Origin of the sequence: Nocardia sp. NPDC023733 (assembly GCF_040639775.1) — a bacterium.
Classification (GTDB): Bacteria; Actinomycetota; Actinomycetes; order Mycobacteriales; family Mycobacteriaceae; genus Nocardia; species Nocardia rosealba.
Genome location: NZ_JBFAAN010000008.1, coordinates 115,344 through 204,158, shown reverse-complemented (window position 1 = coordinate 204,158; position 88,815 = coordinate 115,344). Strand labels below are relative to the sequence as shown.

95 protein-coding genes and 1 pseudogene (1 of these 96 cut by a window edge) are annotated in these 88,815 nt (G+C 68.3%); 37 read left to right on the top strand and 59 right to left on the bottom strand.

All coding sequences use genetic code 11. The features are described 5' to 3' along the window. From AB0F86_RS25875 to AB0F86_RS25865, 3 genes and pseudogenes are all read right to left on the bottom strand, one after another. A pseudogene (locus tag AB0F86_RS25875) lies at positions 1-224 on the bottom strand (hypothetical protein); the annotation flags it as partial. A 231-nt stretch (positions 225-455) separates the two neighbouring features. Beyond that, entirely contained in the window at positions 456-758 is a 303-nt protein-coding gene (locus AB0F86_RS25870) for a hypothetical protein (protein WP_356986069.1), read from the bottom strand. A gap of 339 nt (positions 759-1,097) precedes the next feature. Beyond that, the gene (locus tag AB0F86_RS25865; RefSeq protein ID WP_357171726.1) at positions 1,098-1,358 is read right to left on the bottom strand and encodes a hypothetical protein; all 261 of its coding nucleotides are present in this window, start codon (positions 1,356-1,358) and stop codon (positions 1,098-1,100) included. Positions 1,359-1,802: 444 nt separating this feature from the next. Here AB0F86_RS25865 and AB0F86_RS25860 point away from each other — a divergent pair, with 444 nt between their 5' ends. Then, positions 1,803-1,985: a hypothetical protein gene (locus AB0F86_RS25860; protein ID WP_356986071.1), complete on the top strand. Its 183-nt coding sequence runs from the start codon at positions 1,803-1,805 to the stop codon at positions 1,983-1,985. Positions 1,986-2,319: 334 nt separating this feature from the next. On the opposite strand, the gene AB0F86_RS25855 is transcribed toward AB0F86_RS25860, so the two are convergent. Next, complete coding sequence (locus AB0F86_RS25855; RefSeq protein ID WP_356986072.1) at positions 2,320-2,541, bottom strand: hypothetical protein; 222 nt, start codon at positions 2,539-2,541, stop codon at positions 2,320-2,322. Between the two features lie 311 nt (positions 2,542-2,852). Here AB0F86_RS25855 and AB0F86_RS25850 point away from each other — a divergent pair, with 311 nt between their 5' ends. Beyond that, positions 2,853-3,212 carry a hypothetical protein gene (locus tag AB0F86_RS25850; RefSeq protein WP_356986073.1) on the top strand — a complete coding sequence of 120 codons (360 nt, stop codon included), beginning with the start codon at positions 2,853-2,855 and terminating at the stop codon, positions 3,210-3,212. Between the two features lie 205 nt (positions 3,213-3,417). Here the strand turns inward: AB0F86_RS25850 and AB0F86_RS25845 are convergent, their stop codons facing one another. Then, positions 3,418-4,140 carry a YfbU family protein gene (locus AB0F86_RS25845; RefSeq protein WP_356986074.1) on the bottom strand — a complete coding sequence of 241 codons (723 nt, stop codon included), beginning with the start codon at positions 4,138-4,140 and terminating at the stop codon, positions 3,418-3,420. Positions 4,141-4,693: 553 nt separating this feature from the next. Further along, positions 4,694-4,912, bottom strand: a complete 219-nt coding sequence (locus tag AB0F86_RS25840) for a hypothetical protein (RefSeq protein WP_356986075.1) — start codon at positions 4,910-4,912, stop codon at positions 4,694-4,696. Between the two features lie 175 nt (positions 4,913-5,087). Between AB0F86_RS25840 and AB0F86_RS25835 the strand changes: the two genes are divergently transcribed. The 4 genes from AB0F86_RS25835 (at position 5,088) to AB0F86_RS25820 (ending at position 8,038) form a co-directional block, all read left to right on the top strand. Next, a complete protein-coding gene (locus AB0F86_RS25835) occupies positions 5,088-5,321 on the top strand; it encodes a hypothetical protein (protein ID WP_356986076.1) in 234 nt (77 codons plus the stop codon). Beyond that, positions 5,321-5,638 (top strand): hypothetical protein, encoded by a 318-nt coding sequence (locus tag AB0F86_RS25830; protein WP_356986077.1) that lies wholly within the window; start codon positions 5,321-5,323, stop codon positions 5,636-5,638. The genes AB0F86_RS25835 and AB0F86_RS25830 overlap by 1 nt, the downstream gene beginning before the upstream one ends. Before the next feature lie 160 nt (positions 5,639-5,798). Continuing rightward, positions 5,799-6,173: a hypothetical protein gene (locus tag AB0F86_RS25825; RefSeq protein WP_356986078.1), complete on the top strand. Its 375-nt coding sequence runs from the start codon at positions 5,799-5,801 to the stop codon at positions 6,171-6,173. Positions 6,174-7,108: 935 nt separating this feature from the next. Beyond that, positions 7,109-8,038 (top strand): PadR family transcriptional regulator, encoded by a 930-nt coding sequence (locus AB0F86_RS25820; protein WP_356986079.1) that lies wholly within the window; start codon positions 7,109-7,111, stop codon positions 8,036-8,038. A gap of 236 nt (positions 8,039-8,274) precedes the next feature. On the opposite strand, the gene AB0F86_RS25815 is transcribed toward AB0F86_RS25820, so the two are convergent. Beyond that, entirely contained in the window at positions 8,275-8,940 is a 666-nt protein-coding gene (locus tag AB0F86_RS25815) for a hypothetical protein (protein WP_356986080.1), read from the bottom strand. Positions 8,941-9,191: 251 nt separating this feature from the next. Between AB0F86_RS25815 and AB0F86_RS25810 the strand changes: the two genes are divergently transcribed. Together AB0F86_RS25810 and AB0F86_RS25805 are read left to right on the top strand one after the other, a co-directional pair. Further along, positions 9,192-9,782 carry a hypothetical protein gene (locus AB0F86_RS25810; protein ID WP_356986081.1) on the top strand — a complete coding sequence of 197 codons (591 nt, stop codon included), beginning with the start codon at positions 9,192-9,194 and terminating at the stop codon, positions 9,780-9,782. A 13-nt stretch (positions 9,783-9,795) separates the two neighbouring features. Next, a complete protein-coding gene (locus tag AB0F86_RS25805; RefSeq protein ID WP_356986082.1) occupies positions 9,796-10,113 on the top strand; it encodes a hypothetical protein in 318 nt (105 codons plus the stop codon). A 146-nt stretch (positions 10,114-10,259) separates the two neighbouring features. On the opposite strand, the gene AB0F86_RS25800 is transcribed toward AB0F86_RS25805, so the two are convergent. Then, positions 10,260-10,457 carry a hypothetical protein gene (locus AB0F86_RS25800; RefSeq protein ID WP_356986083.1) on the bottom strand — a complete coding sequence of 66 codons (198 nt, stop codon included), beginning with the start codon at positions 10,455-10,457 and terminating at the stop codon, positions 10,260-10,262. 155 nt (positions 10,458-10,612) lie between these two features. Here AB0F86_RS25800 and AB0F86_RS25795 point away from each other — a divergent pair, with 155 nt between their 5' ends. The 3 genes from AB0F86_RS25795 (at position 10,613) to AB0F86_RS25785 (ending at position 11,488) form a co-directional block, all read left to right on the top strand. Further along, on the top strand, positions 10,613-10,804 hold the full coding sequence (locus AB0F86_RS25795) for a DUF6011 domain-containing protein (protein ID WP_357171735.1): 192 nt from the start codon (positions 10,613-10,615) through the stop codon (positions 10,802-10,804). 215 nt (positions 10,805-11,019) lie between these two features. Then, a complete protein-coding gene (locus AB0F86_RS25790) occupies positions 11,020-11,160 on the top strand; it encodes a hypothetical protein (protein WP_356986085.1) in 141 nt (46 codons plus the stop codon). 10 nt (positions 11,161-11,170) lie between these two features. Then, positions 11,171-11,488 carry a hypothetical protein gene (locus tag AB0F86_RS25785; protein ID WP_356986086.1) on the top strand — a complete coding sequence of 106 codons (318 nt, stop codon included), beginning with the start codon at positions 11,171-11,173 and terminating at the stop codon, positions 11,486-11,488. Positions 11,489-11,610: 122 nt separating this feature from the next. On the opposite strand, the gene AB0F86_RS25780 is transcribed toward AB0F86_RS25785, so the two are convergent. The 3 genes from AB0F86_RS25780 to AB0F86_RS25770 all read right to left on the bottom strand — a co-directional run bounded on the left by AB0F86_RS25780 (position 11,611) and on the right by AB0F86_RS25770 (position 13,773). Further along, entirely contained in the window at positions 11,611-11,766 is a 156-nt protein-coding gene (locus AB0F86_RS25780; protein WP_356986087.1) for a hypothetical protein, read from the bottom strand. Between the two features lie 286 nt (positions 11,767-12,052). Beyond that, positions 12,053-13,561, bottom strand: a complete 1,509-nt coding sequence (locus tag AB0F86_RS25775; RefSeq protein ID WP_356986088.1) for a hypothetical protein — start codon at positions 13,559-13,561, stop codon at positions 12,053-12,055. After that, complete coding sequence (locus AB0F86_RS25770; protein WP_181699376.1) at positions 13,558-13,773, bottom strand: hypothetical protein; 216 nt, start codon at positions 13,771-13,773, stop codon at positions 13,558-13,560. The genes AB0F86_RS25775 and AB0F86_RS25770 overlap by 4 nt, the downstream gene beginning before the upstream one ends. Positions 13,774-14,293: 520 nt before the next feature. On the opposite strand from AB0F86_RS25770, the gene AB0F86_RS25765 reads away from it, so the two are divergent. The 3 genes from AB0F86_RS25765 to AB0F86_RS25755 all read left to right on the top strand — a co-directional run bounded on the left by AB0F86_RS25765 (position 14,294) and on the right by AB0F86_RS25755 (position 16,260). Continuing rightward, complete coding sequence (locus AB0F86_RS25765; RefSeq protein WP_181699378.1) at positions 14,294-14,830, top strand: hypothetical protein; 537 nt, start codon at positions 14,294-14,296, stop codon at positions 14,828-14,830. A gap of 104 nt (positions 14,831-14,934) precedes the next feature. Then, positions 14,935-15,468: a hypothetical protein gene (locus tag AB0F86_RS25760; RefSeq protein ID WP_225282191.1), complete on the top strand. Its 534-nt coding sequence runs from the start codon at positions 14,935-14,937 to the stop codon at positions 15,466-15,468. Positions 15,469-15,531: 63 nt separating this feature from the next. Beyond that, positions 15,532-16,260 carry an SDR family oxidoreductase gene (locus AB0F86_RS25755; protein ID WP_356986089.1) on the top strand — a complete coding sequence of 243 codons (729 nt, stop codon included), beginning with the start codon at positions 15,532-15,534 and terminating at the stop codon, positions 16,258-16,260. A 35-nt stretch (positions 16,261-16,295) separates the two neighbouring features. Here the strand turns inward: AB0F86_RS25755 and AB0F86_RS25750 are convergent, their stop codons facing one another. The 5 genes from AB0F86_RS25750 to AB0F86_RS25730 form a co-directional block, all read right to left on the bottom strand. After that, the gene (locus AB0F86_RS25750; RefSeq protein ID WP_067496065.1) at positions 16,296-16,607 is read right to left on the bottom strand and encodes a pyrimidine/purine nucleoside phosphorylase; all 312 of its coding nucleotides are present in this window, start codon (positions 16,605-16,607) and stop codon (positions 16,296-16,298) included. A 37-nt stretch (positions 16,608-16,644) separates the two neighbouring features. Further along, positions 16,645-17,667, bottom strand: a complete 1,023-nt coding sequence (gene lipA, locus AB0F86_RS25745; protein ID WP_181699387.1) for a lipoyl synthase — start codon at positions 17,665-17,667, stop codon at positions 16,645-16,647. Beyond that, the gene (lipB, locus tag AB0F86_RS25740) at positions 17,664-18,413 is read right to left on the bottom strand and encodes a lipoyl(octanoyl) transferase LipB (RefSeq protein WP_356986090.1); all 750 of its coding nucleotides are present in this window, start codon (positions 18,411-18,413) and stop codon (positions 17,664-17,666) included. Before lipB ends, lipA begins: the two co-directional genes overlap by 4 nt. Before the next feature lie 83 nt (positions 18,414-18,496). Then, on the bottom strand, positions 18,497-19,867 hold the full coding sequence (locus AB0F86_RS25735; protein ID WP_356986091.1) for a deoxyribodipyrimidine photo-lyase: 1,371 nt from the start codon (positions 19,865-19,867) through the stop codon (positions 18,497-18,499). Further along, the gene (locus tag AB0F86_RS25730; protein ID WP_356986092.1) at positions 19,864-20,460 is read right to left on the bottom strand and encodes a lipocalin family protein; all 597 of its coding nucleotides are present in this window, start codon (positions 20,458-20,460) and stop codon (positions 19,864-19,866) included. Before AB0F86_RS25730 ends, AB0F86_RS25735 begins: the two co-directional genes overlap by 4 nt. Positions 20,461-20,716: 256 nt before the next feature. Here AB0F86_RS25730 and AB0F86_RS25725 point away from each other — a divergent pair, with 256 nt between their 5' ends. Further along, positions 20,717-21,610 (top strand): MerR family transcriptional regulator, encoded by an 894-nt coding sequence (locus AB0F86_RS25725; protein ID WP_356986093.1) that lies wholly within the window; start codon positions 20,717-20,719, stop codon positions 21,608-21,610. 15 nt (positions 21,611-21,625) lie between these two features. Here the strand turns inward: AB0F86_RS25725 and AB0F86_RS25720 are convergent, their stop codons facing one another. The 5 genes from AB0F86_RS25720 to sucB form a co-directional block, all read right to left on the bottom strand. Then, positions 21,626-21,784, bottom strand: coding sequence for a hypothetical protein (locus AB0F86_RS25720; RefSeq protein WP_356986094.1), 159 nt, complete (start codon positions 21,782-21,784; stop codon positions 21,626-21,628). A gap of 43 nt (positions 21,785-21,827) precedes the next feature. Further along, positions 21,828-23,171 (bottom strand): TIGR01777 family oxidoreductase, encoded by a 1,344-nt coding sequence (locus tag AB0F86_RS25715; RefSeq protein WP_356986095.1) that lies wholly within the window; start codon positions 23,169-23,171, stop codon positions 21,828-21,830. An 89-nt stretch (positions 23,172-23,260) separates the two neighbouring features. Further along, positions 23,261-23,767, bottom strand: coding sequence for an N-acetyltransferase family protein (locus AB0F86_RS25710; protein ID WP_356986096.1), 507 nt, complete (start codon positions 23,765-23,767; stop codon positions 23,261-23,263). 8 nt (positions 23,768-23,775) lie between these two features. Continuing rightward, on the bottom strand, positions 23,776-24,672 hold the full coding sequence (locus AB0F86_RS25705; RefSeq protein ID WP_356986097.1) for a TIGR01777 family oxidoreductase: 897 nt from the start codon (positions 24,670-24,672) through the stop codon (positions 23,776-23,778). Positions 24,673-24,685: 13 nt separating this feature from the next. After that, positions 24,686-26,410: a 2-oxoglutarate dehydrogenase, E2 component, dihydrolipoamide succinyltransferase gene (sucB, locus tag AB0F86_RS25700; protein ID WP_356986098.1), complete on the bottom strand. Its 1,725-nt coding sequence runs from the start codon at positions 26,408-26,410 to the stop codon at positions 24,686-24,688. Between the two features lie 257 nt (positions 26,411-26,667). On the opposite strand from sucB, the gene AB0F86_RS25695 reads away from it, so the two are divergent. Beyond that, positions 26,668-27,018 carry an oxidoreductase gene (locus AB0F86_RS25695; RefSeq protein ID WP_225282203.1) on the top strand — a complete coding sequence of 117 codons (351 nt, stop codon included), beginning with the start codon at positions 26,668-26,670 and terminating at the stop codon, positions 27,016-27,018. On the opposite strand, the gene AB0F86_RS25690 is transcribed toward AB0F86_RS25695, so the two are convergent. The 3 genes from AB0F86_RS25690 to AB0F86_RS25680 all read right to left on the bottom strand — a co-directional run bounded on the left by AB0F86_RS25690 (position 27,019) and on the right by AB0F86_RS25680 (position 31,045). Further along, positions 27,019-28,530 (bottom strand): leucyl aminopeptidase, encoded by a 1,512-nt coding sequence (locus AB0F86_RS25690; protein ID WP_356986099.1) that lies wholly within the window; start codon positions 28,528-28,530, stop codon positions 27,019-27,021. A 38-nt stretch (positions 28,531-28,568) separates the two neighbouring features. Further along, positions 28,569-30,524 carry a GMC family oxidoreductase N-terminal domain-containing protein gene (locus AB0F86_RS25685; RefSeq protein WP_356986100.1) on the bottom strand — a complete coding sequence of 652 codons (1,956 nt, stop codon included), beginning with the start codon at positions 30,522-30,524 and terminating at the stop codon, positions 28,569-28,571. 104 nt (positions 30,525-30,628) lie between these two features. Further along, complete coding sequence (locus tag AB0F86_RS25680) at positions 30,629-31,045, bottom strand: carboxypeptidase-like regulatory domain-containing protein (RefSeq protein ID WP_356986101.1); 417 nt, start codon at positions 31,043-31,045, stop codon at positions 30,629-30,631. A gap of 200 nt (positions 31,046-31,245) precedes the next feature. Here AB0F86_RS25680 and msrA point away from each other — a divergent pair, with 200 nt between their 5' ends. Beyond that, on the top strand, positions 31,246-31,758 hold the full coding sequence (msrA, locus tag AB0F86_RS25675) for a peptide-methionine (S)-S-oxide reductase MsrA (RefSeq protein ID WP_067496036.1): 513 nt from the start codon (positions 31,246-31,248) through the stop codon (positions 31,756-31,758). 118 nt (positions 31,759-31,876) lie between these two features. Further along, on the top strand, positions 31,877-32,923 hold the full coding sequence (locus tag AB0F86_RS25670; protein ID WP_356986102.1) for a hypothetical protein: 1,047 nt from the start codon (positions 31,877-31,879) through the stop codon (positions 32,921-32,923). A 51-nt stretch (positions 32,924-32,974) separates the two neighbouring features. On the opposite strand, the gene AB0F86_RS25665 is transcribed toward AB0F86_RS25670, so the two are convergent. Beyond that, on the bottom strand, positions 32,975-33,226 hold the full coding sequence (locus AB0F86_RS25665) for a hypothetical protein (protein WP_356986103.1): 252 nt from the start codon (positions 33,224-33,226) through the stop codon (positions 32,975-32,977). Positions 33,227-33,345: 119 nt separating this feature from the next. Between AB0F86_RS25665 and AB0F86_RS25660 the strand changes: the two genes are divergently transcribed. Next, complete coding sequence (locus AB0F86_RS25660; RefSeq protein WP_356986104.1) at positions 33,346-34,377, top strand: hypothetical protein; 1,032 nt, start codon at positions 33,346-33,348, stop codon at positions 34,375-34,377. Here AB0F86_RS25660 and AB0F86_RS25655 read toward each other — a convergent pair. The 3 genes from AB0F86_RS25655 to AB0F86_RS25645 form a co-directional block, all read right to left on the bottom strand. Further along, on the bottom strand, positions 34,367-35,011 hold the full coding sequence (locus AB0F86_RS25655) for a hypothetical protein (protein ID WP_356986105.1): 645 nt from the start codon (positions 35,009-35,011) through the stop codon (positions 34,367-34,369). The genes AB0F86_RS25660 and AB0F86_RS25655 overlap by 11 nt on opposite strands. A gap of 89 nt (positions 35,012-35,100) precedes the next feature. Further along, positions 35,101-36,651 (bottom strand): bifunctional phosphatase PAP2/diacylglycerol kinase family protein, encoded by a 1,551-nt coding sequence (locus AB0F86_RS25650; protein WP_225282211.1) that lies wholly within the window; start codon positions 36,649-36,651, stop codon positions 35,101-35,103. Positions 36,652-36,745: 94 nt separating this feature from the next. After that, the gene (locus tag AB0F86_RS25645; protein ID WP_356986106.1) at positions 36,746-36,925 is read right to left on the bottom strand and encodes a hypothetical protein; all 180 of its coding nucleotides are present in this window, start codon (positions 36,923-36,925) and stop codon (positions 36,746-36,748) included. 101 nt (positions 36,926-37,026) lie between these two features. Between AB0F86_RS25645 and gcvT the strand changes: the two genes are divergently transcribed. Then, complete coding sequence (gene gcvT / locus AB0F86_RS25640) at positions 37,027-38,127, top strand: glycine cleavage system aminomethyltransferase GcvT (protein ID WP_356986107.1); 1,101 nt, start codon at positions 37,027-37,029, stop codon at positions 38,125-38,127. Between the two features lie 26 nt (positions 38,128-38,153). Further along, positions 38,154-39,251, top strand: a complete 1,098-nt coding sequence (locus AB0F86_RS25635) for a branched-chain amino acid aminotransferase (protein WP_356986108.1) — start codon at positions 38,154-38,156, stop codon at positions 39,249-39,251. 50 nt (positions 39,252-39,301) lie between these two features. Here the strand turns inward: AB0F86_RS25635 and AB0F86_RS25630 are convergent, their stop codons facing one another. From AB0F86_RS25630 to AB0F86_RS25610, 5 genes are all read right to left on the bottom strand, one after another. Beyond that, the gene (locus AB0F86_RS25630; protein ID WP_067643314.1) at positions 39,302-40,015 is read right to left on the bottom strand and encodes an MBL fold metallo-hydrolase; all 714 of its coding nucleotides are present in this window, start codon (positions 40,013-40,015) and stop codon (positions 39,302-39,304) included. Between the two features lie 135 nt (positions 40,016-40,150). Then, a complete protein-coding gene (locus AB0F86_RS25625; RefSeq protein ID WP_356986109.1) occupies positions 40,151-40,918 on the bottom strand; it encodes an adenosylcobinamide-GDP ribazoletransferase in 768 nt (255 codons plus the stop codon). After that, on the bottom strand, positions 40,915-41,982 hold the full coding sequence (cobT, locus tag AB0F86_RS25620; protein WP_356986110.1) for a nicotinate-nucleotide--dimethylbenzimidazole phosphoribosyltransferase: 1,068 nt from the start codon (positions 41,980-41,982) through the stop codon (positions 40,915-40,917). The genes AB0F86_RS25625 and cobT overlap by 4 nt, the downstream gene beginning before the upstream one ends. 73 nt (positions 41,983-42,055) lie before the next feature. Continuing rightward, positions 42,056-42,586, bottom strand: coding sequence for a bifunctional adenosylcobinamide kinase/adenosylcobinamide-phosphate guanylyltransferase (locus AB0F86_RS25615; RefSeq protein WP_356986111.1), 531 nt, complete (start codon positions 42,584-42,586; stop codon positions 42,056-42,058). Between the two features lie 56 nt (positions 42,587-42,642). Then, complete coding sequence (locus tag AB0F86_RS25610; protein WP_356986112.1) at positions 42,643-43,566, bottom strand: alpha/beta hydrolase family protein; 924 nt, start codon at positions 43,564-43,566, stop codon at positions 42,643-42,645. 216 nt (positions 43,567-43,782) lie between these two features. Here AB0F86_RS25610 and AB0F86_RS25605 point away from each other — a divergent pair, with 216 nt between their 5' ends. Then, a complete protein-coding gene (locus tag AB0F86_RS25605) occupies positions 43,783-44,217 on the top strand; it encodes a MarR family transcriptional regulator (RefSeq protein ID WP_356986113.1) in 435 nt (144 codons plus the stop codon). A gap of 20 nt (positions 44,218-44,237) precedes the next feature. Further along, positions 44,238-44,687 carry a hypothetical protein gene (locus AB0F86_RS25600; RefSeq protein ID WP_356986114.1) on the top strand — a complete coding sequence of 150 codons (450 nt, stop codon included), beginning with the start codon at positions 44,238-44,240 and terminating at the stop codon, positions 44,685-44,687. A gap of 4 nt (positions 44,688-44,691) precedes the next feature. Here AB0F86_RS25600 and AB0F86_RS25595 read toward each other — a convergent pair whose 3' ends face one another. Continuing rightward, complete coding sequence (locus tag AB0F86_RS25595) at positions 44,692-45,654, bottom strand: helix-turn-helix domain-containing protein (protein ID WP_356986115.1); 963 nt, start codon at positions 45,652-45,654, stop codon at positions 44,692-44,694. 85 nt (positions 45,655-45,739) lie between these two features. On the opposite strand from AB0F86_RS25595, the gene AB0F86_RS25590 reads away from it, so the two are divergent. Next, a complete protein-coding gene (locus tag AB0F86_RS25590) occupies positions 45,740-45,907 on the top strand; it encodes a hypothetical protein (protein ID WP_356986116.1) in 168 nt (55 codons plus the stop codon). 57 nt (positions 45,908-45,964) lie between these two features. Here AB0F86_RS25590 and AB0F86_RS25585 read toward each other — a convergent pair whose 3' ends face one another. Further along, positions 45,965-46,567, bottom strand: a complete 603-nt coding sequence (locus AB0F86_RS25585) for a DUF3043 domain-containing protein (RefSeq protein ID WP_225282312.1) — start codon at positions 46,565-46,567, stop codon at positions 45,965-45,967. A gap of 314 nt (positions 46,568-46,881) precedes the next feature. Between AB0F86_RS25585 and erpA the strand changes: the two genes are divergently transcribed. Continuing rightward, a complete protein-coding gene (gene erpA, locus AB0F86_RS25580) occupies positions 46,882-47,238 on the top strand; it encodes an iron-sulfur cluster insertion protein ErpA (RefSeq protein WP_067496006.1) in 357 nt (118 codons plus the stop codon). A gap of 175 nt (positions 47,239-47,413) precedes the next feature. Continuing rightward, positions 47,414-48,382, top strand: coding sequence for a carbohydrate kinase family protein (locus AB0F86_RS25575; protein WP_356986117.1), 969 nt, complete (start codon positions 47,414-47,416; stop codon positions 48,380-48,382). Positions 48,383-48,439: 57 nt separating this feature from the next. On the opposite strand, the gene asnB is transcribed toward AB0F86_RS25575, so the two are convergent. Next, complete coding sequence (gene asnB / locus AB0F86_RS25570; protein WP_356986118.1) at positions 48,440-50,383, bottom strand: asparagine synthase (glutamine-hydrolyzing); 1,944 nt, start codon at positions 50,381-50,383, stop codon at positions 48,440-48,442. Between the two features lie 539 nt (positions 50,384-50,922). Between asnB and AB0F86_RS25565 the strand changes: the two genes are divergently transcribed. Continuing rightward, a complete protein-coding gene (locus tag AB0F86_RS25565; protein WP_225282223.1) occupies positions 50,923-51,921 on the top strand; it encodes a cytochrome c oxidase subunit II in 999 nt (332 codons plus the stop codon). A 10-nt stretch (positions 51,922-51,931) separates the two neighbouring features. Further along, positions 51,932-52,348 carry a cytochrome c oxidase subunit 4 gene (locus AB0F86_RS25560; RefSeq protein ID WP_067495990.1) on the top strand — a complete coding sequence of 139 codons (417 nt, stop codon included), beginning with the start codon at positions 51,932-51,934 and terminating at the stop codon, positions 52,346-52,348. Between the two features lie 76 nt (positions 52,349-52,424). Here AB0F86_RS25560 and AB0F86_RS25555 read toward each other — a convergent pair whose 3' ends face one another. The 7 genes from AB0F86_RS25555 to AB0F86_RS25525 form a co-directional block, all read right to left on the bottom strand. After that, a complete protein-coding gene (locus tag AB0F86_RS25555; protein ID WP_356986119.1) occupies positions 52,425-52,571 on the bottom strand; it encodes a hypothetical protein in 147 nt (48 codons plus the stop codon). Between the two features lie 905 nt (positions 52,572-53,476). Further along, entirely contained in the window at positions 53,477-54,229 is a 753-nt protein-coding gene (locus AB0F86_RS25550) for a DUF4239 domain-containing protein (protein ID WP_181700959.1), read from the bottom strand. Positions 54,230-54,232: 3 nt separating this feature from the next. After that, a complete protein-coding gene (locus tag AB0F86_RS25545; RefSeq protein ID WP_356986120.1) occupies positions 54,233-55,444 on the bottom strand; it encodes a cytochrome P450 in 1,212 nt (403 codons plus the stop codon). Then, positions 55,441-56,898: an acyl-CoA reductase gene (locus tag AB0F86_RS25540; protein WP_356986121.1), complete on the bottom strand. Its 1,458-nt coding sequence runs from the start codon at positions 56,896-56,898 to the stop codon at positions 55,441-55,443. The genes AB0F86_RS25545 and AB0F86_RS25540 overlap by 4 nt, the downstream gene beginning before the upstream one ends. Beyond that, complete coding sequence (locus AB0F86_RS25535; protein WP_356986122.1) at positions 56,898-58,298, bottom strand: hypothetical protein; 1,401 nt, start codon at positions 58,296-58,298, stop codon at positions 56,898-56,900. The genes AB0F86_RS25540 and AB0F86_RS25535 overlap by 1 nt, the downstream gene beginning before the upstream one ends. Further along, a complete protein-coding gene (locus AB0F86_RS25530) occupies positions 58,295-63,232 on the bottom strand; it encodes an SDR family NAD(P)-dependent oxidoreductase (RefSeq protein ID WP_356986123.1) in 4,938 nt (1,645 codons plus the stop codon). The genes AB0F86_RS25535 and AB0F86_RS25530 overlap by 4 nt, the downstream gene beginning before the upstream one ends. A gap of 70 nt (positions 63,233-63,302) precedes the next feature. Next, complete coding sequence (locus AB0F86_RS25525; RefSeq protein ID WP_181700948.1) at positions 63,303-63,869, bottom strand: EF-hand domain-containing protein; 567 nt, start codon at positions 63,867-63,869, stop codon at positions 63,303-63,305. Between the two features lie 537 nt (positions 63,870-64,406). Between AB0F86_RS25525 and AB0F86_RS25520 the strand changes: the two genes are divergently transcribed. Next, positions 64,407-65,444, top strand: coding sequence for a helix-turn-helix transcriptional regulator (locus tag AB0F86_RS25520; protein WP_356986124.1), 1,038 nt, complete (start codon positions 64,407-64,409; stop codon positions 65,442-65,444). Between the two features lie 20 nt (positions 65,445-65,464). Here AB0F86_RS25520 and AB0F86_RS25515 read toward each other — a convergent pair whose 3' ends face one another. The 14 genes from AB0F86_RS25515 to AB0F86_RS25450 form a co-directional block, all read right to left on the bottom strand. Next, positions 65,465-66,739, bottom strand: a complete 1,275-nt coding sequence (locus AB0F86_RS25515) for an FAD-binding protein (protein ID WP_067495966.1) — start codon at positions 66,737-66,739, stop codon at positions 65,465-65,467. A gap of 51 nt (positions 66,740-66,790) precedes the next feature. Next, complete coding sequence (locus AB0F86_RS25510) at positions 66,791-68,335, bottom strand: alkaline phosphatase D family protein (RefSeq protein ID WP_356986125.1); 1,545 nt, start codon at positions 68,333-68,335, stop codon at positions 66,791-66,793. A 115-nt stretch (positions 68,336-68,450) separates the two neighbouring features. After that, positions 68,451-69,854, bottom strand: a complete 1,404-nt coding sequence (locus AB0F86_RS25505) for an AarF/ABC1/UbiB kinase family protein (protein WP_356986126.1) — start codon at positions 69,852-69,854, stop codon at positions 68,451-68,453. A 237-nt stretch (positions 69,855-70,091) separates the two neighbouring features. Next, positions 70,092-70,865 (bottom strand): sporulation protein, encoded by a 774-nt coding sequence (locus tag AB0F86_RS25500; RefSeq protein WP_225282231.1) that lies wholly within the window; start codon positions 70,863-70,865, stop codon positions 70,092-70,094. An 84-nt stretch (positions 70,866-70,949) separates the two neighbouring features. Beyond that, the gene (locus AB0F86_RS25495; protein ID WP_067495956.1) at positions 70,950-71,678 is read right to left on the bottom strand and encodes a lysophospholipid acyltransferase family protein; all 729 of its coding nucleotides are present in this window, start codon (positions 71,676-71,678) and stop codon (positions 70,950-70,952) included. 118 nt (positions 71,679-71,796) lie between these two features. Continuing rightward, positions 71,797-72,786, bottom strand: coding sequence for an ROK family protein (locus AB0F86_RS25490; RefSeq protein WP_067495953.1), 990 nt, complete (start codon positions 72,784-72,786; stop codon positions 71,797-71,799). After that, positions 72,783-73,535 carry a hypothetical protein gene (locus tag AB0F86_RS25485; protein ID WP_356986127.1) on the bottom strand — a complete coding sequence of 251 codons (753 nt, stop codon included), beginning with the start codon at positions 73,533-73,535 and terminating at the stop codon, positions 72,783-72,785. Before AB0F86_RS25485 ends, AB0F86_RS25490 begins: the two co-directional genes overlap by 4 nt. Beyond that, positions 73,532-74,776, bottom strand: coding sequence for an ArsA family ATPase (locus AB0F86_RS25480; RefSeq protein WP_357171733.1), 1,245 nt, complete (start codon positions 74,774-74,776; stop codon positions 73,532-73,534). The genes AB0F86_RS25485 and AB0F86_RS25480 overlap by 4 nt, the downstream gene beginning before the upstream one ends. 26 nt (positions 74,777-74,802) lie before the next feature. After that, positions 74,803-75,243, bottom strand: a complete 441-nt coding sequence (locus AB0F86_RS25475) for an SRPBCC family protein (RefSeq protein ID WP_356986128.1) — start codon at positions 75,241-75,243, stop codon at positions 74,803-74,805. Between the two features lie 12 nt (positions 75,244-75,255). Then, complete coding sequence (locus AB0F86_RS25470) at positions 75,256-75,645, bottom strand: polyketide cyclase / dehydrase and lipid transport (protein ID WP_067642979.1); 390 nt, start codon at positions 75,643-75,645, stop codon at positions 75,256-75,258. A 43-nt stretch (positions 75,646-75,688) separates the two neighbouring features. Continuing rightward, positions 75,689-76,816, bottom strand: a complete 1,128-nt coding sequence (locus tag AB0F86_RS25465) for a glycosyltransferase family 4 protein (protein ID WP_225282234.1) — start codon at positions 76,814-76,816, stop codon at positions 75,689-75,691. 63 nt (positions 76,817-76,879) lie between these two features. Continuing rightward, positions 76,880-77,869 (bottom strand): hypothetical protein, encoded by a 990-nt coding sequence (locus AB0F86_RS25460; protein WP_356986129.1) that lies wholly within the window; start codon positions 77,867-77,869, stop codon positions 76,880-76,882. A gap of 4 nt (positions 77,870-77,873) precedes the next feature. After that, complete coding sequence (locus tag AB0F86_RS25455) at positions 77,874-78,899, bottom strand: NlpC/P60 family protein (protein WP_181700932.1); 1,026 nt, start codon at positions 78,897-78,899, stop codon at positions 77,874-77,876. Between the two features lie 219 nt (positions 78,900-79,118). After that, positions 79,119-79,688, bottom strand: coding sequence for a C40 family peptidase (locus AB0F86_RS25450; RefSeq protein WP_181700930.1), 570 nt, complete (start codon positions 79,686-79,688; stop codon positions 79,119-79,121). A gap of 661 nt (positions 79,689-80,349) precedes the next feature. Here AB0F86_RS25450 and AB0F86_RS25445 point away from each other — a divergent pair. The 5 genes from AB0F86_RS25445 to AB0F86_RS25425 all read left to right on the top strand — a co-directional run bounded on the left by AB0F86_RS25445 (position 80,350) and on the right by AB0F86_RS25425 (position 85,440). Continuing rightward, the gene (locus tag AB0F86_RS25445) at positions 80,350-81,579 is read left to right on the top strand and encodes an ATP-binding protein (protein ID WP_356986130.1); all 1,230 of its coding nucleotides are present in this window, start codon (positions 80,350-80,352) and stop codon (positions 81,577-81,579) included. Between the two features lie 10 nt (positions 81,580-81,589). Continuing rightward, on the top strand, positions 81,590-82,606 hold the full coding sequence (locus AB0F86_RS25440; protein WP_356986131.1) for a hypothetical protein: 1,017 nt from the start codon (positions 81,590-81,592) through the stop codon (positions 82,604-82,606). Positions 82,607-82,677: 71 nt separating this feature from the next. Next, the gene (locus AB0F86_RS25435; protein WP_356986132.1) at positions 82,678-84,471 is read left to right on the top strand and encodes a DEDD exonuclease domain-containing protein; all 1,794 of its coding nucleotides are present in this window, start codon (positions 82,678-82,680) and stop codon (positions 84,469-84,471) included. A 158-nt stretch (positions 84,472-84,629) separates the two neighbouring features. Continuing rightward, the gene (locus tag AB0F86_RS25430; RefSeq protein WP_356986133.1) at positions 84,630-85,160 is read left to right on the top strand and encodes a hypothetical protein; all 531 of its coding nucleotides are present in this window, start codon (positions 84,630-84,632) and stop codon (positions 85,158-85,160) included. A gap of 4 nt (positions 85,161-85,164) precedes the next feature. Beyond that, positions 85,165-85,440 carry an Lrp/AsnC ligand binding domain-containing protein gene (locus AB0F86_RS25425; RefSeq protein WP_181699185.1) on the top strand — a complete coding sequence of 92 codons (276 nt, stop codon included), beginning with the start codon at positions 85,165-85,167 and terminating at the stop codon, positions 85,438-85,440. 5 nt (positions 85,441-85,445) lie between these two features. Here AB0F86_RS25425 and trpD read toward each other — a convergent pair whose 3' ends face one another. Together trpD and AB0F86_RS25415 are read right to left on the bottom strand one after the other, a co-directional pair. Further along, entirely contained in the window at positions 85,446-86,507 is a 1,062-nt protein-coding gene (gene trpD / locus AB0F86_RS25420) for an anthranilate phosphoribosyltransferase (RefSeq protein WP_356986134.1), read from the bottom strand. A gap of 77 nt (positions 86,508-86,584) precedes the next feature. After that, positions 86,585-87,004: a hypothetical protein gene (locus tag AB0F86_RS25415; protein ID WP_181699190.1), complete on the bottom strand. Its 420-nt coding sequence runs from the start codon at positions 87,002-87,004 to the stop codon at positions 86,585-86,587. A gap of 180 nt (positions 87,005-87,184) precedes the next feature. Between AB0F86_RS25415 and AB0F86_RS25410 the strand changes: the two genes are divergently transcribed. The 3 genes in view from AB0F86_RS25410 to AB0F86_RS25400 are tightly spaced (at most 58 nt apart) and all read left to right on the top strand, a layout consistent with a single transcriptional unit that may run on beyond the window. Then, positions 87,185-87,796: a heme-copper oxidase subunit III gene (locus AB0F86_RS25410; protein WP_067497399.1), complete on the top strand. Its 612-nt coding sequence runs from the start codon at positions 87,185-87,187 to the stop codon at positions 87,794-87,796. Between the two features lie 58 nt (positions 87,797-87,854). Further along, complete coding sequence (locus AB0F86_RS25405) at positions 87,855-88,712, top strand: cytochrome c (protein WP_084476949.1); 858 nt, start codon at positions 87,855-87,857, stop codon at positions 88,710-88,712. Between the two features lie 40 nt (positions 88,713-88,752). Next, positions 88,753-88,815, top strand: the beginning of a protein-coding gene (locus AB0F86_RS25400) for a ubiquinol-cytochrome c reductase iron-sulfur subunit (RefSeq protein ID WP_225282242.1). Its footprint extends 1,077 nt past the window's final position; the window shows 63 of its 1,140 coding nt (coding positions 1-63); its start codon is at positions 88,753-88,755; its stop codon lies off the right edge, out of view.

Sequence of the window (88,815 nt, the reverse complement as noted above, 5' to 3'; positions counted from 1 at the left end):
GCTGGCGGGCGTGCCCCGCCCGGCCCGCCCGGCGGCGGCGGCCGGCCCGGCGCGGGGGGGCGCGCGCGCACAGGTCGCCGTCGCATGGTGCGGCCCTCGGTGATCTCGGCCAGCGCGGTGATGATCTCGGGGTAGGAGCCGGTGATGTCGCGCAGGTTGCGGCTCCACAGGCTGATCTGGGCCGGGGTGGCGTGCGCGATGGCGCGGACGCCGTCCCGTTTCATTTCCGCGTACCAGCCGCCGGGCGGCTGGGGAGGCTGTCCGGGTTTGGCCAGCATCGGTGCTGGGATTCATCCCTCGGTGTCCAGGGGCGTGTAGCAGCCGCCGCGGCGGCTGATCGGGGGGGCGGTGTGCGGGGAGGGGAAGACCACCACGACGGTGCGGTGTGCCGGTGTCTGGTCTCGATGTGCGGGTTGCGTTGTAGCTGACCGCGCCCGAATTGAAGTGATTCAGGCTCAAGCCTGATGCTCGGCTTGCCCAAGCACGTAGAACCGAGGCAGCCAGGCATTCCGGCTGAGCACTTCCAGAACTGGCTGCGCGGTGGATCGCTCCGCCGGGTCAGTGCTCGCAGTCGGGTTGTAGATGACCGCGCCGCACGCGAGGCAGCGGTGCGTGCGGCGATAGCCGCCGATCCGCAGGCAAGGAATCGCGCCGACGACGACCCGCCCAGGTCCGAGCCGATGTCCGCCGGGGCAGAACTGCGGCGAGGCATCCGTCCCGCGCTCGGCGCGGAGGTAGGGCCGGATAGATTCGTACATATGTTCGATTGTCTACGCGGTCCGATCCGGCAGTGGGAGGGGGTGAGATGTGTCGCCCCTGGAGGCTGGTGCGGATCAGGTATGACTCCCGCTCAGAGCCCGGATGATCTGGGCCGTCACCAGTTGCGCCGCATCCAAAACAGACCAAAAGTCTGTTATAGGGCGCATAAAAGACTCGGAGGGCGGCACGAGGGAACCGAAATACCGTATCATCGGGCCTTGAGCAGGGAAGTTGCCGGCAATGCCCGCGCAAACTTTCCCTGGTCGTACAAGCAGGAAACCCCGGCCCCGTCTTGGCAGAGACGAAACGCGGGGCTCCTCATGCAGGGGTTGATCCCGTCAGTTGATCAGACAGGCCAGGATCTCTCCCGAAAAGCGAACGATCGCCGTCAGCACGGTCTCCACCGAGTTGGCGGCGTCGTCGTATCCGGCGACGTGCGCGACCCAGTAGATCGTGCGGACCGTGCGCAGATACTTGAGAGGTTTCCGCGCGCCCGCTCGGGTGATAGCCACGCCCTCACGGACGATGGCCAGTCCCTTGCGGGAAACGATCGCTGCGGTCTTGCGACCGCGTTTCTTGTGCACCTTGGCAGGGTCCATAAAGGGCCTACCCTTCGCGCTCGTGGTCCCGGAGGACCTGTGGATGTCCGTCGTTGCGATGGACGGGCAGTCTCGATGCGCGTGATCGAAACTCCCCGCCCACCACACTCATTGCAGATCACAAGGTCCGGACGAGCGGGTGAACAAGGTGGCGAACCTGCCGCGGTGACCGAGCCGGTTCATCGTCTGGGAGTTTACTGCCTGCGCAGACAGGCGGCTTCCAACACAACACCTGTGACACCACATTCAGGGCTCGGAGCGCGAAGCCCACCAAGGAGTTTCGCGCCCCTTTCACGGACCTTTCGCACCCGTTTCGCACCCGTTTCGCACCCGTTCAAGGGGTCGTGTGGCGTTGGTCACATAAAGGTCTTGTGGAAGATCGCATGGTCCTAGGCGTGGGTCTCGCTCATCAACCGCTCTGCCGCGAGCGCAGGAGGATTGAGCATGGCCAAGTTCAAGATCAACGCGGGCTACGGCGACGAGAGCACCGTGGAGGCCCACCGCTTCAGTGAGGAGAACTCGTTGGTGATCTTCGTGAACGAAGACGGCTGGCGTACGGGTCAGGTGTTTGCGATGCGCGTTGACCAGCTGCCCACGATCGAGCGGCTGGACGAAGGTACCGGCTAGTCGGTGCATGTCGGGTCTGACCGCCGACAACCACAGGCTCAATGCGCGGCCAGGAGGCAGCCCAATCCCTCTGGCGGGGCGAAGCCCTCGTAAGGACGGTGTTGTACCAGTGGCGGCTCGACTCATCGAACAGCCGGTCGTGATCCATCTATTACGCGGTCGCCATCGTGGTGAAGCCGGTGCTGACTCCGCCGGGATGGTGAGAAAGCCGACCTTAAAGATCACCGGCAACCCGGTCCGAACACGACGAAGGCCTGCACTACGCGATGCAGGCCTTCGTCGTATCCGATTGTGCTGGGTGGAAATCGCGGCGACCGTACCTGGCGCGGCGCGGTTAGGACAGGCCGAACCAGCCGAGCTTGTCGAGCAGTTTCTTGCCCGCTTCTCCGACAAGCTTGCCCAGGGAAGTGCCAGCGAAGCCGGCGGCGAACGTCCGACCCTGTTGCCGACGACCGGCGGCCTCGACTTCCTGAAGCAGGCGGGCCGCGTCCTCGGCGGTGACCGACGGAGTGGGGGTGGGGCCGGCTTGGCTTATCCGCCAGGCGCTCCGAACCACGCAAGAGTAAGGAGGCTGAGGTCTCAGATGAGTGCCAGCAACACGACGCCGGGAGACCGGCCCGAACTCGTCTACGAAGTAGAGCTCGTAGTCGATCCGGCGCCGTTCCAGCTCGCTCGACCCGATTCTAAGTGATGTCGCCCGATAACCACAGCTATCGGGCAACCCTGCAGGGTGCCTTCTCCGCCCCGGAGGCTGGGGAAAAAAGTCTTCCGATCTAGCGTAGATTTTGAGATAGATCGAATGTTAAACTTGACCCGTAACCAAAGACTGATATGAGATCAGATCTGATATCCATATAGGAGGAAATTATGGCCAATGAGTACTACGAAACATTCGATGAGTTCGGTGCGGACATCGATGACGCCGGTGGCGTCCTGTTGACCACGATGGGGGTTCTGCGCGATGTGCATGGCGCCGACAAGCTCGGGGTCCACATCCGTCGAGCGATCAAGGATCAGCTGAGGAGCCGCGGAATCGGCACGCTGCCCGAGGAGTTGCCGACCTACCAGCACGAGGCGGTGCGGCTGTTCCGGCTCGGCAGTCCGATCGAAGCGGTCATCACCGCGGTCCTTCACCCCAGTGAAAATGGAGACGAAACCCTGCGGCGGACAGCGGGTTCGGACGCTCAGGAAGTCCTGAACCAGATCCGGCAGCTTGTGTGCGGGTGAAGCGCACCCCGATGGAGAGCAGGCGCGTCAGCCTGCGGCGTGCCAACGGTCGCCTCGGTTGACCCTCTGGGGTCCGGTACCCCGATTCGGGTACCGGACCCTTTTCCGTATCAGCACAGCGCACCGGCTAGTGGTCGCGAATGCTACGGCGACCCCTGCCACGGAAATTCTGGTGGACTGCTTACTGGAGTTCTGTCTCAGCGACTTACTGGAGTTCTGTCTCAGCGACCTCGATGAGCTCAGCGAGGTCGAAGTACAGGGCGCTGAGTCCGTACCCGCGCTTCCGGTGGCGGGCGGTGCGAATCTGTTGGAATACCTCCAGCTTTCCCTGGTAGAAGGGTAGGCAGCGGTGATGAGAGTTACCGTCGTCGCCGATCTCCGCGAGGCGAGGGGCGATTTCTTCCCACCGCTCGGTGCGGACCAAGAATCGCGTGTAGGACAGCAGGCGAGCCTCCACCTCGTCCTGGAGGTCGAACCCCTGGAAGCGCAACTGGTCGATACGGTCCTCACCGAGCGCATTTCGGTCCTCTCGGCTGAGATTGGCGATGCTCCCATCGAGGATGCGGAACATATCCAGGATGTCCCAGAGCAACTGGCACTCCGTGCGGCTCAGCTCTGGCCTGATCGCGCCGAACACCGAGTCGTACTCGCCGGCGTAGCCCTCGTCCAGGGCTTCACCTTGTCGCAGATGGTCCGCAGCGTTATCTGGGTACAGCGCTGCCAGGATCTTCGCTTGCTGGGACAGGATCAACCGCTCGGCCATCGTCAGCGAGTGCGGCACATCAGCACGATCCATTTCCACGCCGCGGCCCAGTAGCTGAGCGATCTGATTGCGTAACAGTGCACTGACGGACGTGGTCTTGACCCGCGCCAGTGCCTCGAGCTCTTCTCGTGTCTCTTCATCAACCCGGAGCGTGACAGTAGCCATTCAAGTTACCTCCCTGTAATACCGATTTTTGTTTGTAAGACGGTATTACGTATCGTAACACGAAATGTCCAGCTGTTGGGGTATGTGCTCAAGGGTTGGGGCCTGACCACGGCGAAGCTGGGTCTTATTACCCGCTGGTGGTTCAGCGTTCTGGGTCGGTAGCCGAAGGCCTGGGGGTTTTGGCAGGGGTCGGAAGAGGTGCTGCGGGGTGGTTTGGGCGAGCTGGGACGGCCTGTAGACCTTGCGTCGGCGTTGCGTCTAGAAGGTGCTCGCTCCTGGCCAGGCGGCCAGGCTTCGAGATTCGACGGTGAGCAGCCTCTTCTTCGGCCACCCCCATCGGCCGAGGTCAAAGGCCCGTGCACCCCTCGTCTGTAGCTTGCCGAACATGACCAACAACGCCGTGAGCACGGCCTACACCAGCCCCTTCGTCTGCACGAAGGAACACGAGAGCGACGACCTGCTCTTGTGCCTGTCGCGCGCCAACTTCCCGAATCCGACCGAGGAGGCCTCGCCGTCGCCGCGGGGTTCTCATCAAGAGCCCGGAGCTGCTCGGTCAGCCGGCGTTCTTCATGACCCGGCAGGTGGCCGAGCTCGCACTTAAGGCGCTGCTCCCCACCCGGTCTTCGGACACGACCTCGACAAGCTGCTCAACCTCCTCCAGGGCCTCGGGGACGACCTGTTCTCCGGCGGTACCGAGCAGACACAGATCGTCGAGTTCGTCCGCGAGCTCTACCACCTCGACCCGATCGGCGACGGTGGTCGCTACTCCCACACCACCAGCAACTCGCCTGCGCTCGAAGGCGTCTGCCACGCCGAACCAGGTCCCTTGCTCAAGGAACTCAACAGGCTCGTGACCTACACCGCGAGCCGTTTGGGCATGCAGCCGTCTCTCATCATGTGACCTAAAAGCCGCCAACTCTACCGCTCACGGCGGTATGGTTGGCGGTATGGCTGGACGTAAGACGTCGGTGAGCTTCGACGACGAGACCCTGGAGATCCTCGCCCGCCGCGCGAGCGAGGAAGGTATGGACCGCTCGGCGTTCCTGGCCTCGCTGGTGCACCGTGACGACATGCGCCGGCGCCTGGCCGCCGACAGCGCGACCCTCAACGCCGCCGGGTACACCCCCGACCGGTCGAACGCGCTGACCGCTGCCCTGATCGCCCGCTCGCGGGCCAGCTGATGGCCAGCCCCAGATTCGGCGAGGTGTGGAACGCCCCGTCGGGACCAGTGCTGCCCGGCGGCATGCTGTGCCTGATCGTGTCCTCCGACGACTTCAACCGAATCCGTCACCAGTACGTCATCGTCGAGGTCGTCTCTGACCCGCTGTCCGGTGACGCCATCATCTGCGACCTCGGCCCGGTCGGGGTCGCGCTCACCGGCGCACCCTTCACGGTCGGACCAAGCTGGTTCGCCGAAGCAGAGACTCCGATCGCGGTACTCGACGCACCCACGGCCCGGCGCGCGGCCGATCAGATCCGCGCCATCCTCGGCCCCTGAAAGCTCTGGTGGACAACATGACCGACGGCCCAGAACACCGCGACCTACCCTGGGGCGGCGACCCGAAAGCGCACTGGACCCCGAGTAGCACCAGGACTGGGCCGACGCCGAGGCCGAGCTGTACGCGTCGGGGTGGCGGCACCCGGAACCGATATGCGAAGTGCTCGACACCATTTCACCGGCCGGGATCGACAAATGGACCTGGCCCTGCACCGAGGGTTTCTTCGAGCTGCCCGACTGCACGGCGATCGACCGGGAGATCACCGTCGCCGAGCTGCGCCTGGCCGACCGTGAAGTCCGTGGTCTCGCCGACGACGAGGACCGGGCCACCGTCTACGAACTGCAGCGCGCCCGCGGTCGCTCAACTGACCTCGAGACACGCGACATGCCGGGCCAGGCCACCCTGTCCATCACCGGGCGGTGTCGGAACAAGAGCGCGGATAGTCCGCGATCCGTTGCGGGAGCGCGGTTTCCGTCGACACGAAACCGGCGACTCGGTATGTTATCGGGCGTGTCGATTCCTACCAGTGGGTAGTTTAGGGAGTTGATGGCGGCATAACCGGTCGCTTGTTTGGGCGAAATGCCCTGGTTGCCAGCTGTTTACATCGAGCACCGTGCGCGCCCGCCGCATTCCCGATCCGGAACGTGTCTCGTATCACATTCTTCGTCTTGGGCTCTGGCGCTTAGGGTTAACGGTGATCTCGTAGATCAAGGCGTCTCATCTTGAACGCGTGAGCTCGAAAGGCCCCCGCCCGCGGGGGGGACCTGCCGTCCGGTCAGCCGGTCGGACGGTCACCGAGTGAATGAGGTTCACGATGTGCCCTGATGAGGTCCCGGTCCAGAACGGCGCTTCCCCTTCGGGGGGCGGACCTGATTGGACTGGACGGGCGGCGCAGCAATGCAATGCCACCGGAGCGGTGTTCGACGCCATCTCGTTGGTGCTCGACTCTGCAAACCGGACCGACCTAGCCGATTCGGCCAGGTCGGTCGCGATGTGTCTGTACGTGATTGCCGCTCTGCTGAACGCAGCTCGTCAGTAACACATTCGGTTTGAGGCCCGGGTCGCTAGGTGTAGCCGCACCAAATGCGATTCGGGCCTTTCTGGTTGCACAGCCAAGGCTCCTCAAGTGACATGCGTCACATCGAGGGGTAATGGTTCGAGAACCACGTGCCTAAACGACCGGCACGGCTTTAGTCTCTGCCCGACCCCCCTGGCCGTCAAGTGATCCACGTCACCATTTTTGGAAAATACCTGGTCAGACCTATGTAGAGATTCTATATAGTTGGCGGACAAAGGTTCTAAAATGCCGGGTTCTTGGCAGCTCCCGACTCACGGAAGTGCTGTTTCTGTCAAGCCCGGGACTGCTGGCTCGCTGCGTCTGGAAGTCAGTGTGTTGCAAGGCGACCCGGCACTGCAGTTGCTGGTCTCGCAATGTGGAGCTGGGCGGTGCCAGCAGGAGGTAGGGCAGGGTGCAAGACATCCGGATGACGCTGTGGACTGTGGTCGTACTGCGCGAATTCGTGGTCAACGCTCACGAGCAGCAGTGGGGTTTCGATCTGTTGCAGCGCCTCGGCCTGGCCAGCGGCACGCTGTATCCGATTCTGCGCCGTCTGGAAGAGGCCGGTTGGATCGTCGGGCAGCTCGAAGACATCGACAACGCAGCACAGGAGGGGCGCCGGCCTCGCAAGTACTACTCGCTGACGGCCGAGGCGCACCCACTGGCCGTGCGGGCGCTGCGAGAGTTCAGCACCCGCGCACAACCACCCCTGTCCCCAGAACAGGTGCGAGTGAGGGAGTCTCGGCGCCAACGTGAGCGGGCGGCCTGGCTCCTGGAAGAGACAAGAAGGCGTGAGCAGGAAAGGCTGGAGCGGGCCAACGCGCTGCGGAAGGAAGAAGGCTTGAGGCGCGGGGCGATCGCGCAAGAAGAGTTGCTCAAGCAGGTGCAGGCTCAGGCAGACCTTCTGATCCATGCCGAGAAGGAAAAACGGTTCCGCTCGGAGTACGAAAAGCATGCGCTGGAGGACGCGCATCGCCTGGTCGTCGAGGCGATCCAACGACGCTCCGAGGCCCGCAAGCACGCGGGGCCACCACCACAGCGCTCGATCACTGTCATGTCCGAGGGGGCACAGCATACTTTCACCGGCGATGTGAAGCTGAGCAAGCGAGGCCCATCAGGCCTCTGCGTTGTCCTCAAAGGAGATGAGGTCATCTGGACGCAGAGCATGCGCAACGGTGCCGCAGCAGCCGTGGAAATCCGGGTCGAGGACCTCCCCAGGAGTATTGACCACCCGAAACCCCCGCTTATCGCCGACCAAGCTCCTCAATCACCAGACTGCCACGGACCAGACGAACCCCCCCGATGGATACGCGCGAGTCGATACGGTGAGCAGCGTGGATGAAGGGCTCGCGGGAACTGCCGTGAGGCCGATCCGAAAGTCGGCAGGAACCACAGCATCGGGAACGGACCGACGCCGAGGCGGAACTGCGGCCTGCCCGCGTCGCGCTCTGGATCACCACGCTGGCACAAGCCGACTCACACGACATCGCCCCCGGACCGAAAAGCGCAGCCTCCGAGGCCGATCACGCGAACCGGCCAACATCTATCGACGTGGTAATTCAGGGATATCGCTGGGCGTCACAACCACCCCCGCCCGTCGGCAAACGTGGCCAATCCGGCCAGGAACGTCAGGGCCGAGCCGATCCAGAACCATGGGCTGATGCCCAACGCCAGTAGCGAGAACACCGCCAGGGCGAAGATGAACATCACGATCGCGCAGCCACGTGGCAGTTCCTCCCCGTCGACGGCGGTGGACCGGGAGGGAGTCGAGGCTGGCCCCAGACTCGGTGATGTCGGCACCGGCGCCGACAGGGATGGCCTCGCGGGCTGCCGAGTTGGGGGCGTCGTCAGCGATGACTGCGATGGCTGGGGAGGTACGAGCGCACTTGTGCGGACCGGTGCCTTCGGCGACGGCATGTCACCTCGACAGACGACGAAGTGCACCAGTTTCTCGGTTTTCGAGATCAGTCGATGTGGGCCAACCGGAATCCAGTCTCGCTTCTTGTCATGCCCGCCGTGAGACTCCCCCAGACACTTGCAGGTGCACTGCCACACCGGGATTGTCGCTGTCTGGCAGCTGGAGGTGCACTGCTCGGTGGTGTTGTACTCGAGGAGCACTTCGACCTCACCGAAGCGTTCGGCCAACGCGGCGATCAGCGTCTTCAGATGTTTGCGGGCGACTTCCCACCGTTTCATCTCCTTGTTCCACACCAGGTCTTTGCGGCCGCCGAGCACTTTCTGCATCCAGCCTCGGTTGGGTGTGGTCGGGTCGTACGGCATCGTCACCCACAGCCGGGTCTCCTCCGGTTTGCGCTCAATCCGTGGTCGATTCCGCATTGGTGCCCCCTGTCGTGCAGTCGCGTTGCGCGGCAACAATATCCGCGAGCTATGACACGTCCCGAGGTACCGCAACCGCGCGACGAATCCCGGAATCACGCTGCTGCACAGCCACATCGTCCCTGTCGCCGGTCGGAGGGCGGCACTACTCTCGCCAAGTGGCCTACAAGTCCTCCCCCGCGCTGCAGACATGGCGCTCAGATCGCGCCAACCGCCTCGACGAGCTTGTCGCTGCTCACCGCACAGTGAGGAATGCGGGCCGCGGGCCGCAGTACGCTACCCAGCAGCTCACCAACCAGCTGTTCGTCGCCTTGGCCGCAGAGTTCCAGGGCTACTGCCGAGACCTACACGATCTCGCGATCCTCGCCTCCACCGATGGGCTCGCAGCGCCCGGTGACCCGCGGCTGGTGAATGCACGCAGCGCCTACGTCAAAAGCCGACGGTTGAGCACCGGCAACGCCAGCTGGAGCAACCTGTGCAACGACTTCAAGGCGTTCCAGATGATCCTCAAGGACGAGCTTGAAGCGATGTATCCGGCGGAGGCCGACGACTGGAAGTCCGTCATCGAGAAGCTGAACGACACACGCAACGCCATCGCGCACAGCGACCAAACGAAGCTCGTCAACCCCCCAGATCCGCTGAATTTGACGACCTTCCGGGCGTGGCGGTCCACACTCAAGGCCACTGTTCCTGGTCTCGACAGGGTCGTCGAGGCATACTTGCAGAACACGATCGGTCAGAGCTGGTAGAGGAGGTGACCCGATGGCGACTACACCCAAGAAGGTGAAGCGGGCATCTGCACTCGCGGGCACCAAGAGCAAGCCGACCAAGCTGAAGGACTTCAAGTCGGCCAAGCCGACGACCTTCAAGCCGATCAAGTCGACGGCGTTCAAGTCGACCAAGACCCCGATCGGCCGCCACTTCAAGGTCGGTGACCGCGTGCTGTTCGACTACGGCAAGCGCAAGGTCGAAGGCACCGTCACCAGCACCTCCGGCGACCGCGTCCACGTCGACATGCACTTCGCCGCCGACGAGTCGACACCCGGCCTGTTCCGTGAGAACGAGCTGCGCAGCGCCTGACCACACATCCCGATGGCGATACGAGAAAGGCCCCACCCGAATCCGCCCGGGTGGGGCCTTTCTCATATCGCCAGGTCAGATGGTGGTCACAGCTCCCCTGAGCCGATGCTACGGCGGCCCCAGGTCCCACCAGGCCGGTCAGGCAGCTACAGCCGTCGTACTCGAACAGCGCGGCTCATGCCCGCGACGTGCATCTTTCCGTCACGCGATATCTCGACCTTCGGCCGATACGCGTAGTGGTATTCATAGTGGTACTCGGCCTGGCGCCACACTGAGCTGTCCGTCAGCTGGACGATCGTGTCGCCGTCCCACCCGGTCCAACTGCCATCGATGTAGAGGGTCACAGCAGGTTTCTCCTGTCTCGTTGCGCAGGCCTGTGCACAGTGTGGCGGTTGCCACCGACAAGATGCTCTGTTGACCACCGTCGCAGACCAACGTCTTCTCACTGGTGGATCTGTCAGTGCCCCATGTCAGGCTGGCGGCATCGTGCTTGGAGGTGATGGGCATGGCCGGAACCAGCGACCGTCCAGAAGTTCGACTCGTGGCGCACTGCCGACGTTGCCACGGGTGGCTGCTATCGGCGAAGTCGATCGCCGAGGGAATCGGGCCCACCTGCGCGATACGCGAGCGTGCCGAGCAGCGCGCTGCTGCTGTGGCGAACGAGTTGACGCTGTTCGACTTCGCGGCCTGAGCGGGCTGCAACGATCACAGGCGGAATGACCACACGAGCTCGTTGGAGGAGGGTCCATGCCCATGCTGCGTCTGCTCGGCTGCGGGTCGGAAGACAGCGGATGTCCCGCCTTGTACGACACCAACAGTGACCAGCTGATCGTGTAGGGCATCGCGACCATCGACGGGTCGGCCGTCTATGTCCCGCGCGCTCTGCTGAGCCGGGTCGAACCAGGGATGCTTCTGCACGCCGAGGACACCGAGGCGCACGGCACGGTGCTCATCGCCGGGGATCCGGTCGACGAGGAGACCCTCGGCAAGCTGCTGCTCGATGTGGGTGAAGGCGCCGTCACGGTCGCCAAACACCCAGGTGCCTGAGCAGTTTCGCGTGACCTCGTCGACGGCGCCTACGCTCGTCTCGCACGACCAGCGGAGAAGGGGGCCCATCGTGCTGCGGTACGTGTGCGGGAACAGTGCCTGCGTCTACGCCTGGCATTACACCCCGACGTGTCCGAACCGGCGGCGGCCGGCGCCCAAACCGATCACCCTCGGCGAGCTACAGGCTTACCGCACGGATCTGCAGGTCCGCGACAACGAGCTCGCCCGCTCCCGCAGCATCCGCGCACCGCTGCATCGGCAGATGCTCACCCTGACGGTCATGGTCGGTGTCGGCGCGGTCTTGTTGTTCCTGCTGTTCTCGGTGTAGCGGCTCGGCTGTCCACCCCGCGCCGAAAACGAACGGATACGGCGTAGCCACTGACGAGCGTCGGCGAAGCCCCGGTTCGGTCTGCATTGATGGACGGTTACTGGTTGGCTTGTCCTCCAACGCTATTGGTGAATCCTGTTCGTAGAGAGGACAAGCACCAGGATTGAGCCGATCGCGACCAGTGCGAGCGCGCCGACCGAGGTGGTGAGTTGCTCGAGATACGGCATCGCGGTTTGCAGGGTGGTGTAGTTGCTCGGTAGGTGCTCGTTCCAGGACATCACGCCAAGGCAGCCGAGTACCAGTGCGACGGTTGCGGTGGCGCCGAGTTCCCATCGGTGATGAGTGCTCCACAAGTCGGCCTGTCGAGCGGCCGGCGAACCATGCCGCGACGGCGATGGCCAGTACGCCAGCGCTTTGTACCGTGCCGAGCGTCCTAGGTCGCGCGTAAGAGTCGGCAACGACGGGGACGGCCCCGTGCTCACTGCTGTTTCCGTGTCCCCCACGAAACCCCTCCTGACCGGCGCACTGGTGGCAGTTCGGCCTCGTTCAGCGTATTCGGCGCGTCTATTGCCCCCCCGACAGCAGGTCGGCGAACTCGTTCTGCCCGCATTCTTTCGCCTGCACTGCGAGCAGCTGCCGCAACCGAACCGGAAGCTCGGTTCGTCTCTCACACAAGCCTTTCCACACCGACGAGTCCGTCGGAGTGAACGTGGCCACGAGGGCTTCGATATCGCCGAACTCATCGAGGATGGTGAGGGACCGAGAGCGGGACGCGACGTCTTGGCGCAGCGCGATCTTCACCAAGGTTGTGGTGCAGTCGGCGGCCGGGGCGGCGGCCATCGCGGCGACGAAGCTGTCGTCGGAAAGGGTGCTGATCGCCTCGGCGAGAGTGTCGTGGGTGGATTCGGGGAGGATGTCGAGCAGCGGAAGGGCTTCGGGCCACAGGTTGTGGGTGGCGGCCGTCGCGACGGCGGTGGTGAGGGTGTCGGGTTGGTGCACGACAGGGAGAGACGCGAAGCGTTGGCGGGCCTCGGGATCGAGGGCCAGAGCTACCGGGAAGAGGGTTTCCCAGTGTTCGCGGGCCTGTTCGATGAGGGTGGTGAGGACGTCGTCGGGTTCGGTGGAGATCCGGGCGGCGACTGGCTGGAGTTGCGTAGGGGCGAGGTGTTCGGCGAGGGGGAGGAGGTCGAGCCAGAGGTTGTGGGTGAGCGCTAGGTCCGCGATCTTCGTGAGGACAGTTGGGTCCTGCATCAGTGGCCGGGTGGCCAGTCGTTGCAGGCCGGAGGCTTTCATCCCAGCGGCGACAGGTAGCAGGGTGTCCCACGCGTCGAGGGTCGTGACGGCGTTGAGGAGACCGTCGAGGATTTCGACGTCCTGGGCGGCGACTTCGTCGGCCAGGTGGGAGCGCTGGGTGGGACCGAGGGTGTCGAGCAGGGTGATGGCTTCGGGCCAGTGGCCCTCGGCGTTGGTGGCGTGGATGAGGGCGGGGAGGCGGTCGGTGATGAGCGAGAGGAGACGGTCGGCGGCGGCGGGGTCGTCGAGGTGGTAGCCGACGTGGAGGAGGTCGATGTCGGCGGCGTGCGGGAGAGCTACTCGCAGGACGTCGTCGGGGACGGAGGCGGCCAGGCGGCCCATGGTGAGATAGTCACGGCGACCGAGCAATTCGCGCGCGACATCGGCGGCCATGCGGTCGGGAATCTCGGCGATCACCTCGGCGGCGCGGCGGGGGTCCAGGGTGACGGCCACGTCGGCGAGGAAGGCGGGCGACAGGGCGCTCGCGATGGCGACGGCGCGGGCGGGCTCGACGGAACCGGCGATCGCGGCGGCCAGTACCGGGCCGAACGCGGCCTCGGTGATCTTGGCGGCGACGATCGGTGGCACCAACTTCGCCGCGGCGGCGGTCTTGCGCATGCGACGGCCTTCGCTGGCCGAGATCACGTCGCTGATCTGTTCGCGGAAGGCGCGCAGGGCGGACGGGGGCAGCGCGGCGAGGAATTCGAGGTCGGCGGCGGGGCGGTCGAGCGCTGCGGACAGGCGGGCGATCTCGGCGGCGGTGTGGTGGGACGCGGTCATAGTCCGAGCACCTTCTTCACGGCGGGGCGGGCCAGGCGGGGGATGAGACGCATGCCGGAGTCGAGAGCGTCGTCGAGGGCGGCTTTGCGCTGGTCGAGGGCGGCCTGGACATAGGTGTTCAGGGTGGCGAGCTCGTCGGGCGTGAGGGTGGCGAACTCGGATGGGGGTGGGGTGCCGAGCGTGGTGGTGAGCTGGTGCAGGGCGTCCGGCACAGGCCGTCTCCATTCGATGCGGTACGGATGTCGGTGCGGGTGACGATACTGGGGGTGGGAACAGATCGGCATTTGTGAAAGATTCGAAAATGATTCGCGCAGTGTGAAATTCGGCTGATCTCCGGTGAAGGATGTGCGTCTGCTTGCCTCTGAGACCGATTGCGCCGGTCATGGAGAATGCGGATCGAGCTGGACGGATATGGCTGTCCGCATGACTGGGCAGGGGAGTCGCAGCGGCCTCTCGCGGCACGAAACCGGTGCAACGGTGATGTGCCGACAAGTCCTCTGATCGAGATCGCAGCGTGATGGTTGCGCGATCGTCCGGCATGCGGGATGCTTTTCCGACCGCACGTCATGCGTGCGGCGTGACATTTCCGCGACCATTTCGTAATGTAGCGGTGACCTTGTCCTCTACGAGTAGCTGGTGATCGACATCGTGCGTGGTCAACATCGCAAACCGGCGCCGCCGCGTGGGCGCGCTCAGCTTGCCGTGTGGAGTGTCGCTGCGACAGTCCCGGCCATGCTGTGGATGACGATCCGGCCGGGACCTGCGGTCCAGGAGGCTGCCGCGGTCGAACCGCAGACCACCTCGACAGTCGACCCCGATCCGATCGCCGCCGCAGCCGCGTTCGTGGAACCCGAGCCGGCACCGGTGTCCGCCCATGACGAATCGGCGACGCTGTCGCTGATTCATGCCACCACCCCGTGTGACACCGAGTGGAAAGGCGTGCAGCCGCATGTGGCGCAGGTGAGCCACCTGCTGCAGAAGATGTTCGGTATCAGCGATATCGGCGGGGCGCACGGCCGTTACGACGGTGACCACGGTGCCGGGCTCGCGCTCGACGTGATGACCAGCGGCGGCGTCGGCGACGCGATCGCCGAATTCGTGCTGGCCAACAAGGAGCGCTTCGGTGTCACCTACGTGATCTGGAAGCAGCGCTACAACGACGGCGGCGGCTGGTCGTTCATGGAAGACCGTGGCAGCCCCACCCAGAATCACTACGACCACGTGCACATCTCGTTCGAATCTTCGGGCGCCACGAATATTTCCTGCTGAAATCGGTTGCTACCAGCGGTTTCGCGGATTTCCATCGCCGTGGAATCGTGCCGTATCGGCCGAACCGGGCGACAGGGGCGTGCTGAATCGACCATGATCGATAGATGGCCCCCAACAGCGCGAAATTCTTGTTCAGCAACGGCACCGACGACCGGGTGTCGCTTTTCGACGACGGGCGTGTGAAGGTCTGGTCGACCACTCATCTCTGGTCCGAAATGGGCCGCGAACGGCACAACGCGCTGGGCGAGACGGTTCTGCTCGGCATCGGGCGCACACTCGACGTGCCGGGACCGGTGGACCGGCGCCAGACCTGTGATGCCGAATTCGCCCTGACACCCGAGCTCGGACACACGGTCGCCGCGACGGTGGCGGCAGACAACGGGACGTTCGTGCAGTTCTTTCACGACGGGACCATCGCGGTCGGCAACGACGGGCGCGATGTGGCGACGGTGTTCAACGCGGGTCGTGAAGCGACCTCCGAGCGAGGTGTGAACGGGGTCGGCGGGTCGGTGATGGTGACCTTCGGTGGCAGCTATCGGCCGAAGACGGTGCGTGAGAGCGACTACCAGGTCGAGCTCAGCGAAGCGACCGCGCCCCGGCCGAACCGGCTGTACAAGGACGAGTTCCTCGTGAAATAGCCCCGAATCTCCCCTGCGCTCGTACGGTGTAAACGGCAGGGGTTCGGCAGAAGGATTCGTGGCATGGGACGGTTGACAGGCAAGGTCGCGGTGATCAGCGGCGGTGCGCGGGGCATGGGCGCCGCGCACGCGCGCCGGTTCGTCGACGAGGGCGCGTCGGTGGTGATCGGCGACGTGCTCGACGACGAAGGTGCCGCTCTCGCAAGCGAACTCGGGGTGCGGTATCAGCACCTCGATGTCCGCGAGCCGGAGCAGTGGCAGGCGGTGGTGCGCACGGCGGTCGAAGAGTTCGGCGGGCTGCATGTGCTGGTGAACAACGCCGGGATCGTCAACGGCAACCTGCTCGTCGACTTCGCGCTCGAGGAATGGCAGCGCATCATCGACATCAACCTCACCGGCACGTTCCTCGGCATGCAGGCGGCGGTTCCCGCGATGACCGACGGCGGGTCGATCGTCAATATTTCCTCGGTCGAGGGGATGCGGGGAAGCCCTGGGCTGCACGGGTATACGGCGACGAAGTTCGCGGTCCGTGGACTCACCAAGTCGGCGGCCCTGGAACTCGCGCCGCAGGGGATCCGCGTCAACTCAGTCCATCCGGGTCTCATCAGCACCCCGATGACCGAGGGAATTCCGGCCGACTTCCTGCAGATTCCGCTGGCTCGCGCGGCCCAGCCCGACGAGGTGTCGGCGCTGGTCGCCTACCTGGCCTCCGACGAGTCCTCGTATTCGACGGGCGCGGAGTTCGTGGTCGACGGTGGCCTCACCGTCGGCGTGCCGCACAAGAGTTTCTGACACCGGGTGCCGTCGCGGGACGGCACCCGTGCCGGTCAGCCGTAGTGGCAGATGTAGTGCATGGTGTCGACGACCTCGATGTCGAACGAGCTGTCGCCGGGGACCTTGAACGACTCGCCCGCGCGGTAGGTGATCGGGGTGGAGTCGCCGGCCAGGGTCACCTTCGCCTCGCCCGCGACCAGTTCCATGATCTCCGGTGCGCTGGTGGTGAAGGTCAGGCTGGACGGCTGGATGACACCCACCGACTTCGAGGTGCCGTCGGGCAGCTCGAGGCTGTAGCTGACACATTTGCCGTCGAAGTACACATTGGCCTTCTTGCTGACGGAGACGTTCTCGAACTTCGACATGGGTCCTTCCGGGGGATGAGGGGACCCTTAGTCTAGGTCAGCTGCCGTAGCGGGCCAGGACCGAGCTGGCTTCCTGGGAGGCGGTGCCTTCCTGGGCCAGGTGAGTCATGGCTTCGGGGATTTCGCGGCCGTGGTGGGTCATGGCCTGGGCGTAGAGGCGGCCTGCTCGGTAGGAGGAGCGGACGAGGGGGCCTGCCATGACGCCTGCGAAGCCGAGTTGTTCGGCGACCTTGGAGTGTTCGACGAATTCCTCGGGCTTCACCCAGCGGTCCACGGGGTGGTGGCGCGGCGACGGGCGCAGGTACTGGGTGATGGTGAGGATGTCGCAGCCGGCTTCGTGCAGGTCGCGCATGGCCTCGGTGACCTCTTCGGGGGTTTCGCCCATGCCGAGGATGAGGTTGGACTTTGTGACCAGGCCTGCCTCACGGGCGGCGGTGATGACCGCGAGGGAACGCTCGTAGCGGAAGGCGGGGCGGATGCGCTTGAAGATGCGCGGGACCGTTTCCAGGTTGTGGGCCAGTACCTCGGGGCGGGTGGAGAACACCTCGGCGAGCTGGTCGGGGTCGGCGTTGAAATCGGGGATGAGCAGCTCGACGCCGGTGCCGGGATTGAGGGCCTTGATGGCGCGCACGGTTTCGGCGTAGAGCCAGGCGCCGCCGTCGTCGAGGTCGTCGCGGGCCACACCGGTGATGGTGGAGTAGCGCAGACCCATGGCCTGCACGCTTTCGGCGACGCGGCGGGGCTCGTCGCGGTCGAGGGCGGCGGGCTTGCCGGTGTCGATCTGGCAGAAGTCGCAGCGGCGGGTGCACTGTTCGCCACCGATGAGGAAGGTGGCCTCACGGTCTTCCCAGCATTCGAAGATGTTGGGGCAGCCCGCTTCCTCGCAGACGGTGTGCAGGCCTTCGCGTTTCACCAGGCCCTTGAGCTCGCTGTACTCAGGGCCCATGGTGGCGCGGGTGCGAATCCACTTGGGTTTGCGTTCGATCGGCGTTTCCGCGTTGCGCGCCTCGATGCGCAGCAGCTTGCGTCCGGCGGGGGCAGAGGCGTCTACGGAGCTCACTGCACCGACTCTACGCTCGGGGCCCGCTCGGGGGCGGGGGCGGTGGTGCGATCGATGTCATGCGGGCGGACGGGAATTTCTCCGTCGAGCGCGGCAACAATCGCGGTGGCGACCAGCGGCTTGAGTTCGGCGACGGTGACCTCGCGACCCAGCTCACGGGTGAGGGTGGTGACACCGGCGTCCTTGATGCCGCAGGGCACGATGGCCTGGAAACCGTCGAGGGCGGAGTTGCAGTTCAGCGAGATGCCGTGCAGGGCGACACCGCGCTGCACGCGCACCCCGATCGCGGCGATCTTGCGTTCGGCGAAGTACTCGGTGGCGGGCAGCCACACCCCGGACCGGCCTTCGACCCGTCCGCAGGTGATGCCGAGACTCGAGATCACCTCGATCAGAGCCTCTTCGAGACGACGCACGTACTGCACCACATCGACCGGTTCGGCCAGCCGGATGATCGGGTAGCCGACGAGCTGCCCGGGGCCGTGCCAGGTGATCTTGCCGCCCCGGTCGACCTGCACCACCGGGCTGCCGTCGATGGGCAGATCGTCGGCCTCGGTGCGGCGGCCCGCGGTGTAGACCGACGGGTGTTCGAGCAGTAGCAGCCGGTCGGAGCCCTCGCCTGCGGCGCGTTCGTCGGCGATCTGCCGTTGCAGCTCCCAGGCGGCGTGGTAGTCGATGAGTCCGAGATCCTCGACCACGATCGGGGTCGTATCGAATCGGGCGGACGCGGAGGGGCGCGTGTCGTTCACGATCCTGACGTTACGCCCGGCGGCCGACGACGCCAACGGATGGTCGGACCGCCGTGTCGCACGGTTGCCGAGAGGACGCGGGGTCACATGCCCGCGACGTCGAGTAGCGGTGCGGGATAGGTGGAACCGGGCAGGTCCGCGCGCCACGGGCGGTGGATGGCGCCGCCCGGCAGGTGGGCGAGTTCGGGGAGATGGCGTCGGACGTAGGTGCCGTCGGGGTCGTGACGGTCGGCCTGGCGGAGGGGGTTGAGGACGCGGTTGGGGCGGGTGTCGGTACCGGTGCCCGCGGCCCACTGCCAGTTGAGCTGGTTGTTGGCCAGATCGGCGTCGACGAGCCAGTGCAGGAAATGGGCGGCGCCGATCCGCCAGTCCAGGCGCAGGGTCTTGGTGAAGAACGACGCGGTGATGAGGCGGGCGCGCCCGGGCATCCAGCCGTCGGTGACGAGCTGACGCATCGCCGCATCGATGATCGGGTAACCGGTGCGGCCCTCCTTCCAAGCGGTGACCGCCTGGGGGTCTCGGCGCACGGGGAACGGGCCGGGGCGAAGGCTGTCGGCGGCGGTGTCGGGGCGGGCGGCGAGCAGCTGATGGTGGAAGTCGCGCCAGGCGAGCTGTCGGGCGAAGGCATGACCGCCCTCGGTGGACAGGTCTGTGCGGTGCACGACCTCTACCGGGGACAGGCAGCCGAAGTGCAGGTATGGCGACAGGTGCGAGGTGGCGTCGGCGGCCAGGTCGTCGTTGCGGTCGGCGTAGTCGTCGATCGGGCCGGCGAGCCACTTGTTCAGGAGGGCGCGGCCGGTGACCTCGCCGCCGGTCGGGCAGTTTCGGGAAGGCGTTCCGGGGGACAGCTCGGCGACGGAAGGTATTGCTGCACTGGGGATGTCGGGTACGGCGAGCGCTTGAGGGCTGTCCAGTGGGCGGCGTCGATGGGTGTCTACCCACCGGCGGAAGTATGGGGTGAACACGGCGTAGTAGTCGCGGCCGGTGGCGGGTGCCAAGGCCGATGGGTCGACGGCGGTGATCACGGCCGAGTGTGGGTGAACGGTGCAGTCCGGACGTCTCGCAGTCGTCACCACGCGCGTGGCTCGCGGTAGGTGAGTACCGGTCGACAGTGCTGCGCGCAGGGCGTTCTCACGTCGGGCGGCGAAGGCGCTGACGTCTTGGGCGACGTGTACCGACTCCGCCCCGGTTTCCGCGACCACCCGCGCGACCTCGGTGGCGACGTGACCACGACGCACGACGAGACGTCCGCCGATGTCGCGCAAGCCCGCGTCGAGTTCTGCCAAGGCGCTCGCGAGGAAGGCCGCCCGGTTGGGTGGGCAGCGGTCGGGCACGATCTCGTCGTCGACGACGAACAGCGGCACGACGGTGTCGGCGGACCGGCGAGCCGCTTCGAGAACAGGGTTGTCGGCCAGGCGCAGGTCGCGCGTGAATAGGGCGATCGAGACGGTCATCGGATGCACAGCGGGGCGATGTCGTCGCGCCCGCCGGTGGTCGGGCTGGTCAGGTACAGGCAGGTGTTCTGGCCTGCCGCCTCGATCGCGGTGTGGATGTCGTCCCATGCGGCGGCGTCGAGGGTCGGTGTGCGGGACAGGACGAAACCGGACAGGCGGCTCGGCGAGGTGACCAGCGCCCACGAGTACTCCGGGCCGAGCGCGGTGACGATGTAGTTGGTTTGCCCGTCCTGGCCGGGTACGCCGGGGAAGGAGACGTTCAGCTGGGCGTTCGTGGCGGGGTCGGTGACGGTGGCGGTGCCACGGATCTCGTCGATGCCGCCCGACCAGGTGTGGCAGCGGTTGTGCACAGCGACATCGCCTTGCTCGTCCAGCGAGTAGGTGGCGGTCGTGTCACGCGCGCACGCGAGGTTGAACGGCTGGGGTACGGCGGCCAGCTGGTGCCAGACGCCGAGGTACCGGTCGAGGTCGAGGGACGGAACGGGAGTCGGGGGCGCCGCGGCCGCCGTGGCCGAGGACAAGGCGGTGACCGCAAGGGCGACGAAGGCGGTCGCCGCCGAACGGCGGAACGCGGACGTTAGGGCGATACGCACAAGGACTCCTCGAAATCGTCGGTACCGACAGCGTACCAAGACGATGCATAAATGATTCATCGAGCGGAGGCGGGTTGCGTCAACAGTCGGACGACTTCGGCCGTATCGACGCCCGTCGATGCCGCTTTTCTGGGTGCGTGCGAGAGGTTTGCTGGCAGCGAAAGAGGGCGCGCGTTCAGTGAGCGACGGCTTCGCAGGACGGCGTCGAGCCACGTCGGTAAGGCGGGATGATCGGGTTATCGGCAAGAATGGAGCGATGTCCGCCGGTTCAGCCCCTGTCTCCGATGCGGCCGGTTACACGGTGCGCGCCGTGGCGGACCGGCTCGGCATTCCGACTGCCACCCTGCGCAGCTGGAATCGGCGCTACGACATCGGTCCCGCACAGGATCGCCCGGGCAAGCACCGCCTCTACACCGAAGCCGACATCGCCGCCCTCGAACGCATGCTCGCCCTGATTCGCGACGGCGCGAGCCCGGCCGGTGCCGCCGCCACTGTGCGCGGCATCGCTGTGCTGCCCGGCGACCGATTGCCGCTACTCGAGGCCGCCTTCGCGCTCGACTCGGGCCGGGTGATCGCTCTGCTCGAGGCGAACGTGCGCGCGGTCGGCATCGTGGAAACCTGGGATGGGCTGTGCAGACCCGCCTTCGCCGATGTCGTCTCGCGCCAGAGCGACGGCGAGGGCTGTATCGATGTCGAACACCTGCTGTCGTGGTGCATCACGTCGGTCATGCAGCGCACCCAGGCCCCGCACGCCCGCATCGACCACACCATCCTGCTGGCCTGCACGGGTGGCGAAACCCATTCGCTCCCTCTCGAAGTGCTGCGTGCAGCACTGGCGGAACAGGGGGTAGGCGCGCGGATGCTCGGGGCGGACGTGCCGACCGTCGCCCTCGCCGACGCACTGGCCCGCACGAGCGGACCGACCTCTGTTCTGCTCTGGTCGCAACGGGAATCCACCGCGTTGAGCTCGGCAGTTGTGGCCGCCCTGGCCGCAGGGGCACGCGTGTTCGTCGGCGGACCGGGCTGGCAGGACGTGCTGCTGCCCGCCGAGGTGCAGCCCGTCGACGGGCTGGCCGAAGCGGTCGCCCTGCTCCGTGTCGACTCCTCTCGACTCGCCGACACCGAAGCCACTGCGAATCAACGACAGTGACGCCCGGTCGGCTACCTACAGACCGCGCGCATAACGGACGGCGGCGGCCGCTGCCTCCATGTCGATGACCAGGCCCGAGTCCCGTTCCATGGCTTCACGGAACGCGAGCATCGCGTCATTGACCGTGCTGCGTCGCGCCAGTTCGATCAACTCCCGACGCGCGTAATCGCTCAACGGCAGCCCCGCTGCGGCCGCACGGTCGCACGGCTGGTCTGGGTCAGCGGCCGAGCAGGTGGCGCAGGGTTTGTTCGAGGTCGGGGGTGCGGAAGGGGTGGGTGGCGGCGGTCAGGCGGGTGGGGGCGACTCGTTGGCCGGCTTCGGCGAGTTCGCGGGCGCCCTGGCGGCCGAGGAGTAGGGCGGGGCCGAAGGAGGGGACGGGTAGGAGGGCGGGGCGATGCAGTACGTGGGCGAGGGCTTGGGTGTAGTCGGTATTGCGGACGGGGTTGGGGGCGACGGCGTTGACCGGTCCGACGAGTGCGGTGTCCCAGAGTGCGCGGTGGTAGATGTCGAGGAGGTCATCGATGCCGATCCAGGATTGCCACTGGGTGCCGGGGCCGATGCGGCCGCCGAGGCCGGCCGTGAAGAGGGGGCGTAGCAGGCGCAGGGTGCCGCCTGCGGGGGATTGGACGATGCCGGTGCGGATTCGGACCACGCGGACGCCTGCGTGTGCGGCGGGTTCGGTTGCCGCCTCCCAGGCCGCGACCACGTCGGCGAGGAAACCGTCTCCGCGGGTGGAGTTCTCGGTGAGGACCTCGTCGCCGCGGTCGTAGCCGTAGTAGCCGATGGCGGAGGCGGAGACGAAGGTGGGGACGCCGCAGCGTGCGGCGGTTTCGGCGAGGGCGCGGGTGGGGCCGATGCGGCTGTCGGCGATCGCGTGGCGGTGTTCGTCGGTGAAGCGGCCGGCGATTCCGGCGCCTGCCAAGTGGACCACCGCGTCGACGCCATTCAGCAGGTCCGGTGCGGGATCGTCGGGATTCCAGTGGCGTTCGGCGGGGTCGTTGGTCGGGCGGCGGACCAGGCGGATCACCCGGTGCCCACCCGTGGACAGGAACGCGCACAAGGCGGTGCCGACCAACCCGGACGCTCCGGTGACCGCGATCGTCCGGGCGGCGAAACCTGTTGCGGCGGCACGTTGGTGAGCCGCGAGATCACCGGCGAGCTGACGATAGCGATAGTCGAACATCGGCTGGAGCAAGCGGGTGGGGATCGGGGTGTCGACGCGGTCGATCACCGCGGTGTGCTCGGGGTCGACCTCGGCGAACTCGTGGGTGTGCCGCCACGGCAGCAGACGGCCGAGCGGCGCCGAGGCCAGACCGTCGACGGCGACCTCGTCGGCGAACGACGCAGGCGGATCGTAGGCCGCTGGATCGTGCCGTGCGATCCAGCGCAGCCCGCCGGGAAGACCGAGAACCGCGGCGCCACGGGCCAGATCAGTGGATTCCGCGAGAAGCCGCACCGGCTGCCACGGCGGCGCCAATCGGGTGAAGGCGCCGGGCCGCTCGAACCAGCGGAACACCTCGGCGCGGGGTGCTGTGACAACGCTCGAACAGTCGATGCCCATACCTCGACTGTAGCCCTACCCGGGAGGGGGATGAACCATTCACGCATCGTTTTGCGCGGCGGAGGCTGCCCTGAGCCCCGTCGGCGATGTCAGCGTGGTTCGAGCGGAAACAACCGCTGCATGAGCGTGAGATCCATCCAACGCCCGAATTTGTGGCCCACCTCGGGCAATTCGCCGACGATCCGGAACCCGAACCGTTCGTGGAGGACGATCGATGCGGAGTTGCCGGACTCGATAGCGGCGATCATCGCGTGCACGCGCCTGGAATCCGTTGCGCGAGCGATCAATTCGGTGAGCAGGGCGGTGGCCACACCGCGACGCTGGAAACGCTCACCGACATAGACGGAGTTCTCGACGGAATAGCGGTAGCCGGTTTTGGGTCGCCACTGCCCGTAGGACGCGTAACCGGCGACCTCACCGTCGATCTCGGCGACCAGCACCGGCATGCCCGCCGCGGTGCGGTCGGCGAACCAGGTGAGCCGGTCGTCGAGATCGACCTGATCGGTGTCCCAGATCGCGGTCGACTCGGCGATGTTGGCGTTGTGGATCTCCAGCACGGTCGGCAGGTCGGCTTTGTCGGCGTCGCGAATCAGCATGGGCGCCTTCATGATCGGCCGACGGTCGCGGCGAGCGCGGCGCCGATGGTCGGATGCTGGAAGGTATAGCCCGCCTTTTCCAGTGCGGCGGGAATGGCCCGTGGGCCGGTGAGCAGGGCCTCGTCCGCGAGCTCACCGACTGCCGCGCGTAAGGCGAACGCGGGCACGATGAGCGGGGCGGGGCGATGCAGGGCGCGACCGAGCGCGCGGGTGAACTCGGCATTGGTGACCGGAGCCGGGCCGACGGCGTTGATCGGCCCGGACAGGTCGGGATGGTCGAGGGCGAAGACGATCGCGCCCACCTCGTCGTCCAGGGAGATCCACGGCGTGTACTGGCGCCCGCTGCCCAACCTGCCACCGAGCCCGAGCCAGTACAGCGGGTGCAACATGCTCAGCATCCCGCCGTTGCGGGCGAGCACCACCGCACTGCGCACCAGCACCGTACGCACTCCGGCGTCGGTGGCGGGCGCGGTGGCCGCTTCCCAGTCGCGACACAGGGTCGCGAGGAAACCTGTTCCGCTGGAAGCGGTTTCGTCGACGATCGAGTCGCCGGTGGTGCCGCCGTAGTACTGCGCACCGCTGGCGTTGACCAGCGTCGGCACGCCCGCGGCGGCGACCGCCGTGGCGAGGACATCGGTGGGGGTGATCCGGCTGTCGCGCAGCAATTGCTTGTAGCTGCCGTTCCAGCGGCGCGCACCGATACTCGCGCCGCACAGATTCACCACCGCGTCGGCCCCGCGCAACGCCCGCTCGTCGAGCTGGGCGCGCGCGGGATCCCACGCGAATTCGTCCGGTGCCGCGGGAGCGCGGCGCACCAGCCGGGACACCTCGTGCTCGTCGCGGCGCAGAGCCGCGACGAGCGCCGTCCCGATCAGCCCGGACGAACCGGCGATGACCACCTTCATCGAAATGAACCTGCTACAGCCCGAGATCGGCCTCGAACGCCGCCTCTTCCAACCGGTGCTTGATGGTGGTGAGGAAGCGGCCCGCGTCGGCGCCGTCGATGAGCCGGTGATCGTAGGTGAGCGGCAGATACACCATCGAACGCACACCGATGGACTCGCCACCGGTCTCGTCGGTGACGACCACCGGACGCTTCACGATCGCACCGGTACCGAGCATGCCCGCCTGCGGCGGAACCAGGATCGGGGTGTCGAACAGCGCACCCTCGGAGCCGATGTTGGTGATGGTGAAGGTGCCACCCGACAGCTCGTCGGGCTTGAGACCACCGTTGCGGGCGCGGTTGGCGATGTCGGCGATCGCGCGGGCCAGCCCGGCCAGCGACAGGTCGCTGGCGTTGTGGATGACCGGCGAGAGCAGACCCTGCTCGGTGTCGACCGCGATACCCAGGTGCACCGACGCGTGGTAGGTGATCTCCTTGGTGTCCTCGTTGTAGGAGGCGTTCACGTTCGGGTGCACACCGAGGGCCTCGACGACGGCCTTGGCGAAGAACGGCAGGTACGTCAGGTTGACGCCCTCACGGTTTTTGAACGAGGCCTTCGCGAGCTGACGCAGATGCGCGATCTTGGTGACGTCGGCCTCGTGGACCTGGGTCAGCTGCGCGGTGGTCTGCAGCGATTCGCGCGTCTTGGTCGCGGTGATCTGCCGGATGCGGCTCGCCTTCTGGGTGGAACCCACGAGACCGGCCAGCTTCGGAGCCGCCGTCTGCTTGGCCGGGGCCGCGGCGGGGGCCGGGGCGGCGGCGGGCGCGGGCTCCGGTGCCTTCTTGGCTTCGGCGGCGGCGAGCACGTCCTGCTTGCGGATGCGTCCGCCCACACCGGAACCGGTGAGGCTCGACAGGTCGACGCCGTTCTCCTCGGCCAGCTTGCGCACCAGCGGAGTCACGTACGGGGTGCTGCCGTTACCTGCCGACGCGGCCTGCGCGGGCGCGGGCTTCGGTGCGGGGGCGGGCTCCGGCTTGGGCTCGGGCTTCGGAGCCGGTGCCGCTTCCTGCTTCGGCTCGGGCTCCGGAGCCGGCGCGGCTTCGGGCTTGGGCTTCGGCTCCGGCGCGGAGGCGGCGGCGGGCTTGCCGCTGCCGATCACACCGAGCTGACCGCCGACGGCGACGACGTCGTCCTCCTGCGCGGAGATCTCGAGCAGCGTGCCCGCGACCGGCGAGGGGATCTCGGTGTCGACCTTGTCGGTGGAGACCTCGAGCAGCGGCTCGTCGACGGCGACCTCGTCACCGACGGCCTTGAGCCAGCGGGTGACGGTGCCCTCGGTGACGGACTCGCCCAGCTCGGGCATCTTCACGGGGGTGCCGGACGACGCGTCGGCCTGAGCGGGCGCGGCGGCGGGCTCGGGGGCCGGTGCCTGCGCGGCGGGCTCGGGCTCGGGCTCGGGCTCGGGTTCCGGGGCGGGCGCGGATTCCTCGGCGGGCGCGGGGGCGGAAGCGGGGGCTTCGCCGGCATCGCTGATCACGCCGAGCTCACCGCCGACCTCGACGACATCGTCTTCCTGGGCGACGATCTTCGACAGCACACCGGCGGTGGGCGACGGGATCTCGGTGTCGACTTTGTCGGTGGAGACTTCGAGCAGCGGTTCGTCGACCTCGACCGTGTCTCCTTCCTGCTTCAGCCACCTGGTCACCGTTCCCTCGGTGACGCTCTCACCAAGAGCCGGCATCTGGACGGAGAAGGCCATGTCCTCTGACTCCTCTGACTGTTCGACGGGTAATACAACAGTGCTTCGACCCCGGCGGGCATTGCGCCGCGGGTCGCGGCGTGTGTCCACCCCGACCGTGTGGCGGGACTCCCGGGAATCGTTGGTTCTTGTTCCGGCAACCATCCTTGCACTCGCCCGTCGCGTCTGTGGCGCTGGGCGGCAATCCGTGCGGAGCTGGCACCATGGAATGTACGGCGGTGAGCAGAATTCCGTCGGAAAGCAGAAGGGCTGAGCCGGTGGGTTTGCTGGATCGTTTCCGCGGGGTGCGGGGCCGGAGCAGGTCAGTCGCGCGCGAGAACGCCTCGGAGGTGCGCGCGCTCGCGCAGTGGGCGCGGGCGCGCCACGGAGTCGAGGCATTCGTCGAACCCAAGACCACTGTGACCGATGTCACAGCGGTCCTGGTGGCGGCGGACGGCGAATGGACGCGCCGGATCGTCGGCGAGCACGGCGCGCGCCGCCTGGCCGACACCTTGCGGGTTCCCGTGTACGACGTGACCAAGACGGGCTATCCCCAGCGGATGCGCGACTTCGACGCCCGCCGCCGCATCGAGCAGCGGCGGGCCCGTGAAGCCGAGCTGGAGGAGTGACTACTCCGCGCCGATCTGTTCGATCACCGCGATGAGCGTGCGCACCGGGACACCGGTGCCGCCCTTACCGATATAGCCGAACGGTCCGCCGGTGTTGTAGGCCGGACCGGCCACGTCCAAGTGGGCCCACTGCACACCCTCGGGGACGAATTCCTTGAGGAACAGCGCCGCCGCGAGCATGCCGCCCCAGCGGTGCGGCGTGACATTGGCCAGGTCGGCGACCTTGGAGTTCAGGTCCGCGCGCAGTTCGCTCGGCAGCGGCATGGCCCAGCCGTTCTCGCCCACCGCGCGCGAGACCTCGGCGACGCGATCGCGGAACTCGTCGGTGCCCATCACGCCCGGGGTGCGGGTGCCGAGCGCGACCATCTGCGCGCCGGTGAGGGTGGCGACATCGATGAGGTAGTCGGGTTCGTCCTCGACGGCGCGCACGATGGCATCGGCGAGGATGAGCCTGCCCTCGGCATCGGTGTTGATGACTTCGACCGTTGTGCCGCCGTATTGGGTGAGCACGTCGCCGGGGCGCTGCGCGGTGGCCGAGGGCATGTTCTCGGCCATCGGCACGGTCGCGGTGACGGTGACGGGGAGACCGAGGCGCGCGGCGAGCAGGACGGTCGCGATGACCGCCGCCGCACCGGCCATGTCGGAGGTCATGTTCTCCATGTTCGCGGCGGGCTTGATCGAGATACCGCCGGTGTCGAAGGTGATGCCCTTGCCGACCAGCGCGACCTTCTTCGGCCCGCCCGCATAGGTGATGCGCACCAGCCGCGGCGGGCGTGAGGAACCCTGACCGACGCCGATGATGCCGCCGTAACCGGCTGCCGCCAACGCGTTCTCGTCGAGCACCTCCACCTCGAGCCCGGCGGCTTCGGCGAGCACGCGGGCCCGGTCGGCGAACTCGGCGGGGTACAGCGCGCTCGGCGGGGTGTTCACGAAATCGCGTGCGGTGGCGACGGCTTCGGCGACCAGCTGGGCGCGCAGCAGCTCCAGCACCCCGAATTCCGGTTCCGGAACCAGCAGTTCGACGCGGACCACCGGCTGTTCGTCGGGCTTGGGCGCGCTCTTGGCCGACTTGAACGCGGAGAAGGTGTAGGCGCCCAGGTAGAAGCCCTCGGCGGCGGCGCCGAGATCGATGCCGGACAGGGTGGTGGCGACGAGTTCGGTGCCCGACAGCGCCCGCGCCGCGACGCCCGCGCTGCGGCGGACCTGCTCGGCGTCGACCTTCTCGGCCGCGCCGAGACCCACGGCGAGCACGCTGGTGACGTTGTCCAGCGCCGCCGGTGCGGGCACCCGGGTGAGTTCCTCGGGCTTGCCCTTGGCACCGACCGCGCCGAGTGCGTCGAGCAGCTCCGCGCGGACCTCGGGGGTGAGCACGTCGCCGAACAGGTCGGCCGGGGCGATGGCCGGTCCGTTCTCCGAGGAGGTCAAGCCGATCACCAGCACATCGGTATCCGCGGTGAGGGATTCGATACGTGCCAGTTCCGGTCCGAGTGAACGATCTGCAACAGCGGTCATCGACCCAGATTATGTGGTCGGCGCTCGGGGGCGCACGGCTAGGTGAGCTTCGCCGCGAGCCGGGTCGCGTTCATGTACCCGATCGCCTCGATGGTCACCATCGGGTTCACACCGGGCGCGGTGGGGAAGCAGGAGCCGTCGGCGACGACGATGTTGCCGACGTCCCAGGTGGCGCCGTCCGGATCCGTCGCGGATTGCTCGGCCGTGCCGCCCATCCGTGCCGAGCCCATGATGTGCAGCGCGCCCATCGAGCAGCGCCCCGGACCGTATCCTGCTCGTTCGCAGGCGGCCTCGAATTCCGCGAGCGACCCACTCTTGCCTGGTGTGAAGGAGATGCCCGCTTGGTGGCCGGAGTAGATGCGTTGCGCGCCCGCGGCTTCGAGCATGGTCGCCGCGCCGACGATGCCGGTGTGCAGGTGGGCGGCGTCGTAGTCGGAGAGCCGGTATTTCACCACCGGCTCGCCGCTGCGATCGACGCCGACGGTGCCCGGGTCGCGGTCGCGCGTGATGACACCGATGGAGCTGGTGCGGGCGAATTCGAGCATGGCGTCGCGATGCTGCCGTGCGCCGCGCCAGTTCATGAACCCGGTGGCCAGCCCCGGGTGCACCGGGCCGGTCTCGTAGATGACGCCGAAGCCGTTGCCGTCGAGGTCCGCGTGGTGCCTGCTGATCCGCGCCTGCAGCGCGCCCTCCCAGGGCCGGATCTCGTCCTCGAACACCCCGAATACGGCGGCGGCGGGATGCAGGCGCAGGTGGCGGCCGATATTCGGGTTGCGCAGACCCGACCGGCGCAGCAGCGCGGGCGTCTGCACGGCCCCCGCGGCGACGACGACCGCGCGTGCGCGCACCGTGATCTCGACCCCGTCGGAGGTGCGGGCCGATACCGATTCCGCCCGACCGGCTTTCACCGTGACGGTGCGGACGTCGGCGTCGACGACCAGCCGGGCGCCGTGCTCGGCGGCGTCGCTCAACCAGGTCTTGGTCGCCGACTGTTTGGCGCCGAGTCGGCAGCCGTAGCCGCAGCGACCGCATTCGATCGCCGCGTCGCAGGCGTCGCCGACATTGCGCGGCAGGGTGTCGACGTCCCAGCCGAGCGCTCGCGCGCCGCGTTCGAGAATGCCGTCGCGGGCCGAGATCGGCGATTTCGCGCGGGTGACGCCGATCCGCTCACTCACCACATCGAGCGCTGTGCCGAACTCGTCACCGGCGAACTGGGGGACCCCGAAGTCGGCCCATTCCGCGCGCACACGGTCGGGAACCGGCAGCGAGGTACTCCAGTTGACGACGGTTCCGCCGCCGAGACAGCTGCCCGCGACCAGCGTGAGCTGGCCTTCCGCCGTCGTCGCGGGGCCGGCCGCGTAGAGGGTGGTCAGCGCGGCGAGTTCGCCGTCACCGAAGTCCTTGTCGTCGTAGTAGTTTCCGCGCTCGAGCACGACCACGTCGAGCCCCGCCCGCGCGAGCACGGCGGCCGCGGTGCCACCACCGGCGCCGGATCCGACGACGACCACATCGCAGTCGAGCGTGGTCGGCCGGGTGAACCGCTCCGGCTTCAGCTCCGGTGCCGCGGCGTCGGGTGCGGGGCCGGTCGGTGCCGGGTAGCCGATCCGCTCCCACAGCGGATTCGTGCCGGTCGGGCCGGGGGTGACGTTGTACGCCAGCAGGGAGGCCTGTTTCAGGGCCTGGAAGATCGCGCGGACCGGGGCGAGCCGGGAATCCGCGAGCCGCAGCAGGGCCGCCTCGCGCTGCGCCTGCGACAGGGTGGAGAACCGCCGGAAACCGGTACCGGTGAGCGCGCCGAACGCGCGGGTGTTCCACAGGTCGAGCAGGGTGGTGAACTGCTTGCGGTCGGCCTCGCGCGGGTTACGGCCGAGGATCGCGAGAATGGTTTCCACCGCGCCGAGCTCGGCGGCGCTGGGTAATCCGGTCTCGTCGCCCGGTATGAACGTGTTGCAGATCGCGGCGAGCGTCGCGCGCTGTGCGGCCGTCGGTTCCATGAGGAAACCACCCCTTTTCCACTTCGGGTGATGTCTATCACGGACGGGGTGAACGCGCTGGGGGTCAACGGTTTTCGGGCCGGACGGATGCCCGGCCCGAACCGTCAGCCTGCGACGAAGCGGACCGTCTTGGTGCTCGGGGTGTCGAGAGCGACCTCGGTGGAGGTGATCGGCTGCACGTCGGAGTCGCTGGTGTAAGCGGTGAGCTGATAGCGGCCGGGCTGCAGGCCACGGAAACTGGCCTGCCCGGAATTGCCGGTGAACAGGTGTCGATGGATCGAATCGCCACAGGCGTCGACGCCGATCAACACCACCTTGCCGCCGGCGATCGGTGCGCGCGTGTCCGCCGTGACCAGCACGGCATCGATCTGGCCGACCGCCGCGCGGGTGTACCGGTCGTCGTACAGCGTTTCACCGCCCTGCTCGCAGCTGGTCGTGGTCTGGCCGACGGTGTCGTCGGGACCGCCCGGATGGGCGAGGGCACCGCCCGCCGTGCCCGTGAGAAGAGCTGTCGCGATCACTGCGATCGCCGAACACTGTGAAACCCCGAACCGTGGCATTGCGCCGTATTCCTCCTCGAATGTGGGTAACACTGGGGTTGGTGTTGCGTGAACTCTCGGGGCGAGACTGTACTGAGCGGAATTCCGGGGATGAATCCGGCGTTCTACTCCCACGGTCGTGCGCTGTACGTGCGACCACGAGCTCTCATCGAGGAGGATCTGTGAGCGAGACCCGCAAGGCGATTCTGGCCGGTGGCTGCTTCTGGGGTATGCAGGACCTGATCCGCCGTCAGCCGGGGGTTCTGTCGACTCGCGTCGGTTACACCGGCGGTGAGAACGAGCACCCCACCTACCGCAACCACCCCGGTCACGCGGAGGCCGTCGAGATCGTCTACGACCCCGAGCGGACCGATTACCGCGCGTTGCTCGAATTCCTCTTCCAGATCCACGACCCGACCACCAAGGACCGGCAGGGCAACGACATCGGCTCGAGCTACCGATCGGCGATCTTCTATCTCGACGACGAGCAGCGGCGCATCGCGCTGGACACCATCGCCGACGTGGACGCCTCCGGGCTGTGGCCGGGCAAGGTGGTCACCGAGGTCACCCCGGCGGGGGAATTCTGGGAGGCCGAGCCCGAGCACCAGGACTATCTGGAGCGTTATCCCGACGGCTACACCTGCCATTTCCCGCGTCCGGGATGGAAATTGCCCAAACGTGAGAATGTGAGCTGATAAGCGACGCCGACATATGCCATGATCGGCGATGTCGGCGTGAGCGCGATGACGTCGGATCGGTATGACTCATGACGGCGGCCGCGGTCGCCGCAGACGATGAGGAGATGCGGTTCGGATGACGTATGGACAGCAGCAACCCGGATATCCTCCGGCGAGACCGGATCTCAGCGTAGGCGCCGCTCTCGGGTACGCCTGGGAGAAATACAAGAACAACGTCGTCGTCTGGATCGGTATCGTCCTGATCTTCGCCGTGATCCAGGTGGCGCTCAACTTCATCTTCGGGCTCGGCAATTCCGCCGACACCGATTACAGCGGCAACTTCAGCATCGGATTCGGTGTCTGGCAGTTCATCGGCAGTGTGGTGAGCACCGTCGTCGGCTATCTGATCTCCGCGGCGATGGTGCGCGGCGCACTGGACGAAACCGACGGGCGCAAACCGGGATTCGGTGAATTCTTCAAGTTCACCAATGTCGGTGCGGTGATCGTGGCCTCGCTGCTCGTCGGTATCGCCACCGGTATCGGCTTCGTGCTGTGCATCCTGCCCGGCATCGTGATCGCCTTCTTCACCTGGTTCACGCTCTACTTCGTACTCGACCGGAACCAGGACGCGATCACCGCGATCAAGTCGAGTTTTTCGGCGATCTCCGCCAACGCGGGGCCACTGCTGTTGCTGGCGCTCGCGCTGTTCGGCATCAATATCGTCGGCGCGTTGCTGTGTGGTCTCGGTCTGCTGGTGACGATTCCGCTGTCGGTGCTGGCGACGGCCTACGCCTACCGGGTGATCACCGGTGGGCCGGTGGTCGGGGGCCAGAGCGTCGCCGATCCGGGTTACCCGCCGCACGGCGGTCCCGCAGGTGGATTCGGTGAGCAGCCGGGATACGGCGCTCCGGGTGCGGGTGGCTACGGCGAGCCCGGCTTCGGTGGGCAGCAGCCCGGTGGGCCCGGCTATGGCCAGCCCGGTTTCGGTGGACAGCAGCCCGGTGGGCCCGGATACGGTGGTCAGCAACCTGGCGGGCCCGGTTATGGCGGCCCAGGCTCCGGTGGGCAACAGCCCGGATACGGCGGGCCGGGTTCCCCTGATCAGGGCTACGGCGGCCCAGGCTCGGGGCCCGATCTCGGCAAGCCCGACGACGAGGGCTGGGGCAGGCCCGAGAACCGCTGATCTACGCCGAGGGGCGTGCGATGATCCGTCATCGCACGCCCCTCGTGCTGTCTACTCGCAGCCGTAACCGTCGCCGTCGCGATCGAGGCCGTAGTCGTCGGGGCCGATGACCTTCACCTTGCCGGTGTAGACGGGGCCGTTGCCGCTGCCACCCTCGCAGTCGACGTCGCTGACAATGGGTAGGCAGGGAGAGTACGAGCCGTGGCAGTCCGAGGACTGCTGGGCGCTGGCCACGGCCGGGGTCGCGATCGCGAAGACGAAGGCCGCGACAGCGGCGGACCCGAGGGTGACGGCGAATTTCATGTGGTGCTCCGTTCAGTTGTACAGCGGCGCACAGTGTTTCACGCATGGGCGATTTGCCGGAAATTTCCCTGTCGGTACCTGCCGGTAGTATCGGGGCGTCGTCGATCGGGGGAGGGACAATGCGGGGGAAGTGGCGGGCGTGGTCGTGGTGGATGCGTGGTCTCGTCGTCGTGCTCGCGCTGGTGGCGGTGGTATCGGTGCCGGTCGCGGGCATACTCACCGCGCTGCTGGTGTACAACGTCGGTGAGCAATCCGAGCAGGCGCGCACCCGGGGTAAGGACGCGTTCTGGCTCGGCCACGCCTGGGTCGACGGGCGCCGCACCGACGCCGATATCGACGGGCTCGCGAAGTTGCTGGCGGGTACCGGCATTCGTGATCTGTACGTCCACACGGGTCCGCTGGAGCACGACGGGTCGTTGCGCGACGACCTGGCCCCAAGGGCGCGCTGGTTCGTCGACGCGGTGCACACGAAGTTGCCCGGTATCCGGGTGCAGTCGTGGCTCGGCGATATCGTCCAGCCCGAATTCGACGGTCTCGACGTGGAATCGGCGTCGTCGCGGGAACGGGTGGTCGCCTCGGCGCGGCGGGTGCTCGACTACGGGTTCGACGGTGTGCACTACGACCTCGAACCCATCCGATCGGGGTCGCCGGGGTACCTGGCCCTGCTCGAGCAGACCCGCGCGATGACCGCGGCCGCCGGGGTGACCTTGTCGGTGTCGGCGCCGGTGATCGATCCGCTTCCCGGGCTGCACGCGGTGGGGATCGCGGTGGCCGATCACGGGAAGTGGTGGAGCCAGGCGTATTTCGCGGAGGTGGCGCGGCGGGTCGATCAGGTGGCGGTGATGTCCTACGACACCGCGATGCCGACGCGCGCCCTCTACAGCGGCTACGTCGCGCAGCAGACGGAGCTGGCGCTGGAGGTGACACCCGCGGAGGTCGATCTGCTGATGGGCGCACCGGCGTTCTGGGCCGACGATCCTGGCCATCACGGGACGGCCGAGACCGTGGCGGCGGCGGTGCGTGGGATCCGATTAGGGCAGACGCGCACCGATGTGGGCCGAGCGAACTTCGGGGTGGCGTTGTATGTGGATTTCGCTGCTACGCCTCAGGATTGGGCCGATTACCGGCAGGGGTGGTGCGTCACTGCGTAGCCGAAGGGGCCGGTAGTTCGGCGAGCCAGCGGTGGCCGGGGTGGACGCGGGTCAGCCAGTTGTGCAGCCGGGTCGAGCGTTCCGGGGTGAGCAGCGGCAGTACGTGGTGGAAATCGGCGGAATCCTTGGGGCGGTCGGCTTTCGCCTTGAACAGCAGGACCGCTTCGGGGATCAGGTAGGGGATACCGGTGGGGGTGGTGCGGATCAGGTCGCGGTAGGGGAGGGTGATGGTGGGTTCGCGTCGGCAGATCCAGGTGTCGCCGTCGTGCGGTTCGCGGAACACGTCCAGGTGATAGGCGCCGGTGAACGGATCACGCAACCAGGTCTGGTGCAGGTCGGCGTTCTCGGCGGCGGCCGCGAACGACCACAGCGTGCCGTCACCGACGACATCCCACTCGTATTCGGGAAACGCCGCCGCGATCGTCGGGAAAGCCGCTCGGGGAACAGCGATTTCGATGTCGGCGTGGGCGCGCGAGATGGCCCCGGCGAACAGGTCGAGCGCCCACCCGCCTGCCACCGCCCACGGCGCCGTGCAGTCGGCGAGACGGGCGGCGACCACGCTCGGCGTCCAGGGGTCCCAGCGGCGGTCTGCTTCGAACGCGGTGATCGGACGTCCACCGTCCGGAAAGCTCATGATCCATCATGTGCACAGTCCGACGTGGTGGCGCAAGGTTGTTGTGGGCGATGGTGATCGAGGTGAGACGGGTTCGTGAGAAACCCGGTTCAGCGACGCCGATCGGTGAGCCAGGCCAGCGGACGACGGTGATGCGGGCGGGCCCGGTTCTCCCAGCGCGGGTTCTCCTCGTCGCGGCGGTACACCGTCACCCGGCCCGCCACCGAGAACCGCAGGGTGCTCGCCGTGCCGACCACCTCACCGTCGGCGGCCACCGCGATCGGGGACTTCGAGGTGATGGTGAGTTCGTGGGTCTGGCGTTCGCCGTACACCCGGCTGTGCCCGATCGCGGCCAGCATCAACGCGATCACCGCACGGGTCCGGGAGAACCGCACGTCGGCGCGTAGCCAGCGCACATCGAGCAGCCCCTCGTCGAGGCGGGACCGGAACGCGGGCACCGCGCCGTGCGGATGATAGGGGCCGTTGCCGATGAACAGGAACCACATGTCGTGCCAGCGGTCGTCGATGCGGATGTGGATCGGTTCGGCCCGGCGCAGGGTGACGACGAGGGCCGCGGCGAACGCGGGCCACTTGCCCCAGCGGTCCTCCCACTTCTCCCGCAACCGGACCAGCTCCGGGTAGGCGCCGACGCTGGCGGTGTTGATGAGGTGATGGGTGTGCGGTCCCTCGGGGGTGTCGAATTCGACTGCGGCGATGTCGACTTCGACGGCCTCGCCCGCGCCGGTGGCGTCGGCCACCTCGCGCAGGTCGTAGACGCCGAGGTCGCGCGCGAAGTGGTTGAGGGTGCCCGCGGGGACCACGACCAGCGGCAGGTCGTTGCGGATCGCGACGGCGGCGGCCGCGGCGATGGTGCCGTCACCACCGGCGGCGCCGACCGCGAGCACCGACGGGTCGATAGCCTCCTGCAGTACCTCGGCGGCGTCGCGACCGGGCACGGTGTGCAGCAGTTTCGCGGCGGGCAGGGCCTCGGCGATATCCGGGGTCGGGTCGTAGGTGGAGTCACCGGAGCGCGGATTGATCAGCAGCGCAAGGCCTTTGCCGTCGGCCAGGATCGGCGCGTCCTGCACGGCGTGTGCCTCGGCCTCGTCGGATTCGCGGATCGGCCACCAGCGGCGGGTGGTGAGCGCGACTGCGGTGCCGACGCTCGCGCCGACCAGCACATCCGAGGGCCAGTGCGCGCCGGTGTGGATGCGCGAGTAGGCGACGGCGGCGGCGACGGGAGCCACGGCGAGCGCGGTGCGCGGGCTCTCCAACGCGACGGCCGTGGCGAACGCGGCGGCGTTGGCGCTGTGCCCGGACGGGAACGACGACGACACCGGCGCGTCGACGAGCCTGCGCCCGTGCGGCATCAGCTCGGCCGGTGGCCTGCGCCGGGGGATCAGCGTCTTGAGTACGAGATTCACCGCGATGCTCGTGCCCGCCAGGGCGATCACACCGCGCAGCGCGGCCCGGCGCGGCGGACCGGGTTTGGCCGCCAGCACCGCCGCCGTGGCCAACCACAGCCCGCCCGTGTTCGCCGAGCGGGTCAGTCGCAGCATGCCGCGATCGATGGCGGTTTCGGGAATGCGGGACACAGCCCGGCTCATGGTCTCGTCCATCCGGGCGACATGACCGAACCGGGCGCGGGGCAGATCACTCACACCGAGAACACTACCGCCGTTGCCCGTCTTCATCTTTCGCTCGCGACCGTCGCGACCCGTGCACCCCTCGAAGCCGGGTCACGACGGTCCCCGATCAGGGGACCGGGATCGGGGCCGGGTTGCAGTCGGCCGTCGGGCTCTCGCCGGACAGCGACTGCAGGATGCAGCCCACATTGATCTGGCTGCTGCCGGTCTCGGCGTGCGCGACCGGCTGGGTCAGCAGCACCGACGCGCCGGCGAGCATCAGGACGGAGATGGGTCTACGGAGATTCATGGCGTGATCCTCGCATGCTCCGGCGTGCCGAGATGCCTGGTGAGAGCCCCCAAATGCAGGGGCACGCCGCGATGTCGGGACCGCCGGATAAGCTCGCTGCCATGACCGACAACGTCCTGCTCGAAGGCCCCATCCATGCCGTTCATGTCGAACTGGGGGCGACCTTCGCCCCGTTCGGTGGCTGGGAGATGCCGGTGCAGTACGCGGGGACCGTCGGCGAGCACACCGCGGTGCGGACCACGGTCGGCCTGTTCGATGTGAGTCATCTTGGCAAGGCGACGGTGGCGGGGCCCGGCGCCGCGCGATTCGTGAACTCGGCGCTGACCAACGATCTCGGCCGCATCCGCCCGGGCAAGGCGCAGTACACGCTGTGCTGCGCGCAGGACGGCGGCGTGATCGACGATCTGATCGCCTACTACGTCGGCGACGACGAGGTGTTCCTCGTACCGAACGCGGCGAACACCGCCGCGGTTGTCGCCGAGCTGCGCAAGACCGCACCCGAGGGCATCACCGTCACCGACGAACACCGTGAGTACGCGGTGTTCGCGGTGCAGGGGCCCAAGTCCACCGAGGTGCTCGCCGCGCTCGGCCTGCCCACCGATATGGAGTACATGGCCTACGCCGACGCCGAATGGGACGGTCGGCCCGTGCGCGTATGCCGCACCGGCTACACCGGCGAACACGGCTACGAGCTGCTGCCGAAATGGGACGACGCCGAACCGGTGTTCCGCGCGCTGGTCGAACAGGTCCGTGCCGCGGGCGGTCAGCCCGCTGGACTCGGCGCCCGCGACACCCTGCGCACCGAGATGGGCTACCCCCTGCACGGCCACGAACTCTCCCTCGACATCACCCCCAACCAGGCCCGCACCGGGTGGGCCGTCGGCTGGCAGAAGCCGCAGTTCTGGGGCAAGGACGCGCTGGCGAAGGAGAAGGCCGACGGACCGCGGCGCACGCTGCTCGGTCTCAAAGCGCTCGACCGAGGTGTGCTGCGCCAGGGCCAGACCGTCCTGCGCGACGGCGAACCGGTCGGCGAGACCACCTCGGGCACGTTCTCACCCTCGCTGAAGGTCGGTATCGCGCTGGCCCTGCTCGACACCGACGCGAAGCTCGCACCCGGCGACGAGGTGGAGGTCGACGTGCGCGGGCGCAGGCTGCGCTGCGAGGTGGTCAAGCCGCCGTTCGTCGACACCAAGACCAAGTAACAGTTACCGCCCGATAGGATCGCATCATGACAGTCGCTGCACAGTTCACCCGTATTCCGCACCCCGCGCCCATCTCGGCGCAGCAGCGGGAACAGGTACTGGCGGCGCCCGGTTTCGGGCGGTACTTCACCGATCACATGGTGTCGATCGACTACACCGACGGTCAGTGGGGCAACGCGCGGGTCGAGCCGTACGGTCCGTTGTCGATGGACCCGGCCACCATGGTCTTCCATTACGGACAGGCGATCTTCGAGGGGCTCAAGGCCTACCGTCAGCCCGACGGCAGCATCGCCACCTTCCGCATCGACGCCAACGCGGCGCGGTTCCGTCGTTCTGCGGCCCGCATGGCGATGGCGGAGCTGCCCGAAGAGCTGTTCATCGAGTCGGTGCGGCAACTGCTCGAGGTGGACGCCGACTGGGTGCCCGCCGCCGGTGGTGAGGACTCGTTGTACCTGCGTCCGTTCATGTTCTCCACCGAGGCCGGTCTCGGCGTGAAGCCTGCTGCCGCCTACAAGTACCTACTGCTCGCCTCGCCCGCCGGTGCGTACTTCCCGCGCGGCGTGAAGCCGGTGCGGGTGTGGTTGTCCACCGAATACGTGCGCGCCGCACCCGGCGGTACCGGTGAGGCGAAGGTGGCGGGCAACTACGCCGCCTCCCTGCTCGCCCAGGCCCAGGCCACCGAGAAGGGCTGCGACCAGGTGGTGTGGCTGGACGCCTGCGAGCGTCGCTACGTCGAGGAGATGGGCACCAACAACCTGTTCTTCGTGTTCGGCACCGGGTCGCAGGCGCGACTGGTGACTCCGGAACTGTCGGGTTCGCTGCTGCCCGGTATCACCCGCGATTCGCTGCTCACCCTGGCCGCCGACTCCGGCTACCCGGTGGAGGAGCGCAAGGTCTCGGTGGAGGAATGGCGCAAGGGTGCCGAATCCGGTGAGATCAGTGAGGTTTTCGCGTGCGGAACCGCCGCCGTGATCACCCCCGTCGGCTGGGTGCGTTCCCACGACGGCGAATTCGCGATCGGCGGCGGCGAGCCCGGTGAGGTGACGATGGCGCTGCGCGACACGCTCACCGGTATCCAGCGCGGCACGTTCGCCGACACCCACGGGTGGCTGCGCAAGCTGTAATCGACGAAAAAAGAGCGGGCCCCCGGTGTGGGCCCGCTCTTTTTCGCTCATCAGCCCGGCATCAGGGCTTGCCACTGCTGTAGGGACTGGGGACGCAGCACGTAGTTGTTGTCGCGGACCGAGGACAGTTCGGCGCTCGGCGCCTCGGAGTACCAGTGGCCCGGGTAGACGACGGGATTGCCGTTCAGGCCGGCCAGGTGGCGCAGGCTGCGGAACATCTCGTCGGAGTCGCCGCCGGGAAAGTCGGTGCGGCCGCAGCCGTCGACGAACAGGGTGTCGCCGGAGATGAGGCGGCCGTCGAACAGGAAGCACTGGCTGCCGGGGGTGTGGCCGGGGGTGTGGAGCAGTTCGATGTCGAAGGCGCCGACCGAGACGGTGTCGCCGTTGTCGTGGCCGGTGAGCTCGCTCGGGGCGATACCGGTGGTCTTGGCTACCCAGTCCAGTTCGTGCTTGTTCACGTGGACGGGCACGCTGGTCTTCTCGAGCAGTTCGCGCACACCGCCGAGGGTGAAGCCGAGCATGGTTCCGCCGACATGGTCGGGGTGGTGGTGGGTGGCGAGGACGCCGCTCACGCGCATGCCGTCGGCGGCGGCCACCTCAACGAGGTCGGCGGCCTGGTAGGCGGGGTCGACGAGGAGGGTCTCGCCGGTCTCCCGATCGCCGATGAGATACGCGAAATTGCGCATCTGTGTCGCGATCGGATCGCCGACGGCGTAATCCCGGCCCGACAGCAGCTGACGGAAGTAGAGGCGCTCGGAAGACATGTCTTCCACTGTATTGCCACCGGTGTGCTGGCGATGCACCCGAGTACCGATGACCGGGCGGTCTGTGGGAGCGCACAACCGGCGAGCACCCCAGTTGTGAACAGTGCTGGTTTCACATAGTCGGATGGCGGGCAGTCAGAATGTCGTCGAGAAGCCAAGGGCGGCAAGAGAAGTCGTGATTTCCACCGTCGCGCCCAGAATGTCACCGGACATGCCACCGAAGCGGCGCACGCAGTGGCGGGTGATCAGGACCGATCCGGCCAGGGTCGCGATAACGACGACGGGGCCGAGCCAGAAGTTGCCGGGGAGGACGAACACGGAGCAGCCGAGCGCGAGGGCCGACCAGAAGATCACCGACGCGACCGGCTGGGTTCCTGCCACCAGGGTGCCGAAACCCGACTCCGGTGCGGCCGGAACACCACGTCGGCAGGCGATGACGACCGCGACCCGGCCGAGTGCGACAGCGAGCACGATCGCCCCCCACCGCCTCTCGTCCACGAGCGCGGCGAAGGCGAACGCCTGAATCCCGATCGCGAAGATCAACGCCGCCACCCCGAACGGCCCCGCCGACCCCGACTTCATGATCTGCCGCGCCCGCTCGGGCGGCCCATAGCTGCCGAGCCCGTCGGCGGTGTCGGCGAGCCCGTCGAGATGCATTCCGCGCGTGCACAGGGCGAGAAGCCCCACGGCGAGCAGGCCGGCGAGCGCGCTGGTGAGTCCGGTCCACTCGAACACCCACAGCGCCCCGGCCACCCCGCCGCCCAGCAGTAGTCCGACCAACGGCGCGAGCGTGATCGCCCGCCCCGCGACGGCCCGGTCGACCTGCGCCGGACCGCGAACGGGTGCGACAGTGAGCCAGGAGATCGCCAATCGCGCGGGGTTCACAACGTTGCGCGGCGTCACTTGACGAGGTCGACAGATACTTCGTCGGATGTGCTCACGCCCGCGTCGGCGAAGGTGGACATCTCCGAGAGGGTGGCGACGGCGGCGCGGAGGAGAGGGAGGGCAGTGAGGGCGCCGGAACCTTCGCCGAGGCGCATGCTCAGGTCGAGCAGTGGTTGCAGGCGGAGGTGTTTCAGGGCCAGGTCGTGGGCGGGCTCGGTGGAGCGGTGGGCGGGGAGCCACCATGCTTTCGCGCCTGCGGCGAGGTCCTCGGCGACCAGGGCGGCGGCGGTGACGACGACACCGTCGAGCAGGACGGGGGTGCGGCGGGTGGCGGCCTGGGCGAGGAAGCCGACCATGGCGGCGAAATCGGCGCCCGCCGCCACGCGCAGCAGTTCGACGGGGTCGGCGGCGACGGGGCGGGCGCGGCGCATGCCGTCGCGGATGGCGGCGACCTTGCGGATCCAGCCCGCGTCGTCGACACCCGTACCGCGTCCGACGGCGGCGACCGGTTCGGTGTTGGTGAGGGTGGCGACGAGGACGGTGGCGGGGGTGGTGTTGCCGATGCCCATGTCCCCGGCGACCAGCAGATCGGCGCCCGCGTCGACCTCCTCGTCGGCGATCGCGCGCCCGGCGGCGAGCGCGGCGGCCACCTCTTCCCCGGTGAGCGCGTCTTCACGGTCGATGGAGCCGGAGCTGCGGCGCACCTTGTGCTGGGAGACCGTCGGATCGGTGTCGCCGTCGACGGAGATGTCGGCGACCCGCACGGTCGCGCCCGCGACGGCGGCCAGCGCGTTCACCGCCGCCCCACCGGCCAGGAAATTCGCGACCATCTGCGCGGTGACCTCGCTCGGATACGCGGAGACGCCATGCTCGGCAACACCATGATCACCGGCGAACACCACCACCCGGGCACGTTCGAACTGCTTCGGCGGACACACACCTTGGCAGGCGGCGATCCAGTTGCCGAGTTCCTCGAGCCGTCCCAGCGATCCGGCCGGTTTCGTCAGCTGCGTCTGGCGCTGCTCGGCCGCGGCACGCACCTGCGCGTCGGGGGCCGCGACCGGGCCGAATCCGTGTGTCACTGGCAAGCCTTTCGACAAAGTGGTTCTTCGCTGCTCATCTTGCCCGGACCACGGCGTGCCGGGCGACCCCGGCTCATTTCAACCGGACCGGCAGCCCGGCCACGATCAGGAACGCCTCGTCGCACACCCGGGCCAACCGTTGATTCAGGGTGCCGATCTCGTCCCGGAACAGCCGACCCGACCGCGTCGCCGGGATGACACCCATGCCCACCTCGGGCGACACGATCACCAGCCGCTGCCGGTAGGCCGCGACGGCCGCCACGAGTTCGTCGCAGTCGGGGGTGACGGTGCCGCGCGGTGCATCCCAGGCGGCGCGGGCGTCGAGGCGGGCGGTGAGCCAGGTGCCGATGTCGTCGAGCAGTGTCGCGGGCGCGCCGGTGGTGAGAACCGTTGCGGGTTCGGTGTTCTCGACGGTCGACCAGTGCGCCGGGCGCCGGTCGCGATGGACGGCGACGCGCTCGGCGAAGTCGTGGTCGGCGGGATCGAGGACGGCGGTGGCCAGATAGCGCACCTCGATCGCCTCGGTGAGCAGTCCCTCGGCGAACGCGGACTTTCCCGAGCGGGCGCCACCTAGAACGAGGGTGCGTGAGGCAGTGGCCGACATGGCAGCACGGTAGCAATCGGTGCCATGGCGAGGCGCGGCGGTGGGCCGCCGGGATCTCAGGCTTCGCCGAGTGCCTGCAGGATCATCGGCCGGGCGTTGGCCAGCGACTGCTGCCAGTACGGCCAGGTGTGGGTGCCCGCGGTGATGTCGACGCGGGCGGGGATGCCGAGGGCGGTGGTTCGTTCCCGGAAGATGCTGGCCGCGATCACGGCCAGCGACTCGATGCCCATCGCATTGACGGTGTTGCCCACCGCGGAGCTCGCGTCGAGTGGGCCGGGCACACCGTTGCCCGAGGTGATGTAGAGCGGCAGGCCGCGCAGCAGTTCGGCCTGGACGGTCGCGTCGTTGCGCCGCCAGGCGGGATCACCGACCGGGCCCCACATGTCGTCGAGGTTGAAGCGGCCCTCGTCGAGCATGGCGGCGCGCATCGTCAGATCCCACCCCGGGAAGGTCGGGTTGAGAAAGCCGGAGAACGCGCCCGCGAACCGGAACTGGTCGCGGTGGTGCGCCGCCAGCGTCAGCGCGGCATTGCCACCCATGGAGGCGCCGACCACCGCGTTGTTCGTGCGTGAAACACCGTATCCGGCAAGGAAGTCCGGCAGCTCGCGGGTGAGGAACGTTTCCCACCGGTAGGTGGTGGTCTGTCCGTTGGTGCTGCTCGGGCGGTACCAGTCGGTGTAGAAACTCGAATGCCCGCCGACGGGGAAGACCAGAGTGACGTTGTCACCGGCGAATCGGTTCAGCACGTCGGTATCGGTGGTCCACTGGCTGTGGTCGCCCGGTGCACGCAAACCGTCGAGCAGATACAGCGCGGCCGAACCGCCCCGCGCCGCCCACCGCACCTGCACTTTGATCGGCCCCATGCTCGACGGAACGTGCAGTTCCTCGAAACCGCCTGCGGGCGTACGCAACACGGCGGCGGTGGGCACGGCCGCAGCCGTTGCCGAACCGATCGTCGACACCACCACAGCCGCAGTCACGGTCGCCAGGACCGTCCTCAACCGCGTGAAATTTCCCCACCCGCTACGAAACACCGTTCCAGCTGACCAGGTTCCCCATCGGGGGTCAAGTCACTCCGCCTTCTCGATGAACTGACGTGTTCACAAATTATGAACCGTCACAGGCGAATCTGCGCGAAGTCCCAAATGTATGGCTTGCCATGTATTGTTGGGTCGACGACGGAAGATGGGAGCGCAATGGACCGCGGTGACTCGCTCGGGTACGTGATCAACCACCTCGCGCGCCTCATGGAACAGGCGCTGCGCGACCGCATCGCCCGGCACGGGGTGGTGCCGGGTCAATTCGCACAACTGCTCGCGCTGTACGAGCAGGAAGGGGTCTCGCAGCAGCAACTCTGCGAGAAGGTCCGTATCGACCAGTCGACGATGGCGCACACGCTCAAGCGGATGGAGCGCGACGGCCTCGTCGAACGCACACCCGACCCCGCCGACGGCCGACGGGCACTGATCCACCTCACCGACCGGTCGCGCCGGCTCCGCCCCGCATTGGAAGCGGCGGCCCGAGAGGTGAACGCCCTTGCGACAGCGGGATTTTCCGACGCCGAGCGCGAAGAACTGCTGCGCCTGGCCGCCCAGGCGATCGGCAACCTCGAAGCCGATCGCGGCACCTGACGACCGAACAGAGGTACCCCATGCTCACTCGAATCCATCCCATCGCGGGCGTGATCGGACTGCTCACCATTCTCACGTTCTGGGTGTCCACGGTGCTCAGCGAACTCAGCGGATCGAAAGACGCCGTCGTCGCCGTGAAACAAGCCGTCCCGTGGGCGCTCCCGGTGCTGGTGCTCGCGCTAGCCGCGACCGGCGGCACCGGCTTCCGGCTGGCGGGAGCTTCGACGCTGCCCCTCATCGTCGCGAAGAAACGGCGGATGCCGATCATCGCGGCCAACGGTCTGCTCGTGTTGATCCCGTCAGCGATCGTCCTCGCGGTTCTCGCCGGGCGCGACCGGTTCGGGCCGCTGTTCTACGGTGTTCAGGCACTCGAACTCGTGGCGGGCGCCGTCAATATCGTCCTCATGTCGCTGAATGTGCGCGACGGTCTGCGCCTCACCGGGCGATACCGGACTCCGGAACAGGCGTAGTCGTTCAGTTTCCGGAGCCGAAACGCCTGCGGTACTCGGTGGGGGCGAGGCCGACCTGGCGCTGGAAATGGTGACGCAGCAGCGCGCCGGATCCGAAACCGCACTGGTCGGCGACGCGTTCCAGCGGCAGCTCAGTGGCTTCGAGCAGATGTTTGGCGAACAGGACGCGCTGCGTGGTGAGCCATTTGACCGGGGTGGTTCCGGTTTCGGCGGCGAAGCGGCGGGCGAAGGTTCGGGTGGACATGCTGGCGCGGGCGGCGAGTTCGTCGACAGTGTGTGGATGCGCCAGATTCTCGCTCAGCCAGGCGAGGAGGTCCGACAGGCCTGCGGCGTGGCATTCGGGGATGGGCTGCTCGATGAACTGGCGCTGACCACCGTCGCGCTGGGGTGGAACCACCATGCGGCGAGCGATGCCGTTGGCGGCGGCCGTGCCGATCTCGCGGCGGACCAGGTGCAGGCAGGCATCGATGCCCGCCGCGGTGCCCGCACTGGTGATCAGGTTGCCTTCGTCGACGAACAGCACATCGGGGTCGACCGTGGCCTCGGGGTACTTGGCGGCGAGGGTGTCGACGTAGCGCCAATGGGTCGTGCATTTGCGCCCGTCCAGCAGGCCCGCCTCACCTGCCAGGAATGCCCCGGAACAGACTGTGAGCACGGTGGCGCCCGCGTCGGAGGCCGCGCGCACCGCCTCGACGACCCCGGGCTGGTAGGCGTGTGCGGTGGTGAAGGGGAATGCCGGAATCGCGACGAGATCGGCGTTCAGGAGTTCGTCGAGACCGTATTCGGGTGTCACGGTGACGCCGGGAGTTGTCGAGCGCAGCGGCTTACCCGGCTCCGCCCCGCACACCCGGAACTCGAAACCGGGCAACCCGTCGCCGGTGCGGTCGAGCCCGAAAACCTCGCAGACGACGCCGAACTCGAACATCGCGAGCTTCTCGTTGAGGACGACCGCAACCCTGGACAGCATCACCCCATCCTACTGGCTGGATTTTTACGCACAATGACAGAACAGCCACTTTCGGCTGAAAACCAACGGGCGCAAAATTACTGCCATGCTTACTTTTCTGATCGTCCTCGCCGCCATCACCGCACTCGCCGTCCTCGCCGGACGTGGCACGGCGGGCGCCACCGGGGTCGTCGACCGCGACGCTCAGCGCATCGATGCCGAGCTCCGCGCGATCGCCGGCTATTCGACCGAGATCCGTCCGGGCCACTTCTGAAACAACGAATGCCGTCCCATCCGGGTGGATGGAACGGCATTCGCGCAGGTGCGGAAGTTATACCGCGTCGCCCGGGCCGACCCGGGGCTTCGGGGCACGCATCTTGCGGATCTGGGACGCGCGGACGAAGGCGTACCAGCCCAGCTTGAAACCGGTGTCGGTGGTCTCGGGGAACCGCTCGATCACCCGGTTGTTCACGATCCTGCCGAGCACGAAACCCTCGATGATCATGAACAGCATCATCACCAGCATGGCGAGAGTGATGATGCTGTTGAGCTGCGGCGCCACGAACATCGTCAGGATGAGCACCAGCGCCATCGGCATGAACAAACCGACCAGGTTGCGGCGCGCGTCGACCAGATCGCGCACATACGCGCGAACCGGGCCCTGATCGCGGGGCAGCAGGTACTTGTCCTCACCCGCCAGCATCCTGGCGCGCCGCTCCTGCACCGCGGCGCGGCGATCGGCGGCCGCAGCCTTACGGTCGGCGCGGTTGCCCTTGGCCGCCTTGCGGCGGGCCCGTGCCTCCTTGGCCGTCATCGGGGCGGGCGCCACCGGGCCGCGTCGTTTGCCTTCGGCGTCACGCCTTTTCGGGGTCGGGCGACCCTTACCCGGGGTGGTCGATGCGGGTGCGGCGGCGGTCTTCTCGACGTCGGGCACCGAGGGGTCGACGGACTCGTCGATGGTGCTGGACTCGTCGCGACGGAACAATTTCACGTTCACCAGGCTATTCGATGGGGTCGAGCAGGGGGAAACTCGGTCTCCCCGGCGGTGCCGGTGGTCTCACCGCCGAACCGATGCGAGCTGGATCACACCCGATAGGCGAGTAGTGTGGGCACGAGCACCCGGGGCGGGTCCACACGCGCCGGCATGGGTGGCAAAATGGAATAACGCAGCCGGTGCGATGTGTTGATTTCAGTCGTGCGCTGTGCACCTGAGGTCCGTTGACGGGCTGAGCCGAACTAGGAGTGTCCATGACTGTGCAGAACGAGACCGCCACCGAAACCCACGGTGCGACGCTGACCGACGCTGCCGCCGCCAAGGCGAAGGCGCTGCTCGACCAGGAAGGTCGCGACGACCTCGCCCTGCGGATCGCCGTGCAGCCGGGTGGCTGTGCCGGCCTGCGGTACCAGCTGTTCTTCGACGACCGCGTCCTCGACGGTGACATCGTCGTCGAGTTCTCCGGTGTGAAGCTGGCGGTCGACCGCATGAGCGCCCCCTACATCCAGGGCGCCTCGATCGACTTCGTCGACACCATCGAGAAGCAGGGCTTCACCATCGACAACCCGAACGCGACGGGCTCCTGCGCCTGCGGCGATTCGTTCAACTGAGGTCGGCTGCCGCGGGTTTGCGGGCTCCGTGAACCCGCGCTCACATGCGCCGCGACGACGTGGCGAGGTGACCAAGAGGTGAACTACCGGCGGTCACGCTTGCTACGGTTGAGGTCCGGGATCGGGTGATCCCGGGCTTCTTTGTTTCCGTCTAGCGCCGAAGGGGCTTCGCCTCGTGTCTGTAGCCGTGTCCGCGTCCATCGCCACCGACCACCTCATGCGTTTCCCCGGCAAATTCGCCGATGCGCTGCTCGCCGATCAGCTCGACCACGTGTCGCTGAGTTTCCTCGTCGACGATCTGCAGATCCGCCGCGGCGGCGTCGCGGGCAACATCGCCTACGCGATGGGCCTGCTGAAGCAGCGCCCGCTGCTCGTCGGTGCGGTCGGCGCCGACTTCGCCGAGTACCGGAAGTGGTTGGAGGACAACGGGGTCGACTGCTCGGCCGTGCACGTGTCGACCAAGTCCCACACCGCCCGTTTCGTGTGCACCACCGATGAGACGATGGCCCAGATCGCGTCGTTCTACCCCGGCGCCATGAGCGAGGCGCGCGAGATCGACATCGCCGCGATCGCCGCCGATCACGCGGTGGATCTGGTGCTGGTCGGCGCCAACGACCCCGAGGCGATGATCGCCCACACCCGCCAGGCCAAGGCGCAGGGCATTCCGTACGCGGCCGACCCGTCGCAGCAGCTGGCCCGCCTCGACGGCGAGCAGGCCGCCGAACTCGTCGACGGCGCCGCCTACCTGTTCACCAACAAGTACGAGTGGGCGCTGCTGCAGTCCAAGACCGGCCTGAGCGAAGCCGAGATCACCGCCAAGGTGGGCATCCGGGTCACCACCCTCGGCGCCGAGGGCGTGCTCGTGGTCGACACCGATGGCACCGAGGTCCGCGTAGGCGTGGTTCCCGAGCTGAGCAAGGTCGACCCGACCGGCGTCGGCGACGGTTTCCGCGCGGGCTTCCTCACCGCCCACCGCGCGGGCCTGAGCTTGGAGCGCGCCGCCCAGCTCGGCTCCCTCATCGCCGTCCTCGTCCTGGAAACCACCGGCACCCAGGAATGGACCCTCAACACCGAAGACGCACTCGAACGCCTCACCAAGGCCTACGGCCCCGAAGCCGCCGACGACCTGGCCGTTCTCCTCTAGCCGGACATCTTGAAACGACGAACGCCCCCGGGATTTCCCGGGGGCGTTCGTGGTGTGTCAGAGGGAGACGGGATAGGTCGGTTCCTGGATTTCGGGCTTGATGCGGTCTTCGACGAAGATGCCGTGCCAGACCATGAAGACCAGCAGGGTCCACAGGCGGCGGCTGTGGTCGGAGACGCCCGCTTTGTGGTCGCGCAGCATCTGCAGGACGGCCTGCTTGTTCAGCAGGTGGTCGGTCTGGGACTCGGCGATCTGGGTTTCGGCCCAGTCGTAGAGTTCGGTGCCGCGCAGCCAGTGGCGCAGGGGGACCGGGAAGCCGAGCTTGGCGCGGTTGAGGACGTGGTCGGGGACGATGCCGTCCAGGGCCTGACGCAGCGCGTACTTCGAGGTTTCCTTGGTGATCTTCTGGTCGTAGGGAATGCCCTCGGCTACGCGCATCACCTCGTTGTCCAGGAACGGCACGCGCAGCTCCAGGGAGTTGGCCATGGTCATCTTGTCGGCCTTGACCAGGATGTCGCCGCGCAACCAGGTGAACAGGTCGAGGTGCTGCATGCGCGCGACCGGGTCCCAGCCCCTGGACTGGGCGTAGATCGGGGCGGTGACGTCCTGGTGGGTCCACTCCGGGCGGAACTCACGCAGCACCGAACGCAGCTGGGCGTCGTTGAAGCTGCGGGCATTGCCGTAGTAGCGGTCCTCGAGGCTGAGCGAGCCGCGCTGCAGCAGGGACTTGCCGCGCTTGCCGTCGGGGATACGGTCGCCCAGCTTGCCCACGAGTTTGCGCACTCCGGCGGGCAGGTACTCGAAAGGCTTGAGCGACAACGGTTCCCGGTAGATGGTGTAGCCGCCGAAAAGTTCGTCGGCGCCCTCGCCGGACAGCACTACCTTGACGTGCTTACGGGCTTCCTTGGCCACGAAGTACAGCGGGACCAGCGCCGGGTCGGCGACCGGGTCGTCGAGGTACCAGACGATCTCGGGGATGGCGGCGGCGAACTCGGCGGGGGAGACCACCTTCACGATGTGGCGGGCGCCGATCAGCTCGGCGCTCTCGGCGGCCACGTCGACCTCGGAGTAGCCCTCGCGCTCGAACCCGGTGGTGAAGGTGATGAGCTTCGGGTTGTGGCGCATGGCCAGCGCGGCGATGGCGGTGGAGTCGATGCCGCCGGACAGGAACGAACCGACCGTGACATCGGCGCGCATGTGCTTGGCGACCGAGTCCTCGAGCGCGGCGGCGATCTCCGCGTAGCGGCTCTGTGCGGCGCCCTCGGCGAACGGGCGCACCCGGAAGTCGGGGCGGAAGTAGCGGGTGGCCGACGGCTGCGCGCCCACCCGAACGGTGGCGTAGGTGCCGGATTCGAGGCGGCGGATGTTCTTGTGCAGCGACTCGGGCTCCGGCACGTACTGCAGCACCGTGTAGTGCTCGAGGGCGCGCGGATCGAGCTCGTCGGACAGACCGAGCGGGCTCAGCAGTTCGAGCACGCTCTTCTTCTCGCTGGCGAACGCGGTGCCGCCGGGGCCGGTGGCGTAGAACAGCGGCTTGATGCCGAAGGGGTCGCGGGCCAGGAACAGCTCCTGCTTCTCGGTGTCCCAGATCGCGAAGGCGAACATGCCGCGCAGCTTGCGCACGGCCTCGGGGCCCCAGAAGTGGAAGGCGGCGACGATCGACTCGCCGTCGCCGTCGGTGGCGAAGATCTTGCCCTCGGGGAATTCGGCGCCGTGTTCGGCGGCCAGCTGTTCGCGCAGTTCGAGGTAGTTGTAGATCTCGCCGTTGAAGGTCATCGCGTAGCGCTGCGGGTTGTCCGCCGGGCCCCAGCGCAGCGGCTGGTGCGAGTGCTCGATATCGATGATGGAGAGGCGGTTGAAGCCGAAGATCATGTGATCGTCGTGCCAGGTGCCCTTCTCGTCCGGCCCGCGGTGGCGCTGGCAGTGCAGGGCGTCGTAGACCTGATCGACCACCTCGGTCGTCGCCGCATCAGCTGTCAGGAATCCGAGCAGTCCGCACACGTGTCGGCAACCTTCTCTCGTTCGATGTGCGCATGAGCGACCCTGGCGGGCTCGGCGCGTGGACGTCCGGCGCGACGGGGTCGACCGGGGTTGCACTGAACTCTACCGACTCCGCTCGCCCGGCACCCAGGCGAGCGGGCATGTGCGCCGCGAAACCCGGTGCGGCGGTTCGCGCGTCCGCCCGAATCGCCGGGTCGCGCGAACAGAACCGCAGGTCGTGCGGTCGCGTCCGATCAAGGCGGAGTGTCGAATCCGACCCCGCGACAAGACAGCACCCGCTTTGGTCTACGCTGCGTAGTACTCAGGTCCTTCTCAGGTGAACCGGCGTCACAGCCGCGATACTCGGGACGGACCGAAACGTGCTGGAAAACGTGTCGGACGGGCGGATCGCGGCCCCGAAGACGCAAAGTGTCGGAATGTGTAGCGACCAGGAAGGCGTGAGCGTGGCGCACAAGGCGAGCGAAGAGATCGGGGCTCGACCCGTTCGGGGTCGGCAGGGCCGTATCCTTCGGCGGGCCGGGCTGGCGGTGTCCTTGGGGATGACTGCTCTCCTGGTCTCGGGCTGCTCGATCGACAATGTTTGGCTGCGGTTCGGCTGGCCTTCGGGCATCACGCCGCAGGCGACCCGGATGCGGGAGCTGTGGACCTGGTCGGTCCTGGCCGCGCTCGCCATGGGCGTGCTGGTGTGGGGTCTGACCTTCTGGACCGTCATCATGCACCGCAAGCGCAAGGACTCCCCGGAGTTCCCGCGCCAGACGGGCTACAACGTGTCGCTGGAGCTGACCTACACCGCGATCCCGTTCGTGATCATCGCGGTGCTGTTCTACTTCACCGTCGTCGTGCAGAACTACGTGCACGAGAAGACCGACAACCCGGACGTCACCGTCGACGTGACCGCCTTCCAGTGGAACTGGAAGTTCGGCTACCGCGACGTGGCCAATGTGGGCGGCCTCACCTGGAACGGCATCGACACCGAGCGGGAGCTGGCCAACGAGGAGCAGCTGCGCGGCTACGAGGAGCGCGAGGGCGACCACGGCAAGAAGCAGCCGGGCCCCCTGCACGGCAAGCCGGCCAACGACATCCTCTCGTACCTGCACTACGACAAGGTCGAGACCGTCGGTTCCAGCACCGAGATCCCGATCCTGGTGCTGCCGACCGGCAAGCGCATCGAGTTCCAGCTCGCCGCCGCCGACGTGATCCACGCCTTCTGGGTGCCGGAGTTCATGTTCAAGCGCGACGTGATGCCGAACCCGAAGGAAAACCAGTCCGACAACGTCTTCCAGATCTCCGAGATCGAGAAGGAAGGCGCGTTCGTCGGGCGCTGCGCCGAGATGTGCGGCACCTACCACTCGATGATGAACTTCGAGGTCCGCGCGGTCTCGCCGGAGAAGTTCGCCCAGTACCTGCAGGCGCGCATCGACGGCAAGACCAACGGTCAGGCCCTCGAGGCGATCGGCGAGTCCCCGGTGGCCACCTCCACGTACCCCTTCAACACCAAGCGCGATATCAAGAGCGCTTCGGTGAACGAGAGCAAGTGAGGATTCTGATATGAGGATCGAAGCACGGATCTTCGAACTGCTCACGGCGTTCTTCATCCTGGTGGGCATCGTCTACGGCTTCTTCACCGCGCAGTCGCGCACTGGCATCGAATGGGCCGGTACCACCGCGATCGTGCTGACCGCCGGCCTGTCGCTGATCATCGGCACCTACTTCCGGTTCGTCGCCCGCCGCATAGACCTGCGGCCCGAGGACTTCGAGGACGCCGAGATCGTCGACGGCGCAGGCGACCTCGGCTTCTTCTCGCCCGGTAGCTTCTGGCCCATCACCCTGGCCGCCGCCGGTTCGGTGACGGCGCTCGGCCTGGCCTTCTTCCAGTTCTGGTTGATCGGCCTCGGCGTGGTGATGGTTCTCGCCGCTGCCGCCGGCCTGGTCTTCGAGTACTACCTGGGCGTCGAGAAGCACTGACGCGCTACGCACAATCGCCGCAATCCTGTACGGGATTGCGGCGATTGTCGTTTCGGGACCTTCGGTAGGTCCGGGATCAGGAGCGGCGCGTCGCGGCTCTGGCCGCCCCCGCGCTGCCGATCACGAGCAGCAGGATCGCCAGTGCCCATCGTCGTTGCTCCTCGACGACCGGGCGGGCGTGGACGACCTCGGGTTCCCGTTCTCGCGAGGCCGGGATCTGCACCGGTGGACTTGTCGGGACTGTCGAAGGAACCGCGGGCGGACTGGTCGGTGTGCTGGGTCGGGGTTGTTCGGTGCGCGCCGGTGGTGCGGGGAGTGCGGGAGCCTGCTGGGGTGGAGCGGGAGCTGGAGGCTCCGGCACGATCGGCGGTTGTGGGGGTATCGGGGCGGGAGCGACCGGCGGGTCCGGATTGGGCAGCGCCGGGGCGGGGATGTCGAACGGGGCGGGGGCGGGTGGGGGTATGTCGAACGGGGCGGGAGCCGGTGGTGGGATGTCCGGCGGGACGGGTGCCGCTGGTGGTGGGACGTCGGGCACAGGAACGGGCGCCAAGGGCATTCCGGGCTCGGGGTGAGGTGGTTCGGGTGGCACCGGGATTCCCGGCAGGTCGCCATGGCCTGGTGGGTCTGGTGGCAGGAGCAGCGGTGGCTCCGGCGCGGGACCGGGTGGGTTCGGCTCGGGGACAGCGGGGGTAGGCGTAGTGGTCGGAGTTTCGGGGACCGGTGCGGGCCCAGGTGGCGCGGGAGGGGGCGACGGCGGTTCGGGAGGTGCGTCACGCCGGGGTGCGGGGCCCGGGATGATGATCTGGGCGTAGGGGGCATTCGGGCCGGGCGGGTTTTGCGAGTCACGGTCGGGTTCCGGGGCGGATACTTTCGGCGCGGCCGGTGTGTTCGGCGTCTGCGGACGTGACGGCGCTGCGGGTCTCCCGTCGATCGGGATCGGTGGCGCCGGGTACTCCTCGACGGGTCGGTCCGGCCGGATCCCACCGGCCGGGATTCCGTCGCCGGGGATTCCGCCGCCCGGATCAGCGCCGGGGACGAACGGAAATCCGGGTGCGGCGTCGACCGCACCCGGCAACCACAGGCTGGCACCCATCGCTATCGCGCAGAATCCCGTGCGCATCGGTGTTCTCACGTGAGCTGAGCCAGAATCGTGGTGAAGGCGTCGGGCCCGATTTTCGCGGCCCGCCCGTACGGGTTCTGGAGCTGGTAGATCGTGTAGATCATGAAGGTGACCACGGCGGCGAAGCTGGCCACCACCACTACGTGGACGCGGGCGCTGGTGCCGGCGAACATCAGCGACAGGCCGATCGACAGCAGCGCGCCGAGCATCAGTGCCACCCACATCATCGGGGACAGTGTGCTGCCCGCGGCTTCCACCCGGGTCTGACGCGCTTCGTACACCTCCCACAGCCGGTCCGCCGCCGCGATCTGGCGGGAACGCTGCCATTCGTCGGCCGCCGGTGTGGCGGCGATGGCGGTGCGCACCTCACTGAGCTCGGTCCAGGCGGTGTCGTCGACCTCCTTCGCGGCCGTCATGGCGGGCCACTCCACCTCGATCACCTCGCCGGTGTAGCGCCGCACCGAGGCGGTGATGGCGCTGCGGGCGGGATCCGGCAGCGAGTCGCCCGCCCACTGCAGGGCGAGCAGCCGGTCGGCCTCGTCCGAGACCGCTTTCTCGGCGGCGGAGTTGGTGTCGAGTACACCGATGAGCAGGAACGAGGCGAGCACCACCTGCAACCCGGCGACGAGAGTGAAGACCTGCCCCACCGACTCGTTGACCGATTCGCCCTCATGGCCTTTCCCGCGCCTGCGCAGGTAGTAGGCGCACGCACCGGCGAGGCCTGCGATCAGCGCGACCCACAACAGGGCTTCCCACAGCATGTCTCAGACGTCCTTCGTCGGGTGATCGAATGTGACCGGAAGTGAATCCAGGCAGATATGTCTGCCGTTCTCGAAGTAGCGGGTGGGTGTGCCCGCCAGGTGGTAATTCGGATACCTGGCGAGTTCGGCTAGGACCAAGGCGAATTCCTGCCGGGCGACGTGTGCCCCGAGGCAGAAGTGGATGCCGTGGCCGAAGGTGAGGTGCCGGATCGGACCGCGATCGAGCCGGAAGGTGTCGGGGTCGTCGAACCGGCGTGGGTCGCGGTTGGCCGCACCGGTGAGCAGTACCACCCGCGCGCCCCCGGGGATCACGGTGTCGCCGACGACGACCTCGGTTGTCGTGCGCCGGGTGCCGTGGTCGACCGGCGCCCACAGCCGCAGCGTTTCCTCCACCGCGGCGGGGATGAGCGCGGGATCAGCCCGCAACCGGTCCTGCAGATCGGGTCGCCGGGCCAGCTGCCAGAGCAGGTGCGCGAGGGTGTTCATCGATGTTTCGTGGCCCGCGATGGCGAAAGCCACCAGCATCACATGCAGTTCGTCGTCGGTCACGGGCCTGCCGTCGAACTCCGCACGGACCAGCGTGGAGAGATAGTCGTCACCGGGTTCGTCTCTCGCCCTGGCGATCTCCTGCCGGAAGAGTTCGGCGAACGGCGGCCAGAACCCGTCGGCGTTGGGGTCGGCTGCCATTCGGTCCCAGGTGTTGGCGGTGAGATCGCGGATGCGCCGCTGAGCGTCGGGGGAGAAGCCGACTGCCATGCCGACCACCGCGAGTGGTAGCGGGACTGCCAGCTCGCCCACCAGATCGGCGGACCCGCGCCGGGCCGCCGGCCGGATCAGTTCGGCCACCGCGCCCTCGATGCGTGGCCGCAATTTCTGTGCGGCCGCGAGCAGGAACGGAGGGCGCATCAGTGACCGGTAGTTGCCGTGCTCCGGCGGATCGTACTCCAGCGGGGCGAAGCGTGGCGTCCCTTCGGCTTTCGGGAAGAACACGCCCGCGGCCGAACTGTAGGTCTCGTGGTCGGTGAGGGCTGCGGCCACGTCGTCGTAGCGGGCGAGCAACCACATCCCGCCGTAGGCAGGGGAGTAGGTGACCCGGCTCTGTTCGCGGATCGCCCGATGCACCTCGATCGCCACATCGGGGGTGAAGGCTGGATCGTGATGATCGAATCGCTGGGCCAGACGGGCGAATTCGGCCTCGGGAAGCAGTGTTGTCATCGCGGCACCGCTTCCACTGCCGGGGCGAGCTGGGCGAAGGGGTGGATGTGGTACGGATCGTAGGTCTCGTCGACGACCCATTTGACCAGTCGGCGCATCGGTTCGATCCCGTCCTGCGGGGTGTCGGAGCGGAAGTGCGTGGCGAAGCCGAGCGAGACCAACCGCTGCGCGCCCGCGTGAGGCGCGAGGTCACGCAGCGTGCGTTTGAGCGATTCCGGCCATACCCCCACGGTCTGGGTGTAGGCGTTCATCGCGTCCAGTGCTCGTTCCGGATGATCGATCGGGACGACATTGGCGACCCGGCCGCTGAGCGAGGCGTGGAAGTCGACCGGTTCGTCGGACAGCGAGACCAGCACCGCGCCTTCGTCTTCAGTCCCGCCGAAGACGCGGAAGAAGGCCGGGCTGGTGCGCAGGGCGGCGATCTCGCGGCGCAGTGCGGGGTCGAATCGGGTACCGGCCGTACTGACCGCTGGAGGCAGGGCCTGGATCTGTTCGTGGAGCAGCTCGCCCCACCGCACCGCCCGGTCGATGCCCGCCGTGTCCGTGCCGGTGCAGACGTAGACCACCCGGGCGTTGAAGCACGCGTCCTGATTGAGCAGGCCGACATCGGCGGCGGCGAGGGCCGCGGTCTCGTGCCGGGCGTCGTCGTCGGTGAACGCCTCGGGCCCGATGACCGTCGCGCTGAGCTTCGGATCCAGGGTGACCAGTTCCAGCCCCGGCTGCTGATAGCGGGTGAGGTGCCGGACGGCCGCGAATCCGCCCCAGGCGACGAGCTTTTCGACATGAGCCGGCCGGTAGAGCTCGCTTTCGAACCGCTCGTCCCCGCCGCGCCAATAGGCGACGGCAAGGTGCCGCACCAGCGGATGCGCCGGATCGACCTCGGCCATCGTCCGTGCCAGCGCGACGGCGGTGTAGGGGTCGTTGGCGGGCAGTTTCACCACTGCGTCGCCCCGGGTGAGGGCGTTGCGCACCAGGGTGATCGCGGCGATGATCGGGTTGTTGCCCGCGATGACGTGCACGGTCCTCGCCCCGAAGGCCCGCACCCGCGCCGAGCCCCATTCGGCCCAGCCGTCGAGATACCGGATGCCGATGGTGTTCTCGGCCAGGTCGAGGGTGGTCTCGCGGGCGAACAGTCCGGCCAGTTGAGCGTAGGTGGAGCGCAGCACGGGCTCGGTGAGTCCGGAGCAGCCGACGAGTTTCGCGAGGGCTTCTCGCAGGTGGGGGTTGTCGTCGGGGTGCAGTCGCTGCCCGACCTCGTCGAGGAAGTCGATGATGTCGGCGGTCGGCAGTGCGTGGATGTCGCGCATGCTCGTTGGTCCGGGGCAGACGAGGCCGGGAAGCAGGCGGTGTGCGTCGGGTGCCCGGAAGGCCGCGCTCCCGGCGCCGAATTCGGGACCGTCGTCGTGCACGGTTCGCCCACGCACGAACGCGGGAGCCAGCGGTGTCCCCGTCATCACAGTGCCCCGTTGAGGAAGGTCAGCGCCTCGTCGAGCGCTTCGGCGGTGGCGGCGCAGGTGATCTTGTCGTCCCCACCGGGACCGGCGAAGCGACTGATGGCCGCGCCGATCCGCGGGGTGGTCCGGCCGCAGACGCACGGTTCCCAGTCCACTGTCACCAGGTCGCCGGTGACGATGCCGCCCCAGTTCAGGTCGGCGGTCAGATCGTAGAGGGCGACTCGGCCGGTCGTGGTTCCGGTACGCGGCAGGACCGCCCCTGTCTCCGGGTCGAGCAGGTACAGCACCAGCCACGGTTCGAGGTGATAGCCGCCGGCACCGCACTGCAGGTTCAGCGACATCACCTCGACCATGGCGTACACGAATCGCAGGGCGGGTACGCCCGCGAACCGGGCGGTGCGTTCGGCCCAATCCTCCGGCAGCGCACCGGCTTTGGAACCACCACCGGCGAAGATCACCGAGTCCGGTGCGAAGACATCGGTGAGTCCCTGTTCGGCCGCGCTGTCGGCCATGCCGGACAGCACATCCCAGGTCGACAGGGCCGCCACCCGGGAACCGGCCAGCTCGTCGGCGAGGCGCCGCACGAACGCGGTCATTCCCGGTCCGGTGGCGCGCAGGGCCTCGGTGAACTCGGCCCGTCGCAGCGCGAGTGCGGGCGGCACCTCCACGCGGCCCGCTTCGCCGCGGGCGGCGGCTGCCCGGAGCCTGCCCGCCAGGAACATGACATCGGCGGAGAGCAGCCCCGGGTGCAGGCAGTGCATGCGTTCGGGTGTCAGCGCGATCTGCTCGGCCATGGCGGTCGCGTGCCGGGCGATGCCGCTGCGGCCGGTCCGAAAGCTCGGCCACACCACGTCGACGCCGGTGTGGTCGTCGTCGGGGAGCACGTCCATGCGCACGATGCGGTACAGCCGGTCGTACTGGATCTGGGAGTGCGGGATGAACGACATGGTGCCGGTGGTGCCCGACGAATGTGCCAGGCGCAGTTCGGTCCGCTCGTCCACCGTCGCGAGCCAGGCGTCGATCGAGGTGCACCCCGCGACATCGAGGCCGGTCAGGTCGACGGTGGTGAGTCGCGACATCCACGTGTTCATCCGGTCGAAGCGGTTGTCGACGAGCAGTCGTGTCGGGTACGCCTTGTAGACCGTGTGGGGGAACAGTAGGGGCGCCGCGTCGTCGATGGAGTCGAAACCGTCGATGTGCTGTTCGGTGGCGAGCGCGTCGAGAACCGGTATGCGTGGTCGCAATTCGTCGAACCGCAGGCGTAGCGCGTCCAGTTGGAGTGCGGTCAGCTCCCTGGGATCCATGGTGTGCATGGCGATACGTGACCGGTCGAAGTAGGTGGCGGCGTCCTCGGCGAAGGTGCGCAGGTCGGCGGTGGTGGTGACGGGAGTTGCGGTCATCGATGGCTCCTCGAGAGCAGGTCGGCGAGCGCCCCGGCGGCGGCGTCGATCGTGGGGTGATGCCACAGCAGCGTGGCCGGAATCTGTTGTCCGAGTAGCACGGTCAGTTCGCGACGCAGGATCGCGGAGAGCAGCGAGTCGAAACCCAGCTCCGTCAGGGCGATTCCCAGCGGAACCTCCGTGGGGGACACGCCGAGCAGGTTCGCCACGGACGATCGCAGCAGGGTGACGAGCGCGGCAGGCAGATCGGCTGGTTCGAGGGCTGTCCACCCGGCACCCGGACTGACGGCGGGGGCCGGGGCGAGGCCTGCCAGCAGCGGTGGGTGGGCTGGGTGCGGGACCACGCGCAGCACAGCGACATTCGCGCCACCTGCCGTGATCGGCCCGTCGAGGGCGCGCAGCGCCTGCTCCGTCGAGATGTCGGCGGTGCCGTGGACGGCGAGTTCGGCGGTGATCGCCGCCGAGGACGTCGACATGCCGAGCCCACGCCAGCTGGTCCAGGCGATGGCCTGGCAACCGCTGTCGCCGAGGGCACGGCGGTGCCGGGCGAAGCCGTCGACGAAGGCGTTGGCCGCGCTGTAGACCGGTTGACCTGGCAGGTGCAGCAGCTGGCCGGCCGAGGAGAACAGGATCAGGAAGTCGAGATCGCCCGGCGCGAACAGCGCACCGAGAGCGAGGGTTCCGCCCACCTTGGCGGCCAAACCCTGCTCGACGAGGTCGGGCCGCAGATCCGCGACCGGCACGTTCGCCACGGTGCCTGCCGCATGGACCACGCCGCGCAGCGGAGGCAGACCGTGGGCGTCGGTGTCGAGGGCGGCGGCGAGCGCGGGCCGGTCGGCCACGTCGGCGGCCACGGTTCGCACGGTGACACCCTGAGCTTCCAGCGAGCGTTGCAAGCGGTTCGATCGCCGTGGCGCAGCCCGCCTGCTCACCAGAATCAGCCGGCGGGCGCCGCACTGGACCAACCACTGGGCGGTGATCGCACCAAGGGCTCCGGATGCCCCGAGGACCGCGTAGGACGCGGCCGGATCACAGCGCACACCCGATGTGCCGGGGTTCGACTGGACCGGCACCGCGCGCAGGTGGTGCACGTGGCCGTCGATGACGGCGGCGACGTCTTCGCCGGAGCCCGGTGGTATGCACAGGTGTCTGCGCAGCGCGGCCAGGTCGTCGGCGGTCGGGCGGGCGGGTAGGTCGACGATCCCGGCGAAACTGTCCGGGTATTCGGCGAGCAGGGCCCGGCCCGCGCCCCACAGTGCGGACTGTGCGCGATCGGCCGGAGTAATGGCTTCGGCTGCCCCGCGTGTGACGCACCACCACGGTCCGCGCCGGGTCCGCGCGGTCTCGAACAGTTCGGTGACCATTCGCCGCACCGACTCCTCGACGGATTCATGTGTCCGCGGCCTGGGCGCGCAGACCATGATTCCGTCCCCGTCGGTGCCTGAAAAGGCTTGCCGCAGTAGCGGGTCGTCCCCGGAAAACGTGATGCCGGGTGCCGCGGTGGTACCGGGATCTGGTTCGCGGATCTGCCAGCGCAGATCAAGAGTGGCGGCCGGCGACTCGGCGTCGATGTCCGGCTCGGCGTAGCGAACACCCGTCAGGCAGGCAAGCAACCTGCCGTCGGAGTCGGACAGGTCGGCGTCGACCCGTAGTCCCGCCCGGACGGTGACAGTGAGCACCAATTCCGCCGGTGGTGGTCCCGGCGGGAAGCGGCACTCGGCGATGTGAGCGGGCATGCGGAGTACAGGTGGCCCGGGGAAGACCACCGACGCCGCCGACAGGGCCGCATCCAGAAACGTCGCCCACGAATCGGGCGCGGCCGCTGTGCTTTTCACTCGGGCGGACAAACCCTGGTCGTTGCGCTCGGCCTCGATGATCTGCCAGTGCAGACCCATCGATGTCACGCCAAGCGCGGCGAGCCGATCGATGACGAAGTCGGCGGGCAGGTTCTCGCCGCGGTACCACAGCACGGGTGATCGGCGGGTCTGACCCGTCGCGCGCCGGTAGTGGGCCGTGGTGTGGGTTTGCCACGCTCCGTCGGTCCGGGAGGAGAGGGTGAGTCTGCCCGCCGAAGCGGTGACCTGGATGTGTCGTGCCGGCTCCATGGTGACCGGTACCCGAAGGGCGATGTCGTAGAGCCGCCGACCGGGTACCGCCGCGGCGAATGTGTGCAGCAGGATCGCGGCGGGCACGATCTCGCTGCCGCACACCGGGTGGTCACCCGGATAGGGCCGGACGGTTCGGTCGAGGTAGGTGTGCCAGACGCGGACCGGCGGTGTGGTGTTGACGACAGTGGGCTCACCACCGAGCAGCGTCGCGGAGGAAGGGTCGTGGCCGACGATGGCGGTGGCCGCCTCGTTCGTGTGCCGCCAGTAGTGCCGGTGTTGCCAGCGCATGGTCGGCAGGTCGACCAGAGCGCCTTCGGGATACATGGCCGCCCAGTCGATTCGGGCACCGAGCCGATACAGCTCACCGACCGCGGTGTGGAAGGCGGCAAGTTGGGGACGTTGTCTGTGCAGAGTCGGGACAGCCCGGTATGTCTCGTCGATCTCGGCGAGGGAATGGGCGACGACCGGGTGGGCCGAGATCTCGAGGAAGGTGCGATGCCCGTCGGCCCCGGCAGCGGCGACGGCGTCGGCGAAGCGCACCGGCGCGGCCAGATTCGTCGCCCAATACGCGGCGTCGCGAGGCCGTGGATCGCGTGGATCGGTGAAGGCGGTTGTGTATAGCGGTATCCGAGCCGGGCCAGGCTCGAGATCGGTGAGTTCGTGAGCGAGCCGCTCGGCGATCGGGGTCAGCGAAGGGCTGTGGAAGGCAAGGTCGGAATCGACACGGCGGATCGGGATTCCGCGTGCGACCCATTCGTCGGCCAGCGCGTCGACCGCGCGGCGGGTGCCGGAGACCACCGTGCTGCCGAACGACGACCGAACGGCCGCGCACACATCGTCGTAGCCCGCCAGTTCGGTTGAAACTTCGTCGAAAGCGCGCGCCACCATGATCATGGCGCCCCGGCCGGTGGCCGGTTCCAGCAACCGGGATCGCACGCAGATCAGGCGCGCACCGGCCGCCGGATCGAGCACGCCCGCGACGACGGCCGCTGCGATCTCGCCGACCGAATGGCCGAGCACCGCAGCCGGTCGCACCCCGTGCGCCCGCCACATCGCCGCTAGCCCCAGCTGAGTCAGGAAGATCGCGCACTGTGCCGTCGGGGTGTGGGAGAGGTCGCCCCGGCGCAGCAGATCTTCGGCGCTGCAGCCCCATTCGCTACGGAACACCGGTGACACCTCGGCTACGGCGGCCGCGAAAGCCGGGTCGGCGTCGATCAGCTCGGCACCCATCCCCGCCCATTGCGCTCCGTGCCCGGAGAACACCCACACCGGATCGTGCGGTGGTGCCGAGCGGTGGTACTCGGCGGTGACGGCTGCGTCGAGGCCCGCGAGGAGTTCGGCGGTATCACCGGCGAGCACCGCCACCCGGTACGGGAGATGACTGCGATGCCGGGCCCGTGTGAAGCACACGTCGGCCGCATCGATATCGGGATGCGATCGTACGGCGGTGGCAAGCGCCCGCAGTTCGTCGCGCAGTCCCCCGGCCGAGGCCGCGCTGACAGCACAGAGGTGTTCGGCGCGAGGGGAAGTCGTCACCGGCGATACGGGCGGCGCGGCATCGACGATGAGGTGACACAGGGTGCCGCCGTAGCCGTAACTCGCCACACCCGCACGCGCGGTGTGCTCGGTCGACGGCCAGCCGACGGTGGCGGTGGCCAGGGCGATACCGTTGCGGTGCCAGTCGATATCGGATCGCGGTCCGCTCGTCGTCCGCGTGGGCGGGATCGTCCGATGATGCAGTGCAAGGACGACTTTGACCAGACCGGCGATACCCGCGGCGGCCTCGAGGTGGCCGATGTTCGGTTTGACGGAACCGATGAGGCACGGTTTTCCCGACGGGCGCCCGGTGCCGAATACCTCGGCCAGCGCGGCCGCCTCGGCCGGATCGCCGGCCCTTGTCCCCGTCCCGTGCGCCTCGACATAGTCGACCGACCCCGGTGACACTCCGGCGTCCGCGCACGCGGCCCTGGCCAGATGTTGCTGGGCGGGACCGCTCGGCGTCATGATGCCGCTGGTTCGCCCGTCCTGACGGATGGCGCCGCCGCGCAGAACCGCGAGCACGCGGCGCCCGGCGGCGAGCGCGTCGTCGAGCCTCTCCAGGACGACGAAGGCACACCCCTCACCGCGACCGTATCCGTCCGCGGCGTCGTCGAACGACTTGGACACCCCGTCGTCCGCGAGCACACCGGCCTCGGCAAGCGTGACCGACAGCGCGGCGTCGCCCATCAGCATCACACCACCGGCGAGCGCGAGCGGAACGGAACCGTCGCGCAGCGCCGACATCGCCTGATGCACCGCGACCAGCGACGACGAACAGGCGGTGTCCACGGCCACGCTCGGGCCGCGCAGGTCGAGCGCGTGCGAGATGCGGTTCGCCGCACCGCACAGCGCGGCACCGATACCGGTCCACGCGGTGACGGTCGACGGGTCGCCGAGCAGTCTGCGGCCGTAGTCGTCGGAACCGATTCCGGCGTACACGGCGGTGTCTGTCCCGGTCAATCTGGTCGGGTCGATTCCACTGTGCTGCAAAGCTTCCCAGGCGACCTCCAGTGCCAGTCGGTGCTGGGGGTCCATGTGCTCGGCCTCGGCTGCCGGAATGCCGAAGAAGGCGGCGTCGAATCCCGCGATGTCGTCGAAATAGGCGCCGGGACGCAGTGCCCGCCGAACTGCGGGCACGTGACGATTGTCCGGCAGGCGTTCCGGTGGCTGCTCGCCGACGACGGTGCCGCCGCCGGTGATGAGCCGCCAATATGCCGACGGGGAGTCGATGCCCCCGGCGAAGCGGCAACCGATGCCGATCACCGCCACCGGTGTGTGTCGTGTCATGCGTCCTCCCGAGCCGGGCGCCGACCGGGAGGTGTCCCGGTCGGCGCGAAAGAGCCTGTGCCGCCGACGATCAGGCCAACGGGCCGATGTCGCCGTAGAGCCAATTGCCGGGCGCCTGCGGATCGGGGCTGGTGTAGTACTCGTGCCAGGCATCGAGCAGTTCCTCGACCGACAGCGAACCGCTGCCGTCGCGGTCGAGCCGCTCGAAGGCCAGCCGGCTGTTCTCGGGCGAGGTGCCGAAGGCGCGCTGGTACTGGAAGAACTCCTCGGGCGAGACCTTGCCGTTGTTGTCGGCGTCGCACAGCGCGAACAGGGCCTCGGCGAGCGGACGGAAGCCCTCGCGGTACACGTCGCCACTGGCGGCGAACTTGCGCAGGCCTTCACGCCATTCGGTCTTGCTGATCAGGCCGTCGCCGTCGGTATCGAACTCGGTCGACACGTTCTCCCAGAAGTTCTGGAAGGCGACCAGCAGCGCCTGGGCCTTGGGGGAGTCGAACGGCGCGTCGAGATAGGCGATGATGCGAGCCGCCAGGGCGATCACGTCGGCCCGTTCCATCACCCCGTCGCCGTTCTGGTCGCCGTGGCCGAAGCACACGTCGAACTTGCGGTCGAGCATGTCGGATACCACTGAAGTCATTGCTGACACCACCTCGTAAGTAAGGGGAGGACACGAACTGTGGAATCCCGCGGCGAAATCGCAAGGGAAGCGGGAGATCTCGAAGTTAGACCGCGACTATCAGTCGGTGCAATGGTCCAGTTAATGCCTGGAACGCGGGTCGCGACGTGCTCGTGACACCTAATCGCCAGGCCGCAGCGGGGTTGCCGAGCTCGGGACAGCCCTCCCGGGTGATCGGGTTTGGCACGGTTTTCTGGTGAAGATGGCACGGAAAATTGGGCTCGGCCGCTCGCGGTCCGAATGCGCGGAAAGCGGTCGGGAAGTGGCGAGTTCCCCTGTTATGCTTGTGTTTTCGCAGCTTGGGAGTTGTCGGCACGGTCGAGCTATCGGGGACAGGCGCGGAGGTGGGGTATGCGGATCTATGCGGGTGTGCGCGAAACCGATGAGCGGCAACACGGCGGGCGAGATACGCCCGGCGGACACCCGGCGGAACATTCGTCCGGCCGACGCGGCGATGCGGAGCCCGTCCCGTCGGGTTTGTCTGATTCAGGGCAATCGATGGGCGAACCACCGCATCGTGAATTCGCGTGCCTGCTCGACACGGCAGGCCGCGGGGGCGGCGGGGGGATCGCCCTGCGCGGGCCGCGGGACCTGAACCGGCTGGCATTCGGGTGCCGTGTGCGTGCCGACGAGGACTTCACCGCCACCCTCTGGACCCTGAGCACCGGCTCGGTGCTGGTCGCCCGGCTGCGCACCTCGGGTATCACCGCCGAGCGCGACGGCGGCGCCGCCCATGATCATTACGGCCAGTACCTGCAGTTGAGCCTGGTGATAGATGGCCGGGTCGCCCTCGAACAACGGGGCGCCCGCTCCGTCGCGGCGTCGGGGCAGGCGTTCGCGGTCTGCCTGGACGCGCCGTTCCGGTCGGTGCTGTCGCGGGGTGAGGCGTGCGCCGTCGACGTGCTGCACCTGTACGTGTCGATGGGCGCGCTGACCGCCTGGGGTCTCGAGCCCGCCGCGGCGGGCGGTCAGGTGTGGGCGCTGTCCGGCGCCGCGGTTTCGGCGCTCCTTTTCGCGCGCGATCTCGCCTGCGGCGCAACGAGTCCCGCGCATCTGGGCATCGCCGCCCGGATCGACGAGATCGTCTTCCGGTCGGCCGTGGTCGCGCTGCTCGAACGCGACCTGGCGGGGGCCGCGATCGAGATATCGACCGAGGACATGCTGCGCCGCCGCGCGATCGACGTCATCGACCGCGGTTTCACCGACCCGGCCATGAACCCCGACGCGGTGGCGCGACGACTGCACGTGAGCAGAAGGACGCTGTTCCGCGCATTCGAGCTGCAGGGCCTGTCCGTCGCCGGACTCATCCGTACCCGCAGGCTGGTGGCCGCCGCGACCGCGCTCAGCGAAAGCTCACGCAGTATCCGCGAGATCGCCGAGACCTGCGGATTCCGCACGGCCGACCAGCTCTCCCGCGCATTCCGGGCCGAATACGGCGTGCCACCCGCCGCGTACCGCACCGCACGGCGTGCCGACACGCTCACCGCCCGGTGCGCGCGCCAACCCTTCGTGCACACCACCAGAACCGCGTTCTGATGCGGCACCGCGCGGAGGTGTCAGACGCTGTAGCGCAGCGCCTGCTCCGAACGGCAGATGTCGTCGATACCCGCGACGATCTCCCGCAGCTGCTCCGAGGGCAGGGCCGACGGACGCAGGCGGCAGGTGAAGGTGATGAGGCCGTAGTCGGCGGGGGTCAGGCCGCGGGCGGCGGCTTCGGCCCGCAGGTACGGCGAGCGCACACCGTAGGTCATCGCGGAGATGACGGTGAAGCAACCGGAGCGTTCCCGGTGCTCGGAGAACAGGTCGTGCAGGCCGTAGAACACCGAGCCGTAGTTGGCCAGCGGTGCGAACACGCCGACGCGGTAGGCGGGGCCGCGCTCGGAGGAGTTGATGACGGTGTCGGCCAGGTATTCGGCATCGCGCATGGTGAGCACCTTGGGCGCGAACATCAGCGCGCCCGCCGCCGCATTGCGTACGGGCATACCGGCGCGGCCGCCCGCCGCGGAAGCGATGGCGCCCAACGACTTACGGGTGCGGGTGCCGACCTCGCGCCGCGCCCGCAGACCGCGGGTGGGTGCGGTGGGGTACAGGCTCGACCACTGCCCGAACCGGACCGCACCGAGGGTGACCTGCCCGGTGCCGACGGGACGGGTGACCTTCAGCGGCGCGGTGTCGACCCAGCGCCCCACCTGTAGCGCCGCGCTGCCGGGGTTGGTGATCTCGGCGGTCGCGTGCTCGACGAAGGAGTCGAAGTCGAGGAAGCGGTCGGCGTCGGTGGTGAGCCAGGTGTGGTCCTTGTCGACCTCCACCACATCGAGGGTGAGCGCGGTGATGATGCCCGCGCGCCCGCCCGCGCCGAGGATGCGCTGGAACCGTTCGGTGTGGTGGCCACGCCCGCAGGTGCCGATCCGGCCGTCGGGGTCGACGTACTCGAGGTCGACGATCTGATCGATGAACATGCCGTAGCGGTGCGAGGCGGTGCTCACACCACCGACGGAGGCGAAACCGCCCGCGGTGATGTCGCGGTGGTCGCCGACCACGGGCAGGCCGAGGCCGTGCGCGCCGAGGCGCCGGTCGATCTCCGACAGCTTCGCTCCGGCCTGCACCCGCACGGTGCGGCGACCGAGATTGATGTCGAGGACCGAGTTCATCTTGCGCAACGACAGCACGCCACGCTGATCGGCCAGCCCGAACGAGGACTCTTCGGTCGGTTCGCCGCCACGTACCGTCAGACGTTCGGCTCGATCACGCGAATCACGCACGGTGCGAACGACATCCGCAGTGTCGGTGGGGAGATATTCTTCGGAGGTGACGGTATGCGGCGTGCCCATGACCGCATAGCTAACCACAGCGCGGCGATTCTGGCGACGGGTAGTTCCCACCTATTTCCGCGACGGCGGAAGTTGCTTGCTGAACAGGACTTTTCCGGTCGCGTCGCACAGGTCGACCGTCAATTCCCCGGTGCCGCCGTCGATGCGGACCTCGCCGAAATGCTGGTACTCGAGATCGAGCGGCGAGGTGTTCGGCGCCGGGGGCGCGTGCACGAAAACGGCCTCGGGTCCGAAGGTCGGGTCGAGCGGGTTGGGGCCGAAGGCGCCCGCGTTGAGCGGCCCGGAGACGAATTCCCAGAACTCGTCGAAGTCGGTGAAGTTCGCGCGCGCGGGCGAGTAGTGGTGTGCGGCGGTGTAGTGCACGTCGGCGGTGAGCCAGACGACGTCGCGCACCTTGTTCGCCTTGATCGCCGACAACACCCGGGCGATCTCGCTTTCGCGGCCCGACGGCGCGCCCGGCGCGGCATTGGCGACGCCTTCGAACGCGGTCTTGCCGTCGGGGACCACCACGCCGATCGGCAGATCGGCGGCGACGATCTTCCAGGTGGCCGTGGACTGCTGCAAACCATCGATGAGCCATGCCGTCTGGGCCGCACCGAGCACCTGACCCTGGGGCCCGGTGTTGGCGGTGTTGGCGTCTTTGTAGGCGCGCATGTCGAGGACGAACACGTCGAGCAGCGGGCCGTAGGAGATCTTGCGGTAGAGCCGTCCGTCGACGGCCTCGCGCGGCTCGAGCGGCATCCACTCGTGGAACGCCTGCCAGGATCGGGTGGCGAGGGTGTCCATGCTGCGCTCGGTGTAACCCTTGTCGGCGGCGACGGTACCGCCGGGCGACCAGTTGTTGGTGGTCTCGTGGTCGTCCCACTGCACGATCTGGGCGACCGAGGCGTTGAAGCGACGGTAGTTCTCGTCGGTGAGGTTGTAGGCGTAGTTGCCGCGGAACTGGTCGAGGGTCTCGGCGGGCTGGTTCTTGGCGTCGGCGGTGATATTGCGCCACACCCGGCCGTCGGGCAGCGTCACCGATTCCTTCAGCGCGTTGTCGGCATAGATGACGTCACCGGAATGCAGGAACAGGTGCGGGTCGCGAGCGGCCATGGTCGCGAAGACCTTCATGCCGCCGACATCGGGGTTGATGCCGAACCCCTGACCCGCCACGTCGCCGGACCACACCAGCGAGATATCGGCGGGCGCGGTGGGGGCGGTGCGGAACACGCCGCTCAGCGTCTCGGAGGTCGCGCCGTCCTCGCCCTCCAATCGCACTCGGTAGTGCACGAGCTGCCCGGCGGGCAGGCCGTTCACCCGTACGCGTCCGGTGCCGTCGGTGGCGGGAGTGAGCAGCGGCCCGGTGAACCGCCGCACGTCGCTGAATTTCTCGGTGGCCGCGGTTTCGACGACCAGGGTGGCGGGACGATCCGAGCGGGCCCAGATCAGCGCGCCGTCGCTACGCGGGTCGCCGACCGCGATGCCATGAGTGAGGGTCGGCCGGGCCCGCACCAACCCGGGGCCGTCACCGCAGGCGGCCAGCGCGGGGCCGGTGAGCAGACCCAGAGCGGAGGCGCGCAGCAGCGTGCGCCGGGACATCGCGAAGTCGACCATGTCCTGCACCGTGCCCGGACGAGTCGAACGGGCGGTCGTGTGTACGGCAACAGCCGGTGAACGCTGCCGGACGGAAAGGCTCACGTCCACCTGGGCGGAAGGAACTGTTCAGCGGTCAGAGACCAACGGCGGCAGCAGTTTCGGGGTACCAGCGGGTGCATTCCGCACGCAACGGGACGGCCGTCCGGAGCTGGCACAAGATGGCGACGCCGCCGAGGAACGAACGCAGCAGGGGAGTGTCGGCCGGTGGCATGGTGAGCTGGCGCAGGATGTTCGACAGGCTCAGATCGGTGGCCAGGCGCACCTGCTCACGCAACCAGTCCGCCGACAGCGGGTAGGTCGGCGACATCAGCGCCTCGCGCACGGGACGCAGACGCTCGGCGACGGTGGCGATGTCGAGGTCGCTGCCGGGGGCGACATAGCCGTGGCGGCGCAGCGCGGCTTCGAGGTCGGCCACGGATTCGGCGACGACAGCGGCGCCCACGTCACCCGCGACGGTGAGGAACGCGGGTGTCCAGGGCGTGCACGCTCCGAAGTCGACCACTCCGAGCCGCCCGTCGGGCATGCGCAGGAAGTTGCCGGGGTGCGGGTCGCCGTAGATGAGGGAGGCGCGCGCGGGCGCGGAGAACAGGAAGCGCAGGATCAGTACGCCCAGCCGGTCGAGTTCGGCTGGTTCGGCACGAGCGATCAAGCGCGACAGCGGGATTCCGTCGAGCCACTCGGTGACCAGCACGTCACCGCGCTGGGCGATCACCCGGCCGACCACCACGTCCGGGTCGTGGCGCAGGGCGGTGCGGAAGTGCTCGAGGTTGGCGGCTTCGCGGGCGTAGTCGAGTTCGGCGCCGATCTCCTCGCACAGTGCCTCGATCACCGGCCGGGTCTCGGCACCCGGCAGCAAGGCGGTGAACAGGGGAGTGGCGCGGCGCAGGACGCTCAGATCCGCCAGCACCGCCTGCCGCGCACCGGGGTACATGACTTTCACCGCCACCGGTGTGCCGTCGTGCCAGCGGGCCCGGTGCACCTGACCCACCGATGCGGCCGCCGCGGCGCGGTCGTCGAACTCGAGGAACAGCGAACGCCAGCGGGGACCCAGGTGGGTGGCGAGTTCGGTGTGGACGGCGGCGGGCAGCATGGCAGGGGCCGAATCGTGCAGGCGCGCAAGGGCTCGGCTGTACGGTTCGGCGAGATCGGGGGCGAGCCCGAGTTCGAGCAGGCCGAGCAACTGGCCGAGTTTGGCGACGCAGCCTTTGAGTTCGCCGAGCACCTGGAAGAGGTGTTCGGCGGTGCGGTGGCGGATCTCGCGCTCCACAGTGGCCGCGTCGCGTCCGGCCGCCCGTCGGCCGATTCCCGCTACGCGTCTGCCCATATAGGCGACGGGCACCGCTGCCAGCCTGGTGCCCCGGGCGACTCGGCCGGTGGGCGGCGCCCCGTCGGGCTTGCGGCGGGGAAAACGCACGACACGACCCGCGTCGAATTCATCTGCGGCCATGTCCACCTCGCCCTCCCCGTCGACGGCCACGCGACCTACATCCTCGGCCTGCGTGTGCGGCACACGTTACCAACCGGTCGTGGTGGCGTCCGCACATCAGGACCTGTAGAACAGGCGACTGCCCGAGCAGAGGTGCGACTGCGTGATCCAGGTGCCCGGGGGCTCAGCCGATCACGTTGCCGGCTGGGCGCTGCCGAACCTGAGCGGCAGGCCGGGCACAGCCGGACCGGACCGCGGGCGGGACTGAGCCGAACATCGCTAGGCGGCTCAGCCGAGGGCGCCGAGCCGGTGCAGGCTGCCGTGGATCTCCTGGGTCCAATCTCGGTGGGCCAGTTGGGCGTAGTCGACCCAGAACATCCCGATTCCGTCGCGGGTGCCGCGCAGCAGGCCGCCCTGGATGTCGGCCTCGAGGACCACGGCCATGCCCGTTTCGGTAGCGACGAAGGTGACCTCGAGCTGGTTCACCCGCGGAAAATGCGGAGAACGACCGAATTCGAGTTCCTGATAGAACGGCAGCCGCTGCGGTGTGCGGTTGATCCGGCCCGCCTCCACGTCGGTGCGCAGCAGCGGAAAACCCATGCGCCGCACCGCGTCGAGCACCACGTGCTGAGCGGGCAGCGCGCCGATGCCGATCGGATCGGTATCGGTGGAATCGACCGCACCGTGCAGATCGACCACGGTGCGCAGCGCCACCGCCGCGCCGGGCAGGTGGTGGCCGTCGAAGAAGGTGATCGGGGTTTCCAGCGGAACAGGGGCGGCGAAACGGAATTCGGCGATGCGGCCGGCACCCAGTGTGAACGGCCCGGTGACGGCGACACGGCCGAACGCCTGATCGGCGACGCGCTCTTCACCGTCGGAGTATTCGCGCTCGACGCGGGTGATGAACTCGACGGCCACCTGCCCGACCGCCTGGTCGACACGCCCACCGCGCAACCGGATGACACCCTCGACGACACCACCCGGCTGCACACCGGGAGTGAACAATTCGGTGTCGACCTCGGCGCCGCCGACACCGGCCGCGGCCAGCATTTGCTTGAACATGTGACCAGTCTGGCCGACGGCGCTTACGAGATGCTTATCAGGCGCGGCGGTGCCGAGCCGGCCTGCGGCACAGGCGGATCGGCGTCAGCTGGCGGCGCGGTCGGGGATGCGGGTGGCCTCGATCTGGTGATCGGTGGGCTTCACGCCCTTCTTGAGGCTGTGGGCGTACACGTCGACGTATTCCTGACCGGTCAGGCGCATCAGCTCGTACATCACCTCGTCGGTGACGGCGCGCTCGACGAAACGGTTGCCGCTCATGCCCTCGTAGCGCGAGAAGTCCAGCGGGGCACCGAACTTCAGCGTGACCCGGTGACGGCGCCACTTGAACGGTCCGGGCGGGGACACCTTGTCGGTGCCGATCACCGCGACCGGGATCACCGGGACACCGGTCTCGAGTGCGAGGCGGGCCATGCCGGTCTTGCCCTTGTAGAGGCGACCGTCGGGGGAGCGGGTGCCCTCCGGGTACAGGCCGACCAGGCGGCCTTCGTCGAGCAGCTTCTTCGCCGCGTTGAGCGCGTCCTCGGCGGCGGTGGCGCCGCTGCGGTCGATCGGGTACTGGCCGGTGCCCGAAAAGAAGAACTTCTGCAGGCGGCCCTTGAAACCGGGGGTGGTGAAGTACTCCGCCTTGGCCAGGTAGTTGATGCGGCGCGGGCTCAGCAGCGGCGCGAACAGCCAGTCGGCGAAGGAGAGGTGGTTACCCGCCATGATGGCCGGCCCGTCGGTCGGGATGTTCTCCACACCTTCCACAACGGGGCGGTTGTAAAGGTGCATGAACGGTCCCACGAGTACGAACTTGAGCAGCCAGTAGAACATGGCGTCCTTTCCCCGGGGACCGGGATGGTTGTGTGCAGCGTCGTTCGGAAAACGACTTTACCGCTGGTCGCAGGTCACAACCAACCAGGACGGTAGCCGACAGGCGTGGGTGTGACCCTCATCTCCCGGTAGTACCCGCCAGTGGCGTTCCAATCGCGGCGCGAGCCAATTCGGCGGCACCGATCATGCCCGCCGCCTCGCCGAGCTGTGTCGTGCGCAACCGGACGAGCGGGCGATGACCCGAGCCGGTGACGGCGCTCGCGTAGTGCTCGCGGGCCTCGTCGAGGAACAGCGGCGCCGAACTGCTCACCCCACCGGCGATCACCACGAGATCGGGGTCGAAGATGTCGCTCACGAAGGCGAGGCCGAGGCCGAGCCAGCGCGCGAAGTCCGACATCACCCGCACCGCGAGCGGGTCACCGTCCTGGGCGGCACCGGCCACCCGTCGGCCGGTGAGCGAACCGGGATCGCGGATCACATCGCGCGCGAGCACCGAACGCACGGGGTCGGTGGCGAGCATCTCGATCGCGGTGTCGGCCAGCGCGGTTCCGCTGCAATAGCGCTCCCAGCAGCCGCGTTTGCCGCATGCGCAGGCACGGCCGTCCGGGACCACCTGCAGGTGGCCGAGTTCGGGCGCGACGCCGTGGCTGCCACGGTAGAGCCGACCGTCGATGAGCAGAGCCGCACCGATGCCGGTGCCGATCGCGACGAGGACGACGGTGTGCCCGCCCGCCGCCGCGCCGAAGCGGTACTCCGCCCAGCCCGCCGCATTGGCGTCGTGCTCGAGGATCACGGGCAGTTCCAGCCGGGTGGTGAGCCGCTGGGCCACCGGCGCGTCCTGCCAGGGCAGGTGCGGGGCGAACCGGACGGTGGTGCGGTCGGCGGAGATGAACCCGGCCACCGCGAGCCCGACCGCCGCGATGGGATGCCTGCGGGCCAGTTCACGCACGGACCGGTCGATGGCGGCCTCGAGCGCGCGGGCCGAATGCGGTGTCGGCGCCTGCACGGTGTCGAGCACCTCACCGTCGGCGTCGACGACGGAGGCGCGGATATTCGTGCCGCCCACGTCGACTCCGACGGTCAGTGGGTGGGTACTCGCCTGGCTCATCCCCGGATCGTGACCGGAATATCGACATAACGCGAGCGTGGCGCGCGGGCACCCGCGGGCTTCTCCTCGCCGGGCGCCGGACGTGCGCCGGAGCCCGCGGTGAACTGCCCTGCGCCCGACGCGGTTTCGTCCGGGGGCTCGGGAGTGATGTGCGGGGTGCGTGCGCTGAATTCGTCGATCCGGCGTGGGCGTGGGGTCGGCTGTTCACCGAGACCGGTGGCCCGAGCCGAATCCTCGGTCGCGGTGGACCCGTTCGACCGCGGCGCGGCGGGTCGATCGCCACGCGTGCCCGGGCCGCTCGGCGCGTGCGGGTTGCGCTGATCGCCGTGCGTGGCACCGGCAGTACTCGTCGGATGCGTCCCGGACGTTTCGTCGGTCGGCTGGTATCGCTGTGCCCGCGTGGCATTCTCGCGCGTGTGGCCGGGGTGGCCCGCGGCGTGATCGGCCCATTCCGGGGGCAGGACCGGCTCGACGGGGACGCCGGCGAGGGCTTCGCGCAGGACCGTCACCATCGAGGTGCCGTGCTCGGCGAGGGCGGCGACGACGTCGTGGTGGTCGCCGCGGACCAGGGCCGCGGCCGCGCACACCGGGCACCAGGCGCAGCCGCCGAGGTCGGCCGCGCCGTCGGCGGCGGTGCGGCGCAGCACCGGTTCGACGCGCGCGAGCAGCACTTCGGCGAGCAGGCGCAGCTCCTCGGCGAACTCGGCGAAACCGTCGTGGTGGCGATCGGACTGCCTGTCACTGCTCATGTGCGCCTGGCCTTCGTGTAGTTCGGATCGGCGGGCCACACCTGCGGATCGGGCCGGAACCGGACAACGAGATGACCGTCGTCGAGCTCGGCGCCCGCCACCGTGCAGCGGCGAAGCACCGGCGCGAGGCGCACCCTGGTGCGCACCCCGTCAGCTCCCACGATCAGATCGTCCTCCACTCGGCCCAGCCGCAAGGTGCCGGGATCGACCACCGGCAGCCGCATCCGCATCGCGTACACGGAGTCGACACCGGAGCCCGACTCCCATCGAACCATCGGTTCGCCCGATTCCGCAGCCCCGAGCGACGGGCGGGGCAGCGTGTCGACCGAATAGGAGAACGCGGACAGTGCGCTCAACCCCACCGGTTCGGCCCCGGCGTGCTTGGCGACGATGATCGGGACATCGGTGAGCTGCTCGTGCAACCGCGCGACCACCTCCAGCTGTTCGGCGCGCCGATTCAGATACCAGTGCACCGCCGGGTGCGCGTTCTCACCGGGCGGCGGGACGGGTGCGAGCACCTTGTTCACCACCACCGCGTCCAATCGCAAGCCGAGCAGTGCCGCGGCCGACCGCACCCGCCTGGCCTCGGCCACCGCGACCTGCTCCGGTCCGGTGACCAGACGCGCGCTGGTTCGGGCGCGGTCGGCGAGCAGGTCGCGGACCTGGGTCACCGCGGTCACCACCCGCTCCACGGCCGCAGCCAGTACCGCTTTACGCAGGTCGGTGCCGATCGCGCTCATCGTGCGGGCGTGCTTGGGCCAGAGCCGTTCCAGGTAGTTGAGCAGGGTGTCGGGGGCGGTGACGATACGTAGCATGTCGGCCGAGGGTGGGCAGTCGACCACGATGACGTCCCAGTCGTTCTCCTCGGCGAACTGCCCGATCTCCACCAGCATCAGCAGTTCCTGCACCCCGGGGAGCCCGGTGAGCTCGGCGGGATCGAGTGCGGCCAGGTCGATGCCGTGATCGTGGCCGCTGCCCTTGTCCAGCATCCGCACCACATCGCGGAAGCGGTCCTCGAGCAGGGCGAGGGAATCGATCTCGATCACCTCGAGGCCCGGCGCCACCCGGGCCACCCCGGCCACCGTGCCCGGGTCGTGCGGGAAACGGAAACCGAGCGCGTCGCCGAGGGAGTGCGCCTGGTCGAGCGAGGCGATGAGCACCCGCTCACCGGCGCGCGCGTAGGACATGCCCGTCGCGCAGGCCAGCGTCGTCTTCCCGACCCCGCCCTTGCCGACGAACAGTTCGACGCGGGTGATGCCCGGGGCGCTCAGCCCTCGACCCGCTTCTTCAGTTCGTTCAGCGCCGTATCGGTGATCACCTTCTCGGCCTTGCGCTTGAACATGCCGATCATCGGAATGTTCAAGTCGACGGTGAGCTCGTAGGTCACCTCGGTGCTGCCGTCGGGACGGTCCAGGAGTTCATAACTGCCGTCCTGGGCTTTCTGCAGGTCGCCGTCGAGCAGGTGCCAGCTCACCGCCTTGCCGTCGGCTCGCCAGGTGTAGCTGAGGGTGTAGGCGTCTTTGACGACGCCCGCGTCGAGCACGAAACGCGCGGTCGAGGCCCGGCCCGCCGCATCGGTGCCGAGCACCTCGACCGATTTCGCCGCGGCCACCCATTCCGGGTAGGACTCCAGATCGGCGATAACGGCCATCACCTGCTGCGTCGGCGCCTCGATGACGATCGATCTCTTGGTCCGGTCGGGGGCCATGGATTCCTTTCGTTACAGCGCCGAGGCGGGTGCGACGCCCGCGGGGCGGCCCGCTTCCAGCCGTGCCTTCAGTTCGAACGACATGTCCTTGCCCGCGACCCGCCGCGCGCGGTTGGCGGCGGCCAGCGCCCGCGGCGTGAGCGGCTTGCTCGCGGTGGGCTCGGCGTGCAGGAAGTAGTGCAGGATCGCGCCGTCGGCGACGGCCTCGAGCCACACCTCCATGGTGCCGGTCAGCGGGCCCGCGACCGTCCAGCGAATGCCCTTGTCGCCCCGGTCCTCCCGCACGTCGAGGTGCAGGTCGGGCCACCAGCGGCGCCAATTGTTCGGGGCACCGAGCACCTCGGCGATCGCGGCGGGCGGCGCGGCGAGAAAGGTCTGATCGGCGACCTGGATACTGCTCACCTCGCTGAGAGTAATGGACGCGCCACCGCGACAGTCCGGGGTGTCACCCGAGCAGTTGCCGCAGACGGGCTCCCTGGCGATCCCAATGCCAGTTCCGCTGCACCCATTCGCGGCCCGCGGCACCCATGCGCGCGGCGTTGTCGCGGTCGGTGAGCAGCTCGACGATGGCATCGCTGATCTGCGGCAGCGAGCGACCGTGCACCACCAGACCGGTTTCGCCCTCGCGTACTGTCTCCGGCGCCCCGCCGGAATCGCCCGCCACCACCGGCACCCCCGTCGCGGATGCCTCGAGAAACACGATGCCGAGGCCCTCCACGTCAAGGCCCGCGCCACGGGTGCGGCACGGCATGGCGAACACATCGGCGATGGTGTGGTGGGCGGCGAGCTCACCGGAGGGGACGCGGCCGGTGAACACCACGCTGTCACCGAGGTCCAGTGCCTCGGCGAGGCCGCGCAAGCGGTTCTCGTACGGTCCGCCGCCCGCGATGACCAGGACCGCGCCGTCGACCCGTTCCTTGATCTCGTTCATCGCGACGATGAGCATGTCCTGGCCCTTACGCGGCACCAGCCGCGACAGGCACAGGATTGTCGGCCGGTCGCCGAGGCCGTAGCGGGCGCGCAGCTCGGCGCGGGCGCCCGGGTCGGGGCGGAATTCGGACGGATCGACGCCCGGAGGCAGGTGTTCCAGCGCCGCGCGCGGGCCGAACGCCGAGGCGAACCGGCCCCGGGTGTACTTGCTGACGTAGGTGACCACATCGGTGTTCTCACCGATCGTGCGCAGCACCTGTCGCGAACCGGGCAGCATCGACCAGCCGACCTCGTGCCCGTGGGTGCTGGCCAGGATACGTTCGGCGCCCGCTCGCCGCAGCGCGGGCGCCATCGCGGCCAGTGGCGCGGCTGCACCGAACCAGACTGTGTCGCAATCGTTTTCGCGCAGCAGAGCGCTCGCCCGCTTGATCACGGCGGGCGTGGGAAGCATGAGTGTGGTCGGATGGCGGACCACTCGGAACTTCTGGGTGGCGTCGAACTTCTCGTGACTGTCACCGCGCCAGCGGGGGGCGTAGACGACGAGGTCTTCGGGGGGCAGCTGCTGGGTCAGTGCCTGCAGATAGGACTGGATACCACCCGGCCGAGGTGGGAAATCGTTGGTAACCAGGAGAGTTCGGGCCATAGTGAACAACCTAATGTGTCGGTGCCTCGGCGCGGGGCGGCGGTCGGGCGAGGTGGCCGGTGGTCAGACAGCGTTGGCGCGCAGCCAGGAGCGCCAGCCGTCGAGCAGCTGGGACCGGGAGGCGCCGAGCACGGTGGTGAATGCCGCGTCCTGTGCGGCGGTCGACTGCGGGCCCCGCGCGAGCTGCCGGTACAGCTGGGTGAGCGCGGCGGGACCGTGCTGGTCGGCGAGGTAGGCGCACACGCTCCACGCCGACTCGTAAGCCAAGGCGGCGTCGGTTCCGGTGAACTCCGCGTCGGTGACCAGGTCGGCAGGCAGCGTGCCCGCCCGTAATCGGGTGGTGAGGGTCGGGGCGATCTGCGAGAAGGTCTGACCGCTCGCGCGCTGGGCGACGTACTCGGCGAAGCCCTCGAGCATCCACTGCGGCGCACCGTCGACGGTGACCGCGCGGGTGGCGACGTGGGTGAGTTCGTGGCGCAACAGGGTGGCCATGCCTTCGTCACCGACGCGGCGACGGGCATCGGGATTGAACACGATGCGCTGTTCGATGGGCTCGGTACCGGGCGCGTAGGAGCCGGTCAACGACACCGCGGCCACGTCGGCGGTGGTCGAGGCCCCCGCCCGGCGGGTCAACGCGGTGAACTCGGCGCTGTTGCTCGCGACCACGATGACCGGTGCCCGGTTCCACTCGGTGCCCCACACGGCGCTGACGTCGGCGATCGCGGGCGCGAGCTGGGCCTCGAGTACCTCGAGATCGGCTTCGTGGCCCGGATGGGCGACCACCAGCGCGGTGTCGGCGCCACCGGCCTCGACCTGACGCACCAGAATCGGCCCGAACGGCTGCACCTCGCGGCGCACCGGGGCCAGGCGCGGATCGTCGATGCCGACGGTCGTGCCGAGCACCTCGGCCTGATCGGTGGCCAGCTGCAGCGGTCCGGCGTTGCGCGGCACCAGGATCAGGGCGACGCACGCCCCGGTCAGCAGGGTGACCGAGGCGAGCGTGAGACAGAATTCGAGTCGGCCACGCGCCGACAGCCAGGTGCGCACGTTCACGGCTTCAGTATCGCCGGGCCGAGTGATAGGGGGTGGTGTCGATGGGTGCGACGGCGACAGGCACACCGAAGGTGGAGGCGTGCACCATCATTCCGTTGCCCGCGTAGATCCCGACGTGCGAGATCTCCGGATAGAACAGCACCACGTCACCGGGTTGCAGATCTTCCTTGGCGACTGGCGTGCCGTACCCGGCCTGCGCGGAGCTGGTGCGCGGGACGTTCTTGCCGACCTGCTTGAAGGCCCACTGCACGAGACCGGAGCAGTCGAACTGGTCGGGGCCGGTGGCGCCCCACACGTACGGGTCGCCGACCCGGGTGAGGGCGGCGGCCAGCGCGCTCGTTCCGCTACCGGGCACGAGGCCCGCGAGCAGGCTGTCGCGATCGAAGCCGGGCGGGAAGGGGGAGCCGGCGAGCGTCGACTTGTCGCGCGCCGACAGCGCACCCCATGCCTCGACGACCTGCGTGGTCGCGGCCGCGAGGTCGGCACGTTTGCGGTCGACATCGGCGCGCACGGCCTCGGCGGCGGCGGTCGCGGCGCGGGCGGCATCGGCGGCGGTGCGGGCGGTGGTCTCGGCGGCGGTCGCCGCGTCGGCGGCCTTCTTGAATTCGCGGACCGAGTCGGCGGTCTGCTGGGACAGCACGTCGAGGGTCGACATCTTGTCCAGCAGTTGCTGCGGGGAGTTGCTCGACAGCACGGCGAACATGCGGTCGGTGCGCGCGCCGGTGTAAGCGGCCACGGCGGCGCGGTCGATCATCGGCTGGAACTTGCGCACCTCGGCGCGGGCGGCGTCGGCTACGGCCGTCGCGGCGGCGAGCGCGGCGTCGACATCGCGCTGGACGGCCAGTTTCGCGTCGAGTTCGGTTTGCGCGGTGAGGGATTCCTGGTTGACCACTTCGGCCTGCCGCGACAGGTCGACCATGCGGGCGATCGCGTCACCGGCGGTGGTGGGGAGGGCGACCGGATCGGCTGCGGAGGGGCCGGCCACGGCGGCGGTGCATACCAGGACGGTCGCGGACAGGGCTCCGGCCAATCCACGCGCTGCGTGAAATCTCCGGTGTTGTGATCTCACAGTGCCCCGTGCCCCGTTCTCTCGATATCCGACGATGCAAGCGCCTTACCTGAACCCGGACTTCCCCGTCCGCCACGAAGGTCTCGATCAGATTACGGAACGGCGAGGGTTCGTGTCCAGTGGGGCACGAAAGGGTCACGGTGCGCCCTTCCCCGAGAACGACGCACCGTGCCGGCTGGATCAGAAGCGGCGAGCGCCCGCGAACGGCATCGAGTCGAGCGACGCGACGTGCACCGGCGAGCCCGAGGTGGCGGCGTGGACGACATTGCCGTCACCGGCGTAGAGGCCCGAGTGGCCGCCGCCGTAGAACGACACCAGGTCGCCGGGGCGCAGGTCGCCGATCGACACCGGAGTGCCCGCGCCGAGCTGGGCGCCGCTGGTGCGGGGCAGCTCGATGCCCGCCTGGCGGTAGGCCCACTGGACCAGACCCGAGCAGTCGAAGGCGTCCGGGCCCGCGGCACCGTAGACGTAGGGGGAGCCGACCTTGCTCAGCGCGGCATCGAGGGCGATGTCGGCGGCGGTGGCGGTGGGCGCGGTGAACACGTGCGGCGCGGCCGGGGCCTCGATGCCGGGGATGCCCGCCGGGATCGGGATCTCGTTGGGCACCTCGAAGGTGCCGATGCCGGGCACGGTGACGGGCGTCGCCGACGCGGGGGCGGCCGGCAGGAGGAACGCGCCGATGGTGGCAGCGCCGACGGCTCCGGCGGCAACGGCACGCTGCGCCTGACGCTTGACGGTGTTGGTCGCCATGATGCGGTACTTCCAATCTGCCCCACGACGTCCCGTCCGTATGACGGGGCGGACTCCTCGCGCCGAGCCGTTCTGGCCTGGCGGACTCCGTGAGGTCTCGAAAAGGTTACGAACCAATCACGGTGGTTTGTAAAGTCGGACATGCGTCCTGGAAGGGAATTCGTCGATTCGACCGGAACGAACGTGCGACGTGAGTCACACCGAATCACGAAAAGATAACGCCAGGTCGAATTTCTGAAGCGGGCCGGCCGTGGCCCGGCGCGGCGACGGGTCGGTGTGTCTGCGCGACACGCCGACGATTCTCAGTGAAGTCCCAGGTTGGGCGAGTGCGGCGCGGGGGCGACCCGCCGGTTGGCGCCCAGTCAACACGCCGGGCGCGCCGCCCTCCGGTGGTGTCGGAAACTGGAAACGTCGCTTATCCGATCGATTCGGTGGCAGTAATGCATAACTGCGATATCTGTGATGCCGGTCTCAATTGGGTTTGCTCGCGGGCATTTTGTTCGCATCGGTGCGAAATATTCGCGGCGAATGATCGGCATCGGGTCGGGCATCGCGCTCGCGGACCCGGTCCCGGTGGGTGGGACCGATCATCGGCCGATTCAGCGAAATCCGTTGCGCCGGTTACGGTACGGTCGAATGTTCGCGGTTCGAAGGGGGATAGGTGGCCGACGACCAGGTACTCACCGACATGCTGACGATGCTCGACCGCAGTCCGGGGGTGCTCGCGCTGCGCGTGTGCGTCATCGAGCTGCTGATCGAGCGGCAACGGTATGCCGACGCGCTGGCCCACTGTGGTGTGGCGCTCGGGAACGAGCCCGGAAACGCGCAGGTCCTGGCCTTGATGACACGGTGCAGTACCGCGTTGAGTGGTGGCTCGCCGCAACCGGCGCCCGCCGCCCCGCCCGCTGCCGTACCGACCGGCTACGACTGGGCGGCCGCCGAGAGCCAGGTCGGTGACATCATCGCCCCGGCGTTCGTCGATGCCCCCGCCGAGTTCGTCACCGACGACGACGCGGCCACTCTCGAACGCCCTCGCTTCGGCTTGGCCGATGTGGGTGGCATGGACGAGGTGAAGCGGCAACTCGACCTCACCCTGCTCGGTCCGCTGCGCAATCCCGAGCTCGCCAAGGCGTTCGGCACCTCCGCCCGCGGCGGCCTGCTGCTCTACGGCCCGCCCGGCTGCGGCAAGACCTTCATCGCCTCGGCGGTGGCGGGGGAACTCGGCGCCAACTTCTACCCGATCGAGATCGCCGACATCCTCGACATCTACACCGGGTCGAGTGAGCGCAATGTGCACAGCATCTTCGAGATGGCCCGCCGTAACGCCCCGTGCGTGCTGTTCCTCGACGAGGTGGACGCGCTCGGACACAAGCGCAGCCAGATGCACGGCTCCTCGGCGATGCGCACGGTGGTGAACCAGTTGCTCACCGAGATGGATTCGGCGACGCACAGCAACGAGGGCGTCTTCGTGCTCGGCGCGACGAACCACCCGTGGGACGTGGACGTGGCCCTGCGCAGGCCCGGCCGGTTCGACCGGATGATCTTCGTCGGTCTGCCGGATGCCGCCGCGCGCCGGTCGATCCTGCACTACCACCTGCGTGATCGTCCGATCGCGGGCATCGACCTCACTGCCCTCGCCGCGCACACCGATGGCCTGTCCGGCGCCGACCTGGCCCACATCTGCACCTCGGCCACCCAGTTGGCGATGGCGGACTCGATGCGCACGGGTGAGGTGCGTCCGGTCGGCATGCCCGATGTGCGAGCCGCGCTCGCCCAGGTGCGCCCGAGCACCGGTGCGTGGTTCGAATCCGCCCGCAATGTGGTCGAATTCGCCAACGGTGACGGCAGCTATGACGATCTCGCGCGGTACCTGAAGCGCATCAAGCGCTGAATCGGCACCGATGAGCGAACCGCGACTCGACCGGGCCGCCGTACTGATCGAGCTGGACCGGCTCGAGGCGGCACGCGCCGAGCTGGCCGCACTCCTGGCCTCAGAACCCGACAACGCCGATGCCCACGCACAAGTCGCGCACACGTGGCTGAGGTCCGCGGACTTCGCCACCGCGAGCGCGGCGGCCCGTACCGCGCTACGTCACGACCCCGACCACCTGTTCGCGTGGATCCTGCTCGCGCTCAGTGAACACGGGTTGTTCGACAGGCTGATCGATACCGATCGGATCGCCGCGATCGCCCACCAGGACGAGGCGGTGCGCGCGGCGCACACGGCGGTGGACCTGAACCCGTGGTCGGCCGAGTGTCACCGGGTACTCGCGATCGTGCTGCTACACCGGGACCGGGAAGCGGCGCTGGCCGCCGTCGACGCGGGCATCGAACTCGACCCGCAGGAGCCTCTGCTGTACATCGCGCGGGCCCGCGTGCTGTGGCGAGGCGCCGACGCCGACGCCAAGCGCGCGGCGGCCCTGCGGGCGGCACTCGAGCAGGCGTTGCGGCTGGAACCCGACAATGCCGAGGCCATGTATCTACTCGGCGCGGAAGCCGCGCAGTCGGGACAGCGGGCGAAGGCCGAGCGCTTGCTCTTGCGGGCCGCCGAAATCGAACCGGCCCACGGGCCCGCGGCGCGGGAACTGCTGCGGCAGGTCCCCGACCCGTCGGGTTCGCTGCGTGACCCCGCCGTGCGCCGGGAGTTCCTCGGCGGTCCGAGCGCCGGCGGCCGCAGCAGCACAGGCACCCGCGCCCTCGCCGGCCTCGCCTTCCTGTTCATCGTCGGCCTGGCCCGCGCTGTCTCGGGAGTCGACGCCGACGACGCCTCGCCCCGCCCCACCACCACCCTGCGCCCACCGCTCACCTACTACAAACCGCAGCCGCTACCCACCTTCCCCGAGTGGAGCCGCTACCTCACAGCCCGACCCACCCCACCACAGCCCCTCCCCGCCTGGCCCCAACACGTCCCCCGCTGAACCCAGGCCGCCGACTCGAGCGCGCCAGCGCTCCAACAATCCTGTCGGACCCCTTCCTTACTCTGCTGTCCGTGCCCGACCCTGTACTCCCGGCCGCGCGGCAGCTGGCCTTCGACGAGCTCGATACGCCGTTGTATGCCACCACTTTCGTCGTCGTCGACTTGGAGACCACCGGGACCAGCCCCGACGGTGATGCGATCACCGAGATCGGGGCGGTGAAGGTGCGTGGGGGAGAGGTGTTGGGGGAGTTCGCGACCCTGGTGAATCCGGGGTACGAGATTCCGCCCGCGATCGTGCAGATCACCGGGATCACCACGGCCATGGTGTATGAGGCGCCGCGGATCGAGGCGGTGTTGCCGGGGTTTCTCGAGTTCGCGGCGGGGGCGGTGCTGGTGGCGCACAATGCCCGGTTCGACACTGCTTTTCTGAAAGCCGCTGCCGCGCGCCAGGACATCCCGTGGCCGAATCCGCAGGTGTTGTGCACGGTGAAGTTGGCGCGGCGGGTGCTCACTCGCGACGAGGCGCCGTCGGCGCGGCTGGGGGTGCTGGCACAGATCCTCGGTGCGTCGACCACGCCGACGCACCGAGCTCTCGACGATGCCCGCGCCACCGTCGATGTGTTGCACGCGCTGATCGCCCGCGTCGGTAATCAGGGTGTGCAGAGCCTGACGGAACTGCTCGACTACCTGCCCGGTGTCACCGGAACTCAGCGCGCCAAAAGGACATTCGCCAACGATCTACCTGCCGCGCCGGGTGTTTATCTGTTCCGCGGCCCGTCCGACGAAGTCCTCTATATAGGGACGGCGGTGAATCTGCGCCGCCGCGTGCGCAACTACTTCACCGGTTCGGAAACGCGCGGCCGCATGAAAGAGATGGTCGCGCTGGCACAACGGGTCGACCACGTGGTGTGCGCGCACGGACTCGAAGCCGGTGTTCGCGAGCTGCGACTGCTCGCCGCCCATGCCCCGCCCTACAACCGCCGCTCGAAGTTCCCCAAGCGTGGCTGGTGGCTCACTCTCACCGACGAACCCTTTCCGCGCCTGGTTGCCGTTCGCACGCCGACCCGAACTGCTCTCGGCCCGTTCAACTCTCGCGCCGACGCCGTAGATGTCGGCCTGACCATCGCCGAGTTCGCGGGTCTGCGCACGTGTGCCACCCGGCTCACCCGCGCCGCGAAACACCTGTGCCAACCAGCGATCGTCGGCGGATGCCCGGCCGCCAGCGCCGACGGCTCGGACGCCGACGCCTACGCACCCGCCGCCCATTCGGTTCGCGATCTGCTCACGGGTCGCTCCGACACGCTCCTGCGCGCCATGCTCGAACGCATCGAAACCTATTCCACGGCAGAGCATTTCGAGGCAGCAGCCCGCCTGCGCGACCGCACCGCCGCTGTGGTCACCAAGCTGGCGCGCACGCAACGACTCGCTGCCTTGGCCCGCCTCGCCGAACTGATCATCGCCCTTCCCGACAGTGCGGGCGGCTGGGAATTCTCCGTCATCCGCCACGGCCGCCTCGCCGCCGCAGGCGTAGCCCGCCGTGGCACCCCACCCATGGCGGTCGTCGATCAAATCGTGGCGGCCGCGGAAACAGTCGTGCCCGACCTCGGCGACGCACCACCGACCGCGGACAACGCGGATCGCCCGCTCGTGTTCGCCGACGACGTACCCCCACTCCTCGGTGCGCCGCCGGAGGAGGTCGGGGTCATCGCGCGCTGGCTCGCCAAACCGGGCGCCCGGATCGTCCGGACCAGCGACGGGTACTGCGAACCGCTGCACGGCGCCGCCCGCTGGGTCGCCTGGGCGCAGCTGGCCCGGGAGGCGGCGGAAGTGCGGTCCGAGCAGGAGCAGTATCTGGCGGAGCGGTGATCGCCCGCCGGGTCGAGGGGAACCCGCAGCAGGGGAGGGCTGGGGTAAACAGTGGTGTTCGGCCGACCTGTCCGAGAAACACCTGTCCCGTCCTGGATCATGGTTGATGGTGTTGTCGGTGGAAAGGACTGGTGGCGGTGTTCGTGAAGGTGTGTGGGTTGACCACCGAGGAGCAGATCGACTGGGCGGTCGAGCTGGGCTATTCGGCGATCGGTGTCATGGTCACGCCCAAGAGCAAGCGGTACCGCACGCCTGACCAGGCTCGTGCCCTGGCCGACTACGCGCGCGGTCGCATCACCACCTTCGCGGTCGCCCTGGAACACGCGGAAGTCGCCGAGGTCGCCGACGCCTTCGACGTCGTCCAGCTCTACCGCTGGGCCGACCTGCCGAACCTGGCCTTCTGCTCCTCGACCCCGCCCGCACCCGAGCAGACCAGCGAATACTTCTTCTACGACGCCAGCGCGGGCAGCGGCGTCTTCGAGGAGTTCCCCGACTGGGTGCGCGCCCAGCCGGGACGGGTGGTGCTGGCCGGTGGCCTCGACCCGGACAATGTCGCCGACGTCATCGCCCGCCACCGTCCCTACGGCGTCGACGTGTCGAGTTCGCTGGAAACGGCACCGGGTGTGAAGAGCTACGACCTCATGCGACGGTTCAAAGCGGCCACCGAGCGGCCCGAAGTTCTAGGCTGATCCCATGATTACCGCGATCGTGCTGATCCAGGCCGAGAACTCTCGCATTCCCGAGACCGCACAGGCGCTCGCCGATACCGCAGGAGTCGCCGAGGTGTACTCCTGTGCCGGCGATGTGGACCTGATCGCGATCGTGCGGGTGCGCGATCACGAGCGCATCGCCGAGGTCGTCACCGAGGGCATCGACAAGGTCGAAGGGGTGGTACGCACCACCACCCACATCGCCTTCAAGTCGTATTCCAGTGCCGACGTGGAAGCCGGATTCTCCCTGGGAGAGTAGAGCTTTCAGTTGTCGTCGAGGACCTGGGTGAGTTCGGCCCAGGTCTGCAGCAGCTTCGCCGACGCGCCGCTGTCCACCGCGGCGGCGGCGCGTTCCATCGCTGCCGAGAGCGCGGCATCCAGGTCGAGATCGACATCGCCCACGCCACGTGACAGGTCGTAGGCGACGATCGCCGCGGCCGAATTCAGCAGCACCGCGTCCCGCACCGGGCCGGGCGTCCCGGCGAAGACCTCCCGCGCGATCCGCGCGTTCTCGGCCGCATCGCCGCCACGCAATTCGTCGAGATCGACGCGGGGGATGCCGAGCGCGGTCGGGTCGAGCACCGTCTGCTTGACGCGCCCACCGCTGACCACCCACACATCGGTCAGATCCGAGGTGGTGATCTCGTCGAGCCCGTCGCGCCCGCGCACCACCAGCGCACTGGCCCCACGCTGGGCGAACACGCCCGCGATCGCCGGCACCAGATCAGCGAACGCGCACCCGATCAGCCCCGCGCGCGGCTGCGCCGGATTGGTCAGCGGGCCGAGCACGTTGAATACGGTCGGGATGCCGATCTCCTTGCGCGCCGCACCGGCGAAACGCAGCCCCGAATGGAACAGCGGCGCGAAGCAGAACCCGATGCCCGCCTCCCGCACCGACCGCGCCACCGATTGCGGACCGAGCGCCAGCTTCACCCCGAGCGCCTCGAGCACGTCGGCGCCACCGGCCTTCGACGAGGCGGCCCGGTTGCCGTGCTTGACCACCGGCACACCCGCCGAGGCGACGACCACCGACGACATCGTCGAGATGTTCACCGAGCCCGATCGGTCGCCGCCGGTGCCGACGATGTCGACCGCGTCCCCGTCGACGTGCACCAGCCGCGCGTGCCCGAGCATCCCCGACACCATGCCCGCCAGCTCGCCGGGCGTGGGGCCCTTGATCTTCATGGCGACGCCGAAGGCCGCGATCTGGGCGGCGGTCGCGTTGTCGGTGAAGATCTCGTCGATCACCCAGGTGGTGTCGTCGGCGGCCAGATCGCCCCCGTCGGCGAGGGTCCCGAGCACCTGGGCCCAACTGCGCACGCTCATCTGCTCTGCATCTCCGTTTCGACGACGGGCGCAACATGGTTGCGCTTGCGCAACCACTGTGCGCTCGATCGGCAAGTTTAGGCGGCCGGACGTGGCGGCTGCAGCGCGTCCCATCCGTCGGCGACCCCGTCGTGGCGTTGCGCGAGGCCCGCCATCCGCGAACGTTCCTGCGAGATCGTCAGCGGGTCGAGCAGCTGCACCCGCTGCAGCAGCACGGGCACGAGATCGTCGGAGACCCCGCGCACCGCCTCGGCGCGCTCGTATCCGTCGTATCCGGCTATCTCACAGGCCTCGTCGATGCGATCGGCGGGCAGCCGCAGATGGTGCCGCAACACCGCCTGCGCGCCGCGATCGAGATCGACGGCCCGGTCCAGCGCCACCGAGGACGCCTCGGCATCGTCGAAACTCGACGCGACGACGACCAGATCCTCGCGCGTGGGATCGAGCCCACCGGGTTGCCCACCGAAGAGCCGCCGCCACATCCGCACTACGACCATCGTCGCCTCCTCGTCTCAGCCTATCCACATCCAACGCTGTCACAATGGGTTGTCACGCGAAGAGTCGCCAACACGCCGACGGTTGCTTCGGACCCCCTCTGTACGTGGGTTTTCCGGTCCGCGCGACAAACTTTCGTACCCGGGTACAGCTGTCGTACTACGAAGAGTCATACTTACCCCGTGACGACCGCAGTAGGCACCCCAGGATCGGCCATTACTCAGCGTGTGCATTCGCTGAACCGGCCCAACATGGTCAGCGTCGGAACCATCATCTGGCTGTCGAGCGAGCTGATGTTCTTCGCCGGCCTCTTCGCCATGTACTTCGTTGCGCGCGCGCAAGCGCACGGCAACTGGCCCCCGGAGCCCACCGAGCTGAACCTCGCGCTGGCTGTTCCGGTGACGGCCGTGCTGATCGCATCGTCGTTCACCTGCCAGATGGGCGTGTTCGCCGCGGAGAAGGGCGACGTGTTCGGCCTGCGCCGCTGGTACACGATCACCCTGCTGATGGGTGCCTTCTTCGTCGCCGGTCAGGCGTACGAGTACTACCACCTGGCGCACGAGGGCACGACCATCGCGGGCAGCTCCTACGGCTCGGTCTTCTACATCACCACCGGCTTCCACGGTCTGCACGTGATCGGCGGTCTGATCGCGTTCGTGTTCCTGCTCATCCGCACCACGCTGAGCAAGTTCACCCCCGCTCAGGCCACCGCCGCCATCGTGGTGTCCTACTACTGGCATTTCGTCGACATCGTCTGGATCGGGCTGTTCGCCACGATCTACTTCGTCAGCTAGCCCGCGGGCACACAAGCTTTTGCACAAGTCGGTTCCGTCTACTCCAAAGGGACTACAGATGAGTTCATCTCCCCCGTCGGCCCCCGAGCCCGCAGGCGCCGGTCAGGCTGCCAAGACGCGCAAGCAGCGTCGCGCCCGCCGTCGTATCGCGGGTGCGCTCGCGCTGATGGTCGGCCTCGTCGGAGCCGGCTTCCTGGCGAGCGCGCTCACCCCCGAGCCGCAGATCGCCACCGCGAACGAGGACCAGTCCGCGCTGATCCGTGAGGGCAAGCAGCTCTACGAGACCTCGTGCATCACCTGCCACGGTGCGAACCTGCAGGGTGTGCCCGATCGCGGTCCGAGCCTGATCGGTGTCGGTGAGGCCGCGGTCTACTTCCAGGTTTCCTCCGGCCGTATGCCGATGGTGCGCAACGAGGCCCAGGCCATGCGCAAGCCGGAGAAGTTCGACGCGCATCAGACCGACGCGCTCGGCGCCTACGTCGCCGCCAACGGCGGTGGCCCCTCGGTGATCCGTGACGCCAACGGTGAGATCGCCCAGGAATCGCTGCGCGGCGACGACATCGGTCGCGGTTCGGAGCTGTTCCGTATGAACTGCGCGTCCTGCCACAACTTCACCGGTCGTGGTGGCGCGCTGTCGGGCGGTAAGTTCGCTCCGCCGCTCGAGCCGGCCAACGAGCAGCAGATCTACGACGCGATGCTCACCGGCCCGCAGAACATGCCCAAGTTCTCCGACCGGCAGCTGACGCCGGAGGAGAAGCGCGACATCGTCGCCTACGTCAAGAACTCCGCCGAGGAGAAGTCGCCCGGCGGCTGGGATCTCGGCGGTTTCGGTCCGGCGACCGAAGGTCTTGCCATCTGGGTCATCGGCATCACCGCCACCGTCGGTGCGGCCATGTGGATCGGTTCCCGCACGTGATCGGGCAGGTCGCGCTCGGCGCGTCGGATAGGACACAGTCATGAGTGGACAGGAGCGAAGCGACATGGGTCGCGAACCCACCGAAGACGAACTGGACGCGATG

Coding starts and splice junctions, on each gene's coding strand:
- AB0F86_RS25870 (WP_356986069.1), bottom strand. CDS start 758: ATGTACGAATCTATCCGGCCCTACCTCCGCGCCGAGCGCGGGACGGAT.
- AB0F86_RS25645 (WP_356986106.1), bottom strand. CDS start 36,925: ATGAATCTCCGTAGACCCATCTCCGTCCTGATGCTCGCCGGCGCGTCG.
- AB0F86_RS25490 (WP_067495953.1), bottom strand. CDS start 72,786: ATGAGCCAGGCGAGTACCCACCCACTGACCGTCGGAGTCGACGTGGGC.
- AB0F86_RS25805 (WP_356986082.1), top strand. CDS start 9,796: ATGGCGACTACACCCAAGAAGGTGAAGCGGGCATCTGCACTCGCGGGC.
- AB0F86_RS25665 (WP_356986103.1), bottom strand. CDS start 33,226: ATGAAATTCGCCGTCACCCTCGGGTCCGCCGCTGTCGCGGCCTTCGTC.
- erpA (WP_067496006.1), top strand. CDS start 46,882: ATGACTGTGCAGAACGAGACCGCCACCGAAACCCACGGTGCGACGCTG.
- AB0F86_RS25565 (WP_225282223.1), top strand. CDS start 50,923: ATGACTGCTCTCCTGGTCTCGGGCTGCTCGATCGACAATGTTTGGCTG.
- AB0F86_RS25475 (WP_356986128.1), bottom strand. CDS start 75,243: ATGGCCCCCGACCGGACCAAGAGATCGATCGTCATCGAGGCGCCGACG.
- AB0F86_RS25405 (WP_084476949.1), top strand. CDS start 87,855: ATGAGTTCATCTCCCCCGTCGGCCCCCGAGCCCGCAGGCGCCGGTCAG.
- AB0F86_RS25425 (WP_181699185.1), top strand. CDS start 85,165: ATGATTACCGCGATCGTGCTGATCCAGGCCGAGAACTCTCGCATTCCC.
- AB0F86_RS25655 (WP_356986105.1), bottom strand. CDS start 35,011: ATGAGCTTTCCGGACGGTGGACGTCCGATCACCGCGTTCGAAGCAGAC.
- AB0F86_RS25685 (WP_356986100.1), bottom strand. CDS start 30,524: ATGGAACCGACGGCCGCACAGCGCGCGACGCTCGCCGCGATCTGCAAC.
- AB0F86_RS25670 (WP_356986102.1), top strand. CDS start 31,877: ATGACGTATGGACAGCAGCAACCCGGATATCCTCCGGCGAGACCGGAT.
- AB0F86_RS25725 (WP_356986093.1), top strand. CDS start 20,717: ATGTCCGCCGGTTCAGCCCCTGTCTCCGATGCGGCCGGTTACACGGTG.
- AB0F86_RS25830 (WP_356986077.1), top strand. CDS start 5,321: ATGGCCAGCCCCAGATTCGGCGAGGTGTGGAACGCCCCGTCGGGACCA.
- AB0F86_RS25845 (WP_356986074.1), bottom strand. CDS start 4,140: ATGGCTACTGTCACGCTCCGGGTTGATGAAGAGACACGAGAAGAGCTC.
- AB0F86_RS25595 (WP_356986115.1), bottom strand. CDS start 45,654: ATGCTGTCCAGGGTTGCGGTCGTCCTCAACGAGAAGCTCGCGATGTTC.
- AB0F86_RS25780 (WP_356986087.1), bottom strand. CDS start 11,766: ATGTCCTGGAACGAGCACCTACCGAGCAACTACACCACCCTGCAAACC.
- AB0F86_RS25765 (WP_181699378.1), top strand. CDS start 14,294: ATGCTGTGGATGACGATCCGGCCGGGACCTGCGGTCCAGGAGGCTGCC.
- AB0F86_RS25630 (WP_067643314.1), bottom strand. CDS start 40,015: ATGTCTTCCGAGCGCCTCTACTTCCGTCAGCTGCTGTCGGGCCGGGAT.
- AB0F86_RS25815 (WP_356986080.1), bottom strand. CDS start 8,940: ATGCAGAAAGTGCTCGGCGGCCGCAAAGACCTGGTGTGGAACAAGGAG.
- gcvT (WP_356986107.1), top strand. CDS start 37,027: ATGACCGACAACGTCCTGCTCGAAGGCCCCATCCATGCCGTTCATGTC.
- AB0F86_RS25605 (WP_356986113.1), top strand. CDS start 43,783: ATGGACCGCGGTGACTCGCTCGGGTACGTGATCAACCACCTCGCGCGC.
- AB0F86_RS25415 (WP_181699190.1), bottom strand. CDS start 87,004: ATGGTCGTAGTGCGGATGTGGCGGCGGCTCTTCGGTGGGCAACCCGGT.
- AB0F86_RS25750 (WP_067496065.1), bottom strand. CDS start 16,607: ATGTCGAAGTTCGAGAACGTCTCCGTCAGCAAGAAGGCCAATGTGTAC.
- AB0F86_RS25535 (WP_356986122.1), bottom strand. CDS start 58,298: ATGACCGCAACTCCCGTCACCACCACCGCCGACCTGCGCACCTTCGCC.
- AB0F86_RS25495 (WP_067495956.1), bottom strand. CDS start 71,678: ATGTTCTACTGGCTGCTCAAGTTCGTACTCGTGGGACCGTTCATGCAC.
- sucB (WP_356986098.1), bottom strand. CDS start 26,410: ATGGCCTTCTCCGTCCAGATGCCGGCTCTTGGTGAGAGCGTCACCGAG.
- AB0F86_RS25835 (WP_356986076.1), top strand. CDS start 5,088: ATGGCTGGACGTAAGACGTCGGTGAGCTTCGACGACGAGACCCTGGAG.
- AB0F86_RS25500 (WP_225282231.1), bottom strand. CDS start 70,865: ATGTTCAAGCAAATGCTGGCCGCGGCCGGTGTCGGCGGCGCCGAGGTC.
- AB0F86_RS25530 (WP_356986123.1), bottom strand. CDS start 63,232: ATGACACGACACACACCGGTGGCGGTGATCGGCATCGGTTGCCGCTTC.
- AB0F86_RS25515 (WP_067495966.1), bottom strand. CDS start 66,739: ATGGGCACGCCGCATACCGTCACCTCCGAAGAATATCTCCCCACCGAC.
- AB0F86_RS25705 (WP_356986097.1), bottom strand. CDS start 24,672: ATGAAGGTGGTCATCGCCGGTTCGTCCGGGCTGATCGGGACGGCGCTC.
- AB0F86_RS25690 (WP_356986099.1), bottom strand. CDS start 28,530: ATGACCGCTGTTGCAGATCGTTCACTCGGACCGGAACTGGCACGTATC.
- AB0F86_RS25510 (WP_356986125.1), bottom strand. CDS start 68,335: ATGGTCGACTTCGCGATGTCCCGGCGCACGCTGCTGCGCGCCTCCGCT.
- trpD (WP_356986134.1), bottom strand. CDS start 86,507: ATGAGCGTGCGCAGTTGGGCCCAGGTGCTCGGGACCCTCGCCGACGGG.
- AB0F86_RS25520 (WP_356986124.1), top strand. CDS start 64,407: ATGGGCGAACCACCGCATCGTGAATTCGCGTGCCTGCTCGACACGGCA.
- AB0F86_RS25525 (WP_181700948.1), bottom strand. CDS start 63,869: ATGACTTCAGTGGTATCCGACATGCTCGACCGCAAGTTCGACGTGTGC.
- AB0F86_RS25660 (WP_356986104.1), top strand. CDS start 33,346: ATGCGGGGGAAGTGGCGGGCGTGGTCGTGGTGGATGCGTGGTCTCGTC.
- AB0F86_RS25850 (WP_356986073.1), top strand. CDS start 2,853: ATGGCCAATGAGTACTACGAAACATTCGATGAGTTCGGTGCGGACATC.
- AB0F86_RS25795 (WP_357171735.1), top strand. CDS start 10,613: ATGGGCATGGCCGGAACCAGCGACCGTCCAGAAGTTCGACTCGTGGCG.
- AB0F86_RS25635 (WP_356986108.1), top strand. CDS start 38,154: ATGACAGTCGCTGCACAGTTCACCCGTATTCCGCACCCCGCGCCCATC.
- AB0F86_RS25550 (WP_181700959.1), bottom strand. CDS start 54,229: ATGCTGTGGGAAGCCCTGTTGTGGGTCGCGCTGATCGCAGGCCTCGCC.
- AB0F86_RS25760 (WP_225282191.1), top strand. CDS start 14,935: ATGGCCCCCAACAGCGCGAAATTCTTGTTCAGCAACGGCACCGACGAC.
- AB0F86_RS25735 (WP_356986091.1), bottom strand. CDS start 19,867: ATGACCGTCTCGATCGCCCTATTCACGCGCGACCTGCGCCTGGCCGAC.
- AB0F86_RS25545 (WP_356986120.1), bottom strand. CDS start 55,444: ATGACAACACTGCTTCCCGAGGCCGAATTCGCCCGTCTGGCCCAGCGA.
- AB0F86_RS25540 (WP_356986121.1), bottom strand. CDS start 56,898: ATGACGGGGACACCGCTGGCTCCCGCGTTCGTGCGTGGGCGAACCGTG.
- AB0F86_RS25590 (WP_356986116.1), top strand. CDS start 45,740: ATGCTTACTTTTCTGATCGTCCTCGCCGCCATCACCGCACTCGCCGTC.
- AB0F86_RS25755 (WP_356986089.1), top strand. CDS start 15,532: ATGGGACGGTTGACAGGCAAGGTCGCGGTGATCAGCGGCGGTGCGCGG.
- AB0F86_RS25560 (WP_067495990.1), top strand. CDS start 51,932: ATGAGGATCGAAGCACGGATCTTCGAACTGCTCACGGCGTTCTTCATC.
- AB0F86_RS25440 (WP_356986131.1), top strand. CDS start 81,590: ATGAGCGAACCGCGACTCGACCGGGCCGCCGTACTGATCGAGCTGGAC.
- AB0F86_RS25485 (WP_356986127.1), bottom strand. CDS start 73,535: ATGAGCAGTGACAGGCAGTCCGATCGCCACCACGACGGTTTCGCCGAG.
- AB0F86_RS25865 (WP_357171726.1), bottom strand. CDS start 1,358: ATGGACCCTGCCAAGGTGCACAAGAAACGCGGTCGCAAGACCGCAGCG.
- AB0F86_RS25860 (WP_356986071.1), top strand. CDS start 1,803: ATGGCCAAGTTCAAGATCAACGCGGGCTACGGCGACGAGAGCACCGTG.
- AB0F86_RS25715 (WP_356986095.1), bottom strand. CDS start 23,171: ATGGGCATCGACTGTTCGAGCGTTGTCACAGCACCCCGCGCCGAGGTG.
- AB0F86_RS25775 (WP_356986088.1), bottom strand. CDS start 13,561: ATGACCGCGTCCCACCACACCGCCGCCGAGATCGCCCGCCTGTCCGCA.
- AB0F86_RS25600 (WP_356986114.1), top strand. CDS start 44,238: ATGCTCACTCGAATCCATCCCATCGCGGGCGTGATCGGACTGCTCACC.
- AB0F86_RS25450 (WP_181700930.1), bottom strand. CDS start 79,688: ATGGCGACCAACACCGTCAAGCGTCAGGCGCAGCGTGCCGTTGCCGCC.
- AB0F86_RS25465 (WP_225282234.1), bottom strand. CDS start 76,816: ATGGCCCGAACTCTCCTGGTTACCAACGATTTCCCACCTCGGCCGGGT.
- AB0F86_RS25615 (WP_356986111.1), bottom strand. CDS start 42,586: ATGTCGGCCACTGCCTCACGCACCCTCGTTCTAGGTGGCGCCCGCTCG.
- AB0F86_RS25790 (WP_356986085.1), top strand. CDS start 11,020: ATGCTTCTGCACGCCGAGGACACCGAGGCGCACGGCACGGTGCTCATC.
- AB0F86_RS25710 (WP_356986096.1), bottom strand. CDS start 23,767: ATGCTGATTCGCGACGCCGACAAAGCCGACCTGCCGACCGTGCTGGAG.